A 107,730-nucleotide genomic window follows, 5' to 3' on the forward strand; every position below is an offset into this window, starting at 1 on the left:
CGTGTTCGTGTTCCTGCTGGAACTACCCGGAACCCGGCGCTTCACGCTGCGCGGAGTCGACATTCGTGACGTGGACGGGGTCGAACTGCTCGGCGACCCCGCCGCACTGGACTTCTCCACGATCGACGGCCAGCTTTCCGTCGAACTTCCTCCGCAGGTGTCCGTCTCGGCCACATACGTGCTTCGATTGGCGGGCGCGGCCGGCTAGCCGGCCACGTGCGGGTTCACCAGCCGCGCTCGGCGAGGCAGTGCGGCTGCGGGATGTCGTCGACGTTGATGCCGACCATGGCCTCGCCGAGTCCGCGGGAGACCTTCGCGAGCACGTCGGGGTCGTCGTGGAAAGTGGTGGCCTTGACTATCGCGCCGGCGTCCTCGGCCCCGTGGGGATGGTGTCGGGGGTGCTCCCAGCCGCTTCCTTCTTCGTTGGAACAGATTGGGGGAGTGGGAAAAACGTTCAGCGCTCGGGGCGCGCAGCCATGCCGTCGAGGAAGACGGACATGCAGTCTTCGGAGAGTTCGCCGAGAGTGTAGGGGTCGTCCGGCCGGCGCCAGTAGACGGTGAACCACACCGAATCTCGAAGGAACCGGTGGAACACCTTGGAGGGTACGTCCTTTCGGAGAACGTCTGCGTCCTTGCCCGCCTCGATGGCGTCGAGCCAGATCGTCTGGATCTCGTCGGCGAGCGCGTTGGCTTCGGTGAAGTCGCGCAGCTTGCGAAGGTTGGGGAACTCGGCGTGATAGACCTTCGTCGCATCGGGACGGGCGGCGCCCATCGCGAGGGAGACGTCGACAATCGCCTTCAGCCGTGCGCGCGGCTCGAGCTGCTCGAGGCCGGTCGCCCGATAGTTCGCGAGGAGATCCGAGAGGAACACCGTGACCAACTTGTTGACGATGGCGCCCTTCGACCGGAAGTAGTGGTAGAGCGCGCCCGCATTGATGCCGACCTCGTCACCGATCTCGCGCATCGAGGTTCCGGGGATCCCGCGCGCGGCGAACAGGACGGCGGCGGCGTCGAGTATTTCGGACCTCCTGTCGGGGGCTTCGGGCACGCGTGTTCCTTTCGTATTGAACAATCATTCAAACCATAGTGCTGCCCGATGCTGCCGGTCAAAAGGAGGGTGGCGCGAGTGCTGTGACCGGCGCCTGCGCTCCTCCGGGGCTCGATTTCGTTTCGTCTTGACTGCTTCGGAAAGCCGTTCTATATTCGGCCTGAATGAACGTTCAATGAGCGCCGTTCGGATATTGATCTGGCCTTCGCGGGCCCGGGCCGCTGCCGGAGTCGCCACCTCAGCCTGTGCGAATGGTGTAGGTGCGCAGAGTCTTCCGCGGCGTCCTGCGCTGCGACCGCCACACGAGGGTGTGCGAGGTGCCGAAACCCGACACCGCCGGACGCCTTCCGAGAAATCAACCGAGGAGATCCCATGACCAGGGTTGTCTACGCCCGAAGTGTTCACGACGAGCGCGAGATCGAGGCCTGCCTCGAGGTGCTGAGGGGAGGCCCGTTCGCCCTCAAGATCGGCAAGAACGTCGCCGAGATGGAGCGCAGGGTCGCTGATCTCTACGGCAAGAAGCTGGGCCTGATGTGCAACTCGGGTTCGTCCGCGCTGTACCTGGCGCTCGAACTGCTCGATCTGCCCAAGGGCTCCGAGGTGATCACCTCGCCGCTGACGTTCTCCACGGACGTCTCGCCGATCGTCCGCGGAGGCTGGATTCCGGTGTTCGTCGATGTCGAGCCGGACACGTACAACGTCGATGCGTCCAAGATCGAGGCGTTGATCACCGACAAGACCAAGGCGATCCTGGTCCCGAACCTGGCGGGCAATGCCCCCGACTGGGACGCGATCCGCGAGATCGCCGACCGTCACGACCTCAAGGTCATCGAGGATTCGTGCGACTGCATCGGAACGGCCCTCAACGGCACCAAGACCGGTTCGTGGTCCGACATCACCGTCACCAGCTTCGCGATGTCGCACATCATCACGTGCGCCGGTAACGGCGGCATGGTGTGCCTCGACGACGAGAAGCTGCGCGACAAGGGCCTCATGCTGCGGCGTTGGGGTCGCCGATCCGAGCCACACCTGTTCGGGTCCGAGCAGGCGCGGACCGGACGTGTGTTCCGCGAGAGCCTCGACGGCGTCGCGTACGACAACGACTTCATCTTCGACGTCCTGCCCTGGAACTTCGAGCCGTCCGAGCTGGGCTCCGCGTTCGGCCTGGTCCAGCTGAGCAAGCTCGACGTGAACTACAAACGCCGCCACGAGATCTTCGATGCGTTCACTGCGGCCTTCGGCGCCTACCCGTCGCTGTTCCGTCTCCCCAAGCCGCTCCCGGGCTTCTATACCGCGTGGCTGTGCTACCCCGTCACGATCCGCGAGGATGCCGGGTTCGAGCGTTCGGACCTGCAGGAGTCGCTCGAGGGTGCGGGTATCGACACCCGAACGGTGTGGAGTGGCAATGTCACTCGACACCCGATGATGCGCAATGTCGAGTACCGCATTCCCGAGGACGGCCTGCCCTTCGCGGACGAGGTGTTCGAGCGTGGCATGTCCCTCGGGATGAGCCACGGCACTACGGACGAGGAACTCGATCATGTGGTGGCGAGCATCCACGCGTTCGCGTCCAAGTTCGTCGCGCCGCAGACGTAGCGCATATGTAGGCGCCATTTCCGCCTGCGCAGAGTCCGTTCGTACCCGAGCCCCCGACTTCCGAGTCGGGGGCTCGTCGCGTTCTCCGGGCCCGCGGTCCCGGAGATTCCCTGGTGTGGAACTGCGTTCTAGATGACCGCGAGACTTCCGCTTGACATTTGCATCTACCTCGCTAATCTCGAAGGCAATCATATAGAACACGGTTTCATATCGAGTAGTTTCATCAGGAGTGTCCATCGTGACGAACGAAACGCCCTACATCCTCATTTCAGCTGACAGTCATGCCGGTGCCGACCACGCCACCTACCGCTCGTACCTCGAATCGAAGTGGCACGAGGAGTTCGACACGTGGCGCGGAAAGTACAAGAACCCCTACCGTGACCTCGTCGACGACGGCCGAACCCGCAACTGGGACAACGTGCGTCGACTGCGCGAGACGCAGGGTGACGGCACGGTCGGTGAGGTGCTGTTCCCCAACACGGTGCCCCCGTTCTTCCCGAGTGCCGCCGTGCTGGCGGGTCCGCCGCGGGCCGAGGACTTCGACAAGCGTCTCGCGGGCGTGCGCGCCCACAACCGCTGGCTGAAGGACTTCTGCAACGACGCTCCCGCCCAGCGTGCCGGCGTTGCGCAGGTGTTCCTCAACGACGTCGACGAGGCGATCAAGGACGTCGAGTGGGTCAAGGAGAACGGACTGCGCGGCGGCATCCTGCTGCCGAACCTGGCGCCCGACATCAAGTGGGTCAAGCCGCTGTACGACCCCGAGTACGACCGGTTGTGGAAGGTCTGCGAGGACCTCGGCGTCCCGGTGAACAGCCATGCCGGCACCGGTCTGCCGGACTACGGCCGCTACAAGACGTCGTCACTGCTCTACATCAACGAGGTCGGCTTCTACTCGATGCGTCCGCTGGTGCAGATGATCCTCTCGGGTGTGTTCGAGCGGTTCCCGAAGCTCAAGTTCGCGGTGTCCGAGCAGGGTTGTGCGTGGGCGCCGGATCTGATGCGTCAGCTCGACACGGTGGACCTGCGGGTCAAGCGCACCGGCCGGATCGGCGAGCTGTTCTACAGCGAGGACGAGCAGCTTCCGTTGCGTCCGAGCGAGTACTTCCGGCGCAATGTGTGGGTCGGTGCGACGATGCCGTCGGCGCAGGACATGGCGTCGCGCGACACGCTCGGCGAGGGCAAGTTCATGTGGGGCAACGACTACCCGCACAACGAGGGCACGTACCCGTTCACGCGCGAGTGCATCCGTCAGGTGATGCACGACGTCGACGAGACCGAGCTGCGGAAGCTGTTCGCGGCGAACGCTGCCGAGTTGTACGACTTCGACCTGGACGCGCTGGCCCCGCTGGCGGCGAAGTACGGCCCCACGCCGTCCGAGGTCGCCCAGCCGCTGACCGAGTTGCCCGAGAACCCCAACGACGTCCTGCTGCGTGAGTCCTTCGCCAAGCAGCTCGAAGCCGAGCTGAGCGCGTGACTCGGCGGTTCGAGGGCCGTCGGGCGATCGTCACCGGTGCCAGCCGCGGCATCGGCGCGGGTATCGCGCAGCGGCTGGCGGCGGAGGGCGCGGCCGTCGCGATCGTGGCCCGCACGGTCGACGAACCCGATCGCGGCTTCGACGGCACCCTGGCCCGGACAGCCGAGGTGATCCGCTCGGCCGGTGGCACGGCCGTGATCGTCCCGGCCGCGCTCGAGGATGCGGACTCCCGGGCCCGCATCGTCCCCGAGGCGGAGAAGGCACTTGGCGGGCCGATCGACATCCTCGTCAACAACGCGGCGGCGGCGATCTTCCAGCCGCTGCGGGATTACCCGTCCAGGCGTGCGCACCTGACGTTCGAGGTGAACGTCCATGCGCCGCTGGACCTCGCGCAGCGGGTGATCCCCGGCATGCGGGAGCGCGGCGCGGGGTGGATCGTCAACATCACCAGCGGCACCGCCCGGATCCGGCCCGTCGAACCGCTCCCCGCGGGGGAGACCGACCTGGATGCCGACATCCACGGCACGACGCTCTACGGCATGAGCAAGGCCGCCCAGGATCGGATGACAGCGGGGCTGGCCGCCGAACTGAACGGGACCGGGATCCGTGTCAACGCGGTGCGCCCACGCTCGGCCGTCGCGACGGCGGGGGCGCTGTCGGTGGCGTCGAACATGGTCGGTTCCAAGTGGTTCGTGCCCGAGTCGCTCGAGGAAATGGTCGAGGCGGTGACGTGGTTGTGCGACGCCGCAGCGCACTACACCGGCAACGTCGAGGCGAGCCTGGACATCCTCGAACGTGAAAGCATTACGGTCCGTGATCTGAATGGCAGGCCGATCCTCAAGGAGCAGACCGTATGACCCCCTACGACGGAATCCCGATCATCGACACCCACATCGGGTTTCGCGAGGCCGGGCACGACGAGTACGCCTTCATCACGCGTCAGACCAAGGACCGGGAGAGTCGCGCCGAGTTCAGCATGCCCGCCCAGTACATGTTCAAGGGCGTGCCGGACGACCTCGACACCGACGATCCGATCTCGGCGACGCTGCGGGAGATGGACAAGCACGGCATCGAGATCGGCATGGTCAGCATGGCCAAGGAGTCCGGGCAGAAGGCGGTTCGGCTGTTCCCGGATCGCTTCGTTCCGCAGGGCTCCGCGGTGGACCCCAACGACATCATGGGCACGCTGACGCGGATGACGCGCGAGTACGAGGAGTTCGGCATCGTCTCGGTGAGTTCGTTCGCGGCGGGTACGTTCCCGCAGGTCGCGCTCAACGCGCCGCAGATGTACCCGATCTACGCCAAGTGCGTCGAACTCGACATCCCTATCTTCGCGTGTGCCGGGATCGCCGGACCGCGGGTCAAGTCCGCGGTGCAGCACGTCGAACTGATCGACGGCGTGATGTTCGACTTCCCGGACCTGGTGTTCGTCACGCGGCACGGCTGCGAGCCGTGGGAGGACCTGGCGATCAAACTGATGCTCAAGTGGCCCAACCTCTACTACTCGACGTCCGCGTTCGCACCCAAGCACTACCCGCAGGCCATCGTCGACTACGCCAACACCCGCGGCGCCGACAAGATTATCTACGCCGGGTACTTTCCGGCCGGACTGACGCTGGACCGGATCTTCGGCGACATGCCGCACGTGCCGTTCAACGCCGACGTCTGGCCCAAGTTCCTGCACGAGAACGCCCGCAAGGTGTTGAAACTGAAAGGTTGATCGGACATGCCGATCGGTATCGGAGCCGACCACGACGCGCTCGCCGACTCCCTCGCGCGGTTCGCCGCGCGGACCACGCCCGTCGAGCAGACCCGCCTGCAGATCGCGGAACTCGGGAGAGGGGAGCGACCCGCCCACTGGGACCAGTTGGTGGGCATGGGTATTCCGTCCCTGCACATCGCCGAGGAATTCGACGGTGCCGGCGCCGGTCTCCTCGAACTGGCCGTTGCCCTCGAACAATCGGGGCACGGGCTGATTCCGGGCCCGCTGCTGCCGACGGTCACCGCGAGCGCCGTGATCCAGGCACACGGCACCGACGCGGCGCGCAAGGCGTTGCTGCCGCGCTTCGCAGCGGGCGCGATCGGTGCGTGCGCTCTCGAACCCGGAACCGTCACGCTCGAGGGGGACGGCGACGAGGTGATCGCTTCCGGGGCCACGGTTCCGATCCTGGGCGCCGTCGGTGCAGACATCCTGGTGCTGGCGGGTCAGTGCGGTGCGACGCCGGTGTGGTTCGTGCTCCCCGCCGACGCCGCCGGGATCGACCGAACCCCCGCAGAGGGCGTCGATCTCACCCGCGACATCGGACGGATCCATCTGTCGGAGGCCAGGATTCCTGCCGACCACATCCTCGACGCGCTACCCGAGGAGGTGGCGTCGCTAGCAACTGTCCTGCAGTGCGCCGAGGCCGTCGGCATCGCCCGATGGGCACAGGAGACGAGCCTGGCGTACGCGAAGATCCGCGAGCAGTTCGGACGACCGATCGGCTCGTTCCAGGCGATCAAACACAAGTGCGCCCAACTGTTCATCCGTCTCGAGGTGATGACCAGTTCGGTGTGGGATGCGGCGATGGCCGCGGACAGCGACGACCCGCAACAGCTGGCACTCGCGGTGGCACGAACCGCGACGGTGTGCCGGCGCGAGGCCGTCGACGTGGTCCTGGACAGCCTGACGCTGCTCGGCGGCATCGGCAACACGTGGGAACACGACATTCACCTGTACTGGCGGCGGGCAGCGAGCCTGCTGGCACTCGGTGGTGCACAGGACGAGTGGGCGCGGCGCGCCGGCGAACTGGCGCTCACTACCGAGCGTCGGGCGGCTCTCGGCATCGAGGACCGTCCGGAATTCCGGGCCGGGGTGGCCGCGACGATCGCGGCGGCGGCCGCGCTGGATCCGCTGTCGGCACGGGTGTTGCTGGCCGACCGTGGTCTGGTGGCGCCGCACTATCCCGCGCCGTACGGGCTGGGTGCGGACACTGCCGGACAGCTCGTCATCGCCGAGGAGTTCGACCGCGCGGGGATGGTCCAGCCCACCACCGTCATCGGCGAGTGGGCGCTGCCGTCGATCCTCCAGTACGGCACCGGTGACCAGATGGAGCGGCTCGTCGCGCCGACCCTGCGCGGCGAGATCGTGTGGTGCCAGTTGTTCTCCGAGCCCGGTGCCGGCTCCGACCTGGCGTCGCTGACGACGTTCGCCACCAAGGTGGACGGCGGCTGGCGGATCGACGGTCGGAAGGTGTGGAACTCCAAGGCGCACGAGGCGCACTGGGGAATCTGCCTGGCCCGCACCGATCGCGACGTGCCCAAGCATCGGGGCATCAGCTTCTTCCTCGTCGACATGTCGGCGCCGGGCGTGGAGGTGCGGCCGTTGCGCGAGGCCAATGGCGACAGCATGTTCAACGAGGTCACGCTCGACGGAGTGTTCGTGCCCGACGCCGACCTCGTCGGCACACCGGGGGAGGGCTGGAAGGTGGCCCGCACGACGCTCGCGAACGAGCGGGTAGCGATGGGCACCGCCCCGGTCGCCGGTGGCCACCGCTTCGATCCGGTCGAGGTTGTCCGTGCCCTCGACCCCGCAGCTCGGTCCGCGGCACTGCCCGCGCTCGGCCGGATCACCTCCGGGACAGGCGCTCTCGATGCCCTCGCGCACCGGAGCATCCTCAAGCGGCTGTCGGGCCTGAATCCGGGGGTCGAGGCCAGCGCACTCAAGGCGGCGTCCGCGCGGCACATCACCGACGCCGCCGCGCAGGTGTTCGAGTGGTTCGGGCCCGAGGCCGCCGTCGGCAGCCTGGGGCCCGAGGTGGTGGGTGGAGGACGGGCCGCCAAGGCGTACCTTTCGACGCCGTCGCTGCTCATCGGCGGCGGCACGCTCGAGATCCAGCTCAACGTCATCGCCGAGCAGATCCTCGGGCTGCCGAGGGAACCTCGATGAGCGCACCGCCCCTCGCCGGCCGCGTCGCGATCGTCACGACATCCTCGCTACCGGTCTGTCACGGGACCGGCACAAGCTAGGCCTCGCAACGGAATTCGGTGCCGACGTGGTCATGGACGTCGAGACCGAGGATCTACGGGAGGTCGCTCGGCAGACGACCGGCGTCCGCAGATTCGACGTCGTGCTCGACACCTCGCCGCACGCCACCGGTCCGCTGCTCGACGCGCTCGAGATCGTCCGTCACGCTCGAGAACATCCGGCTGATCCGGTGCGGCGGATCGAATGTGCAGGCCTGTCAGCAGGCGGCGGGAACTGTCGTATCCGGCCGATTCCCGCTCAGCCGCATGCGCACCCACGTCCTCGGCTTCGATCGGATCGAGTGCGGGATCGAACTGCTCCGCGGCGACCACCCGGAGGAGTGTCCGATCAACATCGTGATCACCCCGACCGAGAGTGGTGCCTGACGGTCCGGGTTCCGTCCCGCGCGCAAGTTCGTCTGCCGCCCGCGCAATTGTGCGCGCGGGAGGCCGATTCGCGCGCGGGACGGATGCGGACTATTCGCAGGCGATTCCGTCGTTGTCGCGATCCAGGTGTGGCGCATATCCGGCCTGGCCGCGGTAGATCGGAGTGACACCGGCATTGCGCGCCTCGGTGCAGTTCTTGTAGCCGGCTCGCGGCGCGGGAGCCGGCGCGGGTGCCGGAGCCACGCGCGGACTGGCCTGGGGCGCGGGCGCGGGCGCGGGAGCAGGGGCAGGAGCCGGGGCGGGTGGTGCCGGTGCCGGCACGGGAGCGCCGACGACATGACCTGGAACCGGCGGCAGGACAGGGCGCAGCGCATCGGCGGATCCTGTGGGGATCATATTGGCGACCTCCAGCGGCAGAAAGTCGTGGATGGTGCTGGGGCGCATCGGCGTACCGGGGGGCCGGGGGCAACAACGGCTGCACGGCGTCGGCGATGAACTGCGGCACCACGGAGGCGCCCGGGGCGGGAAGGAAGTCGTGGATCGTTGTTGCCTGCGCCGCCGGTGGTTTCGGTGCGGCCGGTGATGTACGCTCTCGCGGTTCATACGATGTCCGGCAGGGGGCCGGTTATTGGGGGAGTCTCAAGTGGCTGTCATTTCTTCGAAGAGTGTTCTCGTGCGGTCGACTGCCGTCGGCGTAAGCGCAGTGGTGATCGGTGTACTTGCTGGATGTGGTTCGGGAGAAACGAGTTCCGCGTCTGCAACGTCGACCACGGCCACGACCATGGCCGCCACTACGACGACGTCGGTCGTCGCTCCGGCACCCAGTGTTTCCGCGCCACCCGCCGCGGTCGTGACGCCGGAGGTCACACTGTCCACTCCCGTGGCGCCTCCGGCCCCAGCGCCGACACGGGTGCTCATGCCGGACGTGATGTGCATGAACCTGCAGGACGCGCAGGATCTCATTCAGGCGAACGGTGTGTTCTTCTCCCGCAGCGCCGACGCGTCCGGCAAGGGCCGCAAGCAGGTACTCGACGCGAACTGGATCGTCGTCGGTCAGCAGCCGTCCGTGGGAGCGCCCGTCGGCGAGGCGGAGGCCGTGCTGTCCGTCGTGAAGATCGGAGAGCCGAGCCCCTGCTGATCCCAGCTCCTGCGGTGCGCCGCTGCTACCGCAGTTCGTCGGGGTCGTCGAACAGCGACGGCTGGACCGGGTCGTCGAACAGTTCCATCTGTTCGGGCGGGCTCCCCGGCTCCGGTTCCGGCACGAATGCCTCGGGAACCGTGTCGGCGCCCGATGTCTCGGGTGCCGTGGCCGGTTCGGCGGGCGGGAAGTGCAGCACGCCGCCGAAATGCGCCGCGAACTCTTCGTCGACGCCTCCGAGGAAGTCCGACAGGTGCTCGACCATGTCGGCGAGGTGCTGCGGGACGAACGGGTCGGCGAGCATGTCGATCATGACGCGCAGCCGATCCTCGAAGAGGGCGAAGCGGAGATACGGCCAGCGCCGATTGAGGTCGGTGATGAGCTCGGATGCTCGTGTGCGGCCACTGATGTCGCGGACCAGGGGCGCCCACAGCTGCACCTCGGGTGTGCTCTCGTTCGCGATGACGAGTGCGAGTGCGGAGCCGAAGCGCAGGACCACGTCACCGTCCGCGTCCAGTTCCGGCGCCTGCCCGTAGATGTCGGTCAGGGTGTGCGCGATCACCTCGCGCAGGTGCGCGGTGTCGCGGGGGCGGATCGACACGTGCCGGTCGAGCGGTGTCCGGACGGGGGTGACGGCCGGATCCGCTGCCGGTTCGGGATCGCCCCCGAGATGGTGCAGGGCAAGGAATGCGGGGTGTGGCACGTCCCAGGTGTCCCGCAGGACCGACACCGCCATCGAGGCCAGCTGATCGGCCCAGCGCGCCGCCTTCTCGACGACGAGCGCGGGTACGTCGCCCATGTCGAGTTCGGGATCCCCGTCGGGCGCGTCGGTGGACGCGGGATGCGTCCATCCCTGAGCCAGCAGTCGGGATTCGTCGGCAGCGGTCAATCGGCGCCGCGGCGGCAGGTGGACATCGGCGGGAAGTTCGCACCGGACGGCCGGGCCGTCGGGTCCGTCGACCGCGTTGAACTGCAGGAACGGCACACGGCCGTCGGCCTCGTCGGTGTCGCAGACCGTCTCGAGGATCACCTGGTCGTCGGACGAGATCGCAGCGATCCGATCGGCGAGCGACGAACGGAACGCAGCCCACGCCCCGGTGACTTCTCGGTCGAAATCACCGGTGGCGAACCTGTCTGCGGACTCGGACACGGGACCCCCTGCTTCACGTCGTACCACCTGGTCCGGGAGTGTCGGCCGGACCTGTGCGGTACTGATACGGTATCGCGTCCGCCGTCGCGGACTGGAACAGGTGACCGGTCTGGAAGGTTCACTGGTGAGAAGCCGCAGTCGGGGCAGGCCGTTCAGTACACCGTCGGATCGCTCGCGCTACGCCGTGAGGTCACGGTCGACGTGCTGCTGCCGAAGGACCGGTCGGTGCCGCGCCCCACCCTCTACATGCTCGACGGCGCGGGTGCGCGCAACAACACCAGCGGGTGGATGAACAAGAGCCTCGGCGACGCGCCCGCGTTCTTCGAGGACGAGAACGTCAACGTCGTGCTGCTCAACGGCGGTCAAGGCAGCCTGTACACCGACTGGGACCAGGCCGATCCCGAGCTCGGACTGAACAAGTGGGAGTCCTTCATCGCCGAGGAGCTGCCGCCACTGATCGACGCGAAGCTGAACACCGACGGCGTCAACGCGATTGCCGGCAACTCGATGGGCGCACAGTCGGCGATGATGCTGGCCCACCGGTACCCGGACCTCTACAGCGGTGCCGCGGCCTTCAGCGGGTGTTACTCCACGAGTGATCCCCTCGGCCGTCTCGTGGTCCAGACGACCGTCACGTCACGGAGCGGCGATCCGGCCAACATGTGGACCGACCCGTCAGGTCCGGAATGGCTGTCGCACGACACGGTGCGCAACGCGGAGAAGCTGCGGGGCAAGCAGATCTACCTGTCGGTGGCGACGGGCCTGCCCGGGGCCCACGAGGCAGGCTCCGGCGACGTCCGCCGTCTGCTCCTGGGTGGCGTCATCGAGGGTGCCTCCAACGTGTGCACCCGGATTCTCGAGACGCGACTGGACCAGTTGAAGATCCCGGTGACCGTCGACTACGAGGGCACGGGCGTCCACGCCTGGGACTACTGGCGCGACCAGCTGCCCAAGTCGTGGCCGACGCTCCAGCGGGCCCTCGGTCTCGACTGGCTGCCGGATCAGCCGGTGACGGCCTGAACCGACAGTTGGTTCAGGCCCTCGCCGGTGCCGGCGCAGCCCTTGGTCGCGTACGGCACGAAGATCGAGCCGGTGTCGTTCGGCGGGTAGACCCGAAGTCCGGCAACGTCGGTGGGTGAGCAGGTGTCGGCCGGGTAGTTCTCCACGTTGACCGCGCGCACCGCTGCGGTCACCGTCGCGTTCGGCGTGAGCGTCACGGCGCCGGACGATTCTCCGGAACGTGTTGCCGCGGAACCGACCTGGGCGCCGTCGGCGCCGCCCTGGACGTACGAGACGCCGGGGAAGCCGTCGAGGACGCAGTCGCGACCGCCGACGTTCGTGAAGATCAGCGGCAGTTCGGTGGAGCCGGCCGCGCCCTGCGCCTGGCCGAGGGTCAGCTGCAACTCGCTCACGGCACAACCCTCGGGGTGCGCGGTGGGTGTGAACGTCGAACCAGCCGCCTTGACGGTCGTGGTCGCGGGCACGGCGGCCGCCGCTGCGGTCGTCGTCGCCGACGTGGCAGAGGTGGTGCCCGGCAGCGCCTCCGCCGTACCGTCCTCGTCCTTGCTGCACCCGGCGGTGGCCAGGACCGCCGCGATACCCAGGACCCCGAGGCCGCGGACGAGGGTCGGCTGTCGATTCATGGCTGGTATCTCCTCGAGCGGATCGGCGGCAGGTTCACTGCGAATATTTCACGCGTGGACCTCGCGTGCCGGTCGGCTCGCCGCGGGCCGTGGCGTCACCGAACGCCGGCGATACGTGATCGTCACGTCGGGTAGTGCGGATGTAACAGCAGCTTGCCTAGCGTATTCATCGACGTATACACGGTTGGACCGTCGCTCGCGGTCCACGCGAGAAGGCGGCCGACGATGACGCACCCCTCCACCAGCACCGACAGCAGCACCCCCACCGGCCGCGTGCGCGAGGCCTTCGCGCGCATCGACGAGTGCGATCGGCAGGAGGTCTGGATCACGCTGCGCTCGGAGTCCGACGCCATGGCCGACGCGGTCGCCGTGGAGCGCAGGCTCGCGGCGGGTGAGGAACTGCCGTTGGCGGGAACGGTGTTCGCCGTCAAGGACAACATCGACGTCGTCGGCCTGCCGACCACGGCGGCCTGCCCCGAGTTCGCCTACGTTCCGCAGGTGTCGTCGCCCGCCGTGACGCGGCTGCAGGCAGCCGGGGCGGTGGTCCTCGGCAAGACCAATCTGGACCAGTTCGCGACGGGACTCGTCGGAACCCGCAGCCCCTACGGTGTCGTGCGGTCGGCGACCCACCCGGACCGCGTGTCGGGCGGGTCGAGTTCGGGGTCGGGAGCGGCGGTGGGACTGGGGCTCGTCGACTTCGCGCTGGGCACGGACACGGCCGGTTCCGGCCGGGTGCCGGCGGCCTTCAACGGTGTCGTGGGGATCAAGCCGACCCTCGGACTCGTCCCGACCCGCGGTGTCGTGCCGGCCTGCGCGGACTTCGACTGCGTCACCGTCCTGGCGTCCACCGTGGGCCTCGCGGGACGCGCGATGTCGATCATGATCGGGCCGGACGCCGACGACCCACGCAGCCGCGTCCGGCCGTCGGACGTGCCACTGTCCGCCCCGACGCGGGCGCGCGTCGGGGTGCCGGTCGACGGGCAGTTGGACACGCTCTCCGACACCTACCGGCGCAGCTTCGCGGCGGCCGTCGGGCGCGCCGCGGAAGCCGACATGGAGATCGTGCGGGTCGACATCGCACCGCTGCTCGACGCCGCGACACTGCTGTACGACGGCGCCCTGGTCGCGGAGCGCTTCGATGCGGTGGGCCGGTTCGTCGTCTCCCATCCCGATGCCGCTCTGGACCCGACGGTCGCCTCGATCGTTCGGGCATCGCAGTCGAAGCCGGCCCACGAGTTCGTGCGCGACATGGGCACTCTCGCGGCCGCGAAGCATCATGCCGAGCGGCTGTTCGCGGACCTCGACGTCCTGCTGCTGCCCACCGCTACCGAGCACCCCCTGATCGCGGAGGTGCTCGCGGAGCCGGTGGAGATCAACAGGCGTCTGGGCACGTTCACGAACTTCTGCAACCTGCTCGACCTGGCGTCCGTCGCCGTGCCCACCCCGGGCGAACCCGGTGAATCGTTCGGGGTGATGACCGTGGCTCCGGCGTTCGGGGATCAGGTGGCGCTGGACGTGGCGGCCCGCATCCAGGGCGTCGAGACGGCGGATCTTGCGCCGGAGGAGGGGATCGGGCTCGCGGTCTTCGGGGCGCACCTGCGTGGTCAGCCGCTGCATCACCAACTGGAGGCGCTGGGGGCGCGGTTCGAACGACCTGTCGCGACCACCGCGGACTATCTGATGGTGCGGCTGGATTCGGTTCCGCCCAAGCCGGGCCTGGTGCACGTGCCCGACGGCTCGGGCCGCTCGCTTCCGGGTGAGCTGTACCGGATCTCGGCGGCCGGGCTCGGTGCCTTCCTGGCGGCCCTGCCCGCCCCGATGGCGCTGACGTCGATGACCCTCGCCGGCGGGACCGTCGCGGTCGGCTTCACCTGCACGCCCGCAGCGGCCGCGGCCGGGGTGGACATCACCGAATTCGGTGGCTGGCGTGCGTTTCTCGGTGGCGTCTCCGCGTGACGATGCGCCGGGGCTCCGCAGAGTGACGGTGCCGACGTGACGGACGTGTTACGGGTGCCGCGGCGGGGGCGTTTTCGTTAACACGGCGATCACAGGGGCGACCACCGGGTGTAAACGCGTCGCGAAACAGTGTGGGGGAGCGGATACGGCGCCGTATACCGACTCGGCGCAATACTTTTCGACGTCTCGACCCCCAGGAGAGTTCCATGCCCCTGCACGAGCCGATTCACTGACCCGTCGAAGGGAGTAACGAGATGGCCACTGCCGACGGATCGTCGGGCACGAGCCTGCGCGAGAAGGTGTACGTGGAGTTGCGGGAGCAGATCATGAGCGGGCAAGTTCCCGCGCATGCTCGGCTGGTGGAGGGACGCCTGTGCGAGTCGCTCGGGGTGTCCCGCACACCGTTGCGGGAGGCGCTGGTCCGGTTGCATTCGGACGGTATCGTCACCCGCCGCGAGGACGGCTACTACCCGACGTTCCCCGATCTCGGCAGCATCCGTGATCTGTACGAGCTGCGGATCACCCTGGAACTGCGGGGGATCGCCCGGCACCTCGAGAACGCCGATCTGGAGTTCGACGTGCCGCTGCTCGAAGCGACACGCGCGCAGTGGCGGGACCTGAAGGCAGACCCGCCGGCACCGTCCCGCGACATCGTCCAGCTGGACCAGCAGTTCCACCTCGATCTGTCGACCGCGGCGGGGAATCCGGCGCTGACCCGGGCGCTGGCAGCGGTCAACAGCCAGATCCGGCTCGTGCGCATGCACGACTACCAAACGCCCGAGCGGGTGGAATCGACGATCACCGAGCACCTGGCGATCGTCGAGCAGGTCCTCGACGGCGAATTGGACGGTGCACTCGCCGCGCTGCATGCGCACGTCGGCGAGTCGTTGGACGTGGTCGAGGAGCGTGCGGTGCATGCCGTCACCGCGCACGCCCTGCACGGCTGGCGCTGACAGCCCGGCACGGCCGGCCCGAGACGACCGAACCGCCTCCGCTACGTGACCGAAGTCACGGACAGGAGGCGGTTCGGTGTGTGGGCGTGGAGGCGGTGTTACCGCGATCCGGCGGCGCTCAGCCGGGTCAGTGTGCGTCCGAGAACGGGGCCGTCCGAGCCCAGCTCGTCGAACCGGGACTCGGCGTCGGTGAGCGGCCGCTCGACGGGAGTGAGGGCGCGAGCGAGATCTGCGCGGCGACGCACGGCGGCCAGTATCTGCGCATCCAGGTCGACAATCTCCTGCTCGAGGCGGTCGAGCGAGGCCGCGTCGGCGGTCCGGTGCGATCCAACGGCACGGACGGCGATCGAGTCGGTCTGAACGGACAAATCGTCTCCTCGGGTCTCGGTCGGGCAAGCGCCGATGCGGCGCCGTCTCCTGGTTAGTCGCATCTGCGGCTTGAACGTTACTTCCGGTACGCGACCGATGCATGGCGAGACGGGCGGCGTAGAGTTGCACTGTGCAACATGACGGCGAGGTCGATCAGGTGGCGGCGGTGCACGCCGAACTGGTCCAGTTGGCCCGAGAGCTGGTGGCCGGCGGCCGGGACGCGCAGGGCGGTCCGTCGTTCGCTCAGCACTCGGTCCTCTCGTTCGTCGCGCGGAACCCGGGATGTCGCGCCACCGACATCTCCGATGCGTTCGGTGTCAACCGGTCGACCGTTTCGCGGCAGCTCCGGGGATGTACCGACGGCGGATGGGTTCGGGCCGATTCGGCCCCCGTCCGCTCCGGTCGCCCCCTGTACCTGACTGTCCAGGGCGTCGCGGTGCTCGCGGCCGCCGACCGCCGCCGCTTCGACGACGTCCGCGCGCGCGTGGACGGCTGGTCGCCGACCGAGATCGCCCAGTTCGCCCAGATCCTGCGGCGGTTCCGTGACGGGCCGCTCGCGGCCCTGGAAGTTCCCGAAGTTCCCGAAACTTCCGCGATACCTGTGATTCCCGGTGTCCCCGGTGTCCCTGCAACAGCTGGAGATGACGCACATGCGTGAGTACGGCGCCCCTGCCCGCTTCACCATCGCCGACGACGAGTCCATCGTCCGCACGGTGTTCGAGCACGCGAGACGCAGTCCCGATCGCGTGCTGTTCTCCCGTCCGGTCGAGGACCGGTGGGTGGACGTCACCGCACTCGAATTCGCGGATCTGGTCACCGGGGTGGCGAAGGGTCTGGTGGCGGCGGGGGTCGGACCCGGCGACCGGGTGGCGCTGCTGTCCGCGACGCGGTTCGAGTGGACGCTGTTCGACTTCGCGATCTGGGCGGCAGGCGCTGTCTCGGTGCCGATCTACGACTCGTCGTCGCCGGAACAGATCCGGTGGATCGTCGAGGATTCCGGGGCCGTCCTCGCGATCGTCGAGACCGCCACCCACGCGGCCGGATTCGACGGTGTCATGTCCGGCCCGGGTCGTGTGCTGCAGATCGAGGACCGGGCCGTGGAGAAGCTCGTCGCCGAGGGCGTGCGAATCGACGACGCTGTCGTCGGCGACCGGCTGGCCGGGATCCGAGCGGACGACCTTGCGTCGTTGGTCTACACGTCGGGGACCACGGGGCGGCCGAAGGGGTGCATTCTCACGCACCGGAACTTCCTGTCCGAGGTGCGCGGGATCCTGGTTGCGTCCGTCGGTGACGTGGCCAAGCCCGGCAACCGGATGCTGACCTTCCTTCCGTTGGCTCACGTGCTCGCGCGCGCGGTGTCCCTCGCGATGTTCGAGGCCGGCGGCACCCAGGCACACTGGTCGAACTTCGGCACGGTCGCGGGCCAGTTCCAGCGCTTCCGGCCACACGTGATCCTCGGTGTTCCACGGGTTTTCGAGAAGGTGCGCGACAGCGCCGGCCATGCCGCCGAGACCGGGGGCCGGATTCCGCGGGCGGTGTTCGCCTTCGCGGAGGCCACCGCGATCGCCTACAGCGAATCCCTCGACACGGGTGGCCCGTCCCGGCTCCTGAAGCTGCGACACGCGATCGCCGATCGGCTGGTGTACGCCAAACTTCGTGCCGCGCTGGGCGACCAGTGCTGGTGGGCGATCTCGGGCGGCGGGGCGCTCATGCCGCGGCTGGGCCACTTCTTCCGCGGCGTCGGCGTGCCGATCTACGAGGGCTACGGGCTCACGGAGTCCACTGCCGCGCACTGTGTCAACGTGCCCGACGAGCAGAAGATCGGCACGGTGGGCCGCCCGATGAGCGGAAACTCGGTGCGGATCGCGCCGGACGGCGAGATCGAACTCGGCGGCGGCGTCGTGTTCGCCGGGTACTGGCGCAACGACTCCGCCACGGCGGACACCTTCCACGACGGCTGGCTCCGCACCGGGGACCTCGGCGAACTGGACGACGACGGGTACCTGACGCTCACCGGGCGGAAGAAGGACCTGCTGGTTACCGCCGGAGGAAAGAACGTCTCGCCGGGCCCACTCGAGGATCGCCTGCGTTCGAACGTGCTTGTCTCACAGGCTGTTGTCGTGGGTGACGGTCGACCGTTCATCGGTGTGTTGTTGACCCTCGACCCCGAGCCCTTCGGGAACTGGAAGTCGGCGAACGGAAAGCCGGCATCGGCGACGGTCGCCGATCTCGCCACGGACACCGATCTCCGCGCCGCGCTCCAGGCCGTCATCGACGACGCGAATTCGACGGTCTCCCACGCGGAGGCGATCAAGAGGTTCGAGATCCTGCCGCACGACCTCAGCGAGGAGTCCGGGGAACTGACCGCCACGCTGAAGATCAAGCTGCAGGTGGTGTCCGAGCGTTTCGCCGAGCAGATCGAGTCGATCTACCGGGGGCACTGAGCTCGTCAGCGGCGGCCTCCGGCGTCACCGGCGGCCGCGACCAACGCCGGCAGGCCCACGGCCGCGGTCGTGCGCCACGAGTAGTGCACGTGGTCGCTCAATCCGGTTGCCTCGGGATTGATCTCGACGACCGTCGCGCCGGATCGTGCGGCCCGCAGCGGCAGTTCCGCGGCCGGATACACCACCGCGGACGTGCCCACGACGACCATGAGGTCGCAGTCCTCGACCGCGTCGACCGCGCGTTGCCACGCGTCCTCGGGCAGTGCCTCGCCGAACCACACGACGCCGGGGCGCACCGCCCCGCCGCAGTTTTCGCATGTCGGCGGCGCGAGCGGACCGGTGGGTTCGGCCTCGACGCCGCCGTCGCCGGGGAACGACGAGCCACAGTCGCTGCATCGTGGTGAGAACAGGCTGCCGTGCAGGTGCGCGGCGACCGGACTGCCCGCCCGCTCGTGGAGGTCGTCGACGTTCTGGGTGATCACCGTCATCCCGGTGCGCCCGGCCCACTGGGCGATCGCGCGGTGACCGGCGTGCGGTTGCACACGCCGCGCGAGTCCGGTCCGCCACTGGTACCACGCCCACACCAGGCCGCTGTCGCGGTGCCACGCCTCCGGGGTGGCCAGTTCGGCCGGCTCGAATCGCTCCCACAACCCGGTCTGTGCGTCCCGGAAGGTCGGCACGCCGCTCTCGGCCGACATTCCGGCGCCGCTGAACACCACGACACGACGGGCGGCGCGGGCGGCGCCGACGAGGGCGGGATCTGGCTCGGGTGCGGTCATATCGTCGATTGTGCAGGTTGGTGGACCGCGTGCCGAACCGAACTGGGCGCACCCGGGTGCATCGGGTTGAATTGACCCATGTCTACCCGCGTGCTGCGATGACCGCGCAGTTCCTGCCGCACCCCGGCACCGGCGAACTGTTCACCTCCCCTGTTGCTGCGGGCAGCGGCTGGCCGGGCGATCCGGCGACCCCGGACACCCCGATCGCGCACTCGTGCGCCGACGTCGTCGCCGAGGCCGCCGCCGCCGAGAATCTCGCGGAGTTGGGCGCCCGAATCAGTGTGTGCCGGGCGTGCCCTCGGCTGGTCGACTGGCGCGAGCAGGCCGCCGAGGTCAAGCGCCGCTCGTTCGCGGACCAGCCCTACTGGGGGCGCCCGCTGGTCGGTTTCGGTGACGACTTCCCCAAGCTGCTGATCATGGGACTGGCACCGGCCGCCAACGGCGGCAATCGGACCGGGCGGATGTTCACCGGCGATCAGGCGGGGGATTGGTTGTTCCGGGCCCTGCACCGCGCCGGGATCGCGAGCAAGGGTGAGGTCGAGTACGCGGGCGACGGGCAGAAGCTGTTCGGCGCGCGGATGATCTCGGCGGTGCGCTGCGCACCGCCCGACAACAAGCCTAGTGTCGACGAGCGCGACTGCTGCGCGGGCTGGCTCGACGCCGAGCTCGCGCAACTGCTGCCGTGGGTGCGCGCCGTCATCGCGCTCGGCGGTTTCGGCTGGGACGCCACACTGAACGCAGTTCGGCGGGCGGGTGGCACGGTACCGACGCCGAAGCCGAAATTCGGGCACGGTGAGGTCGCCGTCGTCCACAAGGCGGACGGCAAGCCGCTCAACGTGATCGGCTGTTACCACCCGAGTCAGCAGAACACCTTCACCGGCAAACTCACCGAGAAGATGCTCGACGACGTCGTCGCCCGTGGCCAGGACCTGGCCGGAGTCGGTTGGGGGTGCGGCGGCTCGGGCCGCTGACCGCTGCATCCGGAACTCGCGAACGTCCTCTCAGTGGGACGAATGCTTGATTCACCTCCCCTCTGCGTGGCTAGGATCACACCCCGTCCGAATGTCGTTGGAGGTCCGAATGAGTCACGTGGTGGCCGAACCCGCCGTCCAGGTCGGGTACGTGGTCGGAGACCTCGACGCCAGCATCGCGCACTGGGTGGGGTCCGTCGGCGTCGGTCCGTGGACCGTGTTTCGCGGCGTGACCCTGCACGGCCGGTACGCGGGTGCGGAGACCGCGGTGACCATGGACGTGGCGATGGGCTACTCGGGCGACATGCAGATCGAGTTGATCCAGCCCACGTCGTCCGGCCCGTCGCCGTACGTCGACGAGTCCGGCTCGCCGTTGGCGGGTCCGCACCACCTCGCGTGGATCACCGAGGACCTGGACGCGTCCCTCGCGGCGGCCCGGGGGAAGGGGCTGGAGGAGCTGTTCGTCGCGGAGGGCGCAGGCACGCGCGTGGCCTATCTGCAGTCGCCCGGGGAGCCGGGCGTCATCTTCGAGTACATCCAGAGTCCCGCGATGCGCCAGATGCTCGCGTACGGGATCGAGCAGGCGCGCACCTGGGACGGCACCGATCCGGTCCGCATTATCGCCTGATCCACGGCACCCCGGACACACAGAGTGGAAACAGAATCCGGCACGGCCGGGAAAGGCTGAACGATGGTCAACTGGAACGAAGAATGCGATGTCCTGGTGGTCGGCTCGGGTGGCGGCGGCGTCACCGGCGCGTACACCGCGGCCCGTGAGGGCCTCGACGTGATCCTGGTCGAGGCAACCGACAAGTTCGGTGGGACCACGGCGTACTCGGGCGGCGGCGGGGTCTGGTTCCCGTGCAACCCGGTGCTCGAGCGCGCGGGCACCGACGACACGATCGAGGATGCGCTCGAGTACTACCACGCGGTGGTCGGTGATCGCACCCCGCGCGAGCTGCAGGACACCTACGTCCGCGGCGGCGCGCCGCTGATCGCGTATCTCGAGCAGGACGAGATCCTGAAGTTCGAGATGCTGCCGTGGCCCGACTACTTCGGCAAGGCGCCCAAGGCGCGCCTCGACGGCCAGCGCCACACAATGCCGAGCCCGCTGCCGATCTCGGAGGTCGGTGACCTGCACGAGCTGGTGCGCGGCCCGCTGGACTTCGACCGTCTCGGTGCGCCCCTGCCCGAGTACCTGATCGGTGGCCGCGCCCTGATCGGCCGGTTCCTCAAGGCGATGGAGAAGTACCCGAACGCGAAGCTGCACCTGAACACCGCGCTCGTCGAGCTGGTGGTCGAGGACGGCACCGTGGTCGGCGGCATCGTCGAGCGGGACGGCGAGCGGGTCGCGATCCACGCCCGCAAGGGCGTTCTGCTCGCGGCCGGCGGCTTCGAGGGCAACGACGAGATGCGCCAGAAGTACGGCGTTCCCGGTGAGGCCCGCGACACGATGGGGCCGTGGGGCAACCTCGGTAAGGCACACCAGGCCGGCATCGCGGTCGGCGCGGATACCGACCTGATGGGCGAGGCGTGGTGGTCGCCCGGTATGACGCATCCGGACGGTCGGTCGGCGTTCGCGCTGTGGTTCACCGCCGGCATCTTCGTGAACCAGGACGGCCAGCGGTTCGTCAACGAGTCGGCGGCATACGACCGCATCGGCCGCGACATCATCGCCCAGATGGAGGCCGGTCAGGCCACGCTGCCGTACTGGATGATCTACGACGACAAGGACGGCGAGCGTCCTCCGGTGAACGCCACCAACGTCTCGATGGTCGAGACGGAGAAGTACGTCGACGCCGGTCTGTGGCACACCGCCGACACCCTCGAGGAGCTGGCGGCGAAGATCGGTGTCCCGGCCGAGAACCTGGTCGCGACCGTCGAGCGGTTCAACTCGTTCGTCGGCACCGGCGTCGATCCCGACTTCGGTCGCGGCGACGAGGCCTACGATCGCGCGTTCTCCGGTGGTGAGCCGCCACTCGTCACGATCGAGCAGGGTCCGTTCCACGCGGCCGCGTTCGGCATCTCCGACCTCGGCACCAAGGGCGGCCTGCGCACCGACACCGCGGCGCGGGTGCTCGACACGTCGGGCAAGCCCATCGCGGGCCTGTACGCGGCGGGCAACACGATGGCGGCGCCGAGCGGCACCGTCTACCCCGGTGGCGGCAACCCGATCGGCACCAGCATGCTGTTCAGCCACCTCGCGGCGATGGACATGGCCGGTAAGTAGTCGGTCCAGCTACTACTGCGCCCCCGCTGCCGGTTCACCGGCAGCGGGGGCGCAGTAGTTCTCGCGAAAGGCTAGTTGTTCGTGACCGCGAACCCCTTGCCGACCGGGTTGGACTGCGTGGCGATGCCGTCGAGCACCGCGGAGAAGTCCACGAACTCGAACGGCCCCCGGGTCATCCCCACCAGCTGCGTGTCGTTGACGAACGCGGGGCCGCCGGAGTCTCCGCCGTTGGCGGTGACGAACGAGTTGATCCGGGACGCGGCCTGTCCGTAGATCGGTCCACAGGTGACGCCGGTCCGCACTCCGGCCTTGCACAGCTCGCCGTCCGGATTGGACGGCCCGATGCTGTCGATCCGCACCTCTGGTCCGTTCGGGGACAGGACCGCGTCCGGGTTGAGCTTGATCACCACGAAGTCGATGCTCGGATCGCGGTATGCGATGGTTCCGATCGGATCTCCGGTCCCGGTCGACAGGAACCGGTAAACCGTTGCACCGTCCGGAAATTCGGTTGCTCCGCCCGCGACCGCGGAGACGCAGTGCCCCGCGGAGATCGCGATCTTGTTGCCGAGACTGTCGGTGCCGACGACTCCGAGGGTGCAGTACTCCTGGTTCTGCAGCGGGTTCGACGGGCCGGCATCGGGCTTCGCCGTCCAGGCGATGCCGTTGGAGATCGTTCCCGTTGCCGCCGATGCGGCAGGGGCGAGGGCCAGTGCCGGCACCAGGGCGGCGAATGCGGCGAGCGTGGCCAGCAGGACTCGTTTCGTCATCTTCTCTTCCTGTCGGATGACCATCCGGAGACGAGGTCGGGTACTGGTGAGGCAGCGAAGAACGCGCCTTCGGTCGGGTGTCGGAGGGCGCGGAGCAGACTCCGAGCGTCGACCGGCCCGGTATCTCTACGTGGTGGTGGCGCTGGTGCCGAATGGCCTCTCCGGTAACGCCGTAACAGAAGGATAACGAGGATGTCTCGATCCGTCGAGTGTTATCCGTTGTTCGTCTCTATCGGGTCTCAACCGACCGGTTGGCTTGGGCGGTAGTAACTTTCGGGATCGCGACGTGGAGACCGGCCGGTACTGCGCTCAGTCGGCGGTCTCCTGTTCCGCCAGCGCCCGGCGGGACTCTTCGTGCAGGATCTCGATGAGGTCGTGCTCGATCGCGGCGAACTCGGGCGACGTCATCACCGACAGTTCCCGGGGCCGCGGCAGATCGACGACGACCTCGCGGCGGACCGTCGCGGGCCGGGCCGAGAGCACGATCACCCGGTCGGACAGGAACACCGCCTCGCGGATGTCGTGGGTGATCATCAGCACCGTCCAGCGATAGCGCTGCCAGACGTCCTGCAGCCACGTCTGCATCTCGGTGCGGGTGAGGGAGTCGAGGGCGCCGAACGGCTCGTCGAGGAGCAGCACCTCGCGGTCCTGGACCACGGTCCGCAGCAACGCGGCCCGCTGGCGCATGCCGCCCGACAGTTGGTGCGGGCGCGCATCCTCGAACCCGGCCAGGCCGAACACGGGGAACAGCTCGGCCGCGCGCGCCCGCGCCTGCTTCCGGGGCATCCGCTGGACCTCGAGGCCCAGGGTGGTGTTGTCGATCACCGAGCGCCACGGGAACAGCAGATCCCTCTGCGGCATGTGGGCGCACGTCGGCGCTGCCACGGTCCCGGAGTCCGGGGGCTCGAGGCCCGCGACGATCGAGAACACGGTGCTCTTGCCGCACCCGCTGGGACCGATCACCGACACGAATTCGCCGGGACGGACCGCGAACTCGATGCCGTCGAGGACGCGGCGTGTGCCGAACGACTTGGTGACGTCCGACAGTTCGACGATCGGCCGCTCAGCCACGACGCGACTCCTGGGACCAGCTCGGCTGTGCGATCCACGGCGCCACGACACGTTCGATCGCGAACGTGCACAGGTACAGCGCGACGCTGATCGCCGCCGTCACCAGGACGGCGGCGAGCACCAGGTCGGTGCGGAACGAGTTCTTCTGGATGCTCATGTAGATGCCCAGACCGGAAGTGGCGCCGACGTATTCGGCGAACACCGCACCCACCACGGCGTAGGTGACGCCGATGCGCAGCGCCGTGAAGAACCGGGGGAGGGCGGACGGTAGCCGCACGTAGCGGAACTGCTGCCACCGGGAGGCACCCATGCTGCGCAGCAGCGCACCGGCCTCCCGGTCGGTCGAGGCGAACCCCTCGATCAACCCGATCGCCATGGGAAAGAACGTGGCCAGCGCGATCACCAGGATCTTCGGCAGCAGGCCGAACCCGAACCAGATGATCATCAGAGGCGCGATCGCGATGATCGGGAGGGTCTGCGAGATCACGAACAGGGGAACGAAAGCCCTGCGCAGCCACGGCGAGAAGTCGACGACGATCGCGAGCGCCCACGCCACCGCGAGGGACACCGCGAACCCGACGAGCGTCACCTGCAGCGTGGACCACGCGTGGACGGCGATGTCGTCGCGGTGCGCCCAGCCCTGTTCGAGGACCCGCGCCGGTGACGGCAGCACCTGCGGGCGGATCCCGCTCGCCGCGACATAGGCCTGCCATGCCGCGACGAGCGCGATCACCACGACGATCGCCGGCAGTAGCCGGCGCACCGCACCGTACATCGTGTGCGCTCCGCGACGGCGCCCATCGAGCGCTCCGCGCTTACGGCGCTGCGAGGTACTCATCGGTGAAGTACGTCGACCAGTCCGGCTCGGTGGTGAGTGGCTTGCCGTCGGGGCCTGCGAGCAGACCGTGCTCGAACAGGAAGCGGGAGTACCCCGACCACTGCTCGAGCGTCTGCGTGCCGACGCGCCCCGATGCGTCCTTCATGTAGTTGGCGGCCAGCATCCGCTGGCTCTCGAACACCAACTCCTCGTCGCTGAACACGCCCGGATTCGCGGCGATCAGTGCCTTGGCGCCACGGTCCGGATCGTCGGCGGCCACCTGGTAGCCGCGCTGCAGCGCCTGCACGAACTTGCGGGCCTGCTCGGGATGTGCGGCCAGCCACTCCTCGTTCCCGTTCACCACGATCGCGTACGCGTCCGGGAAGCCGTAGTCGGTGTAGTGGAAGTAGCGCATCGGGGTGCCGCGGCGGGCGGCCTCGACGCCCTCCCACGCGAAGTACGACACCGTGAAGTCGGCCTGCCCGCCGTACACCGCCTCGTACGCCGATGTTCCCAGCACGACCGTCTCGAAATCACCTGTTCCGCCGTCGTTTCGAATGACCTGACGGAGGATCTCGCGTTCGCCGGGGTCGCCGAACCCGGCGTAGGTCTTCCCGTCGAGGTCCTTCGGGCCGGCGAGATCGGCGCGGTCCGCCTTCACGCCGATGCCCGTCGCCCAGTGCTGCAACGGCGCCAGCACGGAGACGGTCTGCGCGCCCGCGGCACGCGAGAACGTCGCAGAATCCTGGAAGCTGGAACCGAATTCGGCGTTGCCCGAGTCGACGAGCGTGTCGGGGGACGTGTTGTTGTACGGCAGCACCTGGACGTCGAGTCCCGCGTCCGCGAAGAACCCCTCCTGCAACGCGACGTACAACCCGGTGTGGTTGGTGTTCGGTGTCCAGTCGAGGGCGAAGCGGATGGTGTCTCCGGAGTCGTCGCTGCCGCACCCGGTGAGGACGCTCAGTGCCGACGCGACGATCGCGGACGTCGCGAGGACCCTGCGCAGCCGGGACATCGATGTCACGACGCGGGCCAGGGCTGCGGGTTCAGGGCGGTGTCCCAGAACATGAACTCGTAGCGCGTGGCGATCACGAACGCGCGCGCCATCGCCTCCCGCTGCGCGGACGTCGTTGCCGCTGCCGCGACGTCGACCAGTCGGCGCGCGGTCTCGACGGACTCCTGGAACTCGGGGGCGTCGTACGTGGTGACCCACTGGGCGTACGGATGCGACGGGTCCGCCGCCAGCACCTCCGCGGCGCTCGCGGCGAGCTTGCGGCCCACCTCGCCGTAGATCCAGAAGCACGGCAACACCGCGGCGGCGGCCACGGCATACGACTCGGTGGCGGCGGTGGCCGTCAGGTACGACACATACCCGAGGCAGGCCTGCGAGTGTTCCGGCGTGGAGTCGCTCGCGGGCAGGACGCCGCCGGCGAGCAGGCTCTCGTGGAGTTCGGTCTCGACCACCGCGGCCGTCGACGCCGATGTGGCCCAGAACGCCGCGGTGTGCGGATCGGGGGACTTGGCGGCGAGCAGCGCGAGTGCCTTCGCGTACTCGGCCAGGTAGAGAGCGTCCTGTTCGACGTACGTGCGGAACACGTCGAGCGGCAGTGTGCCGTCGCCGAGACGACGCAGGAACTCCATGTCGTCGATCGCGCCGCGCAGGACCGCGGTGCGATCCCACAGGTGATCGGTGAAGCGCGCGTCGGCCGGTGCGGCGTCGTCGCTGGTGTGGACAGATTTGTCGTGGACAGGCGTGGTCATCGCCGTGACATCCCTTCGTCAGCATTACCTGATGCAGGTTCCCGGGTGTGATCTCAGCCCCGCCCGTGCGGAGCACCCCGTGTCAATGAACGAGCCGACCTTAGCACCGCCGGATTGGTACGTTGGCAGTCGGCTGTCAGCCTCGGTCGGCTGGCGGTCGAAGGTGAGGAGGGCCGCGTGATGGAAGCCGTGGAGATCGTCGAGACACAGGCACCCGACACACTCGTGGTGGAGACGCCGCTCGGTCCGATACGCGGATATGCCGACGGCTCGGTTTTCTCGTGGAAGGGGATTCCGTATTCGGCGCCGCCGACCGGTGAGCGCCGCTTCCGGCGCCCGAGTGCGCCGCAGCCGTGGACCGAGATCCGCGACGGCAGGGTGTTCGGTCCCATGGCGCCGCAGGGCCACGACACGTCGGTGCCGATCGACCCGGACCTGCGGATCGACGAGGACTGCCTGACCGTCAACGTGTGGGCGCCGCGGCCGGACGGGACGCCGCGGCCGGTGATGGTGTGGATCCACGGCGGCGCGTACTGCCTGGGGTCGTCGGCCCAGCCCATCTACGACGGCCGCCTGCTCGCCGAGCGTGGCGACGTCGTCCTGGTGACCTTCAACTACCGGTTGGGCACTCTCGGCTTCCTGGATCTGTCGTCGTTCACCACTCCCGAGCGGACGTTCGAGTCGAACCTGGGTCTCCGCGACCAGATTGCTGCCCTCGAGTGGGTGCGCGACAACATCCAGGCCTTCGGGGGTGACCCCGGTGAGGTGACGTTGTTCGGCGAGTCCTCCGGTGGCGGTTCGATCACGACACTGATGACGGTGCCCCGCGCGGAAGGCCTGTTCCACCGCGCGATCGCGCAGAGCCCGCCGTCGACGTCGGTGTACGGCGCGGAGCGGGCCGCGTCCGTCGCGGCACGGTTCCTCGAGATCCTCGATCTGCCGGCGGAACGGGTCGCCGAGCTCTGCGACATGCCGTTCGAACGCTTGGTGAAGGCGGGCGACCTCCTCGTCGACGAGGTGCCGACGAAGGTGCCGGGCACGCTGGCGATGGCGCCGGTCGTGGACCGCGACCTGGTCCCGCACTACCCGGTCGCCGCCTTCCAGAAGGGGTACTCGCACCGGATCCCGCTCATCATCGGCTCCAACAAGGACGAGGCGTCGATCTTCAAGTTCATGCGCTCACCGCTGCTGCCGGTCAGCGCCGAGGCGGTCCAGCAGATGTTCGCCGGACTCGCGCAGGACAATCCGGGCCTGTCGGCGCTGCGGCTCGCCGAGATCGTCGCCGCCTACCCGGACGGCGCGAAACCGCGGGGCGCCCTGGCAATCTCACGGGACGCGGCGTTCCGGATGCCCGCGCTGTGGGTCGCCGACGCGCACAGCCGCCACTCGCCCACGTGGGTCTACCGGTTCGATCACGCCGCTCCGATGCTCAAGGCGGCCCGCGTGGGCGCCGGGCACGCCACCGAATTGCCCTACGTGTTCGGCAATTTCGGGACACTCAACCCGGACCCGACCTTCTGGCTCGGCGGCCGCAAGACGGCGCTCGAGGTGGCGGGGCGGGTGCAGCGACGCTGGTTGGCCTTCGCGCGCCACGCGGTGCCGGCGGCCCTCGACGGTTCCAAGCACTGGGCGCCGTACATCGAGGAGACCCGATCCACCCTGCTGATCGACAGCCACGACAGCCTGGTGGCGGATCCCGACCACGCGATGCGCATCGCGTGGGGTGACGAGGTGATGGGGTTCAGCTAGTCGGGCTGGGTCACGCCTTCTTGACGACGCTCGACTTGAGCTGCATGGGGCCGATCCCGTCGACCTTGCAGTCGATGTCGTGGTCGCCGACGCCCTGGACCAGTCGGATGTTGCGGACCTTCGTGCCGGCCTTGATACCGGTGGGGCTGCCCTTGACCTTGAGGCTCTTGATCACCGTGACGGTGTCACCGTCGGCGAGGACGTTGCCGACGGAGTCCCGGACAACCCCGTCCGCGACGTCGTCCGATCCACCGTCGGAGGGGGTCCATTCGTGTGCGCACTCCGGGCAGATCAGGAGGGCGCCCATCTCGTAGGTGTACTCACACGAGCAGTTGGGGCAGGGCGGCAGGGGAGTGTCCACGTCGCGATCGTAGTGGGTGGGAGCGGATCAGCGGTGGTCTGGTTCGACGTCCGACAGGAAGCAGGCCGGGGTCGCCCGGGCTACGAACTCGTCGGCTGCGCGAGCATCCTGCCGAGCTTGCGCAGCTGCGATGTTGCGCCCCCGAGTGCGAACTCCGCCCGCTTGGCCGCGACGAAGTACCGATGAACTGGGTAGTCGAGAAAGATCCCGATGCTCGCGTGCACGTGAACCACAGTGTGAGCGAGGCGATGGCCAGCCTCCGCAGCCCAGAACTTGGCAGCGGCGATTTCGGCGTCTGCGGACAACTCCTCGGATTCGCGCCACGCTGCCTGCCACAGTGTCATCCGAATCGCCTCGACATCGATGTAGGCATCCGCCAGCCTCTGCCGGACGGCCTGGAACGAGCCGATCGGCTTGTCGAACTGCTTTCGGGTACAGGCGTAGTCGCTCGTCAGCTCCAGTGCCTGTTCGACGACACCGAGCTGGTAGGCGCATGTGGCGATGGTCGCGCGTCGGTGTGCCCACTGTGCGCCGCCGTCGCCCGGTGTACCGATGACAGCCGTGTGGTCGACAGTCACATCCTCCATTTCGAGCAGGGCGGCATCGGTGCCGTCGACCACGTGCTGCGCGCTGACCCGGACTCCGTCGATGTCGTGATCGACGACCACCAACATCGAGCCGTCTTCGGTGGTTGCCTCAACCAGAAAGGCATCGGCGAATGAACCTGAAGGAACAACGCTTCGTGATCCTCTCAGACACCAGCCGGCAGCCTTCTTCTCGGCGACGAACCTGTCATCCTCGGTGGCCAATGCCGGCGCGATGACCACGCTGCCGTCCGCGACCGCGCCTACCCACCGCTGGACTTGGGCGCTGTCACCGAACTGTGCGATTGCGGACGCCGCGACCGCGACGCTGGACAAGTATGGAACCGCAGCGACCGCCCGGCCGATCTCGATCAGTATCGAGCACTGTTCTAGCAGCCCGAATCCACCACCGACCGGAGCGGGTAGTGCTGCATCGAGCAACCCGGCCCGCATCATCGCCTGCCACAGTGGCCGGTCGAAACTGTTGCGGTCGACGGCACTTGTGGTGGCCGAACTCGTCAGCAGGTCACGAGTCAGACGCGACAGGTCGTTCTGCGCTTCGGTGAGACTGAAGTCCATGGATATCACACTCCTCGAGTAGGTCAGCGAGTGATGGGGAGTCCGAGCGCAGCTTTGGCGATGATGTCGCGCTGGACTTCATTCGTGCCGCCGCCGAAAGTCAGGATGAGCGACGAGCGGTGGAACCGTTCGATCCGGCCACGCAGCAACGCCGCAGGGGAGTTCGTCCGCACGATCGCGGAGTCGCCCAGTACCTCCATGAGTAGCCGGTATGCCTCGGTTGCGAGTTCTGTACCGAATATCTTTGTCGCCGAGGCCTCCGCGGGTCCGAGTTCGCCAGAGTCGGCTGCCCATGCGATTCGCCAGTTGCGAAGCTTGAGGTACTCGACGTGTGCGTGAACACGCGCCAGATGCAGTTGTGCCCACTCCGCATCGATCACCCGCGAGCCGTCGGCACGTTTGGTGTGGCGTGCCCACTCCAATACCTGGCGCAGCGACTCCTGAAGGGGAGCGGCCGATGTCAGCGCCACTCGCTCGTGGTTGAGCTGATTGGTGATCAACGGCCAGCCACCGTGTAGGTCGCCGACGACGTTGGACGCGGGCACCCGCACGTCGGAGTAGAAGGTCGCGCTCGTTCCCGGTCCCGCCATAGTACGAATCTTCGTCCAGGAGAAGCCCTCCGCCGAGGCAGGGACGATCAAGATCGACAGCCCGCGATGCTTGGTGGCCTCCTGATCGGTACGTGCCGCCAGCCACACATAGTCGGCGTACTCGATCAGGCTGGTCCAGGCCTTCTCGCCATTGATGACGTAACTGTCTCCGTCCTGACGGGCCGTGGTCCGCAACGATGCCAAGTCGGTGCCGGCCTCCGGCTCGGAATATCCAATCGAAAAGTGCAATTCGCCCTTCGCGATCTTTGGAAGGAAGAACGCCTTCTGCTCGTCGGTTCCGAATCGCATGATGGTCGGACCTACGGTGTTCACCGTCAGAAATGGGAAGGGGACCCCGGCCGCGGCAGCCTCATCGGTGAAGATCAGTTGATCCAGCATCGGGCGGTCCCGACCGCCGAACTCTTCCGGCCAGCCGACCGTCAGCCACCCGTCGTGTCCCAGCCGGCGAACAACCTCCTTGTAGGCGCTCGCATCACCGTATTCACCGCCCGGTCCGGCCAGGGCCTCCCGCAGTTCGGCGGTCATGAGTTCGGAGAAGTACCCACGAAGTTGCTTACGCAACTGTCCCTGCTCTTCGGTGAAGCTTATGTGCATCGGACCCTCGGCTCCTCCGTTGATTGGTCTCCGCATGCACCACGGCCAAACCCGGTGATGCGGCTTTCGAGACCAAAACTAGGACAGGTTGCAGGTATTGGTGAAGGCTTGTGCGGGGCAGGAAGATGCCGATCTCTTGGCAGCGAATTACCAGCGCGAAGGTTCGCCTGTGAGGCGTATCACTTGCGTTGACTTCGTCTCGGGTGGATCGCACTCTGTCAACTGGGGCGATCCGCGCGAATTCCGGGGGTGGGGAAATGACACACGACGGCATGATTGGTTCTTTCCATACAGAGAATCGCGAAGCGGGTGAGACGCAGGTTGACGTCAGTTGGTTACTCGCTGAGTCGCGCAGGTTGCTCGATCGCGCGATCGTCGAACACGACACGCGGAGGCAGGGTGGCTTCATTCGCATCTGTCCGGACGACCGTTGGGAACGCAACCTGCAGCATCTACTTCAGCGTGTCCGTGAGGAAGCCGTTCTGGCAGTGGCCTGCCCCCTACGAATGAAACCCAGCTACCAGGCGAGTCATCAGCTCGTCTCGGAGCATCTGGAAGCAGGCAAGCAGATTCGGCTGCTGTACTCGCCGGGTTATGCCGAAACACGTGACCATCGGTCGCTGGTTCAACAGACCACGCTCGAAGCGCAGATCAAGGTGGCCAATGCCGACTTTCACAACATGGTCATCGTCGACAGGAAGATTGCGGCAATCTGGGGCGATGAAGGTCGACAGCACCCCTATGGGTTCGTGATCAGCGATCCGGATCTGCTCAGGGCGATTCACCAGTTCGCAACTCTCATTTGGGCCTCGGCGCCTAGGTTGTCGGCGCATCTGGGCTTGCGTCGCGAGGGGTTCGACGAAATGTCACTGGCCGTATTGCGTGCGCTCAACCTGGGTCTCAAAGACGAAGTAGCGGCGCGCCGGCTGTTGGTGTCGCTGCGTACTTATCGTCGACATGTCGCCGGCATCATGGTCAGGCTCGGCGTCACCACCCGATTTCAAATCGGAGCCCGAGCGGCCGAACTCGGTCTTCTGTCATCGGGCGCAACCGCTTTCGACCCCAGTCGGACGTAGAGCGTGTGTTCGTGATCGGCCTCAGCGCGGCACCCGTGGCAGGCCTAGCCCATTCACGGCGATCAACTCGCGCTGGACCTCGTTCACCCCGCCGCCGAAGGTCAGAACCAGATTGCGCTTCGCCTGGACGTCAAGCCAGGTTGCCAACTCTGCTGTCGCCGGATCGGCGAGATCCCCATGCAGGGCAACGATCTGCTCGAGCTGATCGTAGAGTCGCTGAATTCGCTCGGACCCGAACACTTTCGTCGCCGAAGCATCGGCCGCACCGATCGGTGCGTTCGCCTCCGCGGCGGCGACCTGCCAGTTCAGTAGCTCATTGATCCGCTCGGTGGCCCGAGTCTCGATCAATGCCGAACGCACGTCCGGAATGTCGAGCCGGTCGTGTTGGGCGGCCCAAGCGTGGACCTGGTCGAACAGTCCACCGATCCTTCCCGCGGGACCGAGCATCACCCGTTCGTAGTTGAGCTGTGTGACGATCAATTGCCATCCCTGATTCTCCTCGCCGACAATCATTTGCGCTGGAACACGAACGTCGGAGTAATACGTCACATCGACGTGGTGTGCACCATCGGCAGTGATGATCGGTGTCCAGGTGAAGCCCGGATCGCGTGTGTCGACGATGAGTATCGAGATGCCTTTGTGCTTGGGCGCGTCGGGATCGGTTCGAACCGCGAGCCAGATGTAGTCAGCCGCATGGCCTCCCGTGGTGAACGTCTTCTGGCCGTTGACGACGTAGTGGTCGCCCACTCGAACCGCGGTGGTGCGAAGTGACGCGAGATCGGTCCCGTAGTCGGGTTCGGAGTATCCGATTGCAAAGTGGAGATCGCCGGACAAGATCTTGGGCAGGAAGAACGCCTTCTGCTCGTCGGTCCCGAACGCCTGCAGCGTCGGCCCGACGGTCTGCAATGTGACAGACGGTAGTTGAACGTCGGCGCGGTGAGCCTCGTTGACGAAGATGTGTTGCTCGATCGAACCGAAGCCGCGACCGCCGAATTCCTTTGGCCAGCCGACTCCGAGCCAGCCGTCGCGACCCATCCGACGGACCACGTCTCGGTAGACGGGGCCGTGCCGGTCGACAAGTGTCGTTGCCCGCTCATCGGGCGTCATCAACTGCTGGAAGTAGCGGCGCAACTCGTCCTGCAACGCGCGCTGAGGTGGTGTGAGTTCGATGAACGTTCCCTGGGCTGTGGCCTTCTCCGCGGGCTCTCGCTCGCTATCCGTGTCCAACCCGAGGACGTGGCGCGTATGTTCCGACCCGCCCAAGAATCGGCTCAGATCCTTGAGCGTGGAGTAGTGCCTATGCAGGGGGTAGGTGATGTCTGCCCCCATCCCTCCATGCAGGTGGTGACAAGTCCGAAGGGCGCTCAGCGCCTCGGAGGTCAACCAGTGACAAGCGAGTGCGAGGCTCTGATCGGAACTCAAACCGGCGGTGACGCGCCATGCGCCGGCCGAGGCCGCCAGATGCATGGTGCGCGCGGCAATGTACACATCGGCGATCTGCTGCGATACAGCTTGGAAGCTGGCGAGTGGCTTGCCGAACTGATGGCGTGTCCGGACGTGCCTGGTGGTCAATGTGAGCGCGCCGGTCAGTGCACCGTCTCCGATCGCGACCGCGCCTACAAGAGCGAAGGTACGCAGCGAGGCCACGGAGGCTCCGCTGAAGTCGTTGCCCAGTACCGCCGAATCATCGACCTGCACACCGGACAATCGAATCGTGTAGTCGGGTTGTCCGGATGCAGTGGGAGTCGGTACGAGCTCGACGCCATGGGCTGCCGGGTCGACGAGGAACACTGCAGTGCCGTCGGGGGTTGTGGCCGGTATCAGCACTCGTGTGGCTTGTGCGGCGAATGGTACCGCGATCTTCAGCCCATCGAGTTCCCAACCGCTGGTGGTGCGGATCGCCGTGGTCCGGGGTGTGTCGGTCAGGGGATCGCTCAGTTCGCTCGGGGCTCCGGTGATCAGGCTGTCGCCGGTGGCCAGGGCCGGCAACAATTCGGCCCGCTGCGCAACGGTGCCGTGGGTGGCGAGGGGCAGTACTCCGAGCGCGAGAGCTGCGAAGGCGGGAACACGAGCACCGTGGGCTGAGACTTCATGTAAGACGGCAGCCACCTCGGCGGCACCCAATCCGTCACCACCGAGGTCTACCGGAAGTGCCAACGACAGCAGACCGACGTCGGCGAGCGAGGCCCACACCCGCGGGTCGTAGCCGAGCTGCGGATCCAGGTCGACTCGGCTCAGAGGGCTGGTCTTCTCCAGCACCTCGTTCGTCAGCTCGGCTATATCTCGATGAACGTCGTTCGGGGTGAAATCCACGCCAGCTCCTCGGTGGGAATTGCAACTGACCCCGTTCTACTTCCGCATCAGCCGGCGTCTGGCGATCTGGCAGGAAGATGCCAGTTTCCGATGCTCTCCTTTGAGCGACTGCAGATTACGAACGCAGAAATCACCGTGACGAATTACCGTGCTATCGGTCAGTGAGAATCCGGTTCGACGCCCAGCTTCTCGCACGCGGCCTGGTACAGCGCGACCACCTCGGTGCGGATCGAGGCGCGGTCGGTGACCGTGCCGACCCAGGGCACCCGCACGGTGCGCTCGGTGCCGTCGACGTCGGCGGACCATTCGCCGGCCTCGGTGTCCAGCCCGGTCATGCGGGCACCGGTGGCGGCGGGTTCCGCGAACGCGCGGACGATCATCAGGTTGTCGGCGGCGTGATCGCCGTTCATGTGGCCGGTCACGGCGGCGACGACGGCGGCGTCGAAGGAGGTCATGGGCGCGATCCTAGCTCCACCGTCGGAGGCTGCCGGTCGGCGTCCAACTCACGCAGGACCGGCAGCGTGAAGCACACGAGCGCCACCACGAGCACCGGTACCGCCAGGACGAAGAACGTGGTCTGGACGCCGACCTGATCGATCAGCGGGCCGGCCAACAGGAAGCCGAGCGGCCCGGCGGCGTACGCGGTGGAGGTCATCACTCCGACGACGCGGCCACGCATGTGCTCGGGACTGCGGGTCTGCATGGCCCAGTTGGCGATCGGACCCACCGGCCCGTACACCAGGCCGATCACGACGGACAGGCCGAGCAGCACCCACAGCGGTGGCAGGAACGCCATGGCGAGCATCGACAATCCGAGGCCGCTGACCGCGATCAGCATCAGGTTCCGGCGTTTCAGGTACGGCGCGAGCGCCCCGTAGGCGAGGGCGCCGACCAGTCCGCCGATGCTCATCGCCATCAACACCCAGCCCAATTGGGCGGGCTGGCCCTGATCAGTGAAGTACTTGGGGAACAACACCGACTCGATCGGCAGATACAGCGCCACGATCACCATGTCGACCAGTGCGAGCGTGCGCAGCAGGCGGTCGTTCCACACGAACCGCAGCCCCTCGAGCGTGCCCGTCCACATCGACGCAGGCCGGGTGGCGTGGTCGGGGCGGCCGGCGTGCTCGAGGCGCAGGAACGCGATCGTCACGATCGACAGGACGAAGCAGACCGCGGTGACCCACAGGGTGCTCTCCGGGCCGACCAACGCGATCAGGACACCGCCGATGCCGGGACCGACGAGGTAGGCGACGTTGTAGTTGGCCTCGTACAGGCTGTTGACGCGGTCGAGTTTCCATCCCGCCGCCCTCGTCGCGGCCGGCAGCATCGATTCGCGCGCCGAGATCCCGGCCGGGTCGAACGTCGCACCGAGCGCGGCCAGCAGCGCGAGCACCGGCACCGACAGACCGATGGTGCCCGCGACGACCGGGATCGCGGCCACCGACAGCGCGGAGAGTGCGTCCGACACCAGCGACGTGGGGCGGCGGCCGAACCGGTCGACGACGGTGCCCGAGAACAGGCTCGCCAGCAGCAGCGGAACGGTTGCCGCGCCCGCCACGATCGCGGCGTCGGTGGCCCGGCCGGTCTGCTCGAGCACCAGCCACGGCAGCGCGACGATGACGATGCCGTTGCCGGTCGCCGACAGCAGCGTTGCGATGTTGAGCAGAATCAACGGCCCGAATCGTCGGGTGGTGGTCACGTTCGGGGCGGTCACGTCGGCAGGCCTCTGCTTGCGGGGGCGGGGTGGTTCGAAGCTAACAGTGCGGCCGGGGACCGCGCGAACGGTTTTCAAGCGGCACCAGCCCCGGCCGCACCACGTCGCTACTCGCGGGTGCCGATGGCCTCGACCGGGTCCTGGCGCAGCGCGGTCCGCGTCGGAAGCGCGATCGCGCACAGCCCCAGCAGGACGGTGACCGCGATGATGCCGCCGTAGACGACGGGGGAGACACTCGGGATCGGCGTACCCGATACGGCCGCCGCGATGCCGGCGAGCGGGGGGATCGCGATGAGCGTGCCGACCACCGCGGCGACCGACACCACGATCACCGACTCCGTCCGCATCATCCGGTGCACCTGCCGCTTGCTCGCGCCGACCAGGCGCAGCAGCGCGAACTCCCGGCCGCGTTCGGCGGTCGCCAGCACGAGCGTGTTGACGACGGCGACCGCGAGGTAGCCGAGCAGGACCGCCAGGGCCACGATGCTCACCCACGACTGGGTGCGCCGCTGGTCCTGACCGGCGGCGGCGAACTCGGCGCGGTCCGCGACGGCGATCCCGGGCGTCATCTGCAGCGCCTGACGAAGTTCGTCGACCCGACCGGGCTCCGCGGTGACCAGGACGACGTCGGCGGTGCCCGCGGTGGTGTGCTCCCGAACCTGCGCGGCCGGCAGCGTGACATCACCGAATCCGAGACCGCGGCCGTACGTCGCCACGACGGTCGGGGTGATCAGCGTCCCGTCGCCGAGTCGCAGCGGCACCACCTCGCCCACGCCGGCGCCCATGTCGAAGGCGGCGTCGAGACTGAGCGCGACGGTGCCGTCCCGCAGCTGTCCCAGATCACCTTCGCGCACATCGAGATCGAGCGTCGACGACGTGGCGGCGGGATCGATGCCCTGCACCGCGTGGGGCTCGGTGGTGGAGGCCTCGCTGTCGGCGCTGGTGAACAGTGCCTGACTGCGGGTGATCGGATTTGCCGCGCGCACAGCCGGTTCGGCGGCGATGGCGTCGACCAGTCCCGGCGCCAGCCCCGCGGCACCGCTCACGACGAGGTCGGCGGTGATGCCGCTGCGGGACTGGTCGTCGGCCGCCGCGGAGATGGTGCTCTGGGTGAACAGCTGCACCGACCCGATCGCGATGGCCAGGGCCAGCGGGGTGATCGCCGCGGCCAGCCGCCGCGCCCGCGCTCCGGTGTTGGCGGCCGCGAGGACGAGGGCCGGTGACGAACTGCGTCGCATCGGTCCGCCGAAGCGGGCGATCGCGGTCGATACCAGGGCGGGGCCGAGGAGTGCCGCCGAGATCACCAGCAGCACAGCCGAACTCCCCGCGCCGGCGAGAGCGGCCTGACCCGGCAGGACGGCGGGCAGCAGCGACGTCGCCAGACCGCCGGCGGCGAACACGAGTCCGGTCACGAGCCGGCCGCGCCCGATGGTGGCGGGTTCGACCGCGGACTCGCGCAGCGCCTCGGTGGGATCGAGCCGGGCCGGACGGCGGGCGGCGATCGCGGCCGCGATCCGCGCGGTGCCGACGGCCAGTAGCACGCCCACCACGGCCGGCAGCGGTCCGTACGCCAGCGCGAAGTCCGACGGGAGCACCCCGGCCTCGGTGAACTGCGCCCGCAGCATGCCGGCGACGGCGAACCCCGGCCACACGCCGAGCACCGCGGCGAGCCCGGCCACCAGCAGTACCTCGCTGCCGACCAGGCGGTGGATCTGGCCGGGGGTCGCGCCCATCGCGCGCAGCAACGCGAACTCGCGGCGGCGCTGCCGGATCGACAGCGACAGCGTGCTCGCGACCACGAACATCGCGATCAGGATCGCCAGGCCGGCGAACGACCCGCACAGCATGATCAGTTCGCTGCGGGCCGCGCCCGCGTCCAGGTACTCGACGTCGCCGCGGGCGTCGCCGGTGTAGGTGCGCACATCGCCGTCGGCGAGCGCGCCGCGGGCGCGGGCGGCCAGTGACGATGCGTCGAACCCCTGCTCGGCGAGCAGCCCCACCGTCGCGACGCGATCGGCGTGCGGCCACAGTTCCTGCGCCCGGGCGTCGGAGAGGAACACCGCCGCCGGGCGTTCGGTCGGTTCGGACGTCGGCGCGGCCGCCACGCCCACGACGGTGTAGGTGTCACCGATGCCGCCGTGCCGCAACGTGATCCGATCGCCCGGGACCGCGCCACCGGTGACGACGGCCTCCGTCGCGGACGCGGGGGCGCGTCCGGCGGTGAGGGAATACGGCGCGAGGACGGCCGATCCCCAGCCGTGACCGTCGAGCAGCGTGCCGTCGTCGGTGGTCAGCGGCACGCTCACGTCGCCCACCGCGGTACGCACGCCCGGGAGCGCGGCCAACTCGTCGACGGCCGCGGCCGGCAACAGTGCACGCTCGGCGAACGGCTGGTCGATGTCCTCCTTCACCTCGAGTGTCTGGGGCGCACCGACGACGACGTCGGCCCCGGCGTACCGGTGCGGGGTGACGCCGCCGCGGATCCCGGACTCGAACAGCACCCCGAGCGCGCAGGTGAGCAGTGCCGCGCAGAACAGCGCGACGAACATCGCCGCGAAGCCGCCGCGTTGTGCGCGGATGTTGGCGCGGGCGAGGGCCCGCAGTCTCGACCTGCGCATCGTCACCACTCCCCGAGGTGGGTCATGTGGTCGGCGACCGCGGCCGCGGTGGGGGAGTCCATCCGGCCGACGAGGCGTCCGTCGGCGAGGAACAACACCCGGTCGGCGTGCGCGGCGGCGACCGGATCGTGGGTCACCATGACGATGGTCTGCCCCAGTTCGGTGGTGGTGCGGCGCAACAGGTCGAGCACCTGGCGGCCGGTGCGGCTGTCGAGTGCTCCGGTGGGCTCGTCCGCGAACACCGCGTGGGGCTGCGTGATGAGCGCGCGGGCGATCGCGACGCGCTGCTGTTGGCCGCCCGACATCTCGGCCGGGCGACGGTCGCGCTTGCCGTCGAGCCCGACCGCGTTCAGGACGTAGTCGAGGTGCGCCCGGTCGGCGGCGCGGCCGGCCAGCAGCAGCGGCAGCGTTACGTTCTGCTCCACCGTCAGCGCCGACATGAGGTTGTACGCCTGGAACACGAAGCCGATGTGGTCGCGCCGGAACACCGTGCGGGCCTTGGGCTCGAGTGAGCTGAGCTCGGTGTCGCCCAGCCACACCGAACCCCGCGTCGGCTGATCCAGCCCGGCGGCGCAGTGCAGGAACGTGCTCTTGCCCGAGCCGGACGGCCCCATGACGGCGGTGAAACTGCCGGGCGCGAGTGTGAGGCTGACGTTGTCGAGCGCGGTGACCTCGGCCCGGCCGGAGCCGTACGACTTGGTGACGGCGTCGAGTCGGACGGCGGCCCGAGGCGGGCTCTCGATGAGCGGGGGCGTTGCGGTGAAGGAGGACATGCCCGAAACGCTATGGACGGTGGCGTGCGCGAACCATCCCGTGCGGTACCCGATCGATGGTGTAGCGGGCTATACCGACAGCGGCCCGGTCGTGCGGCATGCTGGAGCGGTGCAGTGGACCGAACGCCTGAACGAGCGGTGGCGCGCCGTCCGCTTCCTCGCGGTCGAGGCCGGCGCCGCCGTCGTCTCGCTCTGCTTCCTCGTGGTCGGGCTGGTGATCGGGGCGGTGCTGATCCTGATCGTCGGCTGGCTCGCGGTGCCCGCGTACGTGCGCGCGCTGCGGTGGTGGGCGGGCCGGGCGCGGGTGCGGGCCGGGCGGTACACGGGGACCGTGGTGGGCGAGCGGTATCCGCAGATCACGGACCATCCGGGCTTCGACGATCTACGGCGGCTGCTGACCGCACAGTCCACGCGACGCGACTTTGCGTGGGTCGCCGTGCACTCGATCGCGGCGCTCACGGCGGGTCTGCTGGCGATAGGACTGCCGGCGGCGGCGCTGAATTCGCTGGCGATCCCGTTCTACTGGTGGGCGCTGCCGCCCGACGAGCCGGTGAGCAGCATCTATCCGGTCACGTCGTGGTGGGGTGCGGCGCCGATGCCGCTCGTCGCCGTCGGCTACGTGCTGCTGGGGTGGTGGACGATCCCCGCGATGGCCCGGGGCATCAGCGGGCTCGCGTCCCGGCTGCTCGCGCCGCGGCGGGAAACCGAACTGTCCGAACGGGTCTCGGCCCTGACCGCGAGCCGTGCCGCCGCCCTCGACGCGCACGCCGCGGAGCTGCGGCGGATCGAACGGGACCTGCACGACGGTGCCCAGAATCGGTTGGTCGCGGTGGTGATGATGCTCGGTCTCGCCGAACGCTCGCTGCGGGTGGACCCGGATCAGGCTCTGCCGCAGCTGCTTCGGGCGCAGGACGCCGCGTCGGACGCGCTGTCGGAGCTGCGGACGCTGGTCCACGACATCTATCCGCCGATCCTCGACGAGCTCGGGCTGGGCGGTGCCGTGTCGGCGCTGGCGGGACGCTGCACGGTGCCGTGCGTGCTCGACGTCGACGGCCTGCGCCGGGCGCCCGCCGCGGTGGAGGCGGCCGCGTACTTCGTCGTCGCCGAGGCCCTCACCAACGTCGTCAAGCACAGCGGTGCCGAGCGCGTGCAGCTCACGATCGGCACCCGCGACGACGCGGCGGGGGCGACCATGGTGATCGACGTCCTCGACGACGGGCACGGCGGTGCGGTGGAGACCGCGGGCAGCGGATTGGCCGGGATCCGGCGCCGCGTGGCAGCGTTCGAGGGAACTATGACCGTGCAGAGCCCGCTCGGCGGGCCGACGAGACTCGAGGTGACACTGCCGTGCGGATTCTGATCGCCGAGGACGACGCTCTGCTCCGGGAGGGGCTCGCGCTCCTGCTGCGCAGCGTCGGGATCGAGGTGACGGCTGCGGTCGACGACGCCGAGAAGTTCCTCGCGGCGTTCGAGGCGGATCCGCCGGACGGTGCCGTGCTGGACGTGCGCATGCCGCCGACGTTCACCAACGAGGGCCTGAAGGCGGCGATCGAGGCGCGGCGGCGTCGGCCCGGATTCCCGGTCCTGGTGCTCTCGGCATACGTCGAGGACCGGTACGCGGGGGAGCTGCTGTCGGGTGGCGCGTCCGGCGTCGGCTACCTGCTCAAGGAGCGGGTCGGCAAGGTCGAGGAGTTCGTCGACGCGCTGCGCCGGGTGGTCGACGGCGGGACGGTGATGGATCCCGAGGTGATCTCGCAGCTCATGAGCCGGCGCCGGGCCGACGATCCCATCCGCACCCTCACCCCGCGCGAATCGGAGGTGTTGGGACTGATGGCGGAGGGGCTCGGCAACGCGGACATCGCCCGCAAACTCGTGGTCAGCGACACCGCGGTGAGCAAGCACATCGGTAACATCTTCGCGAAGCTCGGACTGTCAGCGTCGGATACCGGACACCGGCGGGTGCTCGCGGTGCTCGCCCACCTGCGCTCCTGATCAGGCGCTCTCGAGCGCCTCGCCGACCTCCTGCAGCGCGCGGTGGTGCTGATCGGCGGCCAGCGCGTGCCCGGCGGCGATCGCGAGAGCCACGGGCCAGTCGATCAGCTCGAACGCCGCGAGCAGCCCGAGGGCGGCGAAATATGCCAGCTGTTCGGGCCGGGGCACCCCGATGTCCCCGACGAGCGGGAGCCGGATCGCGAAGCGCGAGCCCTGGTCGATCTGTTCGAGCGCGGCCTGGTGCGAATCGAGTCGGTGCTGAAGGTCCATGGTTGTTTCGGTCATCGTTCGCCCTGCCCATCCTCGTCGTTCACCTGCCGGACACCTACGGCCGCCATCGTGGGAGCCGTGATCGTTTCGTTACCTGCACTGTCTGCGTTCGCATCGGCTCTCGCTCCCTCGCGGACCGATCCGTTGACCGGTGCCGTCGCCGCAGTTCTGACCCCGCCGCTGCGCCACACGTACGCCGTGCTGCTGCGCGCGGGAGTGCTGATCGTCGACTGATTCGGCGCGGTGCTGCGTGTCTGCCACCATGTGAGTACCCGGGGTGCCACCGCGGCGGCCGCGGTGGCACCGGCGGCGGACCCGAGGGCCTGCGTCCATCCGACGGGGCCGAGTGGGGTGCAACCGAGGAACTGGCTGACCCCGGGCGTGCTGACCACCGCGCCGAGCACCGCCAGCGAGCCCACGGCCGTCGTCACGACCAGCGGGCTGCGGGAATCGATCAGCGTCTGCCCCAACTGGGCCCCGACGAGCGCGACGAGTCCCACCGTCGACGCCCTGCGCGGGCGGCCGGTGACCGAGGCCAGACCCCACGCGACGCCCGCACCGGCCGCGGTCGCCGCGCCCCGCACGGCGACCGTCCGCCACAGTGCGGCCGTGTCCGGCCCGCGGCCGTCGTAGGCGCGGTCCGGGTTGGGTGGGCTCACCGCGAGCGCCGCCGCCGGTAGCGCGTCGGTGAGCAGATTGACCAGCAGCAGTTGTCTCGCGTTGAGGGGGGCACGCCCGCTGATCGCGCTCCCGATCAGCGCGAACGCAACCTCGCCGGCGTTGCCGCCGAGCAGCACCGACACCGCCGACTGCACCCGCTGCCACAGCTGCCGGCCCTCGTCGATCGCGTCCAGGATCGCGTCGACGTGGCCGTCGAGCAGCAGGATGTCGGCCGCGCTGCGGGCCGGGTGGCTGCCGTGCGACGCGACGCCGATCCCGATGCTCGCGGCCCGGATCGCGGCGGCGTCGTTGGCGCCGTCCCCGACCATCGCGCAGACGTGCCCGGTGCGTTCGAGGGTCTGCACGATCTGTACCTTCTGCTCCGGCGACATCCGCGCGAACACCTGGCGCTCGCGCACCGCGGTCTCCTGCCGCCGGTGCGACAGCGCCTCCCATTCGGTGCCGGTCAGCACGTCGCCCGCGTCGAGTTCGAGGCCCAGGTCCCGGGCGATCGCGGCGGCGGTGACGGGATGATCGCCGGTGATCAGCCGCACCGAGACGTCCCGCTCCTCGAGGGCGGGGAGCAGCCCGGCGGCCTCGGGTCGGGCGGTGTCGGACAGCCCCAGCAGGCCGAGCGGCTCCAGCCCCCGGCGGCACAGGGATTCGATCGCGTCGGGATCGTCCGCGGCCCGCGCCGCCTGGTCCGCGGTGAGGGTGCGGCGGGCCACCGCGATCACGCGCAGGCCCTGCTCGGCCATCGTCTGCACCTCGTCGACGATCGTCTCGAGCGGTGCGGGTGAGGTGCCGGTGCAGGCGGCCAGCATCACCTCGGGTGCGCCCTTGACCACCAGGTCGGTGCCGGTGATCGCGGCGGCGTACGGGCGGCCGGACCGGAACGGAAGCAGCACGTCGGCGGTGTGGACGCTGCCCGACCTCGCCCTGGCCTCCACCACGGCGCGGTCGGTGGCGTGCGCGGCCGCCTTCCCGTCCGCGGTGATCGATGTCCGGGCTGCGGCGTCGACGACGTCGTCGTGGTCGTGCGAGCCGAGGGGCCGGACCGCGGTGACCTGCAGGCGGTCCTCGCTGAGCGTGCCCGTCTTGTCGAAGCACACGACGTCGACCCGGCCGAGTGCCTCGACCGAACGGGGCGCGCGTACCAGCGCCGACGAATGCGTGAGCCGGCGCGCTGCGGCTTGCTGGGCGAGGGTCGCGACGAGGGGCAGGCCCTCGGGCACGGCCGCCACCGCCACGGCGACGCCGCTCGTGATCGCGGCCTGGAGCCCTCCGCCGCGCAGCATCGAGGTGAGGGTGACCAGCGCACCACCGCCGACGCTGACCGGCAGGACCCGCCGGGTCAACTCGCCCAGCTGGGCCTGCAGCCCTGTCCGGCCGACCGGTGTCGGCGACAGCGCGGATGCGCGGCCCGTCTCGGTGGCGGCGCCGACGGCGGTCACCACGGCGGTCGCGGTGCCGGTCAGGACGGTGGTGCCCGAGTAGAGCATGCAGCTGCGTTCGGCGAGGGGGACACCCGGCGTCGCCTCGGTCTGCTTGTCGACCGGGAGGGATTCCCCGGTCAGGGAGGACTCGTCCACCTCGACGCCGTCGGCCTCGATCAGGCGGCCGTCGGCGGGCACCACCTCACCCGGCCGTACCTCGATCACCTCGCCCGCGCGGAGCAGTCCGGCGGCCACGGCCTCGTGTCCGCCCTGTCCGCCGCGGACCACGCGAGCCGGGGTGTCCTGCACCGCGAGGAGCCGCCGCAGCAGCCGCTCCGCGTGCAGGCGCTGGACGGCGGACAGTGCGGCGTTGCCGACGAGGACGGATCCGACGAGGATCGCGTCGACGGGGGAGCCGAGCACGGCACTCGCGGCCGAGCCCGTGGCGAGGATCGGCGTCAGCGGGTCGGACAGCTCGGTCCGCAGCGAGCGCCCGAAATCCCAGGTGGCCTCCACGGGACGCCGCATCCAGGTCGCCGTCGCGATCAGGCGGCCCGCCCCGGCCGTCTCCGACCGCGGTCCGGGCGTGCCGAGCATGGCGCGGACACGGTCGACGGGCATCGAATGCCAGTCGTGCTGTGGATCCGGCAGGGGTGTCGCGGCGCGCAGAACCTGTCGAGCCAGCCGGTGGCCGGTCCACAGTGCGGCGCCGGCCCCGGCGCTGACGGGTCCCGGGCCGCGGCCGTGCGTCCCGGGCAGCATCAGGAGCGATCCGAGAAGTGAAGCGCCGGTGGCAATCTCGATACCGCGGCGACTGGCGGTCCGGGCCGCCGGGACGGCGCGCACCACCCGCCATGCGGCCGCCAGGTCGGGGACGAGGAGGTCGCAGTCGGTGGGCGGCGGGGCGCCGCTGCGCACGAGCCCGATCCCGACGTCCGCGGTCGCGAGTGCCCGCGGACAGTCCGCGGCGAGAACCGCCACCGACGCGCCACCGTCCCGCAGGTTCAGTGCCATCTCCAGTAGGTCGGAATCGACTGCGCCGGTGGGCTTCCGGAGCTCGTCGAACGCCGAGCGCAGGGTTCCGAGGGCATCGTCGTCGATCGAGTGGACGGTCATGGCGGACCGTCGAATCTGTTCGAGCAGGCCACCGGCCAGGGGATCGCGAACGGGCGCGACCAGCACCGCGGCGTCGGGGTCGTCGGCGACGTCTGCCACCTCCGACAGTTCCGCGAGTCGATGCCAGCCCTGCCCGAGCACTCCGTCGTCGACGGCGGTGCGGGCCACGTCCCAGACGCGCGCCCGACGGTCCTCCGCAACGCCCCGGATCCGGCTCACCCGCAGATCGGTGGTCAACAGCGCACGCGGGTCGACGACCAGCGCGGTCACGCAGTCGATCCGACGCAGCACGTCAGGGCCGCGGCACAGCACGCGGTGATCGGTGACCAGTCCGCGACCGAGCGCGCTCGCGAAGGACTCACGTGCGGTGCGGGCCGCCTTCGGGGCCGTCACCAGAGCCGTCGTCCCGGCCGTGCGGAGACTGCCGGTGGCGGCACCGACGGCCACCGAGCCCGCGAGCTGTACCCACGCGGCCCGCTCGAGATGGCGATCGACCGCGCCGCTGGGGGGAGCGGTGTCGGCGGGCGTGCTCCGGGGGAGGGGACTGCGCTGCCACGCGCGCCGGTTGGCGACCACCTCGCCCACCACCGACGCCCGCAGCAGCGCCTCGACCGCGAGAGGGGCCGGCGCCTGCGCGGCCGCGAAGCCGGCGGCCGTCGCGGTCGACAGGACCAGGTCGGTGCCGACGCGACCGAGCCCGGCCTCCAGGAGCCGGCGCAGCCGCGGTTGGTAGTCGAGGACCGTCACCGGCGCGGCCAGCGCGAGGGGAAGCCGCGGCAACGTCAGGATCCGTCCCGCCGTCGCGAATCCGAACCCGACGGAGTGGGCGGCGAGCGCGGCCACACGGGCGCGGAGCACGGCATCGTCCCAGGCCGGCGGCGGTGGACGATCGGTGCCGGGGGAGTCGGCCTGTCGAGGCGCGAGCAGCGCGGTCAGCACACCCGCGGTCGCGGCGGTGCCGACGACCGCCGTCGTCAGTGCCGTGTCCAGGCTCCGGCGGGGCAGTGCGCGTGCCTGCCCCAGTAGTGCCCCGACCCCCGCGATCCTCACCGAGTGGTACGCCCCCGTGGCCGGGAGGTCGTGCTCTTCTTCGTCGTCTTCTTCGCAGTTGCCTTCTTGGTGTTCGCGGTGCGGTCGGGACCCGCTCGGGTGGGCTTGGCGGGCGCGCTCGCGGGGGCGGCGGCCATCGCAGCCTCCGGGTGCGCGCCGCGCTCGTGGAGTTGCCTCAACACGAGCGCGGCGCCCCCGACGGTCAGGACCACCGGCCATTCGACGAGCCCCACCGCGCCCGCGGCGGCCATGGTCAGTACGGCGGCCGGTGTGGAGTGGCTCCCGGTTTCGACGCCTCTGCGCATCCCGTCGGCCATTCCGCCGACCGCGCCCCGGACGCCCCCGACGACGGTCCCGACAGCCGCGCCGCCGACCGCGCCGATCGAGGCGGTGGTCACCTCCGCGATCCCGGAGACGGTCCGCACGGCTCCGTCGGCGAACGACATTCGGCCGTTGCCGGATCTGTGACCGTTGTGCGAGGTGTTCCCTGTCTGTTCCATCGAACGCCCATCGTCGGATTCGCAGTCGCAGTGGGGCTGCAGTCGTCGGGGATCGGGTTACCACTCGCAGCCGAGTCTAAACCCGACCACCTGCCTTGTGAACCTTTCGGACGTTCGATCGGCACGAATCACCCGGTGTGTCAAGCGTTGTATTCAGCCAGACGGCAACCCGTGGCATTGCGACCGTCCGGTCCTAACGTTGTTCTCTGTCACCCCATCCCGTTGCGCCCCCGATCCGAGTGCGGCGCACGGATTTTCCGTCCCATTGCAACCCAGTAGTCCTCGATGTTCCGTATGCGCCGTCTGCCCCGAGCTGCTCTCGCGCTCGCGCTCGTTCCCCTGGCAGGGCTGGCGGTTGCATGTGGCGGTTCGGACGCCGCGGCGTCCGACGCCGCGACCGATCAGTTCACCCTCAAGGTCTACGACCCGGGCAACTCCGGAGCGATTGCGGTCGGGAAGCGTGACGGTGACTTCGACCGAGCGCTCGCACCGCTCGGAGCGAAGATCGAATGGGTCAAGACCGCACCGGGATTCAGTTCCAACCTCAAACTGTTCAACACCGGGGAACTGGATATCCAGACCGGCGCCTACAGCCCCGTCGTGGGCGCGCTGTCGAAGGACGTCGGCGTCCGGATCTTCGCGACGTCCGACCCGTACAACAAGGACCAGAGTGGCATCATCGCCACACCCGGGTCGGGCATCGAGAAGCTCGAGGACCTCGCGGGCAAGCGGGTCGCCGTCAATCCGGCGGCCAAGGGCGAGTACATCGTCCTCAAGGCGCTGACCGCGGCGCGCATCCCTATCGATTCGGTGGCGCGGGTACCGCTGCAGCAGACCGATGCGGCGTCCGCGTTCTCCACCGGGCAGGTGGATGCGTGGGCCTCCTTCCTTGCTCCTTACCAGGAGGCGAAAGTGAAGGGTGCCAAGGAGATCGCCACCGAGGGCAGCATCGACTCGGTCGATAACACGATCGTCGCCGGCCGCACCGCGGTGCTGCAGGAACATCCCGAGGCGGTGCAGAAGTTCCTCGAGGTCACCCAGGACCTCACTCGCCGGCAGTGGGAGAATCCGGCCGCGTTCGAGAACGTCTTCGAACAGGCCGGTCCGCGGGCGCTGAGTGGCCGCGGACTCGTCTGAGCCCGAACCGATTTCAGGAGGACTTCCGTGACCATCCGTGTCGGGTACTTCCCGAACAACAACTCCCTGTTCGCGCTGCGCCACAACGGCCTGCTCGAACTCCGTCTCCCCGACGTCGAGTGGGTCGACCTGCGCGACCTGCCGTCGACGCGACGGGTCGATCCCCGGCACGGGTTGCCGACGCTGCACTCGGACTGGCTGTTCGAGGACGGCGGCTACGACGTCATCGGGACCGGGTTCACCCCGCCGATCACCGCCCTCGGTCAGGGCCGCGACCTGGTCTACGTCGGCATCTCCGGCCCTCGGGTGGAGAACGGCCGGCTGGTGACCCTCGCCGACTCGGGTATCCGCACCGCCGCGGACCTGCGCGGCAAGCGGATCGGGATCACGCACGGGTCGTGGCAGACCACGCTCGCGCTGCTCGCCCTCGACCGCGAGGGCCTGACGTGGTCGGATGTCGTGCCGGTGGATGTCGATGTGAACGAGGGCGGCGGGGCACTGCTGCGCGGTGACCTCGACGCCTGGGTAGGCGCCTATCCGGGGCTGGCCGACGTGGAGGCTGCCGCCCGGCTGCACACCCTCGTCGACACCGACGGGCTGTTCAGTCATCCGTCACTGTGGTTCGTGCGCCGCGACTTCGCCGAGAACCACCGCGCCGAGCTCGAGGCGGTCATCGCCGCGCTGCAGGAATCCGACGCGTGGATCGTCGCGAATCCTCGTGAAGCGGCGAGATTCTTCGTCGAGGACGCCGAAAGGCGCGGGGGCACCGCAGATCTGAACCGTTGGGAGGAGGCACTGCGCGGCCGGCCATTCGGGATCGGTCCGGTCACCGAGGAGTTCCTCGACGAGCAGCAGCGCGCCGCGGACCTGCTGTATGCCAACGGTCTGCTGCCGAAGCCGGTGGCGGTGCGCGGCGCGGTCCTGCCGTGGATCGGCGGGGTGGTCGAGACGACCCGGCCCGGCGTCGCGGTGTGATCGGTCGGCCGGCACCGGCTACCCTGGTCGTCGAGTGTTCGCGTTCGTGGCGGCACACGTGAGCAGCAGGGATGGCGTCGATGGGCAGGCAGCGGGGCGGCCGCAGAACCGAGGGGCGCACTCCTCGCGGTGACGAGGGAGGACCCGTCGCAGGGGCCTACGAGATCGACACCGGGATGTGCGAACTCGAGGAGGATCCGTTCGATCCGCAGAGCTGGATCGTGAAGATCAACGGTGAACCGAGTTCGCACATCGACCTCGCCGATCCGCAGACCCTCGCTTTCGACTACATGCGGTGGATATCCGAACTGTCTCGTTCCCAATGGGATTCGCAGACCAAGCTGCGGGTGCTCCACCTCGGCGGCGGCGCCTGCACGCTGGCCCGCAGCTTCGCATCCGTGTACCCGGAGGCGCGTCAGGTGGTCGTCGAGCTGGACGGCCGCCTCGCCGTGCTGGTCCGCGAGTGGTTCGACCTGCCGCGGGCGCCGCTACTGCGGGTTCGGGTGGGGGAGGCGCGCGCGGTCACCGAGACGCTCACCGACGACAGCCGGGACCTGATCATCCGGGACGTGTTCGCCGGACGCAGCACGCCTCGGCCGCTCACCACGCTCGAGTTCACCAGGCAGGCACGCCGCGTGCTGTCCCCGGGCGGCATCTACGTGGTGAACTGCGGCGATACCCCGGATCTGCGCGGCGCGCGCGCCGAGGCGGCGACGATCGGCGCGGTGTTCGAGCACACCGCGATCATCGCGGACCCCGCCATGCTCAAGGGCAAGCGTGACGGCAACATCGTCATCGCCGGCAGCGATGTCCCGATCGGAACGTCCCCGACACTCGCCAGTCGCGTCCTCGGTGGCGGCACCCCGGCCCACGTGTGGCAGGACGCCCAGGTCCGGCGGTTCGCCGCGTCGGCGAAGGTACTGCGCGACGAGGGCACGCCGACCGAGGGGTGACAAGGATGCTTGACATCTGGGTGTCAACCATCTTTTACTCTTCCTGTGACCGGTACACCACGCGGCAACCGGGTGCGCGAGCATCGCAAACAGGCCGGGATAACGCAGGCCGAACTGGCACGTGCGGGCGGTGTGAGCCGTCAGAGCATCGTGTCGGTGGAGGGCGGCGACTACGCGCCGAGCGTCTATCTCGCGCTGCGTCTGGCGCGGGCGCTGGACGCGAGTGTCGAGACGCTGTTCCCGTTGGACGAGGAGGGGTGACGATGAGTGTCTTCGTGAACGCCATGCGGGTCGTGGGAGATCGCCGTCGCGGTCTACGTGATCGGCGCGGCCGGAATTGTCGCCCGCCTGCTGGTGTCGAACAGCGACAGCGCGTCGTCGACGTGGGCGGGCGTGATTGTCGGGGCGGCGATCGGCGGCGCCGCTGCCGTCGTCGGCGTCCGGATCAAGCGGCGGCGCCGGGCGCGGTTCGAGGCGGCCGACGACTAGGGCGTGGCGCGCCACTGTCAACCGGTGGCGGCACAGCAGTTCCCGGTTCCGGTTCGGTGCGCGGATGCCCTTCGGCTTCCGTTGTCCTGCAGGGCGATCAATGCGCACATCGCCGCGCAATGTGCTGCTGCGCGAACAGTAGGGTGCATGGCTATCGCCCATGCTCGTCGGGCTGTCGATGACATCTTGCCTTCCATTTCCTCGGTGGAGTTCTTCGTCTACGTCGTTGTTGTGGAACAGATTCGGCGTCGTCGGGTCAGTGGCTGTGGTGACCGGATGCCTGCTCGGGTACCGGTGTAGTCGCGTTGTCGGCAGTCACGGTGAACTCGGCGGTACGCACCACTCCCTCGTGTCGGAAGTCCAAGAACAAGCGGTAGGCCCCGACGCTCGGCATGCCGGCGTAGAAGTTGATGGCGGGCCCAGCCGGTGTAACGCCGTCACCGGGATGGCCGTCCGGGTGGACGTGGAGATACGTGAGGTCGGAGGCGTGTAACGCGACCAGATGGCCGTACGCGCCCAGATAGGGCTGCAGGTCCGTTACGGGTTGCTTGTCGCGGCTGACCGAGAGCGTGAGCTTCGATGTTCGGCCTGCGTGGGCCGCCCCGTCGAGGGAGACGGTGTAACTGTCGACCGTCGCAGTGGCGGTCGCGAGGGGCAATGGCCGCGGCTCGTAGGTGCCTGCGACGTGCACGTCCGCACCCAGCGTGATTCCGTCGCCGCCGTCCGGGGTGAAGTCGGCGAAGATTCGATAGTCGCCGGCGTGATCGAAATCGACTGGCACATGCCAGGTTCCGGACGAATCCAGTTCGGGGTGCACGTGCTGAAATCCGGTCAGGTCGTGGTTGACCGCGATCGGATGCAGTTGCTTCTCGTGGGCGTCGGTGTACCGGGTCAGTGGGATTCCGGTCGAATCGACGATCCGGAACTGCAGGGGTACCCGGCTCCCGACGGTCGTCTCCGACGCTGCCAGTTCCAGTGTGTAGCCGCTCTCGCTGAACATCAGTCCTCCAAGTGGTAGGGCGGTGGCAGCTTCCGTATCGGAAGGGCTGCGGTTGTCGTGCGTCTCGGGGTTGCGTACTGCGATGCCGCAGGCCGCATTGCAATTTGTACTATACCCCCCTAGGGTATCGATCGGTGAGACAATCACCGACGGGAGATCTGATGTGCCCCTGTGGTGGGCGCCGATCGAGGATGTTCGAGTATTGCCTGTTTGGCGGGCATTTCGCGTCCGTGCGGGCCAGTGTTCGCCGTGGCTTGATCGTCCAGATCGCCCTTGATCTTCCATTCCATCGCCCATACCCCGTACAGGTAAGGAAGGGGCAGTATGTCCACGCAAGCACAATCCACCCGAAAGTGGTGGGCGTTGGCGTTGATAGCCGCCGCGCAGTTCATGGTCATCATGGACACCTCCATCATCGGTGTCGCTCTTCCCCAGATGCAGAGTGATCTGGGCTTCTCCCAGGAGGGCCTGACGTGGGTGTTCAACGCCTACGTCATCGCATTCGGTGGGCTGCTCCTACTCGGTGGGCGCCTCTCGGATCTGTTCGGTGCCCGCCGAGTGTTCACCGCCGGCTGGCTGATCCTGCTGGCCGGTTCCGTCGTCGCCGGTGCCGCCGGCAACGTCGCCGTCGAGCTCACGGGCCGCGCAGTCCAGGGCGCCGGTGCGGCACTCATCGCGCCGTCGGCCCTCACCCTGTTGATGATGCTGTTCGGCAGCACGCAGAAGGAGATGACCAAGGCGCTGTCCATCTACGGTGCTGCGGCCCCGGCCGGCGGCACCGCCGGGGTGTTCCTCGGCGGCGTCATCACCGAATACGCCAGCTGGCCGTGGGTCTTCTATCTCAACATCCCCATCGCCGTCATCGCACTGATCGCCACGCCCTTCCTGATGCCGAACGCCGCCGCGCGCACCGGATCGATCGATCTTCTCGGCGCACTCGCCGTCACGGCAGGCCTCGCTGTCGGAGTCTTCGGCATCGTCAGGGCACCCGACGTCGGCTGGGGATCGGGGCAGACGTGGCTTGCGCTCGCGGTATCGGCCGCATTGTTGGGCGCCTTCGTGATGATCCAGTCCAAGCGCCGCGAACCATTGGTACGACTCGGAATCTTCAAGGCACCCAACCTCGCCGCCGCCAACATCGCTCAGCTGGTCCTCGGTGCGGCGTGGATACCGATGTGGTTCTTCCTGAACCTGTACCTGCAGCAAGTGCTCGGTTACAGCGCCTTCCCGGCCGGTGCGGCTCTGCTGCCGATGACAATGCTCGTCATGCTCGGCATGATCGTTGTCGCTCCCAGGGCCATGCAGCGGTTCGGAGCCAAGACGATGATCGTGGCAGGGTTGCTGGTTCTCGGAATCGGGCTGGGGTGGATGTCGTTGGTGCGGCCCACCGGCAACTTCTGGGTCGATGTGCTGCCGGCGTCGCTGGTGGCAGCGGCAGGCATGACGCTGGCGTTCATTCCCTCACTGGGGACGGCGATTTCGGCCGCACGCCCCGAGGAGGGCGGATTGGCGTCCGGCATCGTCAATGTCAGTTACCAGGTCGGCTCTGCTGTCGGGCTGGCCGTGATGACGGCAATCGCAACCGTGTTCGGTGCTGACCAGCTCGGTGACCTGACGGAGCTGACGAACGGGTTCTCCGCAGTCTTCATCGGTGCGGCAGTCATTGCGCTGGTGGGCGCGGGTATCACCGCGGTAGCGATGCGATCGACCAAGGTTGCCCCGGAGCCTGTGAACGCCTGACCCGCAAAGCTTCGAATCGAACAGGAAGGCTCAACCCATGCCCACCAATCGCACCTACCTCGTCGCCGGAATGACCTGCGGAAGCTGCGCGGGAAAGGTCACCAGGCACGTCGAGCGGATTCCCGGAATCATCGGCGTCGACATCGACCTCGCCACCGGCGGAATCACTCTCACCAGCGAGGGTCCGGTCAGCGACGCCGATGTCCGGCAGGCCGTCGAGAACGCCGGGTACAAGCTCACCACCAACTGAGCAACCGCACATACAGGTCGACTTCGCCGCCCGTCCCGGCCACCCCCACCGGCGGTAAGCCAGGACGGGCGGGGAGCCGACCGCTCACGAAACCACAGAGGACTGCTATGCCTCGTTTCACACCTCTCACCCCGGACACCGCTGTCGGTGCATCACGGGATCTTCTCTCCGACCTGGTCTCCCGTCATGGACAGGTTGGCGACATGGTCTCCACGATGGCGCACTCGCCCGCCGTGCTGGGCGGCTACCTACAGCTCAGCCGGGCCATGAAGCGCGCGAAACTGAGCCGCAGGATCGGCGAGCGAATCTCGATCGCGGTCCAGGCCCGGCAGGGTTGCGCTGCCTGCCTCGAAGCCCACATCGCCGCCGCGCACGCCCACGGTGTCGAGACCGCCGAGATCGACCGTGCCCGAGAGGGCACCTCGGCCGATCCCGCCATCGCGGCAATGATCGACCTCGGCCTTCGCGTCTACCGGGAACCGACCTCGATCACCGATGAACACGTCGCGGACCTTCGCGGGCACGGCTACAGCGACCGCGAGATCGCCGATGTCGTCGGCATCGTCGCCCTCAACCTCCTGACCGGCGCCTTCAACGTCCTCGCGGGAGTGAAGACTACCGACGGCTAGGCCGGTTCGGGTTCGGAGTCCAGCGGGACCTCCCGTGCGGCGCGGATGCCGATCCAGGCGCCGATGAGGGTGAAGCCCAGCAGGCAGCCGGCCCCCACACTGCCGAGCACCGTCAGCCAGGTCTCCGACAGCGGGGCGAGGGCGCCGAATCCGGTGAGGATCGAGCAGTAGCCACCGATCTGCATCGTGCGGCTCCCGGCTCGGTGGGCGGTGGTCCACGCCTCGTCGCTCACCATCGTCGACGGTGTCCGAATGCCGGCGTACGGGTTTCGCTTCAGACGGCCGCTGGCCGCGGCCCGCGACGCCCAGACGACCGCGACCCCCGCGATGGTGAAAGTCAGCCACAGCAGCACCCGCAACCCGATCGACTCCATGGGACTCACGCTAGATCATGAGCACGACACACACTCATGCTCCGGCGGGCAACGTGCTGAAGTCGGCCGGTCGGCCCTCCGCGAAGGCGGCCAGCGCCTCCCTGTTCGCGGGCCCGCCCAGCATCTCGCGGAAGCACGCGTTCTCCCGTTCGCGCGCGGCGGCGATCTCGGCGCGCAGCGGCTCGGTCATCGTCCGTTTGACAGCGATCAGGCTCGAGATCGGCTTGGCTGCCAGGGTTTCGGCGTGGGCCCGGGCGACGTCCATGAGCTCGTCCGGCGCGCACACCCGCCACACCAGGCCCATCTCCTGGGCTTGGTCCGCGTCGATCCACTCCGAACTCATCAGCACCCATGCCGCGTTCTGCCGGCCGATCAGCTTCGGCATCAGGTAGCTCGACGCGGCCTCCGGTGCCACGCCGAGATCGGTGAACGGGCACTTGAGCCGCGCCTGGCTGGACATGAACGTTAGATCCGCGAACCCGAGGATGGTGGCACCGGCACCCAGCCCGAGTCCGTTCACCGCGCAGATCAGCGGCTTGGGAAAGTTCACGAGTGCGTCGATCAGGCCATTGAAGCCATACTTGCCGCGCTGGTAGTTCGGATCGGTTGTGAGCGCCTGCATCTCGCGCAGATCGGTACCCGCGCTGAACGCGCGTCCGTTGCCGGTGAGCAGCACCACCGCGACTTCCGGGTCGTCGGCGGCGGCCAGCAGCGCCTCGGTGGTGGCGTCGTACAGCGCCTCGCTGAACGCGTTGAGTGCGTCGGGCCGATCGAGCGTCAGTGTCCGTACGCGGGCGCGGTCGTCGATGAGAATGCTCATGCCAGCACAGTAGAACGTGTTGCAGCTTCAGGGGTGCGTATCCCGTTCAGGAGGACGCAGGGTGCCGCCGATTCACCGTTTGCTTAAAAACTGATATCACTTTAATATCTGTTTTGATGGTGCGCGACGGACTGCGCCACGCTGACGAGAGGGCACCCATGACTGCCGGGACATCCGGGACATCCGCAATCGAATCCGTTCCGATCGAGGCCACGGGGGTGGAGGAGCGTCCCGGCTGGTCCGCGAACGGCTGGCCCTTCGCGATCGGCGGGCTGCTGGCGATCGTCGCCGGCGCCGGTCTGATCGCCGCCGGGATCCTGCTCGGGTCGGGGATCAACATTCCGCTCATCGTCGCCGGGGGAGTGTTCCTCTTCGGCGCGCTCGACGCCCTGGTGGGGCTCGTGCTCGTCGAGCCGGGGCAGGCGCGGGTGCTTCAGCTGCTGCAGGGCTCCTACTCGGGGACGCTGCGGCAGGACGGACTGCGCTGGGTCAACCCGCTGAACACACGCCGGGCCATCTCCACCAGGATTCGCAACCACGACACCGGGAAGGCGAAGGTCAACGACGCGGACGGCAATCCGATCGAGATCTCCGCCGTGATCGTCTGGCAGGTCCGCGACACCGCTCGCGCCATGTTCGACGTCGACGATTTCGAGGAGTTCGTGGCGGTCCAGACCGAGGCCGCAGTGCGGCACATCGCCGGCAGCTACCCCTACGACGGCGGCGGGGAGTCGATCTCTTTGCGGCAGAACGCGGACGAGATCACCTCGAAGCTGTCCGACGAGGTGGGTGAGCGTGTTCGGTCCGCGGGCGTGCAGGTGATCGAGTCGCGCATCAATCAGCTCGCGTACGCCCCGGAGATCGCGCAGGCGATGCTGCGGCGCCAGCAGGCCGGTGCCGTCATTGCGGCGCGCGAGCAGATCGTGCAGGGTGCGGTCGGCATGGTCGCCTCCGCGCTGGACCGGCTCGAGCGCGAGCACACCGTCGAACTCGACGAGGAGCGCAAGGCGGCGATGGTCTCGAATCTGCTGGTGGTGCTCTGTGGCGACCAGGGCGCCCAGCCGGTCGTCAACACCGGAACCCTCTACCAGTAGGCTGCGCCGTCATGGTCGAACGCAAGAAGGTGCTGTTGCGCCTCGACCCGGCCGTGCACGACGCGCTCGCGCGATGGGCCGCCGACGACCTGCGCAGTACCAACGCGCAGATCGAGTTCCTGCTGCGACGTGCGCTGGACGACGCGGGACGGGCGCCCTCGAACGCCGAGAAGATGCGGCGACCGGGACGCCCGCGCCGCATGTAGCTCAGTTCCGGGCGAACCGCGCCGGCTCGGTGTTCGGCACCTGCGAGACCTGCCCGCGCGCCACCAGGTGGCGCAGGTGCGCGGCGGCCTCGGACAGCGCCATCCCCTTGGCCATCGGGTGGAACTTCTCCCACGGCCGGTACCACTTCATCCGCTCGGCCACCTGCCACACGGTGATCTCGTCGGTGCCGAACGCCTCGTACAGGTGGTCGAGGCGTTCCTCGTGGTGATCGATCAACTCACCGGCACGGCCCGCCACATCGACGATCGGAAGACCGTGCGCGCCGAGCCCGCGGGTGACGTCCATCTTCTGCACGCGGCGCAGCGACTCCATGAACTCGGCGAGCGCGTCACGCTCCTCGAGCGGGTACACGAAGTTGCCGATGTGCGGGGTGGTCTTCTGCAGCACGTGGTCGCCGGTGAACATGACGTCGGCATCCTCGAGGTAGAAGCACACGTGGCCGGGGGTGTGACCCGGAGTGAACACCGCCCGCAGGTTCCGTCCGCTCAGTCCGATCAGCTCGTCGTCGACCAGGACGCGGTCGGGTGCCGATTCCGGACCCACCGGGGGATCGCCCTGCGCTGCCTTCTCGAACGCCTCCCGGTCGGTCAACGACGCGCCGGCGCGCTCGAGGTTGGACAGCTGGAAGTCCATCCACTCCTCGTTGCGGCCCGACGACATCTTCTCGAACATGTCGTGGTCGGCCTCGTGCATCGCGATCCACGCGCCCGACGCCTCACGCACCCGGCCGCACAGGCCCGTGTGGTCGGGGTGGAAGTGCGTGAGCACGACGCCCTCGACCTCGGACACCGAATGCCCGATCGACTCGAGGCCCGACGTCAATCCCTCCCAGCCCTCGTCGCCGTCCCAGCCGGCGTCGACGAGGATCACCCCGCCCGGCGACTCCATCGCGTAGACGAGGGTGCTGCCCAGCGGATTGTGGGACATGGGAACAGAAATCTGGAAGATGCCATCACCGATGGCAGAAGCACCTGACATTTGCGCAACCTCGTTGGCTAGATGAAGAACCCGCTCTACCTATGCCTTCATAGTTACTCTTCGGGTTTCGGGGCGGCGTGACCGGTCCCACTTAGCGGAAAATGGCGGCTATGCGACCAGGTCTGCGTACTCGGGGTGCGACGCGACGTACTTCTCGACGTACGAGCACGACGGCACGATCTTGAAGCCCTGTTCGCGGGAGGTGTCGAGGGCGGCCTTGACCACCTGGCCGGCCAGGCCCTGGCCGCGGAAGTCCGGGTTGGTAACGGTATGTCCGAAGTCGCGGACGCCGTTCGTCTCGATGTAGTCGGCATAGCCGGCGAGGGCGTCGTCGACGTAGATCTCGAAGCGGTTCTCTCCCGCGTTGTGCTCGATCCTGTTCGCCACGGCCGGGCTCCTTTCGTTTGCTTACGATCGCACGTTACCCGGGTGCAGCGCCGGATCGAGGGGAAGTATTCCGGGTCATCCCCGTGAGTGAGCCTCGACAGGACCGCGAGAAGTGGGTGCCGACTTCATAGGGGAGAATCTCGAGGCGGCCGCGAACAAGTCATGTTCGATCGAAGCACGCATGCAGGAGCTGACCACGTGAGCAGAAGACCTCCCATAAGTGGGAACCGTTCTCTTCCTTCGCCGCCGCCGGTCGGAGTTGCCCTCACGATGCTCGCCGCCTGTGGCTTGTTGTATGTGGTAGGAGCGCGCACTGCCTTCGGCCAGCGGGCTGAGAACTCTCTGATCGTCGGATACGCCGACGACGCCAGGATCTGGGCGATCATGGACACGGTCGGCCCGCCGCCTCTGATTGCGGATTCGGCGACCCTGGTCGTCGGCGCCTTCCTCATCGTGTTGGGGGCAGCGCTGCAGAAGCGATGGCTCGACGGTGCCGTCGCTATCGTGATCGTCGGGGCGGCATCGGTCACGACCCAGCTCGTGAAGGAAGTGCTACCACGGCCCGACCTCGTCGGTGCCGGTTCAGGATTGACCGAGGTCAGTTTCCCCAGCGGTCACGTGACCATCACCGTTGCTCTGGCCATCGGGGCGTACCTGGTGGCACCCGCCTGGGCCCAGAGTTGGGTGGCAGCACTCGGAGCTGTCTGGGTCTCCACCGTGGCCGGAGCCGTCCAGGCGTTGTACTGGCATCGCCCCATCGACGTCGTCGGCGCCACTCTTCTCACCGGCACATGCGCATTGTCGATCGTCGTCCTCGCCCGTCGATCGGCACCTCGATCGCTGCGGCCGATCTTCGCACCCGCTGCACTTCCGACGCTGCTGCCTGCGGCCCTCGCCGCACTGCTCGCCGCGTCGCGCGAGGATTCCTGGGCTCGGCCGTTGGTGTTCAGCGTGGCCGCCTGGTTGTCAGCGGTCGTGCTGTGGCTGACTCTCCAGGCGCTTGCGGCCCCGAAAACACAGTCACTGGACCCGGCGGGTCCGTCCGCAGTGGGAGGCGCGCGTATTCCTCACCGGCGGTCCCTGTACACGCCGCACTCCCCGCGCACTTCACGCACTCGTGGGTCGTCGGGGAGGCTGCCGCGGCCATCGACAAGGTGATGTGCCGGTCGGTCGCTGGCAGGTCGGCAATCACTGTGTGGCTCGGCGTCGATCATCGTCTGCGCCAGTTCGGGTTTTGTGGCAAAATCCACCTCGTCACTGATTCTGGCGGCCCGGCACCACTCCCGATCGATCAGCGCCCGACCCCGGTCGGAAGCGTAGGCGAGAAGCACCCTGCACGTCATCACGCATCCTGTCGCAGTCCCGGGAGTAGAAGTTCAGCAGCCGCTGCATGCCCTCCGGGCCCGCATCACCGGCCGTCTCGGCCAGTGTCCATCCGTTCTTGCGTTCGACCTCGGCGAGTAACCCGTGCACGTAAACGCCCATCCGGCGCCGCGACTCCGCCTGCGAAAACCGGTGGCCGAACCGCGCATAGAACGCGGTGAAGCCGTGTCGACCACTTAAGCACCTCTGACTGCACAGAGAATCAAATACCACAACAGTCGTCACAAACTGTCGTTGTAGTAGTCGTTGCAGTACTAGATCAGGTCCAGGGGCTCCCCGAACCGGTCGTAGTAGACCTCGTAAGCGAGCCCGCCAAGATTGGCTGGATCACCGACGTCGATGTGTGCCGGCATCCGGCTCGGCTCTGTGAGAACCGCTTCGTACCTCACCCGCCCCTGGCTGACGACCCACTGCGCTGCATCTTCCAGGCCATCCTCGGACTCATTGGGCCCCAGATAGGACCGATATGGCTCGTCCTGTAGCTCGGCGGCGAAGTCCAAGAACAGATCTTGGAACTTGTAGACGGCGTCCTTCGGCAGTCGTCCAAGAATTTCGCGAAGGCGTTCACGGCTCCTCGCGGACTCCTCTACAACGTCCCAGAACCAGTCGACGTCCGGACCCTCGTCGTGACGAACATCGTCAGCCAAAGCCTCTCCCAATCTTGCAGACGAGCAGACCTACCGGCATCCCATCGGCGATGAGGCCGGCCCGACCGCAACCGCGCGCGATCACTTCATCCCAGCACACGCTTGGAGACCATGCCTTGTCAGAGACGCCCTAACGGGATGTCGACCCTTCCGGCTCCTCTGGCTTCTCCGTGTCCGCGGTGTCCTCCGCCTCCTCCGGGCCCTCTGGGGCGCCGGCGGCGTCCTCCACCTGTGGAGTGCGGGTCGGCCGGATGAGGATTTCCAGTGCGAGAAGCGCGACCAGGGCAATGACGACGATCCAGAACACGACCAGTCCGGTCGGGTACCGCCAGAACACCAACAGCAGGGCGGCAACCCCGATGATGAAGCACCGCAATGGCACTCGTGCCTGACCTGCCCACCGTTCCACGTTGGTGGGGGTCCGGTCGGTGCGAGGGTGTCGCACGAGGTCGAGCGACTTCCCGTATCCGCGGCGTATGGCCATGGCCGAGGACGAGCCACCGATCAGGTACGCGCCGAGCGCGATAACCAGGCCCACCACCGCGACGGCACGCAGACTCGTCCGCAGTGGCACGGCGACGGTGTCGATGACGGCGGTCGCCGCGTCCGGGGACAGCACGTCTGCCGGAACCGCGTCGAGGTAGAACGCGCGTCCGACGAGGATTCCCACTGCCAGAACGAACATTCCGACGGCGACGGCCAGACCCGCGAGGGACAGGGTGTGCAGCCGTCGGCCGCGGGGCGCGATGCCGACCGCGGCAGCGGCGCAGGCGATCCCCAGCCACGGAAGTATCGCCGAGGCCTTGTCGAGCGCGTTGACCGCGCGCTGGGCCTTGACCAGGTCGGGGGATTGGAACAGCACGAACTGCTTGTCCACCGTCGGGATGTTCTCGGCGAAGGAGAATCCGCGATCCGTCAGTTCGGTGCGCACGTTGTCGATGATCGTCGCCAAGGAGATGCTGACGGTGCCGCTCTGGTCGACCTCCACGGAGCTGGGGCCGTAGTTTCCGGTCACGACCGCGACGAGAGCGTTGTGCGCGGTTCGGTTCGCCTGGATCCAGAGGTCCTGGAACTGTTGGGATTCGACGAAGGACAGCACGGTCTCGTGGACGAAGCTCTTCGCCTGTCCCGCGATCACCGGCGCCAGGCCGACGACTGCCTGATCGACGCGGGGTGCCTTCTCGTTCAGGTTCGAGACATCGACCAGCGCGTTCAGGGCGTCGGCGGTGAGTGCCTCGATGTCGACCCGCGAGAAGATCTCGTCGGTGACCTGATTGGTGATCTCCGATTGGACGGCAGGGTCCTCGGCCAGCGGTGCGACGGTGGTGACGTAGCGATCGGTATCGAGGATCTGACTGCGGGTGAATCGGGAGGTCACCGACACGATGGCGAGGAGGGCGACCAGGACCAGCAGGATCGTGACCGCCGTCCAACGCAGCCAGTGATGCGGAGTCCGCGGCGCCGCACCGGCAGCGCCGGCGCTGCCGGATTCCCGAGCACGCAAAGTCGCGACCTCGGAGCGTAACCGGAGTAGTTCCGAACGCTCGTCGCTGTCGAGGGGGCGGTCGTTCGTGCCCTCGTCCATCACGCTCCAATCCGATACGGGCGGTCGTCGTGCGAGTCAGGCCTCCCGGGGGTTCCAGGTGGCCACCGCCCAGATCACGACTGTGTTGAGCGCGACGAGCAGGATGGCCCACAGTGGGTAGTAGGGCAACCACATGAAGTTGACGAGAATCGACAGCGAGCAGATCACCATCGCGGCGACCCGAGCCCAGGTCGCACCGGTGAAGAGGACGGCGCCGACCAGCGCGATGATCACGCCGAGCACGAGATGGATCCATCCCCAGGTAGTGACGTTGAACTTGTAGACGTACTCGAGTCCGACGACGAACACCTCGTCCTTCGCCACCGCGGAGATCCCTTGGAGGAACTCGAGCACACCGATGGTGACCAGCAGGACTGCCGCCCCCATCGACGTCCCTTTTGCTACACCCTGCTTGACCACATCGTCGGACATGACCTCGTCCCTTCACTGGAGGGTGAAACCGGCCTGGTGCGACTTATTCTCCTCCGAGCGGACGCATCACGGCACCGATTTCATCTCCCCCTTTTCCTCGGGGCTCACCATGCGGACAGAACGGGCGCTCCATGGTCGTGATCCGCGCCCGCGAGATGGTCATTCAAGACCTGTCGCGCGGTGATCCGGCGGTTCGATCGCGGTCGCTTCGTCGAACAGCGTCGGTTCGGTGGGGTTGCCGAACAGTTCCATCTGACGCGGCTTGATTGCGTGCGGTATCGGTCGACCGGGATCGGGTAGCGCGACGACGCGCAGCGCCGATCGCAGCGCCTCGTGGGTCTGCGCCCACGCCCTCGCCTCGTGGTCGCACACGTCGGCCTCCTCCGAATCACCCTCGGCACGGGCCTGTTCCGCGGACTCGCGCCAGCTGATCTCCTGCTCCGACGTGGTTCGCAGATAGTCGAGGAGCGCGTCGCGGTCGTGACCGCACACCTCCGCGACCTCCTCCGCGCTGAGGACACCGGCGCCGTGTGGATCGAGATGGAGCAGCGTCAACAGCGCCGCCGGCAGGTCGTCGTCGGTGTCCACGGAATCGATGGGATCCGGGTTCTTGGCGTCGGGGGACTCGACACCCGAGTCGTCGTCCGCGAACCGCGACCCGTCGAATCGGGCAGCGAACCGTGCGTCGACGGTGGGCAGGAACTTCCCGATCACGTCGATCGCGTCGACGAGATGACGCGGAACGAAGGGGTTGCCGGAGATGTCGATCGACGCGTTCAGCCGATCCTCGTCGAGGGTGAACCGGATATCGGGCCATTGTTTGGTGAGGTCGCAGATGTTCTCGGCCGCCCGCGTGCGTCCCGCGACCGCGTGCAGCAGCGGAATCCACAGTCGCACGAGGGGCTTGTCCGGGTGGGCGATGACGAAGACGGGCTGACCGCCGAGGGTGAGGACGACGTCGCCGTCATCGTCGAGCTGCGGCACGAAGCCCAGCGCCTGATCGACCGTGCGCGAGATCAGTTCCCGGAGTTCGGACGGGTCGCGGGGTGCCACCGCGGCGGTCTCGTCGAGCGTCGACGATGCCGGCCGCGCTCCGTCGGGCGCGTCCGGGGTATCGGCGCCGAGGAGATCGGTGCCCTCGAGCGTGCCGATGATCTCGGGGTTCAGAAAACTCGGGTGGGGGACGCTCCAGACCTCTCGCAGCGTGGTGACGGTCATCGCGGCGAGCTGGTCGGCCCAGCGCTGTTCCTTGTCGACGAAGAACGCGGGCGATCCCTCGTCGGGTTCCTCGTCCGGCAGGCGGGTGGGCCGCCCCCATCCCAGCGCGCACAGGCGGTCCTCGGACTCCGGCGACAGCACGTGTCGCGGCGCGAGATACGCGTTGGACGACACCTCGCTCCGCACGTACTCGTCGTCCCACACCAGGAACTGCACCCACGGTGTGAATCCGTCCACCGTGGTCTCCTCGATCCAGTCGAGAATCAGGATGTCGTCGTTCCGCATCGCGGAGAGATGGTCGGCGAGTCGACTCTGGAATCGCGTCCAGGACCGGTCGATCGCGTGGTCGAAGCTGTCGAAATCGAACATCAGCCCCCCTGTCCTTCGGGATGGAGCGTCACTCGGGAGGCGCCCCGCGGGGCCCTCCGTGTCGTGCTGTCATCAAGGTAGCGCGGACCTCCGACAAGTTCGGGAACGGCCGGTCCGGCGCGTGTTCGTCAGTTCGCGAGCAGTGCCGCGGCGCCGGCGGGCAGCTCGGATCCGGGGCGGCGTCGGAAGAGCTCCGCGGGCCGGCCGGTCCCGCTGCTCGACATCCGCCCGGTCGTCTCGAGCGAGTCGATGACCGTCCGCCGGAACGAGTCCTTCGGCAGTGCGTGCCCGTGGATCGCCTCGTACAGGCGCCTCAGTTCGAGGACGGTGAACACCTCGGGCAGCAGTCCGGACGGGTCGACGCGGTGCGCGTAGCGGGTGCGCAGATCGTCGATCGCGTGCGACACCATTTCTGTGTGGTCGAACGCGAGTGGTTCGGTGACCACGCGGCCCTCGATGCGAACGAGTCTCGCGGCGTGCGGAAGTCGGCCCAGCGGGAGGGCAGCGCCGTGCGCCATCGACAGCACCCATCCGCGGTCGTCGCGATCGGGGGCGTCGAACATTGCGAGCTGATGGAAGTCGGTGCCGGTGAGACCCGCTTTGGTCTGCAGCGCGCGCTCGGCGGCGTCGGACAACCGCTCTGCCGGGCGCAGGAACGAACCGGGGAGGGCGAGTCCGCGCGGGCCCTCGACCACCAGGACGTTCAGTTCCCCGGCGTCGACGGTGAGCACCGCGACGTCGACGGCGACGGACGGACGGGGATAGTCGGTGAGGGCCTTGCCGGCCGTGTCGGACCACGTCGTCTTCGCTGCTCGTTTCGTCACCCTTGCAGATTAGCGCAGTGATGATCTAATGTTTAGCGCAGAAACGATCTAAAGGGGGTTCGGGTGGAGCTGAACGAACGGACGGCCGACCGCGCGGCGGGCGTGCTGCTCGCGACCGCGGCCGGCGACGCACTCGGTGCGGGATACGAATTCACCACTCCCGGAACGGGAACGGTGATCGACATGATCGGTGGGGGGATCGGCGCGTTCGCACCCGGCGAGTGGACCGACGACACCTCGATGACGCTCGTGATCGCGGAGGTCGCGGCCTCGGGTCTCGACATCGGCAGTGGTCCCGGGCTGGATGCCGTTGCTGCGCAGTTCGTCCGGTGGTTCGACTCCGATCCGGCGGACATCGGGAACCAGACGTCCGCGGTGCTGTCCCGGCGGCCGGTGTCGGCGTCCGAGATGGCCGAGGTGGCGTGGGCGGTGCCGGGCCGTAAGGGCGGCAACGGCTCGCTGATGCGGACCGCGCCGGTGGCGCTGGCCTACCTCGACGACGTCGACGGGTGTGTGCGGGCGGCGCGCGCGATCGGATTGCTCACCCACCACGACACCCGTGCGGTCGAGGCGTGCGAGATGTGGACGTACGCGATCCGGCATGCCGTGCTGCACGGGACCTTCGACGGTGTCCGTGGCTACCTCGACGGTGCGCCGCGGCCGACGCGTGAGTACTGGGCGCCGCTGCTCGACACGGCCGAACGCGGCGGTCCGGCGGACTTCCCGAACAACGGCTGGGTCGTCGACGCCCTGCTCACCGCGTGGTGGGCGATCACCACCACCGGCCCGTCCGGTCCCGAGCATCTGCCGCGGGCGCTCGAGCAGGCCGTGCGCGCCGGACACGACACCGACACCACCGCCGCCATCGCCGGTGGCCTGCTCGGCGCGCGGTGGGGTGCGTCGGCGGTGCCGGACCGGTGGCGGCGGATGCTGCACGGCTGGCCGGGTTACCGCGGCGAGGACCTCGCCCGCATCGGCGTGCGGATCGCGTCGGGGCGCACGGTAACCGCCACTACTCTTAACGGGGAGAACGCATGACAGTCATCGACATCGCCGAGGGCGACATCACCACGATGCGGGCGGACGCGATCGTCAACGCCGCGAACTCGTCGCTGCTCGGTGGTGGGGGAGTCGACGGTGCGATCCACCGCCGCGGCGGACCCGCCATCCTCGCGGCGTGCCGGAAGTTGCGTGCGACGACGCTGCCGGGCGGGTTGGCGGAGGGGGCGGCCGTCGCGACCACCGCGGGCAACCTGGCCGCGACGTGGGTGATCCACACCGTCGGCCCGCGCTACTCGCGCCACGAGGACCGCACCGCGTTACTGCGGTCGTGTTATCGGAGCAGTCTCGCGGTCGCGGACGACCTCGGCGTGGCAACCGTCGCGTTCCCGCTGATCTCGGCGGGCGCCTTCGGCTGGCCCACGGACGACGCGGTGCACCAGGCGGTGTCGTCGATCCGGGCGACCCGCACGAACGTCGGCGTCGTCACGCTCGTCGCCTACGATCCCGCGATGGCGGCGACGATGCGTCGCGCGGTCGGCTAGAGCGAGTTTCCTGATCGGCGAGATGTCTGTGCCATCCGCGGACCGCCGAGGGGGCGCGCCGGCTCGGCACTTGCGCGAGATTGTCGTAGCGGCGGTGCCGCTTTCGGATCGTCTGCCACGGACCGAATTCCGCTGGCACGTCACGCCCCGCAATACCGGCCCTGGAGCGGCAGCTGATGCCTTCGAACACCCGGCTTGGATCGGCGGATCCTACTGCACTGCTTCTGTTCTCGCCGATCGAACAGGGCGCGGCGTGTCAACGTCCGTTTGATCGACGTGGCGCCTTATCGTCGGTTCGTCAAATTCGCGCATGTGCGCCCGCTGGCTGTCGGGTGATGGAGGTCGGGGTTCCTATGGTGGATACGAGCACGCTCAACGGTCGGTACGGCGACGAGGTTTTCGCTCATGAGCGCAGTGACGAGCGTGATCGCCTGGACGCGCTCACCCGTTCACTCGATGAGATCTCGTTCGCGCGGCTCGACACGCTGCCCATTCGGCCGGACTCGCGGTGTTTGGATATCGGCGCGGGTACCGGAACGGTTGCCGCGTCTCTCGCCGACCGTGCCGCTTCGGGACACGTCATTGCTCTCGATCGCAGTATTGCTCTTCTGGATCCGAATGCCCGCGAGAACCTCGAGGTGGTGGAGGCGGATATCACCACGGCGGAGTTCCCGCCCGGAAGTTTCGATGTGATCCATGCACGGTTGGTCCTCCAGCACCTCTCCGATCGGGAAGAGGTCATCGGTCGTGCGGTGTCGTGGTTGGCGCCGGGCGGCTGGATCCTGTTGAGCGAAGGCATCGACCCGTTCAGTGCCACCTCTCCGAACGACCTTTACAGCAGGCTGATGGCTGGGTTCGTTGACGCCCTCTATCGGACGATGGGCACGGATATGAACTGCGCACGCAGCTACCCGGCAGTACTCGCCGAGCACGGGATCGTGAACATCGGTATCGATGCGCACGTGCCGCCGGTCAGTGGCGGCAGCCCGACGGCAGAGTTCTTTCGGCTGAGCTGCGGTCAGCTGCGTGAAGTGATCGTTTCTGCGGGCCACCTCGACAACGACGAGTTCGACGCAGCCATGGCGCTGCTCGACGACCCGACCTTCGTTGATCTTGCGACGGGAATGATGTCGGTGTGGGGGCAGCGGGGCTGACCATCAGCGCATCCGGGCTGCGTCGGCACTGGGCATCGCGAGACAGCCCACCACCGTCGCCGACGCTCCGGAAGACGAACTGCGGCAGTGGGGGGCGGCGGTGCAGTCAGTCGCCGCCCCGCACGCCCTCGTAGTAGCCGCGGATGTGGTCGACGATGCGTCGTTCCGCGAGCGGGGCGTCGCCGGCGGTCACCGCCTCGACCAGTCCGCGGTGCTCGTGCCGCAGTCGGGTGCACGTTGTGGGCCAGGCGGCGATGTCGACGCCGCCGACGACGTACGACTCGATCGACGCGCGGAGTCCGGCCATCATCGCGGCGATCACCTGATTGCCGGCGGCGTCGGCCATCGCCACGTGGAACTGGGCGTCGAGGACGAGGAATTCGTCGGCAGTCAGCGTCGGCTCGTCCATCGAGTCGAGCAGTTCGACCGCCGCCGTCAGATCCGCCGATGCTTTCTGCGCGAGCGCGCGCATCACCTCCGACTCGAGCACGAGACGGGTCTGCACGACGTCGGAGACGGGAAATCCGTGCGCCGCCACCTGCATCCGCATCAGCATCGTCATGCCGCCCGTCGGACGGGCGACGATCATGGCGCCGGCCGTCGGGCCGGACCCGGTCTGCGCCTTGAGCAGACCGAGCGCCTCCATCACGCGCAGCGCCTCCCGGACGGACGACCGCCCGACGCCGAGATCGGCGGCGAGGGTGCGTTCTCCCGGGAGACGCTGGCCGGGTAGGAGTTCTCCCGAGACCATCATCTTCTCGACCTTGCTGAGCACGTGCTCCCACGCGCGCGGGTGCGCCGCGCTCGGCAGGTCGGGGGACGAGAACTCGGAGGACATGACAGGTCAGCCTAGGCGCAGTGCCCGGGTCGTTCGAGTGCCCGGTGTGCCGCCGATGATCATGGCAGCATCCAGTTGAGCACCGGCGTGGACTGCAGGTACACCAGAACACACAGGATGGCGAGCATGCCGAGGCTGTAGCCGATGACCTTGCGGAGCAGGATCGGCTCGCTGCCGGCCTGACCCACCGCGGTCGCCGCGATCGTCAGGTTCTGCGGGCTCACCAGCTTGCCGACCACGCCGCCGGACGTGTTGGCGGCCACCAGCAGTGTCGGATCGATGCCGGCGGTCTGTCCGGCGGTCTGCTGCAGCTTCGCGAACAGTGCGTTCGCCGACGTGTCGGATCCGGTGACGGCGGTGCCGAGCCAGCCGAGGATCGGGGAGAAGAACGCGAAGATCGATCCGGTCGCGGCGAGCCACGTACCGATCGCGACGGTCTGACCCGACTGGTTCATCACGTAGCTCAGGCCCAGGACCGTCGCGACGGTCGCAATCGGCAGGCGCATCTTCACCACGGTCACGCCGAACGTCGTGACCGAGTCGCGGGCGGTGAGCCTGAAGCGTCCGTCGTTCGTCCAGATCGCGTAGACGATCGTGACGATGATGCCGCAGATCAGCAGGAGAGTGCCGGGGTTCGACAGCCACGAGAAGTTGAAGATCGCGCTGGACGCGGGATCGCCGCTGCCGGTGAGCAGGTTGCCGTACAGACCGGGCCACTCCACCTTCCGGTCGGTGCGGGCCAGCCAGGCGGGCACATCGAAGCCGAGGGTCCACAGCTTCGCGATGCCGAACACGACGACCACGAGCAGGTACGGGAACAGGGACAGGAACACGCGCGACGGGCCGAGGCGCTCGGCCTCGACGTGCGAGCGCTGATCCTCGGGGGTCTTCGGGGCCCAGAACTGCAGCATGATCACCGCGGCGGCGAGTCCGGCGAGCGCGGCGACGACATCGGTGAGCTCGTACGAGAAGTGGCTCGAGCACCAGAACTGGGACAGGGCGAACACGGCGCCGGTGACGAGCGCGATCGGCCAGGCCTGCTTCATGCCGCGGCGGCCGTCGACCAGGAACAGCAGCAGCAGCGGCACGAACAGCGCGAGGAGCGGGGTCTGGCGTCCGACCACGGCGGCGATCTCGGTGGCCGGGATGTCGGTGAGGTTGCCGGCGGTGGTGATCGGAATCGCCATGGCGCCGAAGGCAACCGGTGCGGTGTTGGCGACCAGCACGGTGACGGCGGCCCGGATCGGGGGCATGCCGAGCGCGATCAGCATCGCGCCGGTGATCGCGACGGGAGCGCCGAATCCGGCGAGCGCCTCGAGCATGCCGCCGAAGCAGAAGGCGATCAGCATGGCCTGCACGCGCATGTCGCCGCGGCCGATCGAGTTGAACACCCGGCGAAGATCCTCGAACCGGCCGCTGACGACGGTCAGTTCGTAGAACCAGATCGCGGTGACGACGATCCACATCACCGGGAACAGGCCGAAGGCGATGCCCTGTAGGGCGGACAGTCCGGTCAGCGACGCCGGCATGTCGAAGCCGATGACCGCGACCAGAGCCGCGACCGCGAGCGCGCCGAGCCCGGCGTACCAGGCCTTGAGTTTGAAACCGGCCAACAGCACGAAGAAGGTGGCCAGCGGGACGAGGCCGACCAGCGCCGAGGCGGTGAGGCTGCCGCCGACGGCGTCGGTCGCGGGGGTGAAGGTCACCGCGAGAAGCTCGGTTTCCACATGTAACTCCTGGTTCGCGCCGGGGTGACGGCGACTCGGGGACAGGCCGGATATGACCGCTGTGTGGTCAGACCACAGGGACCGTACACGATGACCCCGATCACATTCGAGGTCTGGACGAAACTTGGTGCAGAACTCCCGCTCGTGTGTGTCGGGCCGTTGACCATGCGTTACTGTGGTCAGACCACACCGTCGGACGATTCCGGAGATCCGCATGCGAATCGCGATTTTCGCCACGTGCATGGGGGACACGATGTTCCCGAATGCCCCCCGAGCGACCGCCCTCCTGCTGACTCGGCTGGGGCACGAAGTCGTGTTCCCGCCAGCACAGACCTGCTGCGGGCAGATGCACGTCAACACGGGCTACCAGCCCGACGCGCTGCCGCTCGTGGAGAACTACGCCGACACGTTCGGCGACACCTCGATCGACGCGGTCGTCGCGCCGTCCGGTTCCTGCGTCGGCTCGGTGCGCCACCAGCATGAGATCGTGGCCTCCCGCTACGGGAGCGCGGGGCTGTGCGGACGGGTCGACACGGTCAAGGCCAAGACCTACGAGCTGTCCGAGCTGTTGGTCGACGTCCTGGGCGTCACCGACGTCGGCGCGTACTACCCGCATCGGGTCACCTACCACCCGACCTGCCACTCGCTGCGCATGCTCGGTGTCGGCGACAAGCCGTTGCAGCTGCTGCGGGCGGTCCGCGAGATCGACCTCGTGGAGCTGCCCGAGGCCGACTCCTGCTGCGGGTTCGGTGGCACCTTCGCGATCAAGAACGCCGAGACGTCGACGGCGATGCTCGCCGACAAGATCCGCAACATCGGCGACACCGGTGCCGAATTCTGTTGCGCCAGCGACTCGTCCTGTCTGATGCACATCGGTGGCGGGATGTCCCGGTTGCAGATGGGTGCCCGGACGGTGCATCTGGCCGAGATCCTCGCCTCCGTCGAGTCCGATGTGGAGGTGTCCGCATGAGCGGCGTTGCGCTCGGACTGCCGGCGTTCCCGCCCCGCGCGCCCAAGGGTGTCGGGTTCCTGCGCGGCACCGAGAAGTTCCCGGCGGCCGCGCACCACGAGCTGGCCAACACGCAGCTGCGCAGCAACATCGGCAAGGCCACCCACACCATTCGCGCCAAGCGGCTGAACGTGACCGGCGAGCTGCCCGACTGGGAGGACCTGCGCGACGCCGGGTCCGCGATCAAGACCGACGTGATGAATCGGCTGCCCGAGCTGCTCGTGCAGCTCGAGGCGGCGGTCACCGCGCGCGGCGGGACCGTGCACTGGGCGGCCGACGCGAACGAGGCCAACGAGATCGTCACCCGTCTGGTCCGGGAGACCGGCTCCGACGAGGTCATCAAGGTCAAGTCGATGGCCACGCAGGAGATCGAGCTCAACGAGCACCTCGAGGCGAACGGCATCCACGCGTACGAGACCGACCTGGCCGAGCTGATCGTCCAGCTCGGCCACGACAAGCCGTCGCACATCCTCGTCCCGGCGATCCACCGCAACCGCGCGGAGATCCGGGAGATCTTCCTGCGCGAGATGGCCGACGTCGACCCCGCACTCGACGACGACCCCAGGCACCTCGCTGCCGCGGCGCGGAAGTTCCTGCGGCACAAGTTCATGACCGTGCCGGTCGCGATCTCGGGCGCCAACTTCGGTGTCGCCGAGACCGGCACGCTCGGTGTCGTCGAGTCCGAGGGCAACGGGCGCATGTGCCTCACGCTGCCGCAGACCCTGATCACCGTGATGGGCATCGAGAAGGTGGTCCCCACGTACCGGGACCTCGAGGTGTTCCTGCAGCTGCTGCCGCGGTCGTCGACCGGTGAGCGGATGAATCCGTACACCTCGATGTGGACCGGCGTCACGCCCGGTGACGGCCCGCAGGACTTCCACCTGGTGCTGCTCGACAACGGCCGCACCGCCGCCCTCGCCGACAGCATCGGCCGGCAGGCCCTCAACTGCATCCGCTGCTCGGCGTGTCTGAACGTGTGCCCGGTCTACGAGCGCACCGGCGGTCACGCCTACGGCTCCACCTATCCGGGCCCCATCGGCGCGGTCCTCACCCCGCAGCTCGCGGGCATGGACGGCAAGGACGACCCCAATTCGACGCTGCCGTTCGCGTCGAGCCTGTGCGGCGCGTGCTTCGACGCCTGCCCCGTCAAGATCGACATCCCGTCGCTGCTCGTGGAACTACGGCACCAGAAGGTGGAGCAGTCGCGGTTCGGTGCCGAGGCGGCTGCGATGAAGGCGGCGTCCGTGGTGATGTCGTCGGCCAAGCGATTCACGTTGGCGCAGAAGGCGGCCGGCCTGGGTCGGGTGATGGCGGGTAAGAAGGGCAAGATCTCGACGTTGCCGCCGCCACTGAGCGGGTGGACCGCCGCCCGGGACATTCCTGCTCCGCCGAAGCAGACGTTCCGGCAGTGGTGGGATTCGGCCGAGGGCCGCGCCGCGATCGCGGATGCACGAAAGGACGGTCAGTGATGAGTTCGCGTGACGTGATCATGGGCCGGATCCGGGACGCGCTGACGCTCGCCCCACCGGTCCCGCAGGAGATTCCGCGCACCTACCGGACCGGACGCACGATGCCCGACGCCGAACGCGTCGAGCTGCTGGTGGACCGGCTGGTCGACTACAAGGCCGTGGTGCACCGCAGCTCGGTGGCCGAGCTGCCCGAGGTGCTCGCACGGGTGCTCGGTGATGTCGGAGCGCGCCGTGTCGGTGTGCCTGCCGGACTGGATGATTCGTGGCTGTCGCAGTTCGGCGGCGAGATCGTCGTCGACTCCGCGGACATTCCGGCACCGGAGCTGTCCGACCTGGACGGCGTCGTCACCGCGTCCGCCGTGTCCTGCGCCGAGACCGGCACCATCTTCCTCGACGCCCGCCCGGATCAGGGCCGTCGCGCACTGACCCTGGTGCCCGACCTGCACGTGTGCGTCGTGACCGTCGACAGCATCGAGGTGGGTGTGCCCGAGGCCATGGCGCGTCTGGTGCCCGAGCGGCCCACCACCATGATCAGCGGGCCGTCGGCGACCTCGGACATCGAACTCGAACGCGTCGAGGGCGTCCACGGGCCCCGGAACCTGCACGTGGTGATCGTGGGCTGAGCAGTTCTCAGCGTTTGTACGGCGGACCTGCGGATTCTCTCGTTCTCGGCAATCCGGTCCGCGAAAGCCCCACGGCAACTGGACGATTGTCTGTATAAAGGTGCCCGTGCGTGATTCGTATCGCGCACGGGCACCGCTTTCGCTGGGCTCCTGCAGTCACATGCTGCGGGAATGTGCTTGATCGAACGGAGATCTGTGTGGCCCGATCCGCAGTCTGTCGTATCGCCGCCCCAACCGCTCCGACACCCAGCGCAGGGCCACTCAACCAACGCTGCGACCTCGATGTCGGCGGTCGCGACACCAGCGAGCAAAGGAAACACATGACATCACGAGCGATGACGCGTGGCATCGCCGTCGGCGCGGCAACGACACTGACGGCTGGTGCATTCGCCCTCCTCGGCGCAGGTGTCGCCGGCGCAGCCCCCGGGACGATCACCTGGGACGACGGAAGCTCCCGTTTCACCCGCACCGTCAGCAACACCGCCCCCGCGGTCGGCGACACGATCACCGTGACGACGAAGTTCGACCGGACCAGTTGGGTCGACGAGTTCATCTACAACGTCAAGGACCGGCACCCGTCCTGCCTGGCCTACGTCCCGGGCTCGGCCAAGATGATCGGCCAGAGCGAATACCCTGTCTCCAATCCCGAGGTCGTCGCCGACGAGGGCAACGGGACCGGCTACGTCCGCGCTTCCTGGGGCGTCACCGACTGGGTGGTTCAGAATCGCCCCGGTTTCTTCCGGAACCCCGTCTTCAGCGTCAGCTACAAGGTCGGCCAGAACTGCGCCCGTGATACCGCCCTGGCCACCGGCATGGACTACGGCGGATCGCTCGGCAGCGGGAACTACGGCACCAAGGGCCCGTCGATCACGATGGCCAAGACCGCCACCACGACCACCCTCGACCCCGTCGCCGGCGCCCGCGTCGGCGTGCCGAGCACGCTGGCCGCCACCGTCACCGGCGGCGCGGCGGGTGACACCGTCGAATTCCGCGACGGCGCAACCGTAATCGGCCAGGCCGCCATCGATGCCGGCGGAACCGCGACCCTCGCCTGGACGCCCACGCTGCGGGGCAGCCACGCACTCTCCGCGGGCTTCCTCGATACCGCGTTCTCCACCGCGTCCCAGTCGGGGACGGTCACCGTGCAGGTCGCCGAGCAGAACGTCACCTCGACGATCGCGCTTGCGCCGGTGACCGGCGCCCAGGTCGGCCGCGCCTCCACCGTCACCGCCACGGTCAGCCCCACCGCGGCAGGTGGCACCGTCGAACTCCGCGACGGCACCACGACATTGGCGACCTTGCCGGTCGGCAACGACGGGAAGGTCACCTACCAGTGGGTGCCCACGGTGGCCGGCAGCCACACCCTCACCGCCACCTTCTCCGGCCGTGACGGCGTCACCGGATCGGGCACCACCGTGCAGGTCAACGTCGCCGAGGCACCCGTCTCCACCACCGACTCGACCACCACTCTCAACCCGATCGGCAGCGTCGCCGTCGGCACGGCCACGACCTTGACGGCGAAGGTCAGCCCCGCCAACGCCGGCGGTACCGTCACCTTCAAGGATGGCGGCACCGTCATCGGCACCGGCCAGGTCGGATCCGACGGGACTGCCACGACCGCGTGGACCCCGGCTACCGCCGGCCAGCGGACCGTCACCGCCGAGTACTCGGGCCAGGGCACCGTCAACGCCTCCTCCGATCAGGTGTCCGTGATCGTTGCGCCCGGCGGCGACCCCGGAGGCCCCGGAGACCCCGGAACCGGCAGCCTCGGCTCGCTCGGCGGTATCGGATCCGGCAACTAGCAAGTAGCGCGTAGCCACCGACAACGACGGGGTCTGTTCCCGGCCGACAGCGGCCCGGGAACAGACCCCGCTCGACCTGGTGCCGAGAATGTTCTGCCGGGAACCGGGAAGACCTGAGGCCTGTCGATTCCGCAGGGTCTGGTTTGTACAAAACTCTGTCGTGCACCGAGGTGTGCTGGCGGCTCGGACCAACGGCCCTCCGGATAGGCTGAGTTGTCCGGAGCATGTGATACTCCTAGGCCCTGGAATTGCCCGACGACACGGTGCGGGGACGCCGAGGGGGTACGGAATTTGCTGACGCTGCACCGCGCGGAGAGCGCTGGAACACTCGCGTCCGCGCTCGCCGATGTGCTGGTCAGGCCCCTCTCGGATCCGTTCCAGCGCGAGGTGGTCGCGGTGCCCGCGAAGGGCGTCGAGCGGTGGCTCACACAGCGGCTGTCCCGCGTCCTCGGCGCGGTCGACGGCGACGGGATCGCCGCCAACATCGACTTCCCGTCCCCGACGCGATTGGTGGACGGGGCGCTGGCCGCGGCCACCGGCTACGACATCGACAGCGACCCGTGGCATCCCTCGCGGATGCTGTGGACGCTGCTGGCCGTCATCGACGACTGCGTGGACGAATCCTGGTGCTCGGTGCTCGCGCGGCACCTCGGCCACGGCAGTGATGATCATCGTGCGGGGCGCCGCTACGGCACGGCCGCGCAACTGGCCGAGTTGTTCCGCTCCTACGGCGCGCAGCGTCCCGCGATGCTCGTCGACTGGGCTGCCGGCCGCGACACCGACGGCACCGGCGCCTTGGACGACGACCTGTTGTGGCAGCCGCAGTTGTGGCGTCGACTGCGCGAGCGCATCGGCAGCCCCAGCCCGGCCGAGCGACTCGACCACGCGTGCGCGCGGCTGCGCACCGAACCCGGGCTGCTGGACCTGCCCGAGCGTCTGTCCCTGTTCGGTCCCACCCGGCTCGGCACGGACCAGATCGCGGTGCTCTCCGCGATCGGCGCGAATCGCGATGTGCACCTGTGGACTCCGCATCCCAGTCTCGAGATGTGGGGTGGGATGGCCGACACCGATCCGCCGCGGCGCCGCGTGGACGACCACCGCGCGCTCGAGGTGGCGCATCCCCTGCTCGGCAGCCTCGCCCGTGACGTGCGTGAGCTGCAGTCCCGGCTCGGCGCCACCGATATGGTCGACGTCCACCACCCCGGACCGCCGCGGCCCCCGACGCTGCTCGGCCGGCTCCAGTCCGACATCGCGGCCGACCGCGTGCCGTCCGCGTGGACGCACGACGACACCGTCGAGATCCACGCCTGCCACGGGCCCGCCCGCCAGGTCGAGGCGCTGCGTGAGCGCCTGCTGCACCTGTTTCGGAACGACCCGACGCTCGAGCCCCGCGACGTGCTCGTCATGTGCCCCGACGTCGAGACCTACGCGCCGCTGGTGCGGGCCGCGTTCGGGCAGGGCGTGCAGGGGCAGCTCAGCCATCCCGGGCACCGGCTGCGGGTGCGGCTCGCGGACCGGGCGCTGCACCAGACCAACCCGGTCCTCGGTGTCGTCGCCACGCTGCTGGACCTCGCCGACTCCCGGGTCACCGTCAGCCAGGTCCTCGACCTCGCCGCGACCGCGCCGGTGCGCCGGCGGTTCATGTTCGACGACGACAACCTCGAGCGGATGCGCGAGTGGACCACCTCGGCGGGTGCCCGCTGGGGCATCGGCCGTCGTGAACGCGGAACCTTCGGGCTGGCCGACTTCGAGCAGAACACCCTCAGGGCGGCGCTCGACCGCATCCTGCTCGGCGCCGCGGCCGACGACATCGACGACGAATGGCTCTCGCTCGCACTGCCTCTCGACGACGTCGAGAGCAACGACATCGGCCTCACCGGACGGCTTGCCGAGTACGTCGACCGCCTCGACGTCGCGCTGCGCGGGCTCACCGGCCCGCAGTCCGGGGAGCAGTGGTCGGCGGCGCTGGGCCGGGCGCTGGACCTGCTGGTCGACGTGCCGGAGGCGGACGCCTGGCAGCTGGGGCAGGCCCGGCGGGAGCTGGCCGCCGCCGTCGAGCACGGCGGTGAGGCGCAGCTGCGGCTCGCCGACGTCCGCGCGATGCTGCGCTCCCGCCTCGCCGGCCGACCCACCCGGGCAAACTTCCGCACCGGCGAGCTCACCGTCTGCACGATGGTGCCGATGCGGTCCGTGCCGCACCGCGTCGTGGTGCTGCTCGGGCTCGACGACGACGTGTTCCCGCGCGGCACCAACATCGACGGCGACGACGTGCTCGCCCGCGATCCGCTGCTCGGGGAGCGGGATCCGCGCAGCGAGGACCGGCAGCTGCTGCTCGACGCGATCATGTCCGCGACCGGGCGTCTGCTGCTGTTCTACACCGGTGCCGACCCGGTCAACGGCACCCCGCGCCCGCCGGCGGTGCCGCTGAGCGAGCTGCGGGACGTGCTCGAGGCGATGACGGGATCGGACGCCGTCACGCGACATCCCCTGCAGCCGTTCGATCCCCGCAACTTCGATCCGGATCGACCGCGGAGTTTCGACCGCGCCGCGCTCGCCGGTGCCCGGGCCGCGCAGCAGCCGCCGCTGCCGCTGCCGGACTTCCTGCCGGAGCCGTTGACGCCGCTCGAACCGGGCGATGTGAACCTCGCCGAGCTGATCTCGTTCCTGGAGAACCCGATCCAGGGCTTCCTGCGCCAGCGACTCGGATTCCGGGTGCCGGATCTCGACGAGGACGTCGCCGACGCCCTCGACCTCGAACTGGATCCGTTGGCGCGGTGGGGGATCGGTGAGCGCATGCTCGCCGCACGCCTGGCGGGCATCGACCCCGCGGCGTTCCGGGCCGCGGAGTGGCGGCGCGGCACCCTGCCGCCCGCGAAGCTCGGCGACACCGCGCTGTCGGAGATCGAGTGGACGGTCGATTCCCTCGCCCGGTCCGCCGGGCCGGTCCACACCGGGCGATCGGAGGCCGTCGACATCGACGTCGACCTCGGCGGACGTCGGCTCGTCGGCACCGTCGACGGGCTGCACGGCGACGTGCTCGCGCGCACCACGTTCTCCCGGTTGGCGCCCAAGCACCGGATCGGCGCGTGGGTACGGCTGTTGGCGGTCGCGTCGACGGGACGGGCCGAGAGCCTCACCGCCGTGACCACCGGCCGCGGCAGCGGCCGCACCCCCGTCATGCGTTCGTCGCTCGCGGCGCCCGAGGACCCGGCGCAGATCCTGGCGCGGCTGGTTGCGATGCGCGACCGGGGCCTGGTCTCACCGCTGCCCGTGACGCTGGGCGCGTCGGCGGCCTACGCCGACCAGCGGTTCCGGGGTCGGTCGATCGAACTGGCGCTGGTCGCGGCCGAACGCGCGTGGGGTGGCGACTTCGGAGACGGCAAGGACCGTCACGTCCAGTTCGTGCACGGATCCGGCGCGAGCCTGTCGGTGCTCACCGAACAGCCCGCGCCGCCCGGGGCGTACGAACCGACCTGCTTCGGCACTGAGGCCGCCGTGCTGTGGGGCCCGCTGCTCGCGGCCGAAACCCTGGGAGAGCCGTGACCGCTGGAATCGTCCCGACGGTGACGGACACCGCGTTCGACCTCTTCGCGCCGCTGCCCGCCGGCACCACCGTGCTCGAGGCCAGCGCCGGCACCGGCAAGACCTACGCGATCGTGGGGCTCGCCGCCCGGTTCGTCGCCGAGGAGGGCATCGACCTGTCGCAGCTGCTGCTGGTCACGTTCAGCCGCGCGGCCACGAAGGAACTCCGTGAGCGGACCCGGGAGCGGTTCGCCTCCGCCGCAGCGGGATTGGCGGACGCTACCGCGGCCCGCGGCAGTAGCGACCCGCTGGTCGCGCACCTGGCGAGCGTCGACGACGCCGAAGTGGCGTTGCGTCGCCGACGGCTGCTGCAGGCGCTGTCGGACTTCGACGCCGGCACCATCGTCACCACCCACAGCTTCTGCCAGCGGATGCTCGACGGACTCGGCATCGCCGGGGAGCGGGATCCGGACGCGGTGCTGGTGGAGGAGGCCGAGGACCTCGTCTCCGAGGTGATCGCCGACCTCTTCCTGCAGCGCTTCGCGCGGTCGGACTCGCCGACGCTACGGCCGACGGAGGCTCGCGCCGCCGCCCGGGCCGCGATGTTCGACCCACAATCGACGCTGGCCCCCGAGGGTGTCGATGGTGGCCGCGCCGGGGACGCCGTCGCGTTCGCCACCGCCGTCCGGAGCGAGGCGCAGCGACGCAAGCGGTTGGCGGGTATCCGCGACTTCGACGACCTGCCCGCACTGCTGCACGGGGTGCTCACCGATCCCGAGCACGGGGCTGCGGCGTGCCGGCGGGTGCGCGAGCGTTACCGCGTGGTGCTGGTCGACGAGTTCCAGGACACTGATCCGCAGCAGTGGGGGATTCTGCGGTCCGCGTTCCACGGGCACTCCACGCTGGTTCTCGTCGGTGATCCGAAGCAGGCCATCTACGCGTTCCGCGGCGCCGAGGTGCTCAGCTACCTCGACGCCGTCGGGGCCGCCGGTAGCCGCCAGGAGCTCACCACCAACTGGCGTAGCGACGCGGAACTCGTTGCCGCGCTGGGGCATCTGCACGGCGGAGCGGCCCTCGGGCACCGTGACATCGTCGTGCACCCGGTCTCGGCGGCGAAGACGGGTTCCCGGCTGCACGGTGCCCCGCCGCTGCGTCTGCGGTATCTGTCGCGGGCCGGGGCCGGACGGCTCAACAACTCGGGCTACCCGGCGGTCGGCGCGCTGCGCACGCGCGTCGCCGCCGACGTGGCCGCCGACATCGCGCGGCTGCTCGACAGCGACGCCACCCTCGAACTGAACGGCGCGGCGCGTCCCGTCGAACCGGGGGACATCGCGATCCTCGCGGGCACCAACGCACAGATCGCGCTGGTCCGCGAGGCCCTCGACCGGGCCGGGGTGCCGTCGGTGCTCGCCGGTGGCACCAGCGTGTTCGAGACGCCCGCCGCGCAGCATTGGCTGCAGGTGCTGCAGGCGCTCGAGCAGCCGCACCGACCCGATCGGGTGCGGCTCGCCGCGCTCACGCCGCTGCTCGGCTGGACCGCCGAGGAGATCGACACGCGCAGCGACGAACTGGTCGCGCGCGTCGGCGGGCAGCTGCGGGAGCTGTCGGCGGTGTTCGCGCAGTCCGGGTTCGCGGCGCTGTTCGAGCGGCTGGCCGCCGACTCCGGTCTCGAGGCCCGGTTGCTGACGATCACGTCGGGGGAGCGCACCCTGACGGACCTGCGGCACATCGGGCAGCTGCTCGGCGCCGTCGCGGTCGACGAATCGCTCGGCCTGGCCGCGCTCACCGGCTGGCTGGTCGACCGGATCAAGGACCCCAAGTCCGGTGGCGGCGACCGCAGCCGACGCCTGGACAGCGACGCGGCGGCCGTGCAGATCGCGACCGTCCACGCCAGCAAGGGGCTCGAGTATCCCATCGTGTACGTGCCGTTCGGGTGGAGCACCGGACGGTTCGCCGACCCCAACCGGCTGCTGCTGCACGACGACGAGGGCCGGCGGATCCTCGACATCGGCGGCGAGGGCAGCCCCGGCTACGGGGAGCGCCGACGCCGCCGCGACGCCGAGGCGGCGGGCGAGGACCTGCGGCTGCTGTACGTCGCGCTCACCCGGGCCCAGTGCCAGCTGGTGCTGTGGTGGGCGCCGGCCTACTCGACCAACGAGGCACCGCTGCACCGGATGCTGTTCGGGCGCGAACCGGGTGAGGGCGACGTCCCGCAGAAGGTGGGGGTGCCGGAGGATCCCGTTGTGGCGCAGCAGCTCACGAGCTGGGCGGAGGCCGCGCCGGTGACGATCGAGGTGGAGGCCGTCGGCGCCGACCCGGTCCCGGAGGTGTCGTGGACGCCGCCGCAGGAGGAGACCGGCGAGCTGGCGGCTGCGGTGTTCGATCGGGTGCTCGACGCCGGATGGCGGCGGACGTCGTACTCGGCGCTCACCGCGTCCGCGCACGAGTATCCCGGCGTCGGCAGCGAGGCCGAGGAACCCGAGACCGACGACGAGCCGGCCGAGCCCGCGCTGATCGCCCCGGCGCCCGCGCCCGGGCTCGCGTCGACCATGAACGAGATGCCGTACGGCGCGGTGTTCGGCACCCTGGTCCACGAGATCCTCGAACACGTCGACACCGCCGCCGACGACCTCGAGGCCGAGCTGCTGCGGCACTGCCGCGAGGCCGTCGCGGCCCGGATGTCGCAGGTGGATCCGGCGACACTGGCGGCGGCGCTGCTGCCGGTGCTGCGCACCCCGCTTGCCGGGGGCGGCACCCTCGCCGACGTCGCGCCCACGGACCGGCTGCCGGAGTTGGACTTCGAGCTGCCGCTCGCGGGCGGCGACGATCCCGCGTCGATCGCCGTGACGCTGCATCGGATCGCCCGACTGCTGCGCACGCACCTGCCCGCCGACGACGTGCTGGCCCCGTACGCGGACCGGCTCGCGACACTCGAGCCCACCCCGCTGCGCGGCTACCTCACCGGCAGCATCGACGCGGTGCTGCGTCTCGCCGGCGTTTCCGGCCCCAGATTCGTGGTGGTCGACTACAAGACCAACCGCATCGCGCCCGGCGAGCTGACCACCGCCGACTTCACCCGCGACGCCATGGCGGGGGAGATGATGCGTTCGCACTATCCGCTGCAGGCGTTGCTGTATGCGGTTGCGCTGCACCGGTATCTGCGGTGGCGGCTGCCCGGCTACGACCCGGCGACGCATCTCGGGGGCGTGCAGTACCTGTTCGTGCGCGGCATGGTCGGCCCCGACACCCCGGACGGTGCCGGGGTGTTCGACTGGGATCCGCCGGCCGCGCTGGTGGTGGAGCTGTCGGATCTGTTGGCCGGCATCACCGATCGTGAGGGAGACGCATGATCGAGGCGCGGGTCGCGCAGCGCGGCAAGGGTGTGCTGCGCGAGTTCAACGAGGCCGGGGTACTCGAGGCGGCCGACGTGCATGTCGCGCTGCGGCTCGCGACGCTCGGCGGGGAGACCAGCGAGCCCGTGCACCTGGCGACCGCGCTCGCGGTGCGGGCCGTGCGATCGGGTTCGGTGTGTCTGGACCTCAGCCGGATTCGGGAGGTGACGGTCGACGAGGGGTTCGAGGTGGACCCGGCGGCGCTGCCGTGGCCCGACGACACCGTCGTGATGGACGGACTGCGGTCGAGCCCGCTGGTGATCGGCGGGGACGCGGGTCCGCTGCGCCCGCTGCGGCTCGTGGAGTCCGACGAGGGCAGCCTGCTGTACCTGGACCGGTACTTCCGGCAGGAACAGACCGTGAGGCGCATCCTCGACGAGCGCGCCCACGGGCACCCCGCGGTGGACGAGGACCTGCTGCGCGCCGGGCTGGACGAGTTGTTCCGGGACCATCAGGATCCGTCCCGGCCGTCGGACGCCCCGGACCGGCAGCGGATCGCGGCCGCCGTCGCCGCCACGCACCGGACGTCGGTGATCGCCGGCGGGCCCGGCACCGGCAAGACACACACCATCGCGCGGGTGCTGGCGCTGCTCGAACGCCAGCAGCCCGGCCTGCGGATCGGACTGGCCGCCCCCACTGGGAAGGCCGCGGCGCGGCTGCAGGAGTCGGTGCGCGAGCAGGCCGAGGTGGTGGGGCTGCGGGCCGACCTGTCGGCGATGACGCTGCACCGGATGCTCGGTTGGCGGCGGGGGACCAGCCGGTTCCGGCACAACGAGACCAACCACCTGCCCTACGACGTGATCGTGGTGGACGAGACGTCGATGGTGTCGCTGACGATGATGTGCCGACTGCTCGAGGCCGTGCGGCCCGAGGCGCGGCTGGTGCTGGTCGGCGACCCGGACCAGTTGACCTCTGTTGATGCCGGTGCCGTGCTCGCCGACCTGGTGGCCCGCCCGGTGACCGGCGTCGAGAACCCGGTGCTGGCGCGCGTGGTGGGCGCGGACCTGTCGGCGTCGGACGATCCCGCCGAGGCGGCGTTGAGTGTGTCCGAGCGGGACCGACTGCGCGGCGGCGTGATTCGGCTCAGCCGGGGACGACGGTTCGGTGGCGCGATCGCGCAGCTGGCGGTCGCGGTGCGCGACGGCGACGAGGACCGGGTGCTCGAGATCCTGCGCAGCGGGGAGCCGGACGTGTCGTTCGTGGCGCCCGACGAGCTGTCCGCGCTGCGCTCCGACGTGGTGACGACGTCGGCGGCGGTGACGGACGCGGCCCAGGCCGGTGACGCGGTGGCGGCGCTGCGGGCGTCGGAGCAGCATCGGCTGCTGTGCGCGCATCGGGAGGGCCCGTTCGGCGCGTCGTGGTGGGCGCGCAACGCGATGGACTGGGTCGGGGAGTCGATCGGCGGCCGGCTCGACCCCGAACGCTGGTATGCCGGGCAGCCGCTGATGGTGACCGCGAACGATCACGAGACCCGGATCTACAACGGCGACACCGGAGTTGTCGTCACCGGTGAGGACGGCGAACTGGTGGCGGCGTTCGCGCGCGGCGAGGAGCCGTACCTGCTGCACCTGAGCCATCTGGCGTCGGTGCAGACGGTCTACGCGATGACGATCCACCGCAGCCAGGGCAGCCAGTACGACACCGTCTCGGTGATCCTGCCGGCGGAGGAGTCGTCGCTGCTGACCCGAGAGTTGTTGTACACCGCCATCACCCGCGCCCGGACGCACGTGCGGATCGTGGGCACCGAGGACGCCGTCCGCGCCGGCGTGCAGCGTCGGGTCCTGCGGGCGAGCGGGCTGCGGCGGGGGTGAGGGGGCGCCCCTTTGGGAGCTGACCCGGCCCGGAACAGCACGGGCCCAGATCGCTACGAGGCCGGACGGGCTCGGATCATGTCCAACGTCTCGTGCAGATACGCCGCGAACACCGCCGCCATGTCGACCGCCTCGGCGTCCAGCAGCCACTGCTGCTGAAGGCCGTCCATGATCGCGACCAGTCGGAACGCGTGCGCCTCGGGGTCGACGTCGGACCGGAACTCGCCGGACGTGATCCCGCCGCGGATGGCGTCCGCGATGAACCCCCGGATGCGGCGGTAGCGGGTGCGGGCCCAGGTGTGGGCGGGATGATCGGCGGTGGCGGACTCGGCGCTGAGGACCGTGAAGAGTTGGACGAGTCCGGGCACTCGCTGGTTTCGCTCGACCAGGTCGACGAGGGCCTCCATGGCGGCGATCCCGGTCAACGGCGCGGCGTCGGCGTCGACGAAGCGCTGGGCGTCCATCTCGTCGCGGAGGTCCAGCGTGGCGGCCAGCAGTTCTTCCTTGTTGCGGAAGTGGTGGAGCAGGCCGGGTTGGGAGAGTTCGGCACGCTCGGCGATCCGGGCAAGCGAGGCGCCGCGGTAGCCGTTCTCGGCGAACTCCTCCATCGCGACGTGCAGAATCCGGGCGCGCCGGGCCCGGCCGACGGCGTAGCTGCCGCCCCGTCGAGGACGGGTGGCTGCGTCTCTGCCCTTCTCGCGGGTGGTCACGGTCTCACTGTAGGCGGGAAAATGTAACGGCGAGATAACAAACCTAGTGCATACTCGGTATTTGCGGTTAGCCTCGATTCCAGCGGTCGAACAGGCCCGGTCCGCGTGACGTTCGAAGGAGTGCTGGTTGTGAACAGCCGAGACGGTGTGACTGCGGTGGACGAGGGCAAGCTGGGAAAGCTCCTCGCGGAACTGACGCTCGAGGAGAAGGTCGGTCTGCTGACCGGCGCGGACTTCTGGTCCCTCGACGCGATCGAGAAGATCGGCCTGCGCAAGGTCCTCCTCTCGGACGGCCCCAATGGCGTCCGGGGCACGACCTGGGACGAGCGTGACACCAGCCTGCTATTCCCGAACCCGTCGGCGCTGTCCGCCACCTGGGACCCGGAGCAGGTCCGGCGTGCCGGCGCCCTCATGGGTGCCCAGGCCCGGGACAAGGGCGTCGCGTGGCTCCTCGCCCCGAACATCAACATTCACCGCTCGCCGCTCGGGGGCCGGCACTTCGAGTGCTACTCCGAGGACCCGCAGTTGACCGCCGCGATCGTGGAGGGTTTCGTCTCCGGTGTCCAGGCCAACGGCGTCGCGGTGACGATCAAGCACTACATCGGCAACGAGTCCGAGACCGAGCGTATGACGTACGACGCGCGGATCTCGGAGAAGGCGCTGCGTGAGGTCTACCTGGTGCCCTTCGAGGCCGGGGTCCGCGCGGGCGCGTGGTCCGTCATGGCCTCGTACAACTCGGTCAACGGTGCGAGCCTGACCGACAACCGGCGGCTGCTCACCGAGGTCCTCAAGGAGGAGCTGGGCTTCGACGGCGCGGTCGTGTCCGACTGGTTCGCGACGCGCTCGACGGCCGCGTCCGCGAACGCGGGCCTCGACGTCGCGATGCCGGGTCCGCAGAGCCCGTGGAGCGAGGCGCTCGTCGCCGCGGTCCGCGCCGGCGAGGTCGCCGAGAGCGTCGTCGACGACAAGGTGCTGCGCGTGCTTCGGCTCGCCGCTCGCACCGGCTACCTGGACGGCTTCGCGGGACCCGCCCCGTCGACGACCCCGGCCGACGCGGGCGAGCAGTTGCGGGAGATCGCGGCGCGCGCCATGGTCGTGCTGCGCAACGAGGGCGGCGTCCTGCCGCTGGCTCCGGCGTCGCGCAGCCGCGTCGTCGTCCTCGGCCCGAACGCCGCGGTGCTGACCGCGCAGGGTGGCGGCTCCGCGCACGTCAACCCCACGCACATCACCAGTCCGTTGGCCGGGCTGCGCGAGGCGTTCGGCGACTCGGTCGAGATCGACTACCGGGAAGGCGTTTCCACGCAGCGCATCCTTCCCGCCATCCCGGCGGACGTCGCCCGCCACCCGGAGACCGGCGAGCCGGGCTTTCGCGTCGACTTCGTTTCGGCCGACGGCACCGTTCTCGCGACCGAGCGCCGGCTCGCGTCGCGTCTGGTGTTCATGGGCACCCTCCCTCCGGGCACCGCCGAGGTCCGCGTCCGGACCGATCTGACCGTCGCCGAGGGCGGCACCCACCAGTTCTCGGTGTCGGGTTCCGGGGAGTACTCCCTGAGGATCGGCGCGGCCGAGCCGCATGCGATCTCGCTCACCAGTGCCGACGACGACCCGATCGAGAATCTCGTCAAGCCGCCGGAGCATCGCGTCTCGGCCGAGCTCGTCGCCGGCACGATCAACGTCGAGATGCGGATGGTCGCACCGGACCACCCGATGGTGATGTTCGGCCTCAACCACGAGGCGCCGCGCGAGGCTGCGGACGCGGCGTTCGCCGCTGCCGTCGAGGCCGCGCGGAACGCGGACGTGGCGCTGGTCTTCGTCGGCACCACGGACGAGGTGGAGAGCGAGGGCTTCGACCGTGCCGATCTGCTGCTTCCGGGTCGGCAGGACGAGCTGGTGTCGGCGGTGGCCGCGGTGAATCCGAAGACGGTCGTGGTCGTCAACGCCGGTGCACCGGTCGAAATGCCTTGGCGGGACGAGGTTGCGGCGGTGCTGTGGGCGTGGCTGCCGGGCCAGGAAGGCGGCGGTGCGATCGCCGACGCGCTCACCGGCGTCGTCGAGCCCGGCGGCCGGCTGCCCACCACCTTTCCCGCGGTCGGCGCCGACTCGCCGGTGCTGTCGACGCAACCCGTCGACGGCGTCATCGACTACGCGGAGGGCTCGACGTTCGGGTACCGCGCGTACGAGACCGCCGCGATCGCCCCGGCCTACCCGTTCGGGCACGGTCTCGGCTACAGCACTTGGTGCTACGAGGGAATCACCGCCGCGGAGACCGAATCGGGCGCGGTGACGGTCGAGGTGGCCGTCCGCAACACCGGCGTGCGCACCGGACGCGAGGTCGTCCAGCTCTACCTCGGTGGCGAGGGGGCCGGCGGGAACGACCCGCTGCGGCTGGTCGGTTTCGCGTCGGTGAACGCCGACGCGGGGGAGGCGGCGACCGCGCGAATCACCGTGGACCGCAGGACCCTGGCGCGGTGGGACGAATCGGCGGCGGCGTGGCGGGTCGCGGGCGGTTCGCGGACGCTGGTCGCGGCGCGATCGGCCTCCGACCGTCGGCTGACGACCGAGATCGAACTGAAGGACTCGGCGGTGTGAGCCGGGGACCTGTGATGACGCCCACCTTTCGCCCGAAGAACCCCTGAACCCCAACGAGGAGAACGCAATATGACCGTCAATCTGTCCCGCATCACGATCTCGCGCGGCGAGCTGTCCTTCTTCGAGGCGACGCCCGAGGCCGGCGCGGAGGTCAAGGGCACCGTCGTCATGGTCCCCGGATTCACCGGCTCCCGGGAGGACTTCCTCGCGATGGCGCCGTTCGTCACCGCCGCCGGTTACCGCCTGATCTCCTACTCGCAGCTCGGCCAGTACGACTCGGACGGCCCGGACGGCCCGGATGCGGTGGGCGAGTACACGATTGCCAAGTTCGCCCGGGACCTCGCCGAGGTGCTCGACAAGGTCGCGCCCGGCGAGAAGGTCCACCTCCTCGGCCACAGCTTCGGTGGTCTCGTCACCCGGGCCGCCGTACTGAACGACCCGGCGCGCTTCCTCGACTACGTGATCCTCGACTCGCCGCCGAGTGGGCAGAACCTGGACATGGACCTGGACATGGGTCAGATCCCGGCACTGCTGGAGGAAGGCGGCAACGAGGCCCTGTGGGAGGCCATGTTCGGAGCCCTGCAGGAGGCCTTCCCGGCACCGGTCAAGGAGTTCCTGCGGGGCCGCATCCTGGCCACCAAGACCGCGAACATCGCCGGCATCGCCCTCTCCATGAGCGCCGAGCCGGACCGCGTCGAGGAGCTGGCGGCGACCCGTCTGCCGATCCTGGTCGTCGCGGGCGAGGAGGACGTCATTTCAGTGGAGGTCCAGGCCGACGTCGCGTCCCGGCTCGGCGTGAAGTTCGAGATCATCGCCGGGGCCGGCCACACACCGAACGAGGAGAAGCCCGAGGAGCTGACGAAGGTGCTCGTCGACTTCTGGAGTCAGACCGCCTGACGCCGAGACGGATGCCCGACACATTCGGGTGGTCCGTCACGACGCCTCGAACCGGGCCTCGACATCCGCGCTGATGCCGATGCGTTCGGGGGTCAGCTCGATCGCCGGCCGGCCGGTGTCGGCGCTGTCCGGGGCCGCGGCCGATGCCGCCATCATCCGCACCGCGGGAGGGCCGTAGATCTGCAACGGCGACACCGGAGTCGTCGCTGCTGACCCGGGAGCTGCTCTGCACCGCCATCGCCCGCGCCCGGACCGACGTGCGCATTGTCGGGACCGAGGAGGCCGTTTCGGGCTGCCGTGGGGCGGCGGGTGTTGCGGGCGAGTGGGTTGCGGCGGTGGTGACCCCTATTGCTCGTTTGTGCTTTCACCTGTGCGGAGCGGGCTTCGTTCGGCACCCATCGGCACCGCGGCGCGCGCGTAGTCGGGATGGGGGTTGCCGATGATCAGACGGGTGCCGTCCTCGCTGACGGTCGCTCGGGCGAACTCGTGGATCCAACGCGCGGCCGCGGCGGTGACGACCAGCAGGAAGAGCCCGGCGAAGAGCGAAAGGGCGGCGAGGCCCTCTTGTGAGGATTCGACCAGCACTCTCGGCACGGCGATGAGCAGGACCAGGGTGACCGCGAGTAGCGCGGCGGACCGGGCGCGCCGTCGGCGGAGCCAGCGCCGACATGCGACGCAGCCATGCGTCGTGACGGTAGTCGAATAGGCCGTTGCCAGGCGGTCCATTCCTCGATGGATTCGGGCCCAGCCGAACATGAGATCGTGCAGCAACTGCGATCGACGAGGCTTGAGATCGAAGTCGGTCGTGGGCCGTGAATAGCATCGAAAGCGCCTCGACCACGTCCCCGGTTCACCGTGCGCCACACAGAGTTCGGGCATCGGTACCGCGGCGAATCGCATCACCTTTCGAATTTGAGCATGATCCTTCCATCGGCCGAGTTCGTCGTCAGACCCTTCACGCAGAGGGAAAGCGACCTGGTCCGTCGTTGAGGGAGCCATGATCGGTATGCATAGCCTCCGATCGTGGCCCAGTGCAAGTATTCCCGGCCCCACTGGTACGTTGCGAACGTGACCGGGACCGGGGAGGGCCGCGGCCAGAGATTGGGGGATGCGGTGCTGGTCGATCCGAATGCGCTGGATGTTTTCGCTGCCAGGTTGGGGGAACTCGCCGGGCAAGTATCGGAGGCTACGGCCTATCTGGAAGAGCACCTCTCGATCGGAATGGCCGACGGTCGCATCTTCCTGTCGGTTGCGCCCACGGTCTCCGAGCTTCGGACGCTTTTGGTGGACAACGCCGCCGCGATCGGGCGCCTGGTCGCCGTGTCGGGTGAGGAGATCGCCCGCACCGCCGAACAGTACCGGGCAACCGATTCGACGAACGCGACGGCATTGGACCGCGTGTACTGAGCGCCACTGAAGAACCGTCGGAAGGGGGGACCCGATGACTGATGACCCACGGAGCGCGTTACAGGAACCGGTTGCTGAGGATCCGGTACCGGATCCGCTCGAGAACGCGCTCAGCGGTTCCTATCTCAGCCCGACCTATTGGCTGACCGCGCCCGTCATGGGGGCACTCGGAATCATTGGGGTGGAACAGAACCCGATCGACACGATCGCGGATTCGGTCGCCGGTGACTGGGCGGCAGTGCAGGAGGCTGGTCGTGCGGTGAAGTCCCTCGGTGGCTTCACCGCACTGATGTCCGAGGCGCTGTCGTCGGCGACGAGCACCGCTGTGCAGTCATGGGAGGGCGACGCCGCCGATTCGGCCGCCGGCTACTTCGACGAGCTGGTTCGCGCCGTCGAGTCTCAGCAGCACGCAATCAATTCGATGGGGGACGAACTGGAGACTGTGGCACTCGGCATGTATGAGTTCTCACAGTCCATCAAGGGACTGCTGGCGATCGCCACGGATCTGATGATCCAGTTCCTGATCGAGTTGGCCGCGGCCGGTGCCTCGACCATCGCAGCTGCCACCGGAGTCGGTGCGATCATCACCGCGAGTGCCTGGGCCGTGGCACTCGCCACCGGGTGGAAGGTCTTCCAAACGATCCAAAAGATCCTCGACGTCCTCAACAAGGCTTTTCAGGGTGCGCAGGCCGTTACCGGCCTGATCACCGGCTACATGGGCGCTATCGGAGATGCAAAGCTCCCGGCCCTGCCCGGCGCTGCCTCCGGTCGAGGCGGGGTGTGACAGTGGTCGAAGAGCATCCGTTGCTTCCCTCGCTCGAGAACGATCCGGCGATGGCGCTGCAGCTGAGGAAATCCCTACAGACTCTGTCGGATGCCACTCCCGATCAGGCCTTCAAGTCGATGGTTACCGAGGTCCTCGCGGGGCGGATGAGTCTGCGCGACGTCGTCGACTCGACCACCTTCTCGGGTGTCGTCAATCCGCTGGTTGTCGGATCTCTCACCGAGTTGTCACAGTTGAGCTCCGAAGAGAAGGAAGCGCTTGCAGCGCAGGGGCAGCGGAGGATCGAAGAGGAGTACGCAGCCTCGATCGCCGCTGCTCCCGCGGACGGTGACGACGAGTATTTCGATGACCGGCCGCCGATCCTGGGCACCGACTGGTGAGCACAGGCCCGGCGTCCGTGTCGCTGCTTGTCTCCCGCGCAGTGTCGAGCCCTCTCAGGAAGTCTCGAACCGGGCCTCGACGTCCGCGCTGATGCCGATGGGTTCGGGGGTCAGCTCGATCGCCGGTCGGCCGGTGTCGGCGCTGTCCGGGGCCGCGGCCGAGGCGGCCATCATCCGCACCGCGGGCGGGCCGAAGTCGGGGCGCTGCCCCGGGTTCAGCATGCCCGGGTCGGCGAGGGCAACCGCCTCGATGCGCTTGCTGCCCAGGCTCCGTGTGTAGCCCTTGGCCTTGGCGAGCGCGTCGCGGACCGCGAGATCGCGCACCCGGGTGAGGGCCGTGCCGTGGGCCTTCCGGGTGAGTGTCCACTGCAGATGCCCGACGTCGACGCCCTCGATCGCCGATACTCGGTCGACGAAGGCTGCGACCGCGTCGAGGTCGCGGAAGGTGACCGAACCGGTGGTCGTCGAGCGGTAGTTCCACGGAAGCTTCTTGCCGTTCGGGTGATACGGCCGATACCGGGAGTGCTGGACCTGATCGATCGACGACCGACGGAGCGGGCGCTGCGAGTCGTTCTCCAGTTCCTGGATCAGCTCGGCCAGTGCTGCCGCAGACTTCGCGGTGGGGTCGGCGGCCTCGGCGCGGGTGGCGCCGTCGAACGCGATGTTCAGTCGCACCACGCACCGGTTGGGCATGAACGAGCGCTCGGCGTGGCCGGTGACCGTGATCGTTACGGGATTCGTGGGCATGAGGCCAGTCTCCCCGACAGCACCGACAGGTCAGTACGGAATGGACCGCTCAGAACAGGGTCGGCTCGGCCCGGGCGCCGCTGCGGGCCTCCTGGACCCGGGCGTTCCACCGTTGGACCAGCCACATCTCGATCAGCTCCGGGTGGGTCCGGGCCTGGATCGACCACGTGCGCAGCAGCTCCTGGTACCGGTCGTAGCGGCGGAGCGTGAAACCACTGACCGACGTGTCCTCGAGCCAGCCCTCGTGGATCAGCGTGGATACGCCGTGCTGGTCGATCATCTGCGCCCGGATACCCTCCCGGGTCACACCGACCGCCCACAGGTAGACCGCCAGGAGGGACACGCCGACGCCGGGAGTGTCGGGCCAGCCGGACCAGTTGCTGCTCGACGCGGGCGGCAGCGTCCGCGCGGTGGCGCAGTGGTCGAGGATTAGTTTGATCTTCCGGAGGGGGTCCTTCGGGGTGTAGGCATCGAACACGTCCGGCAGACGTCGGGTGGCGCGCCGGTTCGGGTGGGCACTGCGCCACGCCGCGCACAGGAACAGCAGGCCCAGTCCGTTGTGATCGGCGTCGAACAGTTCGCTGTCGAGCCGGAGATCGTTGCGCTGCACGATCGCGGTGCCGCGGTTGACGACCCGACCGTCCAGATCCCGTCCGTGGAGAACGATCTCGTGCTTGCTCTCCCGGAGATGGTGGTTCCACCAGTTGAGGTCCACCTGGACGCCGTCGTCCAGCACGTGGAGCGGATAGGCGCGGGCACCACACCACTGCATGCACGCCTCCGGCGGCTCGAATCCCTCGTCAAGCAGATGCATGCCGCGATGATCGCACCAACCACCGACGCGGCGGTGCACGACACGGTGGCAGTACCGAGGAAGCGCGCCTACCTTTGACAATGAGGGCTCGATCGCGAGTGGCTACGCGAGCCGACCGGGCCCTCGCGGGTGACTACAGATGGCTGCGTTGGGTGTGTTGGCACTGGTCGTGGGCGTGCTGCTGATCGTGATCGAGGCGCACGTTCCGACCTTCGGCGCGCTCGGCATCACGGGCACGCTGCTCTCCGCGGCCGGCGTGTGGCTGCTGTTCACCTCCGGTGGGCTGGGCATGGAGATCGCCGTCCCCGCCGCGGCGGGTGTCGCCGTCGTCGGAGTCGGGGCGGTCGCCGTGACCGGCCGGAAGGTCTTGAGCGCGCGGCGCGAACCTGTGCGGACGGGGGCGGAGTCGATGATCGGGTCGGAGGCCACCGTCCGCAGCTGGGACGGCGACCACGGTCAGGTCGAGGCCGACGGCGGATTGTGGCGCGCCCGAATGGAGTTCGGCTACACCGAGACGCCGCGAGCGGGGGAGAGCGTCGTCGTCGAGCACGTCCGTGGACTCACGTTGAGCGTGCGCCGTCGTGAACCGTGGGAGCTGTCATGTTGATGACCATTGCCCTTGCTGTCATCGTTGTCGCCCTGCTCGCCGTCATCGTGGCGTCGGCGGCCGTCCGGGTGCTGCGCGAGTACGAGCGGGGTGTGCTGTTCCGGCTGGGTCGGCTCGTCGAATTGAGGGGACCCGGTCTGGTCCTGCTGATTCCGGCCGTCGACCGGATGGTGCGGGTGAGTCTGCGAACCGTCACGCTGAACGTTCCCATGCAGGAGGTGATCACCCGGGACAACGTGCCGGTCAAGGTCACCGCGGTCGCGTACTTCCGGGTGGTCGATGCGGATCGCGCGATCGTCGGCGTCGAGGACTTCTTCGCGGCGACGTCGCAGATCGCGCAGACGACGCTGCGGTCGATCCTCGGCAAGGCAGAGTTGGACGCCCTGCTGGCCGAGAGGGAGCGGTTGAACGAGGATCTGCAGAAGGTGATCGACCAGCAGACCGAACCGTGGGGCGTGAAGGTCACCACCGTCGAGATCAAGGACGTGGAGATCCCGCGGGACATGCAGCGGGCCATCGCGCGTCAGGCTGAGGCCGAGCGCGAGCGGCGCGCCAAGATCATCAACGCGGAGGCCGAGTTCCAGGCGTCCGCGAAGCTCGCCGAGGCCGCAGACGTGATCAGCCGCAACCCGACCACCCTGCAGTTGCGCTACCTGCAGACCCTGGGGGAGATGAGCGGGGAGAACAACTCCACCGTCGTCTTCCCGCTGCCGCTCGACCTGGTCCGGCCGTTCCTGAAGACGGGTCCGGCACCGGAGCCGCAGTCGGAACACGCGGCGCTGCCCGCCGCCCGGACCGAAATCGACGCACTCATCTCGGCGTGGATGTCGCTGCAGCCCGACACACAGCGCGCGGGCAAGTAGTCGATTCCTCGACTTCGCGGGAAGGAACCGTTCGCCCACACGCTGCGTCCAACTAGTGTGGTGGCTCGTGACAGGGGAGGTTCGCGTGCGGATTGCGCTATGTGTGTTGTGTGCGGCGCTGGTGCTGGCGGGGTGTGCCGTCGAGACGACGGGGGAGGCTGCGCCACAAGCCAAGGTCGCGGGGGAGCCGGTTTTCAGTCCGTGCGACGACATTCCCGACGAGGCGATCCAAGCGATTGGGATGGATCCGGCCACCGAATCGCGTGACATCCTCGACGTTGACCAGCCCGGCTGGAACATCTGCGGGTGGAACAGCGATCAGTACTCGTTCAGCGTCTTCTCGACGGTTCACGCACTCGACGAACTCCGGCAAAACGACGCCTACGCCGAGTTCGAACCTCTACAAGTCGCCGGGCGAGACGCGCTCGTGTTCCGAAGCACGTCCTACCCTCCGACTCAGCGCAGCTACCTCGCGGTCGGTACTGCAGAGGGGATGGTGATGACCTCGGTTACCGATTGGGACGAGGATCCGATGAAGCAGCCTCCGAAGCAATTTGTGGTCGAGGCATTCCAGACGCTACTTCCCTACATACCGCAGTAGGTGATGGCGAGAACGGGGGGCGGAATGATGACCGACAGCGGGGCCTGGGAGGGGCTCATCAGGAGCGCCGAGAGCGGAGAGTTGTACCTCGAACAGGGGACCGCAAGGGCGTGCGCCGCGCACTGCGCGACTCTCCTGAGACAACTTCGGTCGATTCGTGATCGTGCGGCCGAGCTCGGCGAAGTCGACGGATTCGGAATGCTGCCTAGCGGACAGTCACTTGCAGAGAAGTTCGGCAGGAAGGCCATCGGCGGTGACTACTCGCTCGTCCAGGCATTGACGGACCATATCGAAGTGGTCGATCAGATGCGCGCGGTGTTCGAGACGATCGATGCTCGTTTCTCGGATGTTGACAACGATACTGCGTCGAGTTTCCGAGGCGTCGAGCACGGATGACTGGTGGCGGTCCGCGCCGTTGCACGGGCCCACCCGTCGTGGTCAGCGCCTCCGACGTCATCAGCCGCAACCCGACACGCAGTGCGCGGGCAGTTCGCCGGGATCTCACCACCGTGAGTTCTTCGACGTCGTCGGGTGCGGTCGCTCTGCCCCGTGCAACCGGGAGTCCTGTCCCAACTCGGTGGTAGGTCGCCGTCCGACCTGTCGGTTCGATGGGCAATGATGTCCAGGCAATTCTGCGCCGGGGGATTGATACGGCCCAGGCACGACTACGGAGGTAACGCATGACCAGGGCGGGCGTGTACGAGACGCGGGCTCACTCGATGCCGACAGGCCACAAGTGGGTGGTGGTCGATGTCGAGACGTCCGGCCGTCGTGCCGCATCGCACAGAGTCCTGAGCCTGGCTGCGCTGGTGTTGCGCGAGGACGGATCCGTCGAGCGCGAGTTCTCCACACTCCTGAATCCCGGATGCGACCCGGGGCCCGTCGAGATCCACGGCCTCACCGCTGATCGGCTGGCGGGCGCGCCGCGATTCGACGAGGTCGCCGACGAGTTCGCGGAACTGCTGTCCGGACAGACCATGGTGGCGCACAACGCGTCCTTCGACTTCGGGTTCCTCGACGCGGAGTTCCAGCGGGTCGGCGTGGCAACCCCGATCGAGAATCGTCTGTGCTCGCTGGCACTGTCGCGGCGTCTCGAACTCGACGTCCCCAATCACCGGCTGTCCACCCTCGCCGAGTACTGGCAGATTCCGCAGCTCATCGCGCACGACGCCTACGACGACGCGCGGGTGCTCACCGAGGTGTTCACGCGGAGCGCGTCATTGGCTGAGGCGCTGCAGCTGCCGCTGCCCGTCGTCAGCTGCCGGGGCCGCCGCACGACCGTGTACCCCGACCAGGTGAAGCGGGTGCCGTCCGAGTTCGAGAACCCGGGTCGGCTCGGTCCGGCGACCGGGCTCGTGCAGGGCATGAAGGTGGTCATCAGCGGCTCCACCCGGACCCCGCGACTTGCGTTGGCCGCCAAGCTGTCCGGCGCCGGGTTCGACGTCATGAATTCGGTGAGTCGCAAGACCAGCGTTGTAGTGTGCGACGATCCGCTCTCGCAGAACGCGAAGGTGCGAAGGGCCGTCTCGGACGGGATCCCGGTCATCTCGGAAGCACAGCTGGACGAGTTGCTGGCGCGGGTCGAGCCGGGCGTGGCGAAGGCGGAGTCGACGCGCATCGTGCTCCCCGCCGTGCCCGAGCCCGTCGTGGAACGGGCAGCTGTCGAAGAGGTTCGGGTCGTCTCGGTCGCCATCGAGCCTGCCGAACCCGTCGAGCCGGTGACGGTCGTTCCCGAGGTGATCGCCGCGGAGGACCCGCAGCCCCAGATCGTCCCGGCCGCACCGACACCCACAGCGACTGCGCGGCCGGCCCCCGTCAGCAGGTCCACGCCGTGGCGCGGACGTCGGGTGTTGCTGATGGGCGGGTCTCATCTCGACTGTGTGCTGATGCGTTCGCGGATCGTCCAACTCGGTGCGCGACCGTCGCTCAATCTCACCGCCGCCGTCACGGACGTGCTTGTCCTGGCAGACGGTGAGTCCGACCGCCGCATGGCTCGGGTCGAGGCGCGCGGACTCCCGCTGATCCGTGAGGCCGACGTCAACGAGGCACTCAGCTCGGGCGTCGTCCCCGTGCACATGCGCGTCGAATCGCGCTTGTCCGCACCGATGTTGGCGCGCGGGCAGGTGGTGGATCTTCCGCCGAAGGCGTCGTCGTGGGCCGTCAACGTGGCCTGGCGGGCCGAGAATGTGGGGGACGAGTTCGAGGTCGACGTCGTCGCCTTCCTCCTCGGCGAGGACTTCCGGGTGGATTCGGACCAGGACTTCGTCTTCTACAACAACCCGGTCGACGAGGACAACGCGGTCGAGCTCTCGATCGACGGTGGCAGCGAGCAGTGCATTCGCGTCGACCTCGCGGCGCTGCCGGCTGAATGCCACCGCATCGTGATCGCCGCGGCCATCGACGGCGAGCGCACCTTCGGCGACCTCGGGGCCGTGTCGGTCAGCGTCGACGGACCGGACAGCACGTTCGCGACGTTCGTGCTCGACGCGGGCACCGTCGAGCGGACCATGGTCCTCACCGAGATCTACCGGCGCGGCGGCGCCTGGCGGATCCGCGCCGTCGGCCAGGGCAACGAGGACGGCCTGGCGGCCCTGGCGACCGGATACGGCCTGGAGGTCGACGACTGACGTCCGATGTGACACGGAACGAGCGGACGTCGACGGCGCGAGTGGCGCCGCCGACGTCACTGCGGGCTTACGCCTTGGGTTCTCCGACGGCGATGGTGGCGCCGAGGTCGCCGGCGTCGTGACCGCAATCGCAGTCGTCACCACAGCCGCCGCAACCGCCCGCGTAGGAGTCGTCGTCGGCATCGCAGTCGAGGGTGCCGCCGAACTTCGCCGCGAAATCGTCGTCGAGCTCGTGGGTGAACTCGTGAATCTCGTCGACCAGGTTGATCAGGTGCTGCGGCGCGAACGGGTCGGCGTCGAGGACCGTCGAGACCAGCAGGTGCTCGTCCTCGAGGGTGAAGCGCAGACGCGGCCACTCCGTGGACAGCTCGACGAGCTGCTCGACGGCCTTGGTGCGGTCGGAGATCCCGGTGACGAGCGAGGACCACACGTGCAGCTGCGGGCCATCGTCCGCCACGGTGACATACACGCCGAAGCCGTGCACGGGGACGAGGATGTCGCCGTCCTCATCGGTCTCGGGCGCACTGCTGAGCAGTTCGGTCAGCGTCCGCACGGACAGGCTGTGCAGCTGGTCGCGCTCCTCCGTGGCGATCGCAAACGCGCCCTCGAGCTGGAGCGGCTGTTCGGTGGTGTCGTGCTCGGTCATCATTCCCCTGTCCGGCGCCGGCCGGATCTACGGTTCGGGCGCTGCAAAGTCGGTGGTTGGTGGGTGTCCACGGTATCGCGGGGCTGGTTGGACAGGCGCGGGAGGATGTCCGTCGTAACGGCGCTCGGCGTACTTCGACGCTCGATGCTGGATGCAGCGGCGGTGTCACGGCTTGACCTCGCAGGCATAGCCATGGCCAGATGCGCGGCGAGCTGTCGAGCTCGGTTGCGTTCGCTTTATCTCGGCCGCGATCGTGCGGGGTTCTGCAACTCCGCTGTGGTCATCGTTCCGGATCCATGTGCCGAAATCGCGTTTGGGTAATGAGGGATTGAGTGAACAGAGCCCGAGCGGAGGAGCCACCTCGACAGGCGTGGGCGGGATTGCTGACTTCGGCTGCGATGTGTGCGTCGGGCGATTCTCGCAGCGGGCGAAGACCCACGGGTCTTCTAGCAGGGGCAGCTAGCAGTGCGCCTGGACATGCGGGACTTCGGCTCCAGCGGATGGTTTTGGTTCCGACATGTCATCTTGCCAAGAGAGACACGTGCACGAATCTACGACGTGTCTCGATCGAGTCATCATGAACTGCAACAGACGATGGAGTGGCCGATGATTCTCCAGGACTACTGCCATTCGAGTCTTGCTCACCGGCTCCCTCCGGTAACCGCTGAGCCCGAATCCGGTGATGGCCCGATCTGGATCGTGTCTATGCAAGTGGTCTCCGACTGGCGGCCTACACTAGCCGCACTTGCCTGATTGCATTTGAGCAAGCCGTGGTCATCGAGAACTTCTGGGGGATGTGTTGAGCGCTGAGTTCGACGAGCAGTACGCGCACTTTGTGGATCTGATTGACAGCAAGACGCCGCAAGACGCAGTCAACATGCTGTCAATGTTCGGTGTCCCGGACGCGCTGATTCAACAGATCCGTGAACGGCATGAGCTCGAGGCCATCAAAGTTCGCGAGAGAGATAGTGCGCAGTCTGTTGTTCTTGACAATCGATCAACCTGGTACACAGGACCGCAGACGAATGACACGTGCTGGCCTGTCCTTATCAAACAGCTGGGCAAGAAGGACTGGTCCCGGGAGTCTATCGGCGCTCTGGATCGGTCATCGACGCAGGTAGTGTCGTTGCTTAATCACCCCAAAGAAAAGCAGTTCTCCACGCGGGGTCTCGTCGTCGGACACGTGCAATCCGGCAAGACCACAAACTTCACAGCTGTCATGGCGAAAGCTGCGGACAGGAACTACAAGCTGTTCATCGTCCTCGCTGGCATCCACAACGGGCTTCGTCGTCAGACTCAGTTGCGCCTCGTGCAGGATCTGATCACACCTAACGCGGCCAATTGGATGCAGCTCACCGTGCCAGAGAAGGATTTCACGGCCCCGGCGAACGCTGCAGCATACTTCGCGAAGAGCAACAAGCAGCATGTCTTGTGTGTGATCAAGAAGAACGCGGCTGTACTAAGAAGATTTAGGCAGTGGCTCGATACGGCCTCAGGGTATCTGGTGGACTGCCCAGCACTCATCATCGACGACGAGGCCGATCAGGCAACTGTCGCGACCAAGACAATCAACCCGCTGATCCGCGACATCATGGATCGGCTCCCCAAGTCGGCATACGTGGGGTACACGGCGACTCCGTTCGCAAACTTGCTAATCGATCCGGCAGCCAAGGACCTCTACCCGAGAGACTTCATTGTCAGCCTCCCAAAGCCGGACGGACATTTCGGTACCGAAGTGCTGTTCGGACGGGACGTGCTTGACGGTGAGGATCCCGAAGATGTAGACGACGGTTACGACATGATTCGTGAAATCCAAGACCACGAAGTTGACCTGGTTCGTCCACGTACGCGCGCGGAAAAAGACGACTTCGAACCGGTCATCGGCGACGCACTCCGGGATGCAATCCACTACTTCTGGCTGAATACCGCCGCACGTAGGGTTCGGGGAAGTGGAACGAAGCATGCGACAATGCTGATTCACACAAGCGTAAATACGGCGATTCACAACAGCTTCAGAGATCCGCTAACAGACTTTCGCGCCGAGGCTGAGTCGCTGCTTGCATCGGGGGACTCTGAGCTTCTCGACGAACTCCGCGAACTGTGGGGTGCCGAATCAGCCAAAGTTCCCGCCTTAGAATTTGGCCACACTCCTGTTTCGTTCGATGAATTACTCGTTGAACTTTCGCGCGTCATTGCGGATTGCGAGATCATCCTCGACAATGCCAGCAGTAAGGTTCGCCTCGACTACGAAGGAGATCCGGTAGTAGCAATCGCGGTCGGCGGAAATACACTGTCGCGAGGTCTGACGCTCGAAGGATTGTCGGTGAGCTACTTCGTTAGATCGGTGTCGGCCTACGACACACTTCTGCAGATGGGGCGCTGGTTCGGCTACCGCACTGGCTACGAGGACCTCCCACGTGTCTGGATGACGGCGGAGCTTCGGGATTGGTTCCGGCATTTGGCTACGGTCGAGTCAGAGATCCGCCGCGACATCGGTGTCTACATGGTCGAGGATAAGAGGCCGACTACTTTCGCGGTCCGCATACGCACGCATCCTTCGTTGCGTGTTACCGCTGCGGCGAAAATGAAGGATTCAGTGAGGGCTGCGTCCGCGTATGGTGGTCAACGTATTCAGACACGGTACTTTGACTTGGATACCGAGACTCTGCTGGGAAATCAATCTGCAGCGAGACAGCTCATCGCAGAAGTCATCGCCAATCGCACCCGCGATGACCACGCGCCCATGGAAGGACGATACCTTTGGCGCGGGGTTCCGTTCCAGGACGTCCTCAAATTTATCCAGAGCTATAGCTTCCATGCAAAGTCGCAAGAATGTGACGCGAATCTTCTGGCTCAATACATCAATCAGCGGGTCAATAGGTCTGCGTTGCGCAAGTGGAATGTGGCGATTGTGGGAAAGAAGCCGTCTGGCGGTTCGGATACTACGTTTGATTTCGCGCCAGGTATCGACGTCGAACGCGTCACTCGTGCAAAATTGAAGGACAGTGGCGTCATTGATATCAAGACGCTGATGAGTCGTCGGGACGCAGCCATCGACCTGGATGTGAGCGGTGTTGCCGGCGAACTCTCGGAGGCTGCCATAGTGCAGCTACGGCGCGAACAGGCAAGTGACACAGGGCTACTCGTGTTGTATCCGATTGACAAGGATTCAGTGCCAGGCGAACGTACGGCCGAGAAGCGTGTCGGGCTCAACGCCCCTGAACACGTCATCGGAGTGGGCCTGGTGTTTCCCACTCCGTCGGGTGACGACAGTGAAGTTGAGTGGGAGTACGTCAGTGCCGACCTGTCAGGTATCGAGATCGAAGAGGCTGACCTCAGCGAGTTGGAACTCGAGGAAATCTGATGGCGGGTTCGTTGCGGGATGTACTCATAGATCATTGGAAGGCCTTGGAATCGGATCGCCCGACGGGAGCGCATCGCATGCGGACTTCGGAGCTTCCGGTTGACGGCAATGGTGGCCCGTTGCTTGCGGCAGTCGATGCTGATGGCCTGCGCCATATCCTTGTACCCATCTTGAGGAACCAGCGGGTGCGGCGGCAGGCGGAGGGCGTAAATCTTCGGGTAAGCGAACGTGCACTGGAGACAAGTTCAACGTATGTACGTTATGCGGACGTGAGCTGCCTGAACCGCGAGCTGAACGACCTGTTCAGTGATGTCTGCTCGGATGTGCTGCTGGCGGTGGCAACAATGCCGTCCAAGGCGCTTGGGGCGACAAATCATGTGTTGGATCGTTGGCGTTCATTGTTCGCTACGTCGACTGTCGTTCTCAGAGAGTCCCGTCTTACGGGCCTGTTCGCTGAGCTGTGGGTCTTGCGTCGACTTCTACGTCAGAGTTCCTCTGCGGTGTGGGCATGGGCGGGTCCGGCGGGTCACCGTCACGATTTTGCCTTCGGTGCAGATGCGTTCGAGGTGAAGGCTACAACGGCGACAGACGGGCGCAGGGTGAGAATTCATGGCCTGGACCAGCTCGACGCGCCTCATAATGGGAGCCTTTTCATGACGTGGATGCGTCTTCATCAGTGCACAGACGGCGAGAGTCTCGTAGATCTGGTGGACGATGTGTTGAAGCTCAGCGACGACCAGGCGGCGCTTGTCGACAAGCTCAAGCGGGCGGGGTATCGGCTGGATGACTCGGATTGGTACCGAGACGTGCGATTCGAGGTCGTCGAGGACGCCTGGTATGTAGTAGACACCGACTTCCCGCGTCTTACCAGTGCACAACTTTCAGACTCGGGCCTTCCTGTCTGTGTGTCCGATGTCGAGTACACAATCGAGTTGCCGGATCCTGCAGCCTCGGGCCTGGATGCCTCCGCTGTTGATGCCCTGCATGCGCGAGTCACGAAGGATATCGCCCCATGAAGTTCGGCTGGGAGTCCCAGATGTATCCACCCCACGGCGCTACCGCTGCGGAGGGAATCCGTAACCAGCTCGGCCGGCCAGCACTCAACTATCTGACAGTTCTTGTCCGAGAAGCTGCCCAGAACAGTTGGGATGCACGGAGTGACACTCGGCCAGTCGACTTCCGGATTGAGCTCAACGACCTCGGTGCCGGAATGGCCCCCGTCTGGCGGCGGCTTCTTGAGCCGACGGCTCCCACCGTCTCTCAACTGCCGCTCCGCCAGAGCTTGGCAAAGCCAATCCGGGTCTTGTCGGTATCCGACCGCGGGACAAAGGGGCTGGGGGGTCCGACGCGAGCCGATAATGCGGTAACCACCGACAACAACTTCGTTTCGTTCGTCCGGAATATCGGTGAGCCCCGAAACCGGGACTTCGGTGGCGGTACATACGGGTTCGGGAAGGGTATATTTTACCTCCTTTCTCGTACTGGCACCGTTCTGATCCACACGCGGTGTCGTGTTGAAGGCGGCTTCGAAACGCGATTAATCGGGTGCAGCCTCTGGAAGAGCTACTCGGTCGGTGATGGGATGGAAGGTAAGCGTTTCACTGGTCGTCATTGGTGGGGCGATACTTCCGGCGAAGTGATCGAACCGTTCGTTGGTGCCGCTGCAGAGAGGCTAGCCCATCAGCTAGGCTTCGAGCAGTTTGGAGAGAAAGAAACCGGCACGACCATCATAGTCGTCGATCCAGACCTTGACGACCGTGAACCCGATGAAGCCGCCCGCGCGATCGCTGATGCGATCGCGTGGAATCTATGGCCAAAAATGATCGACAAGCCTGACGGATCACCCTCCGATATTCGATTCTCGGTATTGTGCAACGGCAACGCTGTTCCGATTCCGGACCCCTTAGAAACCTCGCCACTGAGACTATTCGTGCAGGCGTATCGCAAGTTGGACGAGCCCGAGTCGAACGAGTTGTGGGTCAAGAGCCCGAAGATTTACCTCGGGAAGCTGGGTCTCCACAAGACGATGATGAAGCCGTTTGAGCCGAGCTCTGTCGCGGAGGAATGCGGCTTTAAAGACACGTCGCATCATGTTTGTCTAATGCGTACGCCCGAGCTCGTCGTCAAGTATTTGAAGGGCCCTGCGACAGGCGCCCGTTTTACGTCCTACGCCGGGGTCTTTCGCGCTGATGCCACGGTCGACGAAGCATTCGCGAGATCGGAACCGCCGACCCACGACGACTGGCGCCACGAGCCACTCGAGGGCACCGACCGCAAGGTTGTGCGTGTCACGTATCAGCGGATCAAGGAGAGCCTCAGTTCACTCGTTGAGCTCGGCTCTGAGGTGGTGAGCGCGACCGTGAATGCTCCACTCGGGGCAGCGAGCCGGCAATTCTCCTCGTTGGTCGCTGGATCGTTCGGCTTCGGAGGGATGACCGCGGCCATCTCGCCAAAGAACGATCATCCAGCCTGTCCAGTGCAAGACCAGGATCTAGCGCAGACTCCGAAAGGGGGAGGGCGGCAGGGCGACGGGCGTGAATCTTCAAGACAAGGCGCAGGACACGATCGTTCCCGAGATTTGGCGCAATTTGGAGGTGGATACGGCGGTGGCGCGTCTTCGCGTGCCGCCCGCAGCGGACTTGGCCGACACCGCGCTGGCGCCCGGCCCCGCATCGTCTATGTCGGCGAACCCGGGATCGAAATCCGAGGCGGTGATGCTGTTGTGGTCCAACGTTTTCGAATCACAGAGCCAGGTAGTTACTCGGTCCGGGCGGACGTCGGCGTCGCAATCCCATCCAACAAGGGAAAAGAGACGGATCCGCCGGTGAACGCGACACAGCCTGTCGTTCTTGGTTGGGATACCGATGACCACGATGCGTTCGTCAAGGCGGCCAGTCTCGACATCGCGGGAGGCGACACCATCTGGAAAGTGATCGTCCGCCCAGCGCCGGACACGGTGACATCGATTGATCTGGTCGCAGAGCGGAAGGCCGTCGAGGTATGAGCCGCACAGCATTCCCGTACCGCGTCCCAAGAGACGGAGTCGTTACCACCGCCAGCTGGCAGGTCCTCGTCATGGACGCGTCGTTCGATCTCCAGGATCACCTGCCGGACTGGGACTACAACACTGATCTGTCGCTTACCCGCATAGTCGACGTCGATCTTGACCAGTTGCGTTCAGACACCGGACTTCCATCCGGTGCCAACTTTGCTCTCTCGGTAGTCTGGTCGGCGTCCGGCTCCGGTATGCGGGCTCCCGCGTTCCGAGAGGTGCTCGCCGGCACAGGAGTTCGGAGGGTGGCAATTCGCACAACCTTGCGTGGTTCGGATCTCGGTGGCACCCTTACCCTCGACACGATCCTGACCTTAGCCCGCGACCAAGGCGACGTAGCAGCCTTCGCTCCACGTCGCGGCGGCTCGTTGCTGTGGTCGGATAGCCAGTCTCTTCGCTTGCAGGGTGACGCTCCGCAGTTCCCGATCGCGATTGTTGATTTTGCTTCGACGCCGTACCCCGCCGAAGCGGCGTGGTACGTCAAGGTCGGAGCGAACATGCATGCTGCCACGATGGGTTCGTTGCTCCTTCTTGTTAATGAAGCTAATGTGCCTGCTTCGACGGCCTTCAAGAATGCCTCGAGCCCACGGCCGGTCGATATGGCGATAATTTCCTCGACATACAATGATGTCGCACGAACCCTAATCGAGCATGCGCTGATTAATGCCGAATTCGATGACGAGACTTCGTATCCTGAAGACAGTCTGGGAATGATGCTGCAGTCTCTGATTCAGATGCGGTTTCCTGATGAGTCTTTTGAGGACCTCCGTAGGCAGCGAGATAATTCGCCGACCGCGTTCTCTGCTCGGGTCCAGGCGTCCGTCAAGATTTTCGAGGAGATTGCGTGAGTATTCTGTATCCACGGCTTCTTCCTGAAATTGCGCGTGCACTGCATGAGGAATATAGGTTCTTACCGATTATTGAACTTGGGGACCGATGGCGTTCCAGCGAAGACAGTGCGGTTTACGTCGCGACCGGTGGTGCTCGTGTATCCCCTGAACAGCTTGAGTGCGTCCGTAAGAATGTGTGCAAGCTGGCTGAGGACGCGGGATTCCCAGGCGAAGCGCCGGCCGGTGACCGGAACGCGTTTGACCTTGAGGTCGCGAAGTACCTGCACAGTGAATCCGGAATGGTTCCAGCAGAGGCCGCCTCCGGCGATATCTGGGCCTTCCTGGCGCTGATTCTTCTGCCTGACGTGGCGTACTGGCGCTACCCGGAGCCGCCGGGTGACCGCGTGCTTGCCAGCGACATCACTCGACACGTCTTCGGCCGGCTGTGGTGGAGGGCACATTTGGTCCAGCAGCCTGACAGCGAGGATCCGTATGCATATCTCGGATTGCTCGGTGAGTCCGAGTTCGATCAGATATACGCTCGCCGTACGTCATTGGGTGCCAGTTCGTTCGTGGTCAGAATGATCTTGAAGGTCTGGGCTGAGTTGGACGAAACACCGTCGCGCCGAGAGATTCTTCGTGACTTCCTCAAACGACTTCTTCGGCTGGCCGCTTTCACACGCTTCGATGCTCAGTCGGAGGACGAACTTGCGGAAACGCTGCGGGACACATTGCATGAGTCTGTGCGGGAGATTAGAGCTGGCCTCTAAGTAGGAACGGGGGTGGGGCCCCAGAGCGCTGGACGGTCGGGTCGATTCTAGGTTGTCTGCTCACCACGTTAGGGTTGCTCCATGCCCGTTCCGCTTCCAATTCGTACCCTTGACCTTTTCGCTGGAGCGGGGGGTCTTTCCGCAGGTCTACACGCTGCGGACCGGCGGTTCGAGGTGACTCAGGCGGTCGAGATGGACCTCGCAGCGGCCGCAACCTACAACGCGAGCTTCCGTCGGCCGGTCTACGCGGGCAGGATCGAGGATTGGCTCCAAGAGGAAGACGTCCCAGAGGTCGACGTTGTCGTGGGAGGGCCGCCGTGTCAAGGATTCTCTGCTCTCGGAAGGCAGGACGCCGCCGACGTACGCAACAAGATGTGGTGGCACTACGCCGAGGCGGTGCGCCGCGCCAAACCTAAATTCTTCATTTTGGAGAATGTTCCGCAGTTCCTGAAGTCTCCGGAGTTTGAGCTCTTCCGCAAGAGTCATGAACCTGGCGCGCAGCTATCTGAATATACGTTCAGTCAGTACGTTTTGAACTCCGCTCATTATGGCGCCGCGCAGGCCAGAAAGAGAACCATCGTGATCGGTCGTCACCGTGACATTGAATCGCCTGGCATGCCGGAGCCCACGCATCTGGATAAGGCAGTAACAGTCGCAGAAGCGCTCGCCGGTGTGTCTGTTAACGTCACGGAAACGGAATTGCCAGAAACCTATACGGAGTTCGGTGGACAGATTTTCCGAGGGGCCTTCAAGACTCCCGAACTCCACCTGACTCGAACGTTTACGGACCTCTCGCTCTTGCGTTTTGCGTCGATCCCCGCTGGCGGGAATCGATTTGACATCCCGGATGAGCTTCAAGCGAACTGCTGGCGCAAGCATCGGTCGGGTTCGGGAGACGTCATGGGGCGTCTCCGGTGGGACAAACCATCGGTTACGATTCGGACGGAATTCTTTAAGCCGGAGAAGGGGCGATACTTGCATCCAACGGCTAACCGCTCAATTACACACTATGAGGCCGCCCGAATTCAAGGGTTTCCGGAAGATCATCAGTGGGTTGGCTCGAAGACGGCGATTGCTCGTCAGATCGGAAATGCCGTGCCGATACCTCTGGGTGCGGCGATCGGTCGAGTCGTGGCGGCAGGACTGGCTCGATCCTGACCTGGTTGCCTGAATGACTGCCCGCAGGTTGACGAGGGGTGCTCTGCCGGCAGTCGGTCGCGCTTGGGGCGCTCTCGCTGTGTTCGTTGAACATGTTGCCGCTCAGGGTGATTAGCGGTCTATTGATGCGGGCGAAGGCAATACGGGTGCGGCGGTCGCTCTTGTCGGGTTGAAGGCGATCGGGCGGTGGTGTTGCCGCCTCTATCGAGTGCGCGAGGCAGATCCTGGATGTGCATTTCTGGGTGGTGGCGCTGACGCCCAATGGCGGAAGTGGGGGGTGCTGTATCACACTCCTCGCCCTCCGGTAGCGGGCTCTCCACGGCCAGGCGGAGTGGCCGAATATCGGACCCTCGCCAGGGAGGTCTTTTTTGAGGTGCGGTCGCGATGATCGTTGCATCTAGTCGAGCGGTCTGACGTTGTTGAAGTGCTCGGCCGTTAGACCGTCGAGGGAACGGCGGTCGTCACGAAAGTTCGTTGGCTTGGTGCGGCGCCCGCCGTCGAACCCAAGGTCCGCTGGCCGCGCCCACCCACGCGAGTGATTTAGCGCGAATATGCGCTAATATTTCGAGCAGTGGAGATCCAAGGAGGGGCGATGATCGATCTCCCACGACAAGCTAGCCCGACTGCGTGCGCTGCGCCCCGGTGCCGCAGTAGAGGAGCTGTCCTGGACCGGTGACGATTTCGCGCACATCGCCGTGGAGCAGGCGCGGATCGAAGAAGCCGCGGCCCGCGGTGGCTCGCCTGTGCTGATCTGCGACACCGACAGTTTCGCCACCACCGTCTGGGAGCGGCGCTACCTCGGAACCGACAGCAGGCGCGCCTGGGAGGGCGTGACCGACCGGCGCGCGCTCTACCTGCTCACCGATCACGCCGGCGTGCCCTTCGTGCAGGACGGCATTCGCGACGGCGAGCATGTGCGTGCCGAGATGACGCGGTGGTTCGAGGACGCGCTGACGGCGACCGGGCGGTCGTGGGTGCTGCTGACCGGTCCGCTACCCGACCGCGTGGATCTCGCGGTGCGGGTGGTCGACCTTGCCCTGGCGCAACGCGCGTCGTTCGGGGCGCCGCTGTAGAACGTGGGGTCAGGACAGGACTGCGCCAGGGTTGAGGATTCCCAGCGGATCCAGCGCGTTCTTGATCCGCCGGTTCAGGTCCATGACGTCCTCGCCGAGCTGCCCCGGAAGCCAGTCACGCTTGAGTCGTCCGACACCGTGTTCGCCGGAGATGGTGCCGCCCAGGGCGATTGCCAGCTCCATGACACGAGCGAAGGCGGTGTGGGCGCGGTCGGTCATGTCAGGGTCGGTGGGGTCGAAGACGATCAGGGGGTGGGTGTTGCCGTCGCCGGCGTGGGCGACGGTGCAGATCAGGACGTCGCAGTCCTCGGCGATCGCCTCGACCCCGGTGATCAGCCGCGGCAGTTCCTGCATCGGCACGCCGACGTCCTCGAGTAGCAGGCTGCCCATCGCCTGGACCGCGGGGAAGACGGATCGTCGCGCGGCGGTGAAGGCGTCGCCCTCAGCAGGATCGTCGGTCGCGAACACCTCGGTGGCGCCGTGCTTTTCGCACGCCGCGACGATGGTCTCGATCTCCTGTGCGCCCGCGGCGCCGGGGGCGTCGGACTGCGCCAGCAGCAGCGCCCGGGCATTGCGGTCCAGGCCCATGTGGATCGAGTCCTCGACCGCGTTGATGCTCGCGTGGTCCATGAACTCGAGCATCGCGGGCCGGATCTTGCGGGTGATCGCGAGGACGGCGTCGGCCGCGGCCTCTACCGAGTCGAACGAGGCGACGACCGTCGACGCCGGCGGCTGCGCCGGGATCAGCCGCAGCGTCAGCTCGGTGATGATGCCGAGCGTGCCCTCGCTGCCGACGAACAGCTTCGTCAGCGACAGCCCGGCGACATCCTTGAGGAGCGGACCACCGAGA

The 107,730-nt window shown here is 67.9% G+C and carries 97 protein-coding genes, 5 pseudogenes and 1 riboswitch (1 of these 103 cut by a window edge); of the genes and pseudogenes, 58 read left to right on the plus strand and 44 right to left on the minus strand.

Going from position 1 to position 107,730, the window contains the following annotated elements; genetic code table 11:
* Positions 1-208 carry the 3' portion of a hypothetical protein gene (locus AB4Z09_RS01975; protein ID WP_174909234.1) on the plus strand. It extends 26 nt beyond the left edge of the window, so 208 of the gene's 234 nt are visible here — the last part of the coding sequence; its start codon lies beyond the left edge, outside the window; the stop codon is at positions 206-208.
* 16 nt (positions 209-224) lie between these two features.
* Here the strand turns inward: AB4Z09_RS01975 and AB4Z09_RS01980 are convergent.
* Together AB4Z09_RS01980 and AB4Z09_RS01985 are read right to left on the minus strand one after the other, a co-directional pair.
* Positions 225-377 (minus strand): annotated as a pseudogene (locus AB4Z09_RS01980) (pyridoxal 5'-phosphate synthase lyase subunit PdxS); the annotation flags it as partial.
* Positions 378-454: 77 nt separating this feature from the next.
* Positions 455-1,048, minus strand: coding sequence for a TetR/AcrR family transcriptional regulator (locus tag AB4Z09_RS01985; RefSeq protein ID WP_442239054.1), 594 nt, complete (start codon positions 1,046-1,048; stop codon positions 455-457).
* Between the two features lie 372 nt (positions 1,049-1,420).
* On the opposite strand from AB4Z09_RS01985, the gene AB4Z09_RS01990 reads away from it, so the two are divergent.
* From AB4Z09_RS01990 to AB4Z09_RS02010, 5 genes are all read left to right on the plus strand, one after another.
* On the plus strand, positions 1,421-2,644 hold the full coding sequence (locus AB4Z09_RS01990) for a DegT/DnrJ/EryC1/StrS family aminotransferase (protein ID WP_442239055.1): 1,224 nt from the start codon (positions 1,421-1,423) through the stop codon (positions 2,642-2,644).
* A gap of 238 nt (positions 2,645-2,882) precedes the next feature.
* On the plus strand, positions 2,883-4,118 hold the full coding sequence (locus AB4Z09_RS01995) for an amidohydrolase family protein (protein WP_442239056.1): 1,236 nt from the start codon (positions 2,883-2,885) through the stop codon (positions 4,116-4,118).
* The gene (locus AB4Z09_RS02000; protein ID WP_174909241.1) at positions 4,115-4,975 is read left to right on the plus strand and encodes an SDR family NAD(P)-dependent oxidoreductase; all 861 of its coding nucleotides are present in this window, start codon (positions 4,115-4,117) and stop codon (positions 4,973-4,975) included. The genes AB4Z09_RS01995 and AB4Z09_RS02000 overlap by 4 nt, the downstream gene beginning before the upstream one ends.
* A complete protein-coding gene (locus AB4Z09_RS02005) occupies positions 4,972-5,838 on the plus strand; it encodes an amidohydrolase family protein (protein ID WP_442239057.1) in 867 nt (288 codons plus the stop codon). The genes AB4Z09_RS02000 and AB4Z09_RS02005 overlap by 4 nt, the downstream gene beginning before the upstream one ends.
* Before the next feature lie 6 nt (positions 5,839-5,844).
* Complete coding sequence (locus AB4Z09_RS02010; RefSeq protein WP_442239058.1) at positions 5,845-8,046, plus strand: acyl-CoA dehydrogenase; 2,202 nt, start codon at positions 5,845-5,847, stop codon at positions 8,044-8,046.
* Positions 8,047-8,600: 554 nt separating this feature from the next.
* Here AB4Z09_RS02010 and AB4Z09_RS02015 read toward each other — a convergent pair.
* Positions 8,601-8,954, minus strand: coding sequence for an excalibur calcium-binding domain-containing protein (locus AB4Z09_RS02015; protein ID WP_442239059.1), 354 nt, complete (start codon positions 8,952-8,954; stop codon positions 8,601-8,603).
* Positions 8,955-9,291: 337 nt separating this feature from the next.
* On the opposite strand from AB4Z09_RS02015, the gene AB4Z09_RS02020 reads away from it, so the two are divergent.
* Positions 9,292-9,648, plus strand: coding sequence for a hypothetical protein (locus tag AB4Z09_RS02020; RefSeq protein ID WP_254622866.1), 357 nt, complete (start codon positions 9,292-9,294; stop codon positions 9,646-9,648).
* A 25-nt stretch (positions 9,649-9,673) separates the two neighbouring features.
* On the opposite strand, the gene AB4Z09_RS02025 is transcribed toward AB4Z09_RS02020, so the two are convergent.
* Complete coding sequence (locus AB4Z09_RS02025) at positions 9,674-10,798, minus strand: T3SS (YopN, CesT) and YbjN peptide-binding chaperone 1 (protein ID WP_442239060.1); 1,125 nt, start codon at positions 10,796-10,798, stop codon at positions 9,674-9,676.
* Positions 10,799-10,849: 51 nt separating this feature from the next.
* Here AB4Z09_RS02025 and AB4Z09_RS02030 point away from each other — a divergent pair, with 51 nt between their 5' ends.
* Positions 10,850-11,818, plus strand: a complete 969-nt coding sequence (locus AB4Z09_RS02030) for an alpha/beta hydrolase (protein ID WP_442239112.1) — start codon at positions 10,850-10,852, stop codon at positions 11,816-11,818.
* Here AB4Z09_RS02030 and AB4Z09_RS02035 read toward each other — a convergent pair.
* Positions 11,800-12,441: a DUF4232 domain-containing protein gene (locus tag AB4Z09_RS02035; protein ID WP_442239061.1), complete on the minus strand. Its 642-nt coding sequence runs from the start codon at positions 12,439-12,441 to the stop codon at positions 11,800-11,802. The two genes, AB4Z09_RS02030 and AB4Z09_RS02035, sit on opposite strands and share 19 nt — an antisense overlap.
* A 225-nt stretch (positions 12,442-12,666) precedes the next feature.
* Here AB4Z09_RS02035 and atzF point away from each other — a divergent pair, with 225 nt between their 5' ends.
* Both atzF and AB4Z09_RS02045 read left to right on the plus strand, forming a co-directional pair.
* A complete protein-coding gene (gene atzF / locus AB4Z09_RS02040; protein ID WP_442239062.1) occupies positions 12,667-14,397 on the plus strand; it encodes an allophanate hydrolase in 1,731 nt (576 codons plus the stop codon).
* Between the two features lie 254 nt (positions 14,398-14,651).
* Complete coding sequence (locus tag AB4Z09_RS02045) at positions 14,652-15,350, plus strand: GntR family transcriptional regulator (protein ID WP_174909255.1); 699 nt, start codon at positions 14,652-14,654, stop codon at positions 15,348-15,350.
* A 98-nt stretch (positions 15,351-15,448) separates the two neighbouring features.
* On the opposite strand, the gene AB4Z09_RS02050 is transcribed toward AB4Z09_RS02045, so the two are convergent.
* On the minus strand, positions 15,449-15,718 hold the full coding sequence (locus AB4Z09_RS02050; protein WP_114724280.1) for a chorismate mutase: 270 nt from the start codon (positions 15,716-15,718) through the stop codon (positions 15,449-15,451).
* A gap of 131 nt (positions 15,719-15,849) precedes the next feature.
* On the opposite strand from AB4Z09_RS02050, the gene AB4Z09_RS02055 reads away from it, so the two are divergent.
* Complete coding sequence (locus AB4Z09_RS02055; RefSeq protein ID WP_442239063.1) at positions 15,850-16,377, plus strand: MarR family winged helix-turn-helix transcriptional regulator; 528 nt, start codon at positions 15,850-15,852, stop codon at positions 16,375-16,377.
* A complete protein-coding gene (locus AB4Z09_RS02060; RefSeq protein WP_442239113.1) occupies positions 16,370-18,163 on the plus strand; it encodes an AMP-dependent synthetase/ligase in 1,794 nt (597 codons plus the stop codon). Before AB4Z09_RS02055 ends, AB4Z09_RS02060 begins: the two co-directional genes overlap by 8 nt.
* Before the next feature lie 5 nt (positions 18,164-18,168).
* Here AB4Z09_RS02060 and AB4Z09_RS02065 read toward each other — a convergent pair whose 3' ends face one another.
* On the minus strand, positions 18,169-18,942 hold the full coding sequence (locus AB4Z09_RS02065; protein ID WP_442239064.1) for an SIR2 family NAD-dependent protein deacylase: 774 nt from the start codon (positions 18,940-18,942) through the stop codon (positions 18,169-18,171).
* 98 nt (positions 18,943-19,040) lie between these two features.
* On the opposite strand from AB4Z09_RS02065, the gene AB4Z09_RS02070 reads away from it, so the two are divergent.
* From AB4Z09_RS02070 to AB4Z09_RS02080, 3 genes are all read left to right on the plus strand, one after another.
* On the plus strand, positions 19,041-19,913 hold the full coding sequence (locus tag AB4Z09_RS02070) for a uracil-DNA glycosylase (RefSeq protein WP_442239065.1): 873 nt from the start codon (positions 19,041-19,043) through the stop codon (positions 19,911-19,913).
* A 109-nt stretch (positions 19,914-20,022) separates the two neighbouring features.
* Complete coding sequence (locus AB4Z09_RS02075) at positions 20,023-20,541, plus strand: VOC family protein (protein WP_254622867.1); 519 nt, start codon at positions 20,023-20,025, stop codon at positions 20,539-20,541.
* Between the two features lie 63 nt (positions 20,542-20,604).
* Positions 20,605-22,143, plus strand: coding sequence for an FAD-binding protein (locus tag AB4Z09_RS02080; RefSeq protein ID WP_442239066.1), 1,539 nt, complete (start codon positions 20,605-20,607; stop codon positions 22,141-22,143).
* Positions 22,144-22,214: 71 nt separating this feature from the next.
* Here the strand turns inward: AB4Z09_RS02080 and AB4Z09_RS02085 are convergent, their stop codons facing one another.
* From AB4Z09_RS02085 to AB4Z09_RS02105, 5 genes are all read right to left on the minus strand, one after another.
* Positions 22,215-22,910, minus strand: a complete 696-nt coding sequence (locus AB4Z09_RS02085) for a hypothetical protein (RefSeq protein WP_442239067.1) — start codon at positions 22,908-22,910, stop codon at positions 22,215-22,217.
* A 309-nt stretch (positions 22,911-23,219) separates the two neighbouring features.
* Positions 23,220-23,981 (minus strand): ABC transporter ATP-binding protein, encoded by a 762-nt coding sequence (locus AB4Z09_RS02090; RefSeq protein ID WP_114724285.1) that lies wholly within the window; start codon positions 23,979-23,981, stop codon positions 23,220-23,222.
* On the minus strand, positions 23,974-24,756 hold the full coding sequence (locus tag AB4Z09_RS02095) for an ABC transporter permease (protein ID WP_174914568.1): 783 nt from the start codon (positions 24,754-24,756) through the stop codon (positions 23,974-23,976). The genes AB4Z09_RS02090 and AB4Z09_RS02095 overlap by 8 nt, the downstream gene beginning before the upstream one ends.
* A 40-nt stretch (positions 24,757-24,796) precedes the next feature.
* Positions 24,797-25,822: an ABC transporter substrate-binding protein gene (locus AB4Z09_RS02100; protein ID WP_441346804.1), complete on the minus strand. Its 1,026-nt coding sequence runs from the start codon at positions 25,820-25,822 to the stop codon at positions 24,797-24,799.
* The gene (locus tag AB4Z09_RS02105; protein WP_114724318.1) at positions 25,819-26,559 is read right to left on the minus strand and encodes a TenA family protein; all 741 of its coding nucleotides are present in this window, start codon (positions 26,557-26,559) and stop codon (positions 25,819-25,821) included. Before AB4Z09_RS02105 ends, AB4Z09_RS02100 begins: the two co-directional genes overlap by 4 nt.
* Positions 26,553-26,649: riboswitch (TPP riboswitch) on the minus strand. It overlaps the preceding gene by 7 nt.
* 90 nt (positions 26,650-26,739) lie before the next feature.
* Between AB4Z09_RS02105 and AB4Z09_RS02110 the strand changes: the two genes are divergently transcribed.
* Positions 26,740-28,308 carry a carboxylesterase/lipase family protein gene (locus tag AB4Z09_RS02110; protein ID WP_442239114.1) on the plus strand — a complete coding sequence of 523 codons (1,569 nt, stop codon included), beginning with the start codon at positions 26,740-26,742 and terminating at the stop codon, positions 28,306-28,308.
* A gap of 10 nt (positions 28,309-28,318) precedes the next feature.
* Here AB4Z09_RS02110 and AB4Z09_RS02115 read toward each other — a convergent pair whose 3' ends face one another.
* The 3 genes from AB4Z09_RS02115 to AB4Z09_RS02125 all read right to left on the minus strand — a co-directional run bounded on the left by AB4Z09_RS02115 (position 28,319) and on the right by AB4Z09_RS02125 (position 31,037).
* On the minus strand, positions 28,319-28,669 hold the full coding sequence (locus tag AB4Z09_RS02115) for a zinc ribbon domain-containing protein YjdM (RefSeq protein WP_174909267.1): 351 nt from the start codon (positions 28,667-28,669) through the stop codon (positions 28,319-28,321).
* 80 nt (positions 28,670-28,749) lie between these two features.
* Positions 28,750-29,832: an acyl-CoA dehydrogenase family protein gene (locus AB4Z09_RS02120; RefSeq protein ID WP_174909268.1), complete on the minus strand. Its 1,083-nt coding sequence runs from the start codon at positions 29,830-29,832 to the stop codon at positions 28,750-28,752.
* Positions 29,833-29,855: 23 nt separating this feature from the next.
* Positions 29,856-31,037: an acyl-CoA dehydrogenase family protein gene (locus AB4Z09_RS02125; protein ID WP_174914574.1), complete on the minus strand. Its 1,182-nt coding sequence runs from the start codon at positions 31,035-31,037 to the stop codon at positions 29,856-29,858.
* A 257-nt stretch (positions 31,038-31,294) separates the two neighbouring features.
* Between AB4Z09_RS02125 and AB4Z09_RS02130 the strand changes: the two genes are divergently transcribed.
* Entirely contained in the window at positions 31,295-32,113 is an 819-nt protein-coding gene (locus tag AB4Z09_RS02130; RefSeq protein ID WP_174909270.1) for a hypothetical protein, read from the plus strand.
* A gap of 21 nt (positions 32,114-32,134) precedes the next feature.
* On the opposite strand, the gene AB4Z09_RS02135 is transcribed toward AB4Z09_RS02130, so the two are convergent.
* The 6 genes and pseudogenes from AB4Z09_RS02135 to AB4Z09_RS02160 form a co-directional block, all read right to left on the minus strand.
* Positions 32,135-33,340 carry an acyl-CoA dehydrogenase family protein gene (locus AB4Z09_RS02135; protein ID WP_368077047.1) on the minus strand — a complete coding sequence of 402 codons (1,206 nt, stop codon included), beginning with the start codon at positions 33,338-33,340 and terminating at the stop codon, positions 32,135-32,137.
* A gap of 24 nt (positions 33,341-33,364) precedes the next feature.
* Positions 33,365-34,426: pseudogene (locus AB4Z09_RS02140) on the minus strand (acyl-CoA dehydrogenase family protein); the annotation flags it as partial.
* A gap of 158 nt (positions 34,427-34,584) precedes the next feature.
* Entirely contained in the window at positions 34,585-34,881 is a 297-nt protein-coding gene (locus AB4Z09_RS02145; protein WP_114724290.1) for a DUF2470 domain-containing protein, read from the minus strand.
* Positions 34,878-36,143 (minus strand): MFS transporter, encoded by a 1,266-nt coding sequence (locus AB4Z09_RS02150; RefSeq protein WP_442239068.1) that lies wholly within the window; start codon positions 36,141-36,143, stop codon positions 34,878-34,880. The genes AB4Z09_RS02145 and AB4Z09_RS02150 overlap by 4 nt, the downstream gene beginning before the upstream one ends.
* A gap of 107 nt (positions 36,144-36,250) precedes the next feature.
* Positions 36,251-38,761, minus strand: coding sequence for an FtsX-like permease family protein (locus AB4Z09_RS02155; RefSeq protein WP_442239069.1), 2,511 nt, complete (start codon positions 38,759-38,761; stop codon positions 36,251-36,253).
* 2 nt (positions 38,762-38,763) lie between these two features.
* Positions 38,764-39,534 (minus strand): ABC transporter ATP-binding protein, encoded by a 771-nt coding sequence (locus AB4Z09_RS02160; RefSeq protein ID WP_174909277.1) that lies wholly within the window; start codon positions 39,532-39,534, stop codon positions 38,764-38,766.
* 109 nt (positions 39,535-39,643) lie between these two features.
* Here AB4Z09_RS02160 and AB4Z09_RS02165 point away from each other — a divergent pair, with 109 nt between their 5' ends.
* Complete coding sequence (locus tag AB4Z09_RS02165) at positions 39,644-40,894, plus strand: sensor histidine kinase (RefSeq protein WP_442239115.1); 1,251 nt, start codon at positions 39,644-39,646, stop codon at positions 40,892-40,894.
* Positions 40,882-41,526: a response regulator gene (locus tag AB4Z09_RS02170; RefSeq protein ID WP_114724294.1), complete on the plus strand. Its 645-nt coding sequence runs from the start codon at positions 40,882-40,884 to the stop codon at positions 41,524-41,526. Before AB4Z09_RS02165 ends, AB4Z09_RS02170 begins: the two co-directional genes overlap by 13 nt.
* Here the strand turns inward: AB4Z09_RS02170 and AB4Z09_RS02175 are convergent, their stop codons facing one another.
* Positions 41,527-41,811 carry a hypothetical protein gene (locus tag AB4Z09_RS02175; RefSeq protein WP_114724295.1) on the minus strand — a complete coding sequence of 95 codons (285 nt, stop codon included), beginning with the start codon at positions 41,809-41,811 and terminating at the stop codon, positions 41,527-41,529.
* Between the two features lie 63 nt (positions 41,812-41,874).
* Between AB4Z09_RS02175 and AB4Z09_RS02180 the strand changes: the two genes are divergently transcribed.
* The gene (locus AB4Z09_RS02180) at positions 41,875-42,030 is read left to right on the plus strand and encodes an Rv1535 domain-containing protein (protein WP_368077048.1); all 156 of its coding nucleotides are present in this window, start codon (positions 41,875-41,877) and stop codon (positions 42,028-42,030) included.
* Positions 42,031-42,095: 65 nt separating this feature from the next.
* Here AB4Z09_RS02180 and AB4Z09_RS02185 read toward each other — a convergent pair.
* Both AB4Z09_RS02185 and AB4Z09_RS02190 read right to left on the minus strand, forming a co-directional pair.
* A pseudogene (locus tag AB4Z09_RS02185) lies at positions 42,096-45,008 on the minus strand (cation-translocating P-type ATPase); the annotation flags it as partial.
* Positions 45,009-46,054: 1,046 nt separating this feature from the next.
* The gene (locus AB4Z09_RS02190; protein ID WP_397484760.1) at positions 46,055-46,558 is read right to left on the minus strand and encodes a hypothetical protein; all 504 of its coding nucleotides are present in this window, start codon (positions 46,556-46,558) and stop codon (positions 46,055-46,057) included.
* Between the two features lie 285 nt (positions 46,559-46,843).
* Between AB4Z09_RS02190 and AB4Z09_RS02195 the strand changes: the two are divergent.
* The 5 genes and pseudogenes from AB4Z09_RS02195 to AB4Z09_RS02215 form a co-directional block, all read left to right on the plus strand.
* Positions 46,844-47,689, plus strand: a pseudogene (locus AB4Z09_RS02195) (NrtA/SsuA/CpmA family ABC transporter substrate-binding protein); the annotation flags it as partial.
* 33 nt (positions 47,690-47,722) lie between these two features.
* Positions 47,723-48,670, plus strand: coding sequence for an ABC transporter substrate-binding protein (locus AB4Z09_RS02200; protein WP_442239070.1), 948 nt, complete (start codon positions 47,723-47,725; stop codon positions 48,668-48,670).
* A gap of 80 nt (positions 48,671-48,750) precedes the next feature.
* Positions 48,751-49,623 carry a spermidine synthase gene (locus tag AB4Z09_RS02205; RefSeq protein WP_442239071.1) on the plus strand — a complete coding sequence of 291 codons (873 nt, stop codon included), beginning with the start codon at positions 48,751-48,753 and terminating at the stop codon, positions 49,621-49,623.
* A 45-nt stretch (positions 49,624-49,668) separates the two neighbouring features.
* Positions 49,669-49,884 (plus strand): helix-turn-helix transcriptional regulator, encoded by a 216-nt coding sequence (locus AB4Z09_RS02210; protein ID WP_174909285.1) that lies wholly within the window; start codon positions 49,669-49,671, stop codon positions 49,882-49,884.
* 57 nt (positions 49,885-49,941) lie between these two features.
* Positions 49,942-50,112, plus strand: a complete 171-nt coding sequence (locus AB4Z09_RS02215) for a hypothetical protein (RefSeq protein ID WP_442239072.1) — start codon at positions 49,942-49,944, stop codon at positions 50,110-50,112.
* A 256-nt stretch (positions 50,113-50,368) separates the two neighbouring features.
* Here AB4Z09_RS02215 and AB4Z09_RS02220 read toward each other — a convergent pair whose 3' ends face one another.
* On the minus strand, positions 50,369-51,112 hold the full coding sequence (locus AB4Z09_RS02220) for a hypothetical protein (RefSeq protein ID WP_442239073.1): 744 nt from the start codon (positions 51,110-51,112) through the stop codon (positions 50,369-50,371).
* 324 nt (positions 51,113-51,436) lie between these two features.
* On the opposite strand from AB4Z09_RS02220, the gene AB4Z09_RS02225 reads away from it, so the two are divergent.
* From AB4Z09_RS02225 to AB4Z09_RS02235, 3 genes are all read left to right on the plus strand, one after another.
* Positions 51,437-52,852, plus strand: a complete 1,416-nt coding sequence (locus AB4Z09_RS02225; RefSeq protein WP_429518104.1) for an MFS transporter — start codon at positions 51,437-51,439, stop codon at positions 52,850-52,852.
* A gap of 37 nt (positions 52,853-52,889) precedes the next feature.
* Entirely contained in the window at positions 52,890-53,102 is a 213-nt protein-coding gene (locus tag AB4Z09_RS02230; protein WP_442239074.1) for a heavy-metal-associated domain-containing protein, read from the plus strand.
* 203 nt (positions 53,103-53,305) lie between these two features.
* Positions 53,306-53,731: a carboxymuconolactone decarboxylase family protein gene (locus AB4Z09_RS02235; protein WP_442239075.1), complete on the plus strand. Its 426-nt coding sequence runs from the start codon at positions 53,306-53,308 to the stop codon at positions 53,729-53,731.
* On the opposite strand, the gene AB4Z09_RS02240 is transcribed toward AB4Z09_RS02235, so the two are convergent.
* Both AB4Z09_RS02240 and AB4Z09_RS02245 read right to left on the minus strand, forming a co-directional pair.
* Complete coding sequence (locus tag AB4Z09_RS02240) at positions 53,728-54,105, minus strand: SdpI family protein (protein WP_114724305.1); 378 nt, start codon at positions 54,103-54,105, stop codon at positions 53,728-53,730. The genes AB4Z09_RS02235 and AB4Z09_RS02240 overlap by 4 nt on opposite strands.
* Positions 54,106-54,139: 34 nt before the next feature.
* Positions 54,140-54,925, minus strand: a complete 786-nt coding sequence (locus AB4Z09_RS02245) for an enoyl-CoA hydratase/isomerase family protein (RefSeq protein WP_442239076.1) — start codon at positions 54,923-54,925, stop codon at positions 54,140-54,142.
* 158 nt (positions 54,926-55,083) lie between these two features.
* On the opposite strand from AB4Z09_RS02245, the gene AB4Z09_RS02250 reads away from it, so the two are divergent.
* The gene (locus AB4Z09_RS02250) at positions 55,084-56,019 is read left to right on the plus strand and encodes an SPFH domain-containing protein (RefSeq protein WP_442239077.1); all 936 of its coding nucleotides are present in this window, start codon (positions 55,084-55,086) and stop codon (positions 56,017-56,019) included.
* An 11-nt stretch (positions 56,020-56,030) separates the two neighbouring features.
* Positions 56,031-56,225 (plus strand): hypothetical protein, encoded by a 195-nt coding sequence (locus tag AB4Z09_RS02255; RefSeq protein ID WP_442239078.1) that lies wholly within the window; start codon positions 56,031-56,033, stop codon positions 56,223-56,225.
* A gap of 1 nt (position 56,226) precedes the next feature.
* On the opposite strand, the gene AB4Z09_RS02260 is transcribed toward AB4Z09_RS02255, so the two are convergent.
* Together AB4Z09_RS02260 and AB4Z09_RS02265 are read right to left on the minus strand one after the other, a co-directional pair.
* Positions 56,227-57,225 carry an MBL fold metallo-hydrolase gene (locus tag AB4Z09_RS02260; protein ID WP_114724308.1) on the minus strand — a complete coding sequence of 333 codons (999 nt, stop codon included), beginning with the start codon at positions 57,223-57,225 and terminating at the stop codon, positions 56,227-56,229.
* A gap of 108 nt (positions 57,226-57,333) precedes the next feature.
* The gene (locus AB4Z09_RS02265) at positions 57,334-57,612 is read right to left on the minus strand and encodes a GNAT family N-acetyltransferase (protein WP_114724309.1); all 279 of its coding nucleotides are present in this window, start codon (positions 57,610-57,612) and stop codon (positions 57,334-57,336) included.
* Positions 57,613-57,996: 384 nt separating this feature from the next.
* Here AB4Z09_RS02265 and AB4Z09_RS02270 point away from each other — a divergent pair, with 384 nt between their 5' ends.
* Positions 57,997-58,770 carry a phosphatase PAP2 family protein gene (locus AB4Z09_RS02270; protein ID WP_442239079.1) on the plus strand — a complete coding sequence of 258 codons (774 nt, stop codon included), beginning with the start codon at positions 57,997-57,999 and terminating at the stop codon, positions 58,768-58,770.
* A 47-nt stretch (positions 58,771-58,817) separates the two neighbouring features.
* Here the strand turns inward: AB4Z09_RS02270 and AB4Z09_RS02275 are convergent.
* The 6 genes and pseudogenes from AB4Z09_RS02275 to AB4Z09_RS02300 all read right to left on the minus strand — a co-directional run.
* Positions 58,818-59,191, minus strand: a pseudogene (locus AB4Z09_RS02275) (IS701 family transposase); the annotation flags it as partial.
* Positions 59,192-59,249: 58 nt separating this feature from the next.
* Positions 59,250-59,642, minus strand: coding sequence for a DUF4240 domain-containing protein (locus AB4Z09_RS02280; protein WP_442239080.1), 393 nt, complete (start codon positions 59,640-59,642; stop codon positions 59,250-59,252).
* Positions 59,643-59,772: 130 nt separating this feature from the next.
* Positions 59,773-61,227: a hypothetical protein gene (locus AB4Z09_RS02285; RefSeq protein WP_442239081.1), complete on the minus strand. Its 1,455-nt coding sequence runs from the start codon at positions 61,225-61,227 to the stop codon at positions 59,773-59,775.
* A gap of 36 nt (positions 61,228-61,263) precedes the next feature.
* Entirely contained in the window at positions 61,264-61,659 is a 396-nt protein-coding gene (locus AB4Z09_RS02290) for a DUF7144 family membrane protein (protein ID WP_114722303.1), read from the minus strand.
* 159 nt (positions 61,660-61,818) lie between these two features.
* Positions 61,819-63,246: a T3SS (YopN, CesT) and YbjN peptide-binding chaperone 1 gene (locus AB4Z09_RS02295; RefSeq protein WP_442239082.1), complete on the minus strand. Its 1,428-nt coding sequence runs from the start codon at positions 63,244-63,246 to the stop codon at positions 61,819-61,821.
* Between the two features lie 128 nt (positions 63,247-63,374).
* Positions 63,375-64,070: an NUDIX hydrolase gene (locus tag AB4Z09_RS02300; protein ID WP_114722301.1), complete on the minus strand. Its 696-nt coding sequence runs from the start codon at positions 64,068-64,070 to the stop codon at positions 63,375-63,377.
* Between the two features lie 63 nt (positions 64,071-64,133).
* On the opposite strand from AB4Z09_RS02300, the gene AB4Z09_RS02305 reads away from it, so the two are divergent.
* The 3 genes from AB4Z09_RS02305 to AB4Z09_RS02315 all read left to right on the plus strand — a co-directional run bounded on the left by AB4Z09_RS02305 (position 64,134) and on the right by AB4Z09_RS02315 (position 66,768).
* Positions 64,134-65,108 carry an ADP-ribosylglycohydrolase family protein gene (locus AB4Z09_RS02305; RefSeq protein ID WP_442239083.1) on the plus strand — a complete coding sequence of 325 codons (975 nt, stop codon included), beginning with the start codon at positions 64,134-64,136 and terminating at the stop codon, positions 65,106-65,108.
* Entirely contained in the window at positions 65,105-65,614 is a 510-nt protein-coding gene (locus AB4Z09_RS02310) for an O-acetyl-ADP-ribose deacetylase (protein WP_442239084.1), read from the plus strand. Before AB4Z09_RS02305 ends, AB4Z09_RS02310 begins: the two co-directional genes overlap by 4 nt.
* 353 nt (positions 65,615-65,967) lie before the next feature.
* Positions 65,968-66,768 carry a class I SAM-dependent methyltransferase gene (locus tag AB4Z09_RS02315; protein ID WP_442239085.1) on the plus strand — a complete coding sequence of 267 codons (801 nt, stop codon included), beginning with the start codon at positions 65,968-65,970 and terminating at the stop codon, positions 66,766-66,768.
* Positions 66,769-66,874: 106 nt separating this feature from the next.
* On the opposite strand, the gene AB4Z09_RS02320 is transcribed toward AB4Z09_RS02315, so the two are convergent.
* Together AB4Z09_RS02320 and AB4Z09_RS02325 are read right to left on the minus strand one after the other, a co-directional pair.
* On the minus strand, positions 66,875-67,606 hold the full coding sequence (locus tag AB4Z09_RS02320) for a FadR/GntR family transcriptional regulator (RefSeq protein ID WP_442239086.1): 732 nt from the start codon (positions 67,604-67,606) through the stop codon (positions 66,875-66,877).
* A 59-nt stretch (positions 67,607-67,665) separates the two neighbouring features.
* Positions 67,666-69,333 (minus strand): L-lactate permease, encoded by a 1,668-nt coding sequence (locus tag AB4Z09_RS02325; protein ID WP_442239087.1) that lies wholly within the window; start codon positions 69,331-69,333, stop codon positions 67,666-67,668.
* 214 nt (positions 69,334-69,547) lie between these two features.
* On the opposite strand from AB4Z09_RS02325, the gene AB4Z09_RS02330 reads away from it, so the two are divergent.
* The 7 genes from AB4Z09_RS02330 (at position 69,548) to recD (ending at position 82,961) form a co-directional block, all read left to right on the plus strand.
* Positions 69,548-70,303 (plus strand): (Fe-S)-binding protein, encoded by a 756-nt coding sequence (locus AB4Z09_RS02330; RefSeq protein ID WP_174909325.1) that lies wholly within the window; start codon positions 69,548-69,550, stop codon positions 70,301-70,303.
* A complete protein-coding gene (locus AB4Z09_RS02335; protein ID WP_114722294.1) occupies positions 70,300-71,811 on the plus strand; it encodes a LutB/LldF family L-lactate oxidation iron-sulfur protein in 1,512 nt (503 codons plus the stop codon). Before AB4Z09_RS02330 ends, AB4Z09_RS02335 begins: the two co-directional genes overlap by 4 nt.
* Entirely contained in the window at positions 71,811-72,434 is a 624-nt protein-coding gene (locus AB4Z09_RS02340) for a LutC/YkgG family protein (protein WP_114722293.1), read from the plus strand. Before AB4Z09_RS02335 ends, AB4Z09_RS02340 begins: the two co-directional genes overlap by 1 nt.
* A gap of 320 nt (positions 72,435-72,754) precedes the next feature.
* Positions 72,755-74,236 carry an Ig-like domain repeat protein gene (locus AB4Z09_RS02345; protein WP_442239088.1) on the plus strand — a complete coding sequence of 494 codons (1,482 nt, stop codon included), beginning with the start codon at positions 72,755-72,757 and terminating at the stop codon, positions 74,234-74,236.
* Between the two features lie 291 nt (positions 74,237-74,527).
* On the plus strand, positions 74,528-77,779 hold the full coding sequence (gene recC, locus AB4Z09_RS02350; protein ID WP_442239089.1) for an exodeoxyribonuclease V subunit gamma: 3,252 nt from the start codon (positions 74,528-74,530) through the stop codon (positions 77,777-77,779).
* Positions 77,776-81,108: a UvrD-helicase domain-containing protein gene (locus AB4Z09_RS02355; RefSeq protein WP_442239090.1), complete on the plus strand. Its 3,333-nt coding sequence runs from the start codon at positions 77,776-77,778 to the stop codon at positions 81,106-81,108. The genes recC and AB4Z09_RS02355 overlap by 4 nt, the downstream gene beginning before the upstream one ends.
* Positions 81,105-82,961, plus strand: coding sequence for an exodeoxyribonuclease V subunit alpha (gene recD / locus AB4Z09_RS02360; RefSeq protein ID WP_442239091.1), 1,857 nt, complete (start codon positions 81,105-81,107; stop codon positions 82,959-82,961). Before AB4Z09_RS02355 ends, recD begins: the two co-directional genes overlap by 4 nt.
* Positions 82,962-83,014: 53 nt before the next feature.
* On the opposite strand, the gene AB4Z09_RS02365 is transcribed toward recD, so the two are convergent.
* The gene (locus tag AB4Z09_RS02365) at positions 83,015-83,671 is read right to left on the minus strand and encodes a TetR/AcrR family transcriptional regulator (protein WP_442239092.1); all 657 of its coding nucleotides are present in this window, start codon (positions 83,669-83,671) and stop codon (positions 83,015-83,017) included.
* 129 nt (positions 83,672-83,800) lie between these two features.
* On the opposite strand from AB4Z09_RS02365, the gene AB4Z09_RS02370 reads away from it, so the two are divergent.
* Positions 83,801-86,260 carry a beta-glucosidase gene (locus AB4Z09_RS02370; protein ID WP_442239093.1) on the plus strand — a complete coding sequence of 820 codons (2,460 nt, stop codon included), beginning with the start codon at positions 83,801-83,803 and terminating at the stop codon, positions 86,258-86,260.
* Positions 86,261-86,329: 69 nt separating this feature from the next.
* On the plus strand, positions 86,330-87,157 hold the full coding sequence (locus AB4Z09_RS02375; RefSeq protein ID WP_442239094.1) for an alpha/beta fold hydrolase: 828 nt from the start codon (positions 86,330-86,332) through the stop codon (positions 87,155-87,157).
* Between the two features lie 36 nt (positions 87,158-87,193).
* On the opposite strand, the gene AB4Z09_RS02380 is transcribed toward AB4Z09_RS02375, so the two are convergent.
* Both AB4Z09_RS02380 and AB4Z09_RS02385 read right to left on the minus strand, forming a co-directional pair.
* Positions 87,194-87,352 (minus strand): hypothetical protein, encoded by a 159-nt coding sequence (locus AB4Z09_RS02380; RefSeq protein WP_442239118.1) that lies wholly within the window; start codon positions 87,350-87,352, stop codon positions 87,194-87,196.
* A gap of 150 nt (positions 87,353-87,502) precedes the next feature.
* A complete protein-coding gene (locus tag AB4Z09_RS02385) occupies positions 87,503-87,883 on the minus strand; it encodes a hypothetical protein (protein WP_442239095.1) in 381 nt (126 codons plus the stop codon).
* 387 nt (positions 87,884-88,270) lie between these two features.
* Between AB4Z09_RS02385 and AB4Z09_RS02390 the strand changes: the two genes are divergently transcribed.
* The 3 genes from AB4Z09_RS02390 to AB4Z09_RS02400 are packed head-to-tail and all read left to right on the plus strand — an operon-like array spanning position 88,271 to position 89,728.
* Positions 88,271-88,564, plus strand: a complete 294-nt coding sequence (locus AB4Z09_RS02390) for a type VII secretion target (RefSeq protein WP_181818800.1) — start codon at positions 88,271-88,273, stop codon at positions 88,562-88,564.
* A 34-nt stretch (positions 88,565-88,598) separates the two neighbouring features.
* Entirely contained in the window at positions 88,599-89,348 is a 750-nt protein-coding gene (locus tag AB4Z09_RS02395) for a hypothetical protein (RefSeq protein WP_442239096.1), read from the plus strand.
* Entirely contained in the window at positions 89,345-89,728 is a 384-nt protein-coding gene (locus AB4Z09_RS02400) for a hypothetical protein (RefSeq protein ID WP_442239097.1), read from the plus strand. The genes AB4Z09_RS02395 and AB4Z09_RS02400 overlap by 4 nt, the downstream gene beginning before the upstream one ends.
* A gap of 54 nt (positions 89,729-89,782) precedes the next feature.
* On the opposite strand, the gene AB4Z09_RS02405 is transcribed toward AB4Z09_RS02400, so the two are convergent.
* Entirely contained in the window at positions 89,783-90,475 is a 693-nt protein-coding gene (locus AB4Z09_RS02405; RefSeq protein ID WP_442239098.1) for an SIMPL domain-containing protein, read from the minus strand.
* Between the two features lie 49 nt (positions 90,476-90,524).
* Positions 90,525-91,289: an 8-oxoguanine DNA glycosylase OGG fold protein gene (locus tag AB4Z09_RS02410; protein WP_442239099.1), complete on the minus strand. Its 765-nt coding sequence runs from the start codon at positions 91,287-91,289 to the stop codon at positions 90,525-90,527.
* Positions 91,290-91,428: 139 nt separating this feature from the next.
* Here AB4Z09_RS02410 and AB4Z09_RS02415 point away from each other — a divergent pair, with 139 nt between their 5' ends.
* From AB4Z09_RS02415 to AB4Z09_RS02435, 5 genes are all read left to right on the plus strand, one after another.
* Entirely contained in the window at positions 91,429-91,896 is a 468-nt protein-coding gene (locus AB4Z09_RS02415; protein WP_174909352.1) for an NfeD family protein, read from the plus strand.
* Complete coding sequence (locus AB4Z09_RS02420; RefSeq protein ID WP_442239116.1) at positions 91,896-92,759, plus strand: slipin family protein; 864 nt, start codon at positions 91,896-91,898, stop codon at positions 92,757-92,759. The genes AB4Z09_RS02415 and AB4Z09_RS02420 overlap by 1 nt, the downstream gene beginning before the upstream one ends.
* Before the next feature lie 67 nt (positions 92,760-92,826).
* The gene (locus AB4Z09_RS02425; protein WP_442239100.1) at positions 92,827-93,360 is read left to right on the plus strand and encodes a DUF3558 domain-containing protein; all 534 of its coding nucleotides are present in this window, start codon (positions 92,827-92,829) and stop codon (positions 93,358-93,360) included.
* Between the two features lie 24 nt (positions 93,361-93,384).
* Complete coding sequence (locus tag AB4Z09_RS02430) at positions 93,385-93,756, plus strand: hypothetical protein (RefSeq protein ID WP_442239101.1); 372 nt, start codon at positions 93,385-93,387, stop codon at positions 93,754-93,756.
* Between the two features lie 284 nt (positions 93,757-94,040).
* Positions 94,041-95,987, plus strand: coding sequence for a TerD family protein (locus AB4Z09_RS02435; protein WP_442239102.1), 1,947 nt, complete (start codon positions 94,041-94,043; stop codon positions 95,985-95,987).
* 67 nt (positions 95,988-96,054) lie between these two features.
* Here AB4Z09_RS02435 and AB4Z09_RS02440 read toward each other — a convergent pair whose 3' ends face one another.
* Complete coding sequence (locus tag AB4Z09_RS02440) at positions 96,055-96,636, minus strand: T3SS (YopN, CesT) and YbjN peptide-binding chaperone 1 (protein WP_442239103.1); 582 nt, start codon at positions 96,634-96,636, stop codon at positions 96,055-96,057.
* A 796-nt stretch (positions 96,637-97,432) separates the two neighbouring features.
* Here AB4Z09_RS02440 and AB4Z09_RS02445 point away from each other — a divergent pair.
* From AB4Z09_RS02445 to AB4Z09_RS02475, 7 genes are all read left to right on the plus strand, one after another.
* Positions 97,433-99,997, plus strand: coding sequence for a Z1 domain-containing protein (locus AB4Z09_RS02445; protein WP_442239104.1), 2,565 nt, complete (start codon positions 97,433-97,435; stop codon positions 99,995-99,997).
* The gene (locus AB4Z09_RS02450) at positions 99,997-101,013 is read left to right on the plus strand and encodes a PD-(D/E)XK motif protein (RefSeq protein WP_442239105.1); all 1,017 of its coding nucleotides are present in this window, start codon (positions 99,997-99,999) and stop codon (positions 101,011-101,013) included. Before AB4Z09_RS02445 ends, AB4Z09_RS02450 begins: the two co-directional genes overlap by 1 nt.
* Positions 101,010-103,001 carry a hypothetical protein gene (locus AB4Z09_RS02455; RefSeq protein ID WP_442239106.1) on the plus strand — a complete coding sequence of 664 codons (1,992 nt, stop codon included), beginning with the start codon at positions 101,010-101,012 and terminating at the stop codon, positions 102,999-103,001. The genes AB4Z09_RS02450 and AB4Z09_RS02455 overlap by 4 nt, the downstream gene beginning before the upstream one ends.
* A gap of 71 nt (positions 103,002-103,072) precedes the next feature.
* Positions 103,073-103,897, plus strand: coding sequence for a hypothetical protein (locus tag AB4Z09_RS02460; protein WP_442239107.1), 825 nt, complete (start codon positions 103,073-103,075; stop codon positions 103,895-103,897).
* A complete protein-coding gene (locus tag AB4Z09_RS02465) occupies positions 103,894-104,649 on the plus strand; it encodes a DUF6339 family protein (RefSeq protein WP_442239108.1) in 756 nt (251 codons plus the stop codon). Before AB4Z09_RS02460 ends, AB4Z09_RS02465 begins: the two co-directional genes overlap by 4 nt.
* Before the next feature lie 81 nt (positions 104,650-104,730).
* Positions 104,731-105,807, plus strand: coding sequence for a DNA cytosine methyltransferase (locus tag AB4Z09_RS02470; protein WP_442239109.1), 1,077 nt, complete (start codon positions 104,731-104,733; stop codon positions 105,805-105,807).
* A gap of 659 nt (positions 105,808-106,466) precedes the next feature.
* A complete protein-coding gene (locus tag AB4Z09_RS02475) occupies positions 106,467-106,880 on the plus strand; it encodes an AAA family ATPase (RefSeq protein ID WP_442239117.1) in 414 nt (137 codons plus the stop codon).
* A gap of 9 nt (positions 106,881-106,889) precedes the next feature.
* Here AB4Z09_RS02475 and AB4Z09_RS02480 read toward each other — a convergent pair.
* A partial coding sequence (locus tag AB4Z09_RS02480; RefSeq protein ID WP_442239110.1) for an FAD-binding oxidoreductase occupies positions 106,890-107,730 on the minus strand: 841 nt, incomplete at its 5' end.

The sequence above is a fragment of the Rhodococcus sp. TAF43 genome, from assembly GCF_052113525.1.
In the GTDB taxonomy this organism is placed as follows: domain Bacteria; phylum Actinomycetota; class Actinomycetes; order Mycobacteriales; family Mycobacteriaceae; genus Prescottella.

What these genes read in the sequence shown, in the direction of transcription:
- AB4Z09_RS01990 (WP_442239055.1), top strand. Translation starts at nt 1,421, where the DNA reads ATGACCAGGGTTGTCTACGCCCGAAGTGTTCACGACGAGCGCGAGATC.
- AB4Z09_RS02005 (WP_442239057.1), top strand. Translation starts at nt 4,972, where the DNA reads ATGACCCCCTACGACGGAATCCCGATCATCGACACCCACATCGGGTTT.
- AB4Z09_RS02010 (WP_442239058.1), top strand. Translation starts at nt 5,845, where the DNA reads ATGCCGATCGGTATCGGAGCCGACCACGACGCGCTCGCCGACTCCCTC.
- AB4Z09_RS02015 (WP_442239059.1), bottom strand. Translation starts at nt 8,954, where the DNA reads ATGCGCCCCAGCACCATCCACGACTTTCTGCCGCTGGAGGTCGCCAAT.
- AB4Z09_RS02020 (WP_254622866.1), top strand. Translation starts at nt 9,292, where the DNA reads ATGGCCGCCACTACGACGACGTCGGTCGTCGCTCCGGCACCCAGTGTT.
- AB4Z09_RS02035 (WP_442239061.1), bottom strand. Translation starts at nt 12,441, where the DNA reads ATGAATCGACAGCCGACCCTCGTCCGCGGCCTCGGGGTCCTGGGTATC.
- atzF (WP_442239062.1), top strand. Translation starts at nt 12,667, where the DNA reads ATGACGCACCCCTCCACCAGCACCGACAGCAGCACCCCCACCGGCCGC.
- AB4Z09_RS02045 (WP_174909255.1), top strand. Translation starts at nt 14,652, where the DNA reads ATGGCCACTGCCGACGGATCGTCGGGCACGAGCCTGCGCGAGAAGGTG.
- AB4Z09_RS02060 (WP_442239113.1), top strand. Translation starts at nt 16,370, where the DNA reads ATGCGTGAGTACGGCGCCCCTGCCCGCTTCACCATCGCCGACGACGAG.
- AB4Z09_RS02065 (WP_442239064.1), bottom strand. Translation starts at nt 18,942, where the DNA reads ATGACCGCACCCGAGCCAGATCCCGCCCTCGTCGGCGCCGCCCGCGCC.
- AB4Z09_RS02070 (WP_442239065.1), top strand. Translation starts at nt 19,041, where the DNA reads ATGACCGCGCAGTTCCTGCCGCACCCCGGCACCGGCGAACTGTTCACC.
- AB4Z09_RS02075 (WP_254622867.1), top strand. Translation starts at nt 20,023, where the DNA reads ATGAGTCACGTGGTGGCCGAACCCGCCGTCCAGGTCGGGTACGTGGTC.
- AB4Z09_RS02080 (WP_442239066.1), top strand. Translation starts at nt 20,605, where the DNA reads ATGGTCAACTGGAACGAAGAATGCGATGTCCTGGTGGTCGGCTCGGGT.
- AB4Z09_RS02085 (WP_442239067.1), bottom strand. Translation starts at nt 22,910, where the DNA reads ATGACGAAACGAGTCCTGCTGGCCACGCTCGCCGCATTCGCCGCCCTG.
- AB4Z09_RS02095 (WP_174914568.1), bottom strand. Translation starts at nt 24,756, where the DNA reads ATGTACGGTGCGGTGCGCCGGCTACTGCCGGCGATCGTCGTGGTGATC.
- AB4Z09_RS02105 (WP_114724318.1), bottom strand. Translation starts at nt 26,559, where the DNA reads ATGACCACGCCTGTCCACGACAAATCTGTCCACACCAGCGACGACGCC.
- AB4Z09_RS02110 (WP_442239114.1), top strand. Translation starts at nt 26,740, where the DNA reads ATGGAAGCCGTGGAGATCGTCGAGACACAGGCACCCGACACACTCGTG.
- AB4Z09_RS02120 (WP_174909268.1), bottom strand. Translation starts at nt 29,832, where the DNA reads ATGGACTTCAGTCTCACCGAAGCGCAGAACGACCTGTCGCGTCTGACT.
- AB4Z09_RS02125 (WP_174914574.1), bottom strand. Translation starts at nt 31,037, where the DNA reads ATGCACATAAGCTTCACCGAAGAGCAGGGACAGTTGCGTAAGCAACTT.
- AB4Z09_RS02130 (WP_174909270.1), top strand. Translation starts at nt 31,295, where the DNA reads ATGACACACGACGGCATGATTGGTTCTTTCCATACAGAGAATCGCGAA.
- AB4Z09_RS02145 (WP_114724290.1), bottom strand. Translation starts at nt 34,881, where the DNA reads ATGACCTCCTTCGACGCCGCCGTCGTCGCCGCCGTGACCGGCCACATG.
- AB4Z09_RS02155 (WP_442239069.1), bottom strand. Translation starts at nt 38,761, where the DNA reads ATGCGCAGGTCGAGACTGCGGGCCCTCGCCCGCGCCAACATCCGCGCA.
- AB4Z09_RS02160 (WP_174909277.1), bottom strand. Translation starts at nt 39,534, where the DNA reads ATGTCCTCCTTCACCGCAACGCCCCCGCTCATCGAGAGCCCGCCTCGG.
- AB4Z09_RS02175 (WP_114724295.1), bottom strand. Translation starts at nt 41,811, where the DNA reads ATGACCGAAACAACCATGGACCTTCAGCACCGACTCGATTCGCACCAG.
- AB4Z09_RS02190 (WP_397484760.1), bottom strand. Translation starts at nt 46,558, where the DNA reads ATGGAACAGACAGGGAACACCTCGCACAACGGTCACAGATCCGGCAAC.
- AB4Z09_RS02205 (WP_442239071.1), top strand. Translation starts at nt 48,751, where the DNA reads ATGGGCAGGCAGCGGGGCGGCCGCAGAACCGAGGGGCGCACTCCTCGC.
- AB4Z09_RS02220 (WP_442239073.1), bottom strand. Translation starts at nt 51,112, where the DNA reads ATGTTCAGCGAGAGCGGCTACACACTGGAACTGGCAGCGTCGGAGACG.
- AB4Z09_RS02225 (WP_429518104.1), top strand. Translation starts at nt 51,437, where the DNA reads ATGTCCACGCAAGCACAATCCACCCGAAAGTGGTGGGCGTTGGCGTTG.
- AB4Z09_RS02230 (WP_442239074.1), top strand. Translation starts at nt 52,890, where the DNA reads ATGCCCACCAATCGCACCTACCTCGTCGCCGGAATGACCTGCGGAAGC.
- AB4Z09_RS02235 (WP_442239075.1), top strand. Translation starts at nt 53,306, where the DNA reads ATGGTCTCCACGATGGCGCACTCGCCCGCCGTGCTGGGCGGCTACCTA.
- AB4Z09_RS02240 (WP_114724305.1), bottom strand. Translation starts at nt 54,105, where the DNA reads ATGGAGTCGATCGGGTTGCGGGTGCTGCTGTGGCTGACTTTCACCATC.
- AB4Z09_RS02245 (WP_442239076.1), bottom strand. Translation starts at nt 54,925, where the DNA reads ATGAGCATTCTCATCGACGACCGCGCCCGCGTACGGACACTGACGCTC.
- AB4Z09_RS02250 (WP_442239077.1), top strand. Translation starts at nt 55,084, where the DNA reads ATGACTGCCGGGACATCCGGGACATCCGCAATCGAATCCGTTCCGATC.
- AB4Z09_RS02255 (WP_442239078.1), top strand. Translation starts at nt 56,031, where the DNA reads ATGGTCGAACGCAAGAAGGTGCTGTTGCGCCTCGACCCGGCCGTGCAC.
- AB4Z09_RS02260 (WP_114724308.1), bottom strand. Translation starts at nt 57,225, where the DNA reads ATGTCAGGTGCTTCTGCCATCGGTGATGGCATCTTCCAGATTTCTGTT.
- AB4Z09_RS02270 (WP_442239079.1), top strand. Translation starts at nt 57,997, where the DNA reads ATGGACACGGTCGGCCCGCCGCCTCTGATTGCGGATTCGGCGACCCTG.
- AB4Z09_RS02285 (WP_442239081.1), bottom strand. Translation starts at nt 61,227, where the DNA reads ATGGACGAGGGCACGAACGACCGCCCCCTCGACAGCGACGAGCGTTCG.
- AB4Z09_RS02290 (WP_114722303.1), bottom strand. Translation starts at nt 61,659, where the DNA reads ATGTCCGACGATGTGGTCAAGCAGGGTGTAGCAAAAGGGACGTCGATG.
- AB4Z09_RS02295 (WP_442239082.1), bottom strand. Translation starts at nt 63,246, where the DNA reads ATGTTCGATTTCGACAGCTTCGACCACGCGATCGACCGGTCCTGGACG.
- AB4Z09_RS02310 (WP_442239084.1), top strand. Translation starts at nt 65,105, where the DNA reads ATGACAGTCATCGACATCGCCGAGGGCGACATCACCACGATGCGGGCG.
- AB4Z09_RS02315 (WP_442239085.1), top strand. Translation starts at nt 65,968, where the DNA reads ATGGTGGATACGAGCACGCTCAACGGTCGGTACGGCGACGAGGTTTTC.
- AB4Z09_RS02320 (WP_442239086.1), bottom strand. Translation starts at nt 67,606, where the DNA reads ATGTCCTCCGAGTTCTCGTCCCCCGACCTGCCGAGCGCGGCGCACCCG.
- AB4Z09_RS02330 (WP_174909325.1), top strand. Translation starts at nt 69,548, where the DNA reads ATGCGAATCGCGATTTTCGCCACGTGCATGGGGGACACGATGTTCCCG.
- AB4Z09_RS02335 (WP_114722294.1), top strand. Translation starts at nt 70,300, where the DNA reads ATGAGCGGCGTTGCGCTCGGACTGCCGGCGTTCCCGCCCCGCGCGCCC.
- AB4Z09_RS02340 (WP_114722293.1), top strand. Translation starts at nt 71,811, where the DNA reads ATGAGTTCGCGTGACGTGATCATGGGCCGGATCCGGGACGCGCTGACG.
- AB4Z09_RS02345 (WP_442239088.1), top strand. Translation starts at nt 72,755, where the DNA reads ATGACATCACGAGCGATGACGCGTGGCATCGCCGTCGGCGCGGCAACG.
- recD (WP_442239091.1), top strand. Translation starts at nt 81,105, where the DNA reads ATGATCGAGGCGCGGGTCGCGCAGCGCGGCAAGGGTGTGCTGCGCGAG.
- AB4Z09_RS02375 (WP_442239094.1), top strand. Translation starts at nt 86,330, where the DNA reads ATGACCGTCAATCTGTCCCGCATCACGATCTCGCGCGGCGAGCTGTCC.
- AB4Z09_RS02385 (WP_442239095.1), bottom strand. Translation starts at nt 87,883, where the DNA reads ATGGACCGCCTGGCAACGGCCTATTCGACTACCGTCACGACGCATGGC.
- AB4Z09_RS02395 (WP_442239096.1), top strand. Translation starts at nt 88,599, where the DNA reads ATGACTGATGACCCACGGAGCGCGTTACAGGAACCGGTTGCTGAGGAT.
- AB4Z09_RS02405 (WP_442239098.1), bottom strand. Translation starts at nt 90,475, where the DNA reads ATGCCCACGAATCCCGTAACGATCACGGTCACCGGCCACGCCGAGCGC.
- AB4Z09_RS02410 (WP_442239099.1), bottom strand. Translation starts at nt 91,289, where the DNA reads ATGCATCTGCTTGACGAGGGATTCGAGCCGCCGGAGGCGTGCATGCAG.
- AB4Z09_RS02415 (WP_174909352.1), top strand. Translation starts at nt 91,429, where the DNA reads ATGGCTGCGTTGGGTGTGTTGGCACTGGTCGTGGGCGTGCTGCTGATC.
- AB4Z09_RS02420 (WP_442239116.1), top strand. Translation starts at nt 91,896, where the DNA reads ATGACCATTGCCCTTGCTGTCATCGTTGTCGCCCTGCTCGCCGTCATC.
- AB4Z09_RS02430 (WP_442239101.1), top strand. Translation starts at nt 93,385, where the DNA reads ATGATGACCGACAGCGGGGCCTGGGAGGGGCTCATCAGGAGCGCCGAG.
- AB4Z09_RS02435 (WP_442239102.1), top strand. Translation starts at nt 94,041, where the DNA reads ATGACCAGGGCGGGCGTGTACGAGACGCGGGCTCACTCGATGCCGACA.
- AB4Z09_RS02440 (WP_442239103.1), bottom strand. Translation starts at nt 96,636, where the DNA reads ATGATGACCGAGCACGACACCACCGAACAGCCGCTCCAGCTCGAGGGC.
- AB4Z09_RS02450 (WP_442239105.1), top strand. Translation starts at nt 99,997, where the DNA reads ATGGCGGGTTCGTTGCGGGATGTACTCATAGATCATTGGAAGGCCTTG.
- AB4Z09_RS02455 (WP_442239106.1), top strand. Translation starts at nt 101,010, where the DNA reads ATGAAGTTCGGCTGGGAGTCCCAGATGTATCCACCCCACGGCGCTACC.
- AB4Z09_RS02460 (WP_442239107.1), top strand. Translation starts at nt 103,073, where the DNA reads ATGGACGCGTCGTTCGATCTCCAGGATCACCTGCCGGACTGGGACTAC.
- AB4Z09_RS02470 (WP_442239109.1), top strand. Translation starts at nt 104,731, where the DNA reads ATGCCCGTTCCGCTTCCAATTCGTACCCTTGACCTTTTCGCTGGAGCG.